Below are 114,596 nucleotides of genomic sequence, written 5' to 3' on the forward strand. Positions count from 1 at the left end.
CCGCGTCGCGCAGGTTCTGGAAGTTGACGCCCTTGACGACCCGGCCGTTGTCCACGTCCAGGCAGGGGATGACTCGGACCGCCAGGGTCATGAAATCCTGCTCCTCTGGTGTTCCTCTGAGGGTGTCCCTCTGAATGCTTCCACTTCCACCGACACCAGGACCCGGGAGTCCATGAAGCCCTGCACGATCAGCAGGGTCGTGACCGGGCGTACGGCGTCGAACATCTCCTTGTGCGCCCGGCCCACGGCGTCGACGTCCCGGGCGTGTGCCAGGCACACACGGGTGCGGATCACGGACTCGGGTGCGAGCCCGAACTCGGCGATCGCCTCCAGGGCGGTGGTGAAGGCCACCTTGGCCTGCTCGTACGGGTCGCCCTCGCCGTAGAGCACGTCGCCCTTGAAGGCGGTCGTGCCCGCGACCAGCACACGGTCGCCCGCCGCGACGGCGCGTGCAAAACCGAAGGACTCTTCCCAGGGACTTCCGCTCTGCACACGCCGCACGGTCATGACGACACAGCCTCCAAGGCTTCTTCCAGGGTGAACGCCTTCGCGTACAGCGCCTTCCCGACGATGGCCCCCTCGACACCGAGCGGGACGAGTTCGGCGATGGCCCGCAGGTCGTCGAGCGAGGAGACCCCACCGGAGGCCACGACCGGGCGGTCGGTGGCGGCGCACACGTTGCGCAGCAGTTCCAGGTTCGGGCCCTGGAGGGTGCCGTCCTTGGCGATGTCGGTGACGACGTACCGTGCGCAGCCCTCCTTGTCGAGGCGCTCCAGCGTCTCGTAGAGGTCGCCGCCGTCGCGGGTCCAGCCGCGGCCGCGCAGGGTCGTGCCGCGGACGTCGAGACCCACCGCGATCTTGTCGCCGTGCTCGGCGATGACCTTGGCGACCCACTCGGGGGTCTCCAGGGCGGCCGTGCCCAGGTTGACGCGCTTGCAGCCGGTGGCGAGGGCGGCGGCGAGGGTGTCGTCGTCGCGGATGCCGCCGGACAGCTCCACCTTGATGTCCATGGCCCGGGCGACCTCGGCGATCAGCTCGCGGTTGTTCCCGGTGCCGAACGCGGCGTCCAGGTCGACCAGGTGCAGCCACTCGGCGCCGGAGCGCTGCCAGGCGAGGGCGGCCTCCAGCGGGGAGCCGTAGGAGGTCTCCGAGCCGGACTCGCCGTGCACCAGGCGGACGGCCTGGCCGTCACGGACGTCGACGGCGGGGAGGAGTTCGAGCTTGCTCACAGGGTTCCGATCCAGTTGGTGAGGAGCTGGGCTCCGGCGTCGCCGGACTTCTCGGGGTGGAACTGCGTGGCCCACAGGGCGCCGTTCTCGACGGCCGCGACGAACGGCTTGCCGTGCGTGGCCCAGGTGACCTTGGGGGCCGTCATCGCCGGGTTGTGCGTCTCCAGCGACCAGTCGTGGACGGCGTAGGAGTGCACGAAGTAGAAGCGGGCGTCCGCGTCCAGGCCGGCGAACAGCTGCGAGCCGGGCGCCGCCTCGACGGTGTTCCAGCCCATGTGCGGCACGATCTCGGCCTGGAGCGGCTCGACGGAGCCGGGCCACTCGTCGAGGCCCTCGCTCTCCACACCGTGCTCGATGCCGCGCGCGAAGAGGATCTGCATGCCGACGCAGATGCCCATGACCGGGCGGCCGCCGGACAGCCGGCGGTCGACGATCCAGTCGCCGCGCGCCTGGCGCAGGCCCGTCATGCAGGAGGCGAAGGCGCCGACGCCCGGCACCAGCAGGCCGTCGGCGTTCAGGGCCTTGTCGTAGTCACGTGTGATCTCGACGTCGGCTCCGGCACGGGCCAGGGCACGCTCGGCGGAACGGACGTTGCCGAAGCCGTAGTCGAAGACGACGACCTTCTTCTGCGTCTTCAGGGGGTTGCTCAATTCCACACCTCCAGCCTCACGACACCGGCCGCCAGGCACATCGCGGCGCCGATGGACAGCAGCACGATCAAACCCTTGGGCATCTTCTGCTTGACGAAGGAGTAGATCCCGCCGGCGAGGAAGAGGCCGACGACGATCAGCAGGGTCGAGATGCCGTTCACAGGGCGCCCTTCGTGGAGGGGAGGATGCCGGCCGCGCGCGGGTCGCGCTCGGACGCGTAACGCAGGGCCCGGGCGAGCGCCTTGAACTGGCACTCCACGATGTGGTGCGCGTTGCGCCCGTAGGGCACGTGCACGTGCAGCGCGATCTGGGCCTGGGCCACGAAGGACTCCAGGATGTGCCGGGTCATGGTGGTGTCGTACTCGCCGATCATCGGCGCCATCTTCTCGGGCTCGGTGTGCACGAGGTAGGGGCGGCCGGACAGGTCGACGGTGACCTGGGCGAGGGACTCGTCCAGCGGGACCGTGCAGTTGCCGAAGCGGTAGATGCCCACCTTGTCGCCGAGGGCCTGCTTGAAGGCGGCGCCGAGGGCGAGGGCGGTGTCCTCGATGGTGTGGTGCGAGTCGATGTGCAGATCGCCCTCGGTCTTCACGGTCAGGTCGAACAGACCGTGCCGGCCGAGCTGGTCGAGCATGTGGTCGTAGAAGCCGACGCCGGTCTTGATGTCGGTCTTCCCGGTGCCGTCGAGGTCGATCTCGACGAGGACCGAGGTCTCCTTGGTCACCCGCTCTGTGCGGCCTACGCGGCTCATGCGCTCTGCTCCTTCTTCAGTTCACGGACCGCGTCGAGGAACGCGTCGTTCTCTTCGGGGGTCCCGGCGGTGACCCGGAGCCAGCCGGGCACACCGTTGTCCCGGACCAGGACGCCCCGGTCGAGGATCTTCCGCCAGGTCTCGTGGGAGTCCTCGAACCGGCCGAACTGCACGAAGTTCGCGTCCGAAGCGGTCACCTCGTAGCCGATCGCGAGCAGTTCGGTGACCAGGCGGTCCCGTTCTCTCTTGAGCTGCTCGACGTAGCCCAGCAGCGTGCCGGTGTGCTCCAGGGCGGCCAGGGCGGTCGCCTGGGTGACGGCCGACAGGTGGTAGGGCAGCCGGACCAGCTGGACGGCGTCGACGACGGCCGGGTGCGCGGCGAGGTAGCCCAGGCGCAGGCCCGCCGCGCCGAACGCCTTCGACATCGTGCGGGAGACGACGAGGTTCGGGCGGCCCTCCAGCAGCGGCAGCAGCGAGTCGCCGTGGCTGAACTCGATGTACGCCTCGTCGACCACCACCATGGACGGCTTCGCCGCCTGCGCGGCCTCGTACAGCGCGAGGACCGTCTCGGGCGGGACGGCGGTGCCCGTGGGGTTGTTGGGGGTGGTGACGAAGACGACGTCCGGCCGGTGCTCGGCGATGGCCTTCTCCGCCGCCGCGAGGTCGATCGTGAAGTCGTCGTTGCGGGGGCCGGAGATCCAGCCGGTGCCGGTGCCGCGCGAGATGAGGCCGTGCATCGAGTACGACGGCTCGAAGCCGATCGCGGTGCGGCCCGGCCCGCCGAAGGTCTGCAGCAACTGCTGGATGACCTCGTTGGAGCCGTTGGCCGCCCAGACGTTGGCGACGCCGACTTCGTGGCCGGACGTGTCCGTCAGGTACGTCGCCAGCCGCGTGCGCAGCTCGACCGCGTCCCGGTCGGGGTAGCGGTTGAGGTTCCGGGCCGCCTCACGGACCCGCTCGGCGATCCGCTCGACCAGCGGCTCGGGCAGCGGGTAGGGGTTCTCGTTGGTGTTCAGCCGTACGGGGACGTCCAGCTGGGGCGCGCCGTAGGGGGACTTGCCGCGCAGCTCGTCCCGTACGGGGAGATCGTCGATGCCTGTCACTTGCCCTGCGGAACCTTCCAGTCGAACCTCGCCTTGATCGCCGCGCCGTGCGCCGGCAGGTCCTCCGCCTCCGCCAGCGTCACCACGTGGTGCGCGACCTCGGCCAGCGCGTCACGCGTGTAGTCGACGATGTGGATGCCGCGCAGGAAGGACTGGACGGACAGACCGGAGGAGTGGCAGGCGCAGCCGCCGGTGGGCAGCACGTGGTTGGAGCCGGCCGCGTAGTCGCCGAGGGAGACCGGGGCCCAGGGGCCGACGAAGATCGCGCCGGCGTTCCTGACGCGATCGGCCACGGCGGCGGCGTCGGCCGTCTGGATCTCCAGGTGCTCGGCGCCGTACGCGTCGACCACCCTCAGGCCCTCGTCGATGCCGTCGACCAGCACGATCGCGGACTGCCTGCCGGACAGGGCCGGGACGATCCGGTCGTCGATGTGCCGGGTGGCCGCGACCTGCGGCTCGAGCTCCTTCTCGACGGCGTCGGCGAGTTCGACGGAGTCCGTGACCAGGACGGCGGCGGCCAGCGGGTCGTGCTCGGCCTGGCTGATCAGGTCGGAGGCGACGTGCACCGGGTCGGCCGTGTCGTCGGCGAGGACGGCGATCTCGGTCGGGCCGGCTTCGGCGTCGATGCCGATCTTGCCGGTGAAGTAGCGCTTGGCGGCGGCGACCCAGATGTTGCCGGGGCCGGTGACCATGTTCGCGGGCGCGCAGGACTCGGTGCCGTGGGCGAACATCGCCACGGCGGTGGCGCCGCCGGCCGCGTACACCTCGTCGACGCCGAGCAGCGCGCAGGCGGCGAGGATCGTCGGGTGCGGCAGGCCGCCGAAGTCGGCCTGGGCGGGCGAGGCGAGCGCGATGGACTCGACGCCGGCCTCCTGTGCGGGCACCACGTTCATGATCACGGAGGACGGGTACACGGACCGGCCGCCGGGCGCGTAGAGCCCCACGCGGTCGACCGGGACCCACTTCTCGGTCACGGTGCCACCGGGCACGACCTGGGTGGTGTGGGTCTCACGGCGCTGCTCGCGGTGGACGACGCGGGCGCGGCGGACGGACTCCTCCAAGGCCGCGCGCACGGCCGGGTCGAGCTCCTCCAGCGCGCGGGTGAGCGCGGCGGCCGGCACCCGCACCTGGTCGAGCCGGACCCCGTCGAACCGCTCGGCGGCGTCGATCAGCGCCGCGTCGCCCCGATGATGCACGTCCTCGCAGAGGGGGCGCACCTTCTCGAGGGCGGCCGCTACGTCGAAGTCGGCTCGGGGCAGCAGGTCACGCAGGGCGGGGCCCTCGGGGAGGGCGTCGCCACGCAGATCGATTCGGGAGATCACGTGCTCAATTCTCTCAGACCCCGGTGAGGCGCCGTGCGCGCGTATCAATGGCTGATACAGAGAGCCACGCGAACCCGGAAGCTCCCCTTCACCCACTGCTTTCAGGGCGTCACCCAGCGGGCATGAACTGTTGTACGAAGGAACCAACCCGCGAGTACCTGGGGAGGAAGGAAGCGCTGTGACCGAGGGGGCCGGCGTCCGTGCCGGGGATCTGCCCGACGACCTGACCGCGGCCGAGGCCGGCATGTGGCAGGCCTTCCGCAACGGCACCGTGTACGACCTGAGCAGCGGCGACGCCGTGGCGGACGATCCGTACGGCGGCCATCCGTGGGGCGAGGAGCGGACCGTACGGGCCCGGATCGTGTGCTGGCTGCTCCTGGACGGCCCGCCCGCCCTGGCCGGCCGCGTGTCCTCGCTGAAGCTCGTCGGCGTGCAGGTCAGCGGCTCGCTGGACCTCGCGGGCGGCACGGTGGTGCCGTACGTCGAGATGCGCCGGTGCCGGTTCGAGCAGGACGTGCTGCTGCCGGAGGCGCACTTCACGACCCTGCGGATGGTGGACTGCTCGGTGCCGCGGCTGGAGGCGGCCCGGGTGCACACCGAGGGGGATCTGCATCTGCCGCGCTGCCGCTTCCACCACGGCATCCGGCTCACGGACGCGCAGATCGGCACGGACCTGATGCTCAACCAGGCCATCGTGCACCGGGACCGCAGCGGCCGGTCGATCGCCGCGGACGGCCTGACCGTCGGCCAGGACTTACAGGCCGAGCTGCTGGAGTCGCACGGCGAGCTGAGCCTGCGCGCGGCCACCATCGGCGTCTCCCTGAGCCTGCGCGGGGCGCGCCTGTCCAACCCCTTCGAGCGGCTCGCGCTGAACGCCCCGCAGCTGACCGTCGAGCGCAGTCTGTACCTCACCCCGGCGGGGGTCGGCGCCCAGGCGATGAGCGGCATGACCCCGGCCCGCGGGACACGCATCCAGCGCTTCGCGTGCGAGGGCGGGATCCGGCTGGACGACGGCCGGTTCGGCGACGCCGTCGACTTCGAGCAGGCCCGGTTCACCCTCACCGACGACCAGGAGCTGTCGCTGCGCCGGCTGCAGACGCCGGAGCTGCGGTTCCTCGGGGAGCAGCCGGCGCGCGGGCGGGTGGTGCTCTCGGGGGCGAAAGTCATCAACCTGATGGACCGGGCGGACGCCTGGCCCGGCCCCGGGCGGCTGCACATGGGCGGATTCGCCTACGAGTTCCTCGTACCGCGCGGACCGTTCCCGCTGGCGGAGCGGCTGGACTGGGTGGCGGCGGCGACCGCCGAGTACAACCCGGAGCCGTACGAGCGGCTCGCGGCCGTGCTGCGGGCCGGCGGGGAGGACGAGGACGCCCGCGAGGTGCTGCTCGCCAAGCAGCGCCGGCATCGCGAGAGCCTGCCGATGGCGGCCAAGCTGTGGGGCTACGCGCAGGACTGGACGGTCGCCTACGGGTACCGGCCGGGCCGGGCCGCGGTGTGGATGGCGGTGCTGTGGGCGGCGGGCTCGTTCGCCTTCGCGCAGGCCGGCCATCCGCCGATGAAGCGGGGCGAGCATCCGGAGTGGAACCCCACGCTCTTCACCCTCGATCTGCTGCTGCCGGTGATCGACCTGGGTCAGGTGGGCTTCTGGCAGCTGCGCGGGGCCTGGCAGTGGCTGGCGACGGCGATGATCCTGCTGGGCTGGATCCTTGCGACGACGGTGGCGGCGGGTGCGACGCGGCTGCTGCGGCGCAACTGATGGTGCTGCTGTGACCAAAGTTGTCGAACTGTCACGACTTTACGTTCTCTTGACCATCGGACGTACAACTTTCCGCAGGTTCAATGAACACTCTGGCGCCGTGATGACCAGCCGACTTTCAATGGTCGGCACCATGGCAATGCAGCTCCCGTTCATCCGCCCGAGCCGGATGGCAAGGACCGCCCCCCACCTCGTCGGCGAGCCGTACGCCGACGACGAGGTGCTGCTCGACGCGCCCGACGCCCGGCTGAGTCCGGCGCTGGTCGCCGCCGCCCGGGGCGACCACGGGCCGGCCGCCACCCTCCTGCTGGCGACCCGCGCGGCCGCCGAGTGGGAGCGGCGCGACCGGTACGTGACCCGGCTGGCCGCCTTCGCGCGCTCGCGGCCCGAGTGGCTGGACGCCTGGCTCGCCACCGCCCCGCAGGACCCCGACGCCCTGCTGGTCGGTGCCCAGCTGGCGGTGGACCGCGCCTGGCAGTCGCCGGCCCGGGCCGAACTGCTGCGCGAGGTCAGCCCGCTGATCACGGCCGCGGCCCGGGGCGACCAGCGGGACCCGGTGCCGTGGCGTCTCGCACTCGACCACGCCCGGGGCGCCCAGGCCGGGCACACGTACTTCGAGGAGCTGTGGGCGGCGGCCGTACGCCGTGCCCCGCACCACTACGGCTGCCATGTGGCGGCCCTGCGCTACCTGGCCACCTACTGGCACGGTTCGCACCACGAGTGCTTCGACTTCGCCGACCGGGCCGCGCAGGACGCTCCCGCCGGCGCACTCGTCCAGGCCCTTCCGCTGCGGGCGGCCTTCGGCTACCTCACCGACGGCTGCGGGCCCGAGGTGCCGCGCGAGCGGCTGGACGCGGCCGCCGACCGGGCCATCGCGCTGTCCCCCCGGCTGCCGGCGGCCGACCCCTGGCCGGCCCGGATGCGGAACCTGCTGATCTTCGTCCTGGTGCGCCTGGAGCGCTGGCCGGACGCCACCGAACAGCTGCGCCTGAACGGCCCGTACGCCACCTCCTTCCCCTGGGACCAGGTGTCGGACGACCCGCTCGGCCACTTCCTGCGGGTCCGCGACGACATCCGGGTCGCGACGGCCTCGGACCCGTCCTGGCATCCACGGAGTGAACGGGGCGGACGAGTCGGTCCCGGCGACCATTAGGCTTTTGCGTCGTGACCACCGTCCGGCTCCCCCTCTTCCCCCTGAACTCGGTGCTGTTCCCGGGGCTCGTGCTCCCGCTCAACGTCTTCGAGGAGCGGTATCGCGCCATGATGCGCGAACTGCTGAAGACACCGGAGGACGAGCCGCGCCGGTTCGCCGTCGTGGCGATCCGCGACGGCCACGAGGTGGCCCCGACCGCGCCCGGCATGCCCGACCCGACGGCCCTGCCCGAGCGGGGGCCGGCTGCCGGTTTCGGCACGGACCCGGCCAAGGCGTTCCACAAGGTCGGCTGCATCGCCGACGCGGCGACGATCCGGGAGCGCACCGACGGTTCCTTCGAGGTGCTGGCGACCGGCACCACCCGGGTGAAGCTGCTGTCGGTCGAGGCGTCCGGGCCCTTCCTGACGGCCGAGCTGGAGCCGCTGGAGGAGGAACCGGGCGACGAGGCCGCGCCGTTGGCCGAGGGGGTGCTGCGGTCCTTCCGCCAGTACCAGAAGCGGCTGGCCGGGGCGCGGGAACGCTCCCTGGCGACGGGGGCCGACCTTCCGGACGAGCCGGGCGTGGTGTCGTACCTGGTGGCGGCGGCGATAATGCTGGACACCCCGACCAAGCAGCGCCTGCTCCAGGCCCCCGACACCGCTTCCCGCCTGCGCGACGAGCTGAAACTCCTTCGCTCCGAGACGGCGATCATCCGTAGTCTGCCGTCGTTGCCGGCGTCGGAGCTGACGCGCGGCCCGATGAGCCTCAACTGAGCGGACCGGCATGGCGAAGAAGTCGAAGAAGCAGCAACAGGCGGGCGGCACCCCCGCGACGGTGGCCCTCACGGCGGCGGGCGCGGCGTACACGGTCCACGCCTACGACCACGACCCGGCGCACCCCTCCTACGGCGAGGAGGCGGCCGAGGCGATGGGTGTCTGTCCGGAACGCGTCTTCAAGACCCTGGTCGCGGACGTCGACGGCGCCCTGACGGTCGCGGTGGTCCCGGTGGCGGGCCAGCTGGACCTGAAGGCCCTGGCAGCGGCAGTCGGCGGCAAGCGCGCGACGATGGCCGACCCGACCCTGGCGGAACGCACGACGGGCTATGTCCGGGGCGGCATCTCGCCCCTGGGCCAGCGCAAGAGGCTGCCGACGGTCCTGGACGCGTCGGCGTCGGCGCACGCGACGATCTGTGTGTCGGCGGGCAGGAGGGGCCTGGAGGTGGAGCTCGCCCCGGAGGACCTGCGGAAACTGACGGAGGCGGTCCTGGCGCCTATCGGCCGTTAGCGGCAGGCGGCGGTCCCTCGTACGGCCCGGCCGCGTACTCCGGCTCCGGATCCCGGGGCCCGAACAACGCCATGAGCCCGAGATGCAGCACCAACGCGGCCAGCGGCCAGGCCAGCAGCGCCCCCTTCGCGCCCAGCTTCAGCGGCGCGGAGAACGTCACCCCCCGCCCCACTTCCCGCGCGTGCGCGATCACGTCCTGCTCGGGGCCGAGCCACACCCCGACCCGCCAGGCGAGCAACGAGCCGAGCAGCCCGCCCAGGGCCAGCCCCACCACCAGCGGCACACCTCCGCGCCGCCGCAGCAGGAAGACGATCAGCGCGCTCACGACCCCGAACCCCAGGCCGAGCAGCGTGAACGTGCCGTCGACACCGATGGCCTGCTCCCCCTCGGTGTCCTTGAGGTAGACGACCCAGTTCTTCTCCACCACGTCACCGACCAGCGGCACGTGCGGTGCGAGCCACCACCACAGCACTCCGAGCAGCACCCCGCCGAGCGCCACGGCCACCGCGATCACGGCGGCCTCCCGCAGTTCCGTCCTCATCCCGGGGCCGTCCTGTCCGTACCAGCCGTGCCCGGCGTACTCGGCGTGCTGGGACCCGGGAGCCTGAGGCCCGGCGGCCGGCGGCTGCCACGAACCCTGTGCGGACTGTTCATGCGGCGGCGGTGGCGGAGTCAGTGGTGCGGTCACCCTGCCATCGTGCCAGGCCCGCTGGTGTGCCGCGTCACCGGACGATCGCTCCGCGCTCACCGGACGGCCGCCCGGCGGTACGCCCAGGTCGCCACGGCCAGCGAGACGACGCCCACGGCCGCGCACACGGCGAGGTCACCGAGGACGAAGGCCCAGTCGGGGTGCGGCCCGAACGTCCGCGCGAAGGCCTCCACGCCGTACGTCGACGGCAGCAGGTCCCGCGTGAAGCGCACGACCTCCGGCATCCGGTCCGCCGGCAGCACGCCCAGCAGCAGCGCCGCCGACATGCCCAGCTGCCCCAGCAGCGTGGCCAGTTCCGGCCGGGGCGCGAGCAGCCCCAGCGCCGCACCGAGCCCGGCGAGCGCGGCGCCCGCGAGCGGGATCACCGCCAGCAGGATCCACAGGTGGGCCATCGGCAGCCCGAACAGCACACAGCCGAAGACCGCCGTCACGACGGTCCCGGGCACGGTGAACGAGGCGTACGCGCCCGCCGCGCCCAGCACCACGGCCGCCGGCGGCACCGGCAGCGTCGCGTAGTGGTCGAGTCCGCCGCTGGCCCGCAGCTGCCCGAAGTACTGCGCGAGCAGGTTCAGCGCGACGAAGGCGACCACCAGGACCGACGACCCGGCGACGACGGCCTGCGCCTCCGCCCCGTCGTCCACGACCCCGCGCATCAGGATCATGATCCCGATCGACTGGAAGGTCGCCACGAACAGCAGCGGGATCCGCGCCACCCTCGCCCGGGACAGCTGAGCCCGGTACACGGCCGCCAGCGACGGCCACAGCCGCGCCCGAGGTCCGAGCTCGGCCGCGCCCACGGCGGGCTCGTCCACGGCCAGGGCACTGCCCGGCAGGACATCGGCGGGTACGACACTCACGTCGCGCTGCTCCCCTTCGCTCGGGTCCACTGCGGCAGTCGCCTGTTCGATACGGATGCGGCGGCCGGTGTGCTCACGGCCCGCGCGCCCCGCGCCCCGGTGCTCACACCTTCACCAGCCCCTGCTGAACGGCACCGCCGAGGGCCAGGTACACGTCCTCCAGGCTCGGCGTGGCCAGCGTGAAGTCGTCCAGGGCTGCGAAGGCGGCCCCGCCGGTGACGGTCGCGACCACCGCCCGGGCCTCCTCGGGCCCGAGCCGCAGCGTCCAGCGGCGGCCCGACTCCACGACGCGGTCCCGCAGCGCGGCCACCTCGGGCACGTGCAGCGGAGCCGCGTCCCGCCACACCAGGTCGACGCGCACCTCACCGGCGACCTGCTCCTTGAGCCCGGCGGGGGTGTCGCAGGCGATCACCCGCCCCCGGTCGAGGACGGCCACCCGGTCCAGCACGGTCTCGGCCTCGATGACGTTGTGGGTGACGAGCAGCACGGTCGTCCCGCGCTCGGCCCGCCGACGGTCGACGGCGGACCACACGGCCCGGCGCGCCACCGGGTCCATGCCGGTGGTCGGCTCGTCCAGGACGAGCAGCGGCCGCTCCCCCACCAGGGCCGCGGCGAAGCACGCCAGGCGCCGCTGGCCTCCGGAGAGCTTCTTCAGCGGCCGCCCGGCGAGCGGCGTGAGACCCAGCTCGTCGAGGACGGCGTCCCGCTCGGCCCGCGCCCGCCGTACGTCCAGGCCGCGCAGCCGCCCGGTGGTCTCAGCGGCGAGGGAGACGGTCAGCTCGTCGAGGGCGGTCGACTCCTGACCGAGGTAGGCGAGGAGCCGCGCGGCACGTTCAGGGTGGCGCACGATGTCGTGCCCGAGGATCTCCACACTGCCGCGGTCGGGCCGCATCAGCCCGGTGAGCTGGCGTACGAGGGTGGACTTGCCGGCGCCGTTCGGCCCGAGCAGGCCGAAGATCTCACCGCGGCGGATGTCCAGCGTCACGTCGTCCGTGGCCCGGACCTCGGGCGTTCCGGGGGTGCCGCGCCGGCCCCGTACCGCCGGATAGGTCTTGGTCAGCCCGCGCACCGCGCACACGACGTCACCATCGTGCCGAAATGCCTGTGCCGCGCGCTTACTCACAAGGGACGAGACTACGGGGTCGGCGACCCCGGTCCGCTCTCGGGTCGGTCCACAACGGGAAATCCGTCGGCAAAGAACTCAGGCGTCGACGGGTGGGTGCTCCACGCCCGTGCGCACGCTGATCTCCCGCCAGAAGCCGGCCCGGATGGCGTACCGGTCCCGCTCGTCGATCTGGTCGTCCTTGTGGGCGAGCAGGCCGAAGCGGGCGGCGTAACGCAGCAGCTCCCCGTCGACGCGGTGCGGGATGCGCGGGTACATCCCGGACAGCTTCTGCAGGTGGTTCTGGTCGCCGAGGCGCTCCACCCAGCGCCGGGCGAAGACCTGCCCCACCTCGTACGGGTCGCCGCCGACGGTGGTGATGTCCTCCTCGCGGTCGGCCCACCGCTGCTCGGCCGTGGTCAGCTGGGCGAGTGTCGGCATCGAGGCGGCCTCGGGGGGCTCGGCCGTGGGCCGGTCGACCCAGCCTTTGTCGGAGGACCACCGGAGGGTGGCGGAGGCGGGGGGCTGGGCGGGCTGGGTGCCGGGGGCACGCAGGGCGGCCAGGTCTTTGGGCGTGGGGACCCCTTTGGCGGCGGGCAGCCGCTCCTCCGTGCCGTTCTGCCCGGGGCCGGCCGCCGGGTTCCGGGGCTGCGGGGCGGGTCGTTCGGTCCCGGTGCCGAGCGCGGACTCGGGCAGCGGCGCGGAGAGGATCGCGGCGATCTCGGGCCGGGGCGCGGGCTGGGGGGCGCACACCCCGGTGTAGTCCTTGGCGCGGACGGCCTTGGTGATCCACGCCCGGTCCAGGACGCGCCGCTCGTCGGCCTCGGCGACCAGGTCCTCGGACTGGTTGTAGTCGCCGTCGGCGGCCTGGACGGCCCACAGGTGGACGGCGACGCCGTGCTCCTTGGCGGCCATCATGCCGGGCAGCAGATCGCCGTCGCCGGTGACGAGGACGACGTCGGAGCAGGCGCGGTTGCGGGCCAGTTCGGTGAGCTCGGCGTGCATCGCGGCGTCCACGCCCTTCTGGGCCCAGCGGCCGTCGCTGCGGGTCAGCGCGCCGAGCCGGACGGTGACCCGGGGCATCACGCGCAGCCTGCGGTGCTCGGGTTGCGGGACGCGGTCGGGGGCGCCGTCGAACCAGTAGATGCGCAGCAGTGGCTGCTGCGTGTCGGATTCGGCGCGTTCTCGCAGCCCCTGGATGAGGGCGGTGTGGTCGACGGTGATGCGGGACCGCGAGGGTTCCCCGGCGAGGAGACTCGCCGCGGCTCCCAGCAGATACCCAGCGTCCACCAGGACGATGCAGCGGTCCACGCGACTCACCCTCTTCCCAGGAGGTTTGCTTCGGGCTTGCTTCGAGTCTGCCCGACGGCGCGGAGGTTAACGGCCGGAACTCGATCTTCGGCGTGGCGTTTCGAGACGTTCCGCTCCGACCACCCCTGTCACGGACGGTAATTGTCCGACATGCGATCGTTGTCGGCCTGTGTGAATCTGGTCCCGGCCCTGGCCCCTAGTCCCCCACAGGAGGCATCACCATGGCCAAGAACAAGAACCGTGACCGTAAGCAGCAGCGCCCGACCGAGCGTGGCCAGCGGGCGGACCGCAGCCCCGCCTCGCAGACGGAGCCCCAGGCCGAGGTCGAGGCGACCCCCGGCGAGGTGGCGTCCGGCAAGCGAAAGCGCAGCTTCGGCCACAACTGACATCCGTGTGACGGGCTGTTGGGCCCACGCACATGCACGAGGGGCGTACCCGCTGCCGGGTACGCCCCTCAAGCGCATCGAGAGCCCTGCGTCACCCGGCCAGGCAGGACGGCCCGAGCAGCACCTTCAAGTCGCCGAAGAGCGCCGGGTCCGGCTTCACCCGGTGCCGGTCCAGCCGCAGCACGGTGGTCTTGGTCGGCCCCTGGAGCCTGATCCGGACCTCGCTGTCGCCCTTGTGGTGACTGAGGACCTCGCCGAGGCGGCTGACCAGCGGCGGGGTGACCCGGGTGGCCGGGATGGTGAGGACCACGGGCGCGTTGGTGCCCGCGTTGGACAGGTCCGGGACCATCAGCTCCATCGCGACGAGCCGCGGCACGTCCTCGCGCTTGTCGAGGCGGCCCTTGACGAACACCACGGCGTCCTCGACGAGTTGCGTCGAGACGAGCTGGTAGGTCGCGGGGAAGAACATGCACTCGATCGAGCCGGCGAGGTCCTCGACGGTGGCGATGGCCCAGGCGTTGCCCTGCTTGGTCATCTTGCGCTGGAGGCCCGAGATGATGCCGCCGATGGTGACGACCGCACCGTCGGAGTGCTCGCCTCCGGTCAGCTGGGAGATACCCGCGTCGGCCTTGTCGGACAGGATGTGCTCCAGGCCGAACAGCGGGTGGTCGGAGACGTACAGACCGAGCATCTCCCGCTCCTGGGCGAGCAGATAGGTCTTGTCCCACTCGTCGGGCGAGAACTCCACGTCGAGCCCGAAGCCCGGCTCGCTGGTCTCGGCCTCGCCCATGCCGCCGAAGAGGTCGAACTGCCCCTCGGCCTCCTTGCGCTTGACCGCGACCACGTTGTCGATCATCGGCTCGTAGTGCGCGGTGAGGCCCTTGCGGGTGTGGCCCATGGCGTCGAAGGCGCCGGCCTTGATCAGCGACTCGGTGGTGCGCTTGTTGCAGACCACCGCCTCCACCTTGTCCAGGTAGTCCGGGAAGGAGACGTACTTTCCCTTGGCCTTGCGGCACCGGATGATCGACTCGACCACGTTCGTACCGACGTTGCGGACGGCGGAGAGGCCGAAGAGGATCACGTCGTCGCCCTGGGCGGCGAAGTTGGACATCGACTCGTTGACGTCCGGCGGAAGCACCTTGATGCCCATGCGACGGCACTCGTTGAGGTAGACGGCCGACTTGTCCTTGTCGTCCTTCACGGACGTGAGCAGCGCGGCCATGTACTCGGCGGGATGGTTCGCCTTGAGGTACGCCGTCCAGTACGAGACGAGTCCGTAGGCGGCGGAGTGCGCCTTGTTGAACGCGTAGCCGGCGAAGGGGACCAGCACGTCCCACAGGGCCTGGATGGCCTCGTCGCTGAAGCCCTTCTTGCGGGCGCCCTCCTGGAAGAGGACGAAGTTCTTCGCCAGTTCCTCGGGCTTCTTCTTGCCCATCACGCGGCGGAGGATGTCGGCCTCGCCGAGCGAGTAGCCGGCGATGATCTGGGCGGCCTTCTGCACCTGCTCCTGGTAGACGATCAGGCCGTGGGTGACGTCCAGGACCTCCCTGAGCGGCTCCTCCAGCTCGGGGTGGATGGGCGTGATCTCCTGCTGGCCGTTCTTGCGCAGCGCGTAGTTCGTGTGGGAGTTCATGCCCATGGGGCCCGGGCGGTACAGGGCCGACACGGCGGAGATGTCTTCGAAGTTGTCCGGCTTCATCAGCCGGAGCAGGGAGCGCATGGGACCGCCGTCGAACTGGAAGACGCCGAGGGTGTCGCCGCGCTGGAGCAGTTCGAAGGTCGTGGGGTCGTCGAGCGGGAGGCTCAGGAGATCGATGTCGATCCCCTTGTTGGACTTCACCATCTTGACGGCGTCGTCCATGATCGTCAGGTTGCGCAGGCCGAGGAAGTCCATCTTCAGCAGGCCGAGCGACTCACAGCTCGGGTAGTCCCACTGCGTGATGGTCACGCCGTCGGTGTGCCTGACCCAGACCGGGACGTGGTCGGTGATGGTCTCGCTCGACATGATCACGCCGGCGGCGTGCACGCCCATCTGCCGGACCAGGCCCTCGACGCCCTTGGCGGTGTCGATGACCTTCTTCACGTCCGGTTCGTTCTCGTACATCGCCCGGATCTCGCCCGCCTCCGAGTACCGGGGGTGCTCGGGGTTGGTGATGCCGTCGAGGTTGATGCCCTTGCCCAGGACGTCGGCGGGCATCGCCTTGGTGAGGCGGTCGCCCATCGCGTACGGGTAGCCCAGCACGCGCGCGGAGTCCTTGATCGCGTTCTTGGCCTTGATGGTGCCGTACGTGCCGATCATGGCGACCTTGTCGGCGCCGTACTTCTCCGTCACGTAGCGGATCACCTCCACGCGCCGGCGCTCGTCGAAGTCGATGTCGACGTCGGGCATGGAGATGCGCTCGGGGTTGAGGAACCGCTCGAAGATCAGGCCGTGCGGGATGGGGTCGAGGTCGGTGATGCCGAGGGCGTAGGCGACGATCGAGCCGGCCGCGGAGCCTCGGCCGGGACCGACCGCGATGCCCTGCTTCTTGGCCCACATGATGAAGTCGGCGACCACGAGGAAGTAGCCCGGGAAGCCCATCGAGATGATGGTGTCCATCTCGTACTCGACCTGCTTCATGCGGTCGTCCGGGATGCCGTCCGGGAAGCGGCGGTGCATGCCGCGCAGGGTCTCCTCGCGGAACCAGCTGACCTCGGTGTAGCCCTCGGGGATGTCGAACTTGGGCATGAGGTCGCGCTTCTGGAACATGTCCGTGGTGTCGACCATCTCGGCGATCAGGCGGGTGTTGGCGCAGCCCTCCTGCCAGGCGTCCGAGGAGTCGATGGCGTACATCTCGTCCGTGGACTTCAGGTAGTAGCCGGTGCCGTCGAACTTGAAGCGGTCCGGGTCGGAGAGGTTCTTGCCGGTCTGGATGCACAGCAGCGCGTCGTGGGCGCCCGCCTCGTGCGCGTACGTGTAGTGCGAGTCGTTGGTGACCAGCGGGGGGATGCCGAGCTTCTTGCCGATCTCCAGCAGGCCGTCGCGGACCCGGTGCTCGATCTCGATGCCGTGGTCCATCAGCTCCAGGAAGTAGCGGTCCTTGCCGAAGATGTCCTGGTAGTCGGCGGCGGCCTTGAGGGCCTCGTCGAAGTGGCCGAGGCGCAGCCGGGTCTGGACCTCGCCGGAGGGGCAGCCGGTGGAGGCGACGATCCCCTCGGACCACTGGGCGATGGTCTCCTTGTCCATCCGGGGCCACTTCTGCAGCCAGCCCTCGGCGTAGGCGTCGGAGGACAGCCGGAAGAGGTTGTGCAGACCTGTCGAGTTCACCGCCCACATCGTCTTGTGGGTGTAACCGCCGGAACCGGAGACGTCGTCCCGCTTCTGGTGCGGCTGGCCCCACTGGATCTTGCGCTTGTTGCGCCGGGACTCGGGCGCGACATAGGCCTCGATCCCGATGATCGGGGTCACTCCGGACTTCTGGGCGGTGTGGAAGAAGTCGTAGGCGCCGTGGAGGTTGCCGTGGTCGGACATGGCGATGTGCGTCATGCCCATCTCGTTGCACGCGTTGAACATGTCCTTCAGCCGCGCGGCACCGTCCAGCAGCGAGTACTGGGTGTGGACGTGCAGGTGCGTGAACGGCGGCTTTGACACGGCTGCGGCCTCCAGGGAGAACAGGGGTCGAATGGGGTCCGACAGGCTGCGGACAGTCTGGGGGACAGCGTCGAAGTCTATGCCTCGGCACTGACACCCGGAGGGTTGACCCGCGTACCTTCGTGCGAGGCTTCGCGGGCACTCCCGCGGGCCGCCGCACGTTGGGCAGAGGGCGGACCTGCCGCCCCGAACGTACGCACCAGGAGGCACCCAGCGATGTCGTTCCCGCAGCTCGACGACGAGCACCGCGGTGAGGAGATCCTCGCCGTCTTCGACACCGCCTTCGGGCAGCTGCTGGCCGCCGACCCGGCCGCGTTCCGCGTGAAGTTCCGGAAGATGGCGGCCTCGGCCTTCGCCTTCTACCGGGGGACGGCGAGCCTCTTCTACCACGATCTGACCGTGTCCGATGAGTTCGGGTCGCAGCGGGGCGGCCCCTACCTGGACGACCGGACGTCCCGGGTGTGGATCCACGGCGACCTGCACGCGGAGAACTTCGGCACGTACATGGACGCCAACGGCCGCCTGATCTTCAACGTCAACGACTTCGACGAGGCCTACGTCGGCCCCTTCACCTGGGACCTGAAGCGCCTGGCCGCCTCCATCGCGCTGATCGGCTACGCGAAGGCGCTCGGCGACGAGCAGATCACCGAGCTGGTGCGGGTGTACGCGGGCGCGTACCGCGAGCGGATCCACGCCCTGGCCACGGGCGCCAAGAGCGACGAGGTGCCGCCGTTCACGCTGGACACGGCCGAGGGCCCGCTGCTGGACGCGCTGCGTGACGCCCGCTCGCTGACCCGCTTCGGCCTGCTGGAGTCGATGACGGAGATCCGCGACTTCGAGCGCCGCTTCGCGCCGGGCGGCGGCTCCGTCGAGCTGGACGCGGCCACGCGGTACAAGGTGCTCGCCGCCTTCGACGGCTACCTGGAGACGCTCCCGGACAGCTCGCTGGCCCGCCCGGACTCCTACCGTGTGAAGGACGTCGTCGGCCGGCGCGGCATCGGCATCGGCTCGGCGGGGCTGCCGTCGTACAACATCCTGCTGGAGGGGCACAGCGACGCCCTGGAGAACGATGTCGTGATCTACATCAAGCAGGCCCAGACCCCGGCGGTCTCCCGGCACATCACGGACCAGGCGATCCGCGACTACTTCCAGCACGAGGGGCACCGTACGGTCATCTCCCAGCGCGCCCTCCAGGCGCACGCCGACCCGTGGCTGGGCTGGACCGAGCTGGACGGCGCGGGCCAGCTGGTCGCCGAGGTCTCGCCGTACGCGGTGGACCTCGACTGGGGCGACATCGACGACCCGGAGGAGATCGCCCAGGTGGTGGCCGACCTCGGCCGGGCGACGGCCGCGATGCACGCGGCGGCGGACGACCAGTCCGGCGAGTCCCTGGTGCCGTTCTCCACGGAGCGGGCCATCGACGCGGTGATCTCGGCCGACGAGGAGGGCTTCGCACCCCTGCTGGTGGACTTCGCGCACCGCTACGGCGCACGCGCGCGTGCCGACCACCAGACCTTCGTCGACCTGTTCCGCAACGGCCGGATTCCGGGTCTGTAACCGGCTTGGGCCCTCCGCTCACTCACAGGCATCCTTTAGGGGTCCCTTACAGGCCCCCATGACAGACTCTTTTCGCTATGGACATATCCGGGACCCAGCTCAGAGCCGTACGCGCGGCGCTGTTCACGGCCGTGGTCGTGACGCTCAGCACCGCGTCGCACGTGCTGCTGTCCGGAGCCCCGCTGCCGGTGAGCACGGTGGCCGCGGTCGCCGCCGCCGTGTTCGTGATCGCGTTCGCCCTGGCAGGCCGTGAGCGCTCCTTCGGGAGGATCGCGGCCTTGCTGATCCCGCTGGAACTGGCCGCCGACACGGTGTTCACCACCGGTCAGCACGCCTGTTACGGCCGGGCGGGCGGCCCGGTCACCGGTCCCCTGCGCTCGGTCGGGCTGGACGTGCTCTGCGGCGGCGGTGAGGTCGGCACACCCCTGGCCCGGATGGCCGGGGCCACCGGCACCGACCGGCTGGCGGCCGCGGTCGCCCATGCCGACCCGGCCACCGCCTGGCTGCTGCTCGGCGCGCACATCGGCGTCGGGCTCCTCGCCGCCGTCTGGCTGCGCCGCGGCGAGCGGGCCCTGGCCCAGCTCCTGCGGGCGGTGACGGCTACCACGTTCCGGCCGCTGCTGCTGGCCGTCGCCGCGGTCGCGGTGGAGCGGGCCCCGGCCGGGCGGCGCCTGCCGGCGCGCGCCGCCGACCGCACGCTCACCGCCCGCGACCGGATCCTCGCGTACTCCCTGGGACGGCGTGGACCGCCGTGCTCACCCGCCTCGGCTTGAGGCACTTCCGAGCACCGGCAGTCCCCCTTACGTATTCCGCACACGCAGGTGTGCGCGTCCCCCACGGAGAACATCACCATGAGCAAGCGAAACAGCCAGGCGGCGAAGACGGCGGCCCGCGAGCGGCTGCGCGTCGAGCGTGAGCGCGAGGCCAAGCGCGCGAAGACCAAGCGGCAGGTCATCGTCGCCTGCTCCATCGTCGGCGTCCTGGCGATAGCCGGCGGCATCGGCTACGCCGTCGTCCAGGCCAACAAGCCCACCCACTGGGAGGCGGTGAAGGACGAGAAGGTCGTCACCCCCGCCAACACCACGGGCACCGACGGCACCACGGTCGTCATCGGCAAGGACTCGGCGAAGAAGACGCTGAAGATCTACGAGGACCCGCGCTGCCCCGTGTGCGCCCAGTTCGAGCAGACCGTCGGCCCGACCGTGAAGAAGGACATCGACGACGGCAAGTTCAAGATGCAGTTCATCGGCGCCACGTTCATCGACGACAAGGACAACGGCGAGGGCTCCAAGAACGCGCTGAGCGCCCTGGGCGCCGCGCTCAACGTGAGCGACGAGGCGTTCCTGGACTACAAGGCCGCGCTGTACTCGGCGAAGTACCACCCGGAGGAGACCACCGACAAGTTCAAGGACGACAGCTACCTCATCAAGGTCGCGAACACCGTCCCCGAGCTGAAGGACAACAAGAAGTTCCAGGACGCGGTCGAGAAGGGCACCTACGACGCCTGGGCGATGGCCATGTCGAAGGCCTTCGACGACAACAAGGAGGGTGTGAAGGGCACGCCGGGCTTCGTCATGGACGGCAAGCAGCTCACCGCCGACAGCCAGGGCACGCCGCTGATGACGGTGGCCGACTTCAACCGGGTCGTGGGCGAGGCCCTCAAGAAGTGACGGCAGGTCAGGGACCGGTCGGGATGTGAAGAGCGGGCGAACTTCCGGAGTTCGCCCGCTCGGGTGCATACCGACCAGTAACCTGATCGGTCGTGACCAGTCGATACAGATCATCGAATACGTCAGAGGGCATCAACTCCCTCACCCCGCGCCGCCGTACGGTCGTCAAGGCCGCGGCGGCGACCGCTGTCCTGGCCGGGCCGCTGGCAGCGACCCTGCCGGCGCGCGCCGTCGACCAGGCACCCGCCTTCCTGCACGGCGTCGCCTCCGGGGACCCGCTGCCTGACGGCGTCCTGCTGTGGACCCGCGTCACTCCGGTACCGGAGGCGATACCCGGCTCCGGAGCGGGCCCGGACACCGAGGTGAGCTGGACCGTAGCCGAGGACAAGGCGTTCACCACCGTCGTTGCCAAGGGCTCGACCACCGCCACGGCCGCCTCCGACCACACCGTGAAGGCCGACATCCGCGGCCTCAAGCCGGGCACCGACTACTGGTTCCGCTTCTCCGCCGGTGGCACCGACTCCCCCATCGCACGCACCCGCACCGCCCCCGCGCACGACGCGGCCGTCACGGGCCTGCGCTTCGGCGTCGTCTCCTGCGCCAACTGGGAGGCCGGCTACTTCTCCCCCTACCGGCACCTCGCGGCCCGCGGCGACCTGGACGCCTGGCTGCACCTGGGCGACTACATCTACGAGTACGGCACCGGCGAGTACGGCACCCGCGGCAAGGTCGTCCGCCCGCACGCCCCGGCCCACGAGATCGTCACGCTCGCCGACTACCGCACCCGGCACGCCCGCTACAAGACCGACCCGGACCTCCAGGCGCTGCACGCCACGGCCCCGGTCGTCGCGATCTGGGACGACCACGAGTTCGCCAACGACGCCTTCTCGGGCGGCGCGGAGAACCACACGGAGGGCGCCGAGGGCACCTGGTCCGCCCGTCAGGCCGCCGCCAAGCAGGCCTACTTCGAGTGGATGCCGGTGCGCCCGGCGATCGCGGGCACCACCTACCGCCGGCTGCGCTTCGGCAAGCTGGCCGACCTCTCGCTGCTGGACCTGCGCTCCTTCCGCTCGCAGCAGGTCAAGGTCGGCAACGGCGAGGTCGACGACCCGGACCGCACCCTCACCGGCCGGGCCCAGCTCGACTGGCTCAAGGCGGGGCTGCAGTCGTCCGACACCACCTGGCGCCTGGTCGGCAACTCGGTGATGATCTCGCCGTTCGCGATCGGCTCGCTCTCCGCCGACCTGCTCAAGCCGCTGGCCAAGCTGCTGGGCCTGCCGCAGGAGGGCCTCGCCCTCAACACCGACCAGTGGGACGGCTACACCGACGACCGCCGCGAGATTCTGGCGCACCTGCGCGCGAACGCGATCCGCAACACCGTCTTCCTCACCGGCGACATCCACATGGCCTGGGCCAACGACGTGCCGGTCGACGCCGGTACGTATCCGCTGTCCCCGTCGGCCGCCACGGAGTTCGTCGTCACGTCGGTCACCTCGGACAACCTCGACGACATCGTCAAGGTCCCGGAGGGCACGGTCTCGGCGGTCGCCGCGCCGGTCATCCGCGCCGCCAACCGCCATGTCCACTGGGTCGACACCGACCGCCACGGCTTCGGTGTGCTGGACATCACGGCCGAGCGCGCGCAGATGGACTTCTACGTCATCTCCGACCGCGCGAAGCGTGACGCGACCGCCAAGTGGTCCCGCTCGTACCGCACCCGCAGCGGAACGCAGAAGGTCGAGCGCTCCTACGACCCGGTGTAACCGCCGCTACAGGGTTTCGAGGAAGCCGAGCGCCACCCGCCAGGTGGCCTCGGCGGCCTCCTCGTCGTAGTCCGGCAGGTCGGGGTCGGTGTAGAGGTGGCCGGCCCCGGCGTACCGGTACACCTCGACGTCGGCACCGGTGCGGCCCATCTGGAGGTACCAGGCGCTGAGCCAGTCGTCCGTCTCGAAGGGGTCCGGCTCGGCCACGTGCAGCTGGACCGGCAGGTCCTCGGCCGTGACGTCCGGCGCGATGTCCGACGTGCCGTGCAGCAGCAGCAGGCCGCGCGCCTTGTCGTCGCCGAGGGCCAGGGTCTGCGCGATGGAGGCGCCGAGCGAGAACCCCGCGTACACCAGTCCGCGCTCGGAGTAGGGCGCGGCGGCCATCACCGCACGCTTCAGGAGCTCGTCCTTGCCGATCTTCTCCTGCTGCTCCATGCCCTCCTCGACCGTGTCGAAGGTATGCCCCTCGAAGAGGTCGGGCGTCCACACCTCGTGTCCGGCCGCGCGCAGTCTGTCAGCGGCCTGGAGCACCGCGGGCCGCAGACCCTGGGTCGAGTGGAACAGCATGATGTTCATGAGGCCATGGTGCCAGCCTGGTGTGACGTGCCGGGATCCCGGCACTACCCACGACGCAGCGGAAGTCACATGTTCATGCACCCCGATGGCCGGTTAGGTTCGGTGGCATGGAGAACCTGCTACGACCGCTGATCGTGGTCGGTGGCTCGGTCGTGCTCACGCTGGTGATCGGCTGGGCCACCGACTTCCTGCTGCGCAAGGCCGACGAACGGCACCACGAGACCCCGCTGTGGGGTCTGCTCCGCCGTGCCCGCATCCCCTACCAGCTCGTGCTGTGCGCCGCCCTGCTGAGAGGCTCGTACGACCAGGCGCAACTGCTGCAGAGCCGCGAGGAGGCCGTCGGCCGGGTACTGACCCTGGTGCTGATCGGCTCGACCGCCTGGCTGATCATCCGGATCGCGGCCGCGATCGTCGAGACGTCCTACAGCCGGTACGCCCATGCCCGGGCCCACCGGGACCCGGCACGGGTCCGCCGGGTGCGCACGCAGGTGACGCTGATCATGAGGGTCGTGTCCGCGATCGTCGGCGTGGTGGCCGCGGCGAGCATGCTGCTGACCTTCCCGGCGTTCAAGGCGGCCGGTGCCTCGCTGCTGGCCTCGGCCGGCATCCTCGGCATCGTCGCCGGTGTCGCCGCGCAGTCCACGCTGAGCAACATGTTCGCGGGCTTCCAGATCGCGTTCGGTGACATGGTGCGCATCGGCGACACCGTGGTCGTGGACGGCGAGTGGGGCACGGTCGAGGAGATCACGCTGACGTTCCTGACCGTCCGCACCTGGGACGAGCGCAGCATCACCATGCCGGTGTCGTACTTCACGTCCAAGCCGTTCGAGAACTGGTCGCGCGGCACCCCGCAGATGACCGGCATCGTCTTCTGGCACCTCGACCACTCGGCGCCCGTGGAGGCGATGCGCGACAAGCTCCGCGACATCCTGCGCGAGTGCCCGGCCTGGGACGGCCGCGCCTACAACCTGTGCGTCACGGACACCACCCCGACCACCATGCAGGTGCGGGCTCTGGTGACGGCCAAGGACGCGGACGACATATGGACGGTGCGGGTCACGGTCCGCGAGGAGATGGTCCGCTGGCTGACCCACGAGCACCCGTACGCGCTGCCCCGCGTCAACACGGCGGACGCGGTCCTTCCGCCGTCCGCCGGCAGCAACGGCCACCGCCCGGCCCCGCAGACCGTACCGGCCCAGCAGCGCCGCTACCACGGAAACGGCGCGGGACGGCCGGACCGCTGACGATCGAGGCGGGCTCGCGCCCCTAGGACAGAGGGAGGGCCGGGCCGCCTCGCGGCCGGCCCTCCCTTTGTCCGCCGAGTCAGTGGCCGCGCTCGGCGCCGCCGTTGACCTGGATGATCTGCGAGGTGATGTGCCCGGCGCCCGGTGAGGCCAGCCAGTGCAGGGTCTGGGCGACGTCCCCCGGGGTTCCGGCCCGCCCGTTCGACGTCTCGCCGATGAGCCGCGCCCGCCGCTCCTCGGCCATCGCGTCCCCGAAGAACTCGGTGTCCTCGATGTAGCCGGGCGCGACCACGTTCACGGTGATGCCGCGCGGCCCCAGCTCCCGGGCGAGATCGTGGGCGTAGGGATGCAGCCCCGCCTTGGCCGCCGCGTACGCCCCGCTCCCGGACCCCCGGTAGGCGGCGATGGAGCTGAGGAACAGCACCCGCCCGCCGGGCTCGGCGAGCCGCGGCTTCAGCGCCTCGGTGAGCAGCACCGCCGTCAGGGTGTTGAGCCGGAAGTTCACGCTCCAGGTGTGCGCGACGGCCGCGAGCGGATCGTCACCCGGCGCATCCGGTTCGAGCAGCCCATTGCCGCCGGCGCTGTGCACGAGCACGTCCACAGCCCCCAGCTCCCGTTCCACGAAGGCGGCGACACCGCGCACGTCCTCCGGCTCGGCGAGATCGGCCGTGTACGTCAGCGCGCCGGGCACCTCGGCCTTCTCCAGCACGTCGGCCCGCCGCCCGAGCAACAGCACCCGATCCCCGTCCGCGGCGAACACCCGGGCCGCCGCGAGCCCAATTCCCGTACCTCCGCCACTGATTACCACATTTCGCGCCATACGGCCGACTCTACGACTCCGCGACCGCCCGCCGTCAAACCCGCAGCCGCGGCCGCCGGTGGCTCACCGCAGGCTACGGACGTCGAGGTGCCGCAGAACCCGGTCCACCACCTCGGGGTCCGCCCCGGGCTCACTCCGCGCCGCGAGCACCTCGTGCCGCGCCGCACTCAGCATCTCCTGCTGAATGCGCCGCACCCGCTTCACCCGCCGGGCCCCCTCCCGGTACGCCTCGCGGCGCTCGTCCTCCGCCAGTTCGGGACTGATCCGCACCCCGATGTCGTAGGCCCGCCGCAGCATCTGCTCGGACAGCTCCTCCGGCAGTTCCTCGCTCCCCTCGATCTCACGCAGTCTCAGCTTCGCCGCCTTGGACGCCCGGATCGCCAGCTCCTTCGCGAACTCCCTCTCCTGGTCCGTGTCGGCCTTCACGCCGAGCCGCCGCACCAGCCAGGGCAACGTCAGTCCCTGAAGCACCAGCGTCGCCATGATCACCCCGAACGCGATGAAGATGATCTCGTCCCGGCTGGGGAACGGCGCGCCGGCATCGGTCTCCAGCGGAATGGCCAGCACCAGCGCGACCGAGGCCACCCCGCGCATCCCCGACCACCACATCACCACGGTCTCGCGCCAGCTCACCGGGATGTCCTCGTCGTAGTCCCGCCGCGCGTGCAGCCGCTTGGTCAGCCAGGTCGCCGGCAGCAGCCACAGCAGCCGGGCGAACACGACGACGACCACCACCACCGCCGCCCACTCGAGCAGTTCGCCCCACCGCCCGGAGGCCGTCCGGATGGCGTTGTGCAACTCCAGCCCGACCAGCCCGAACGCGACGCCGGTGACGAGCGTGTCGACGATGTTCCAGAACGTGTGTCCGGCCAGCCGCGTCATGACGTCGTCGGCGTCCGAGCCGTACTCCGCGAGGAACAGCGCGGTGGTGAGCACGGCGAGCACACCCGAGCCGTGCAGCTCCTCGGCCATGACGTACGAGGCGTACGGCACCAGCAGGGTCAGCCCGATCTGCAGGGTCGCGTCGCCGAGTACCTCCATCAGCTTGTTCGCGCCCCAGCCCAGCGCGAGGCCCACGGCCACCGCCACCACGGCCGACAGCACCAGATCGAGTCCGGCCTTCCAAGGCGAGAACGTCCCGCTGACGGCGGCGGCGATCGCCACGTGGTACAGGACGATGGCCGTCACGTCGTTGAACAGCCCCTCGCCCTCCAGGATCGACACCAGCCGGCGCGGCAGTCCCAGTTGTCCGGCCACGGCGGTCGCCGCGACCGGGTCCGGCGGCGCCACCAGCGCGCCCAGCGCGAACGCCGCGGCGAGCGGCAGCCCCGGCACGATCGCGTCGGCCACAGCGGCCACGCAGGCCATGGTGACGAACACCAGCGCCACGGCCAGCAGGAAGATCGGCCTCTTGTTCGCCGCGAACTGCCGCCAGGACGTGCGCCGCACGGCCGCGTACAGCAGGGGCGGCAGCAGCAGCGGCAGGATCAGGTCCGGCGGGATCTCGACGTTCGGCACGAACGGCAGCAGCGCGAGGACTATGCCCAGCAGCGTCATCAGCACCGGCGCGGGCACTGAGAACCGGTCGCCCACGGGGACACTGATCACGGCCCCGAGCAAGAGCACGAACAGCAGGGCCAACTGATCCACGGTCAGCGCTCCGGGAGGTCAAATGTTCACACGACTGACCTCAAGCCTGCCACGCAACGCCCGGCACAAACCGATTCGGCACCCGCCACGAGGGGCTAAAGGGAACGCCGCATCCCCTGATGCGGAATGCCCGCCTCCAGGTACTCGGGCCCGTACGGCTCGTAGCCGAGCCGCTCGTAGAAGCCCAGCGCGTGCGTCTGCGCGTGCAGATCCACGGCCGCGAGCCCACGCGCGCGTGCCGCGTCCTCGATGGCCCGCACCAGGGCGGCGCCGACACCGAGCCCGCGCGCGGGGCCCGCCACGGCGAGCCGGCCGAGGGAGCCCACGGACGGACCGGCGCCGGTCTGCGCCACGGCCGCCTCCCCGTACAGCAGCCGCCCGGTCCCGAGCGGCACACCGTCCTCCCGGACCGCCAGCACATGGACCGCGCCGACGTCGTACGCGTCGTACTCGAGGTCCTCCGGCACGCCCTGCTCGCCGACGAAGACCTCCTTGCGCACCGCGAAGCACGCCTCCCGGTCGGCCGGGTCATCGGCGACCCGCACCACGTACGGGGTGCTCACGCGTACGTCTCCTCGCGGACCTGCTCCAGGGCCTGGTGCAGGTCCTCCGGGTAGTCGCAGGAGAACTCCGCCCACTGACCGTCCCCGGGGTGCTCGAAGCCGAGCCGCACCGCGTGCAGCCACTGGCGGGTCAGGCCGAGGCGCTTGGCGAGCGTCGGGTCGGCGCCGTAGGTGAGGTCGCCGACGCAGGGGTGCCGGTGGGCGGCCATGTGGACGCGGATCTGGTGCGTGCGGCCGGTCTCCAGCTTCACGTCGAGCAGCGAGGCCGCGCGGAACGCCTCGATGAGGTCGTAGTGCGTGACGGACGGCTTGCCCTCGGCGGTGACGGCCCACTTGTAGTCGTGCTGCGGGTGCCGGCCGATGGGCGCGTCGATGGTGCCGCTGGTCGGGTCGGGGTGGCCCTGGACGAGCGTGTGGTAGCGCTTGTCGACCGTGCGCTCCTTGAACTGGCGCTTCAGCGACGTGTACGCGTACTCCGACTTGGCCACGACCATCAGCCCGGACGTGCCCACGTCGAGCCGGTGCACGATGCCCTGGCGCTCGGCGGCGCCGGAGGTGGAGATCCGGTACCCGGCGGCGGCGAGGCCTCCGATGACGGTCGGCCCGGTCCAGCCCGGCGACGGGTGCGCGGCCACGCCCACCGGCTTGACGATCACGACCACGTCATCGTCGTCGTGCACGATCTCCATGCCCTCGACCGGCTCGGCCACGACCTGCACCGGCGCGGGCGCCTGCGGCATCTCGACCTCCAGCCAGGCGCCGCCGTGCACGCGCTCCGACTTGCCGACCACCGACCCGTCGACCGTGACCTTCCCCGCGGCGGCGAGTTCGGCCGCCTTGGTCCGGGAGAAGCCGAACATGCGGGAGATGGCGGCGTCGACGCGCTCGCCCTCCAGGCCGTCGGGCACGGGCAGGGTTCGGATCTCGGGAATCGTGCTCACCCGTCGAGTATGCCGGACGGCTCCGACAGGGCTGTACGCGCGCTCAGTCCTTGTGGACGGTGCCGTCCGGGTCGAGGCCCTTGAACGACAGCAGCACGATCAGGATGCCGCCGCACACGATCGCCGAGTCGGCCAGATTGAAGACGGCGAAGTGCTTGGGCGCGATGAAGTCCACGACCGCGCCCTCGAAGACGCCCGGCGCCCGGAAGATCCGGTCGGTGAGGTTGCCCAGCGCACCGCCGAGCAACAGGCCCAGCGCGATCGCCCAGGGCAGGCTGTAGAGCTTGCGGGCGAGACGGGCGATCACCACGATCACCGCCGCCGCGATCATGGTGAAGATCACGGTGAAGGCCTCGCCGAAGCCGAAGGCCGCGCCCGCGTTGCGGATCGCCTCGAACTTCAGCCAGTCCCCGATGATCTCGATGGGCGGGTGGTGCTCCAGCTTGGCCACCACGATCAGCTTGCTGATCAGGTCGAGGGCGTACGCGAACGCGGCGACGGCGAACAGCACCGCGATCCGCCGCCTGCCCCGGGGCTGCCCGGTGGCCTCGCCGGCCGGGGTGCCCTCGGAGTCGGGCCGCTCCTCGCCGCCCCCGGTCGCGTCCGGTGTGTCCGGCGTACCGATGATGCGCTCCGCCTCTGCCACGTGAGTCCCTCAACCTAGGTGCCTGACTGAGGACGAGGGTACGGCACACCCCGGACGCCCCACGTGCTCAGGAGGCATTCGGCGGCAGGTCAGTACCGGCGCTCCTGCTTCTGCTTGCACTCCACGCACAGCGTGGCCCGCGGGAAGGCCTGCATGCGGGCCTTGCCGATGGGGTTGCCGCAGTTCTCGCACAGGCCGTAGGTGCCCGCATGCAGGCGTTCCAGGGCGCGCTCGGTCTGGATGAGCATCTCGCGGGCGTTGGCGGCCAGCGCCAGCTCGTGCTCGCGGGTGATGTTCTTGGTGCCGGTGTCCGCCTGGTCGTCGCCCGCCCCGTCACCGGAATCCCGCATCAGACCGGCGAGCGACCGCTCCGACGACGTGATCTCCTCGCGCAGCCGGGTCTCCTCGGACGTCAGTTCGGACCGCGCCTCCTCGACCTCCTCCGCCGTCCAGGGGTCCTCACCCGGGCGTACCGCGAGCTCACCGGGCTCCGCCGCGGCGACCCGCGCCTTCGGGACGGCGGTCTTCGCCGCCGTGGCCGTGCCAGGAGTCTTCTTCGCAACCACCGTCGTCGCTCCCGTCTGCTGCGCGGCCTCGGCCGCACCCGCCTTCGTGGCCGTGCTGCTCGCGGCCGTGTCCTGTGTGACCGCGCCGGTCCGGGCAGCGCCCTTCCCGGCCGCGCTCTTCGTGGTGGTGCTCCTGCCTCCGGCGGCCTTCTCGGCCGGGGCCTTCCTGCCGGCGGACTTCTTGTCAGCGGTCTTCTTGGCGGCGGTCTTCTTGCCGACGGACTTCTCGATGGCCGCCGTCCTGCCCGCCGTCTCCCTGACCGCGGTCTTCTCGGCCGGGGCGGTCTTCCCGGCCCCCGTCTTCCTCCCCGCGGTCTTCTCGGCCCCCGTCTTCCTCCCTGCCGCCTGCTCGGCCGAGGCGGTCTTCCCTGCCTTCCTCCCCGCCGGCTTCCCGGCCGATGCCTCGGCCACCGGCGCTTTCCCGGCCGGTGCCTCTGCCGTGGCCTTCCTGACCGCTGCCGTTCTGGCCGCTTTCGTCCTGGTCGCCGCCTTCTTCACCACGGCTTCCCCGGCGACGCCTTCCTCGACCACGGCCTTCTTCGTCACGGCCTTCTTCGTCACGGCCTTTTCGGTCACGGCCTTCCTGGCCGTGGCCTGCTTCTCGGCCGCCTTCGTCCCCCCGGCCGCCTTCCCCCCGCTCTCCTTCACCGCACGTCCCGCCGAGCCCCCCTGCGTGGACTTCTTCCCGCCCACGTCCTTGGCCGCACCGCCGGAGGCCTCCGCGGACCTGCCGGACGCCGGCTGCTGTACGGCGGTCTTTCTCGCCACCATGGCCGCGGCCCCTTCACATATTGTGATCTTGCTCGCGAATCGTGCTGGGACGATAAATCGACTCGAGTCCCGCGGCAACGGGGCACACCGCCCGATTCGCCCGCCTCGCGCACGCGCGCGGCGAACCTGCATCCGTTGTGCCCAGCTCCCCGCTCGGTAATCCGCCGAGCCGGACGTCCCAGGATCCGAACACCCATACCGCGCCATTCGGGTCATCAAACCTATTTCGCACCCCCCTCGGCACCCCACCCCCTGCAGCCCCGAAAACCGGTCGGCCGCTGTCCGCGCGGCGCCGTACACTGGGCGGAGCGAAAAGCGTGGATGGGGACGAGTAGCGGCGTACGCAGCCCAGAGCGACCCGGGGACGGTGGAAGCCCGGGGGCGAGCGCGACGTGAAGATCACCCCGGAGCCGCCGGAAGAACGCCTCAGGGCCAGTAGACCCGGCATCGCGACCCCAATGAGGGGGCTCACCGGCACACACCCCGTGCCGGAGGGCCAAGGAGGGTGGTACCGCGGGAGCGCGCCGAAGGCGGCGCAGGCAGACGTAGCTCTCGTCCCTCCGGACGGAAGGCAGCAAGTCCGCCGGAGGAAGCCCGCTGATGACATCGCCGACGTACCGCCAGGTGCCCGCCCAGGTCGACCTGCCCGCCCTCGAGCACGCCGTGCTCGACTTCTGGCGCGAGCAGAAGATCTTCGCCAAGAGCCTGGAGCAGTCCGAGGGCCGCCCCGAGTGGGTGTTCTACGAGGGCCCGCCCACCGCCAACGGCATGCCCGGTGCCCACCACATCGAGGCCCGCGTCTTCAAGGACGTCTTCCCCCGCTTCCGCACCATGCGCGGCTACCACGTGGCCCGCAAGGCCGGCTGGGACTGTCACGGCCTGCCGGTGGAGCTCGCCGTCGAGAAGGAGCTCGGCTTCTCCGGCAAGCAGGACATCGAGGCGTACGGCATCGCCGAGTTCAACGCGAAGTGCCGCGAGTCGGTCACCCGGCACACGGACGCCTTCGAAGAGCTCACGACCCGCATGGGCTACTGGACCGACCTCCAGGACCCGTACCGCACGATGGACCCCGAGTACATCGAGTCGGTCTGGTGGTCGCTGAAGGAGATCTTCACCAAGGGCCTGCTGGTCCAGGACCATCGCGTCGCCCCCTGGTGCCCCCGCTGCGGCACCGGCCTGTCGGACCACGAGCTGGCGCAGGGCTACGAGACGGTCGTCGACCCGTCGGTCTTCGTCCGCTTCCCGCTCACCTCCGGCCCGCTGGCCGGCGAGGCCGCGCTCCTGGTGTGGACGACCACGCCCTGGACCCTGGTCTCCAACACGGCGGTCGCCGCGCATCCCGAGGTCACGTACGTCGTCGCGACCAATGGCGAGGAGAAGCTCGTCGTCGCCGAGCCGCTTGTCGCCAAGGCCCTCGGCGAGGGCTGGGAGACCACCGGCCGGAGCTTCACGGGCGCGGAGATGGAGCGCTGGACGTACCAGCGGCCCTTCGAGCTCGTCGAGTTCCCGGAGCCGGCGCACTTCGTGGTCAACGCCGAGTACGTCACCACCGAGGACGGCACGGGTCTGGTCCACCAGTCCCCCGCCTTCGGTGAGGACGACCTCAAGGTCTGCCGCTCCTACGGCCTGCCGGTCGTGAACCCGGTCCGCCCGGACGGCACCTTCGAGGCGGACGTCCCGCTCGTGGGCGGCGTCTTCTTCAAGAAGGCCGACGAGAAGCTCACCGAGGACCTCGACAGCCGCGGCCTGCTCTTCAAGCACATCCCGTACGAGCACAGCTACCCGCACTGCTGGCGCTGCCACACCGCGCTCCTCTACTACGCGCAGCCCTCCTGGTACATCCGTACCACCGCGCTCAAGGACCGCCTCCTCGCGGAGAACGAGGGCACCAACTGGTTCCCGGACACGGTCAAGCACGGCCGCTACGGCGACTGGCTGCACAACAACATCGACTGGGCGCTGTCCCGCAACCGCTACTGGGGCACCCCGCTGCCGATCTGGCGCTGCGAGGACGACCACCTCACCTGCGTCGGCTCCCTCGCCGAGCTGACCGAGCTGACCGGCACCGACCGGTCGGGCCTGGACCCGCACCGCCCGTTCATCGACGAGGTCACCTTCGGCTGCCCGCAGGACGGATGCGGAAAGACGGCCACGCGCGTGCCCGAGGTGATCGACGCCTGGTACGACTCGGGCTCGATGCCGTTCGCGCAGTGGGGCTACCCGTACAAGAACAAGCAGCTGTTCGAGGCGCGCTACCCGGCGCAGTTCATCTGCGAGGCCATCGACCAGACGCGCGGCTGGTTCTACACGCTGATGGCGGTCGGCACGCTGGTCTTCGACAAGTCGTCGTACGAGAACGTCGTCTGCCTCGGCCACATCCTCGCCGAGGACGGCCGCAAGATGTCCAAGCACCTGGGCAACACCCTGGAGCCGATCCCGCTCATGGACCGGCACGGCGCCGACGCGGTCCGCTGGTTCATGGCGGCCGGCGGCTCCCCGTGGGCGGCCCGCCGCGTGGGCCACGGCACCATCCAGGAGGTCGTCCGCAAGACGCTCCTGACGTACTGGAACACGGTCGCCTTCCAGGCCCTGTACGCCCGTACGACGGGTTGGGCCCCGTCCGATGCCGACCCGGCCCCGGCCGACCGCCCGGTCCTGGACCGCTGGCTGCTGTCCGAACTGCACGCCCTCACCGACCAGGTCACCCAGGCGCTGGACGCCTACGACACCCAGCGCGCCGGCAAGCTGCTGTCCGCGTTCGTCGACGACCTGTCCAACTGGTACGTGCGCCGCTCCCGTCGCCGCTTCTGGCAGGGCGACAAGGCGGCCCTGCGCACGCTGCACGAGGTCGTCGAGACGGTCACCCAGCTGATGGCCCCGCTGACCCCGTTCATCACCGAGCGGGTGTGGCAGGACCTGATCGTCCCGGTCACCCCGGGCGCTCCGGAGTCGGTCCATCTGTCGTCCTGGCCGAAGGCGGACCTCGGCGTCATCGACCCGGAGCTGTCGAAGCAGATGGTGCTGGTGCGCCGGCTGGTGGAGCTCGGCCGTGCCACGCGCGCGGAGTCGGGCGTCAAGACGCGTCAGCCGCTGTCCCGCGCCCTGATCGCGGCGACGGGCTTCGACACGCTGGACTCCGAACTGCGCACGCAGATCACGGAGGAGCTGAACGTCGAGTCCCTGGCGACGCTGAGCGAGGTCGGCGGCTCCCTGGTCGACACCACGGCGAAGGCCAACTTCCGCGCGCTGGGCAAGCGGTTCGGCAAGCGCGTCCAGGACGTGGCCAAGGCCGTCGCGAACGCTGACGCGGCCGCCCTGTCCGTGGCCCTGCGCGAGGGCACGGCGTCGGTCGAGGTCGACGGCGAGACCATCACGCTGGCGCCCGACGAGGTCATCATCACGGAGACCCCGCGCGAGGGCTGGTCGGTGGCGTCCGACGCGGGCGCGACGGTCGCCCTGGACCTGGAGATCACGGAGGAGCTCCGCCGCGCCGGCCTGGCCCGTGACGCGATCCGCCTGATCCAGGAGGCCCGCAAGAACAGCGGCCTCGACGTGGCCGACCGCATCGCGCTGCGCTGGACGGCCACGGACCAGGCGACCGTCGAGGCTCTGACCGACCACGCCGGCCTGATCGCCGACGAGGTCCTCGCCACCGACTTCGCCCAGGGCGAGGCGGACGACACCTACGGCGAGCCGTTCACCGACGAGGGGCTGTCCCTGACGTTCCGCCTGCGCAAGGCGTAACGCTCAGGCCGAAGGCCCGGACCCGCAAAGATCTTGGCGGGTCCGGGCCTTCGGCGTTGCGTACGCACGAACGCGCATGGCAAAAGGGCGAGGCCCCGGGTGGGAACCCGGGGCCTCGCCCTGAACGCTGCCGACGTCTATGCCGTACTACCGGCCATCAGGCCGTCAGTTGTCATCCTCGTCGATCAGGAAGCCCCGCATCGGCGAGGGCGCCTGCCCCATCGGGGACGGGCCCTGCGGACGCACCGGCGCCATCGGCTGGGTCATCGCCGGGGACATCTGCTGACCGCCGTAGGACGGACCGGCCGGCGAGGGTGCGCCGCCCATCGTCTGGTTGCCGCCGCCGTAGGACGGGGCGCTCGCGCCGGCCGGAGCCATGGAAGGCGCCGGGGACGGCGGGAGGGAGGCGGTCGCCGGGGTGCGCGGCGGGGCCAGCGAGTCGTCGGCCTGGGTCTCCAGCTGGCGCAGCTGCGACTCCAGGTACGACTTCAGGCGCGTGCGGTACTCGCGCTCGAAGCCGCGCAGGTCCTCGACCTTGCGCTCCAGCGTGGCGCGGGCGGACTCCAGGGAGCCCATCGCGACGCGGTGCTTCTCCTGCGCGTCCCGCTCCAGGGCGTCGGCCTTGGCACGGGCGTCACGCTCCAGACCCTCGGCACGCGAACGCGCCTCGCCCACGATCTTGTTGGCCTCGGAACGGGCCTCCGCGATCGCCTGGTCGGCGGTCTGCTGGGCCAGCGAGAGGACGCGGGCGGCACTGTCGCCACCGGGGCCTTGCTGACCGGGGCCGCCCATCGGGCCGCCCATCGGGCCGGGGCCGCCCATCGGGCCGCCCATCTGCTGCTGCATCGGGGGCTGGCCCATCGGACCCGGACCCTGGCCCATCGGACCGGGACCCTGGGGTCCACCCTGACCGCCGGGACCGGCGGGCAGCTGCGGGGCACCGCTCGGCAGCTGGGGCGGACCACCCATGGGGCCACCCATCTGCTGCTGCGGCGGGCCCGATATGCCGGCGGGCACGGGACCACCGGGACCGCGCATGCCCTGCTGCTGCTGTTGCTGCTGATCCTGCTGCTCCGGAGGCTTGCGCATGTTCTGCTGGTTCTGCGCAGCAGCGCGCGTGGCCGCGGCCAGTTTGGCGCGCAGGTCCTCGTTCTCACGGAGCAGGCGGGTCAGTTCGGCTTCGACCTCATCGAGGAAGGCATCGACCTCGTCCTCGTCATAGCCTTCTCGGAGGCGGACGGTCGTGAACTGCTTGTTCCGCACGTCCTCGGGGGTCAACGGCATCTCTTCACCTCAACGTAGTCGTCGGCATTCGGCAAGACCGTAGTTCACATCGCTCACAGCCGGCTCACGATCGAGATCAGGATGTAGACGATGATCATCAGTACGAAGAAGGACAGGTCGAGCGCCACGCCCCCGAGACGCAGCGGCGGAATGAACCGCCGCAGAAGCTTGAGCGGTGGATCAGTGACAGTGTAGGTGGCCTCAAGAACGACCACCATCGCCTTGCCGGGTTGCCATGAGCGGGCGAACTGGAAGACGTAGTCCATGACCAACCGGAAGATGAGCACGATGAGGAAGCACATCAGCGCGATGTAGACGACATCCAAAACCACGCTCATGACCTGTTGCTTCCCTCTCCCCAGTGCCCTGCTGTGTACTGATGTTCCGGTGGTGCGTCTCAGCTCTGGTTGAAGAACCCGCCCTCTGCGATGCGGGCCTTGTCCTCCGCCGTGACATCGACGTTAGCAGGCGACAACAGGAACACCTTCTGCGTCACCCGCTCGATGCTGCCGTGAAGACCAAACACCAAACCGGCCGCAAAGTCGACAAGTCGCTTCGCGTCTGTGTCATCCATCTCAGTCAGATTCATGATCACCGGAGTGCCTTCACGGAAGTGTTCCCCGATGGTACGGGCCTCGTTGTAGGTCCGCGGGTGAAGCGTGGTGATCCGGTAAGGCTCTCGTTCCGATACGACCTTGGGCATGATCACCGGTGCGTTCTTCTCCAGATTTGCGCGTTCTTGTGTGATGGATGCCACGGGCGCGATGCGCGCCGGGCGGCTGGATTCCGCGGGTAGCGAAGCGGAACGGGGGGCCGGTTCGCGAGGCGCGGGCGGCTGTACGACTCGTACCTCTTCGTCCCTTTGGGGCTGATGTGAGACGTGCGGCTGGTGGGACGGCTCGTGCCGCCGGTGGTCCCGCTCGGGCTCCGGGTCCAGTTCGGGTTCGAAGTCGTCGTCGGGGTCGAATCCGCGGCCGTCGTACCCATCGTCCTCCACGAGGCCGAGGTAGACCGCCATCTTGCGCATCGCGCCGGCCATGCTCTGAGTCCTCCGCTCTGTGGTGGATCGGCTGACGACTGCCAAGTGCCCGCGATCCACGAGGTCCTTGAATCCGCCTTTCGGCGGCAATGACCATATTTTCTGCTGTGGTCCGACTTCTTGGCGACGTTACCCGAGCCTGGGGCGGACTCCGAGTACCGCGCTGCCGACGCGCACATGTGTCGCTCCGGCCGTCACGGCCTGTTCGAGGTCCGTACTCATCCCTGCCGAGACCATGGTGGCAGCCGGATGACTCCGGCGCAGGTCGGTAGACAAATCCAGCAACCGCTCGAAGGCGGCCCGTTCGCGTCCCGCGTACTCCCCGGTGAGCGGCGCGACGGTCATCAGTCCGTCGAGCCGGAGCCCCGGGGCGCCGGCCACGAGATCGGCCAACTCCCCTACTCCGCCGGGCCCGACGCCGCCGCGCTCGCCCCGGCCGCTCTCACCGGCGTCGAGTGCGACCTGGAGAAGACATCCCAGCTCGCGTTCGGCCCGGACGGCCTCCTTCGACAACGCGGTGACGAGCTTGGAACGATCGACGGACTGCACGAAATTCGCGTAACCGACCACGGATCGCACCTTGTTGGTCTGGAGTTGACCCACGAAGTGCCAGGTGAGGGGCAGATCCGAGCAGGCCTCCGCCTTGGGGGCCGCGTCCTGGTCACGGTTCTCGGCGACGTGCCGCACGCCCAGTTCCGCCAGGATCCGCACGTCGCTCGCGGGGTAGGTCTTGGTGACCACGATCAGGGTCACCTCGTCGCGCGCCCGCCCCGCGGCCGCGCACGCGTCGGCGATACGCCGTTCCACTTTCGCCAGGTTCGCGGCGAGTTCATCCTTACGGTCCGTCATGCCCTATCAGTCCAGCCACACATAGCCCGCGAGCCGACCGGTGGTGCGGTCGCGGCGGTACGAGAAGTGATCACGCGACTCCAGCGTGCACACCGGCGACTGCTCCCGGTCGCGCACCCCGAGCCGCTCCAGCTGGGCGTGCACTCCGGCGCTCACGTCGACCGCCGGTGTGCCCCAACTGGTTTCGGCGTACGCCGCCGGCTCGATGGCGGACACCTCGGCGCGCATCGCCTCGGGCACTTCGTAACACCGGCCGCAGACGGTGGGCCCGGTGCGGGCGACGATCCGGGAGGGCTCGGCGCCCAGCTCCGTCATCGCGCGCAGCGCGGCCGGGACGACTCCGGCGATCATGCCGGGCCGGCCCGCGTGGGCCGCGGCGGCGATCCCGGCGACGGGGTCGGCGAGCAGCACCGGCACGCAGTCGGCGGTGAGTACGGCGAGGGGGAGCCCCCGGCGCGTGGTGACGATCGCGTCGACCGACGGGATCCCGGTCGAAGATCCCCACGGGCCGTCCACCACCGACACGTCGGCCCCGTGCACCTGGTTCATCCAGACCACCCGGTCCGGCTCGACGCCCAGGGACTTGGCGGCCAGATCCCGGTTGGTGCGTACGGCGTCGGGATCGTCACCGACCGCTCCGCCGAGGTTGAGCTCCTCATACGGAGCGGCGCTCACCCCGCCCCACCGGTCGGTGAAGCCGAAGTGCGCGCCGCTCACGCTTTCGCGCTGTCCTATCACGACTGAAGGATCACTTGAGGAAGTCCGGTACGTCCAGTTCCTCGGCCGCGCTGTCCGAGTAGGTCCGCGGCGCCGGCGGGACCGGCGGGGCGACCGGGATGTCCTTGACCGGCTCCGGCGTGGGCTCCGGGTCCTCCTTCGGGGTCACGCTGCCGAGCGATCCGAAGGACGGACGGCTCTCGGTCTGCCGTACCGGGGCCGGCTCCTCGCGCTTGGCCGAGGACGAGCCGAGGACGTTGTCCCGCTTGGCGGGCGGCTGGCCGCCGTCGAAGCCGGCCGCGATCACGGTGACCCGGACCTCGTCGCCGAGGGCGTCGTCGATCACCGCGCCGAAGATGATGTTGGCCTCGGGGTGGGCGGCCTCGCTCACCAGCTGGGCGGCCTCGTTGATCTCGAACAGGCCGAGGTCGGAGCCACCGGAGATGGAGAGCAGCACACCGCGGGCGCCGTCGATGGACGCCTCCAGCAGCGGCGAGGAGATCGCCATCTCGGCGGCGGCCACCGCGCGGTCGTCGCCGCGGGCCGAGCCGATGCCCATCAGAGCCGAGCCGGCCTCGGACATGACCGACTTGACGTCGGCGAAGTCGAGGTTGATGAGGCCCGGGGTGGTGATGAGGTCGGTGATGCCCTGGACACCGGAGAGCAGGACCTGGTCGGCCGACTTGAAGGCGTCCAGCACCGAGACCTGGCGGTCCGAGATGGACAGCAGCCGGTCGTTCGGGATGACGATGAGGGTGTCGACCTCTTCGCGGAGTTCGGCGATGCCGTCCTCGGCCTGGTTCGCGCGGCGCCGCCCCTCGAAGGTGAACGGGCGCGTGACCACACCGATGGTGAGGGCACCGAGCGAGCGGGCGATGTTGGCCACGACGGGCGCGCCGCCGGTGCCGGTGCCGCCGCCTTCACCGGCTGTCACGAAGACCATGTCGGCCCCCTTGAGGACCTCCTCGATCTCCTCGCGGTGGTCCTCGGCGGCCTTGCGGCCCACGGCCGGGTTGGCTCCGGCGCCGAGTCCGCGGGTGAGTTCACGGCCGACGTCCAGCTTGACGTCGGCGTCGCTCATCAACAGAGCTTGCGCGTCGGTGTTGATGGCGATGAACTCGACGCCCTTGAGACCGACCTCGATCATCCGGTTGATGGCATTGACACCACCGCCGCCGACACCGATGACTTTGATGACTGCGAGGTAGTTCTGCGGTGCTGCCACGTCGAAGGCCTCTCGCCTCGAGTTACGTGTCGCCGAATCACCGTGACGCCCTGCGCCCCGCGACCCGACGACTGATGCCGAATGGGACGGTCCGTATCGCCGACCCGAACCCTAACCCTGAAGTTTAGGGTTACCAGTGTGTCCGTTCCTTGGAGTCTTCTGAACAGGACACTAAGTCGACAAGTGGCGCACGTTCAACGAACACGCCGAACCTCCCGTTTTTCTTTTCACCCTATGTGATCAGCCGTAGCACTGCCCAACCAGGGTGCTGGCCTGCGCAGATGTGCGTCAACTCCGCGATGACGCGGGGGCGGTGGGGACACTCACGTCGAAGTACCGCGCACCGGGCGATGCTTTCATCAGCGCGGTGAGCGTACGGGCCTTCGCGGCACCCTTCTCGCTGCTTCCCCAGACGACCGTGCGGCCGTCCCGCAACTCCAGCGAGATGTCGTCGTAGGAACGGACCTTGACGGTCCGTGTGTCGCGCGCGACGGCGGCCGGAACCGCGCGGGCGACGCCGACCGCCTCGCGCACCAGCCGGGACTCGCCGAAGCGGCGCAGGCTCGCGGCGGCGGAGCTGGACCGGACGAGCGTCAATTCCAGTGCGGGCACGCCTTTCGGCGCCTCGGAAACCGTGGCGAAACGGACACCTTCATCGTCCACTTCGACGAACTTTCCGCCCTTTTGGACAATCAGAACCGGAGTCCGCTCGACCACTTTCAGGTCGATTCCGCGGGGCCAGGAACGGACCACGTCAACCGCGTCAATTCGGGGCAATTTCCGGCGCAGTCGCGTCTCGATCGCATCGGTGTCGACGGAAATCAGCGGCTTCCCGAGCGGAACCTCGGCGGCCGCCTCCACCTGAGTGGGCGTCAGGACCCGGGTTCCGGACACGGAGACGTGCTCGGCGCGCAGCCAGTCGGAGCCGTAGAACAGCCAGACCGTCGGGATGCCGAGGAAGACCAGGGCGAGGCCCAGGAGGACGATCGCGCGGAGCCTGGCCCGCCTCGACCGCAGACGGGGCGGCGGGCCGGACGACTCCCGCTGGCGTTCACCGCGCTCGGCGGTGGTCGATCCGGCCACGCTCCCCTGCCTTCCGTCATACAGTCCTATCGGTGTGCACGACTGGCGGCGATCGCCTCGTACACCATGCCGACGAGCAGGTCGTCGGCGTCCCGGCGGCCGAACTCGGCGGCGGCGCGGGACATCTGGTACAGCCGGTGCGGGTCGGCGAGCACGGGCAGGACGTTCTGCTGGACCCACTCGGGGGTCAGCTCCGCGTCGTCGACCAGCAGTCCGCCGCCGGCCTTGACCACCGGCTGGGCGTTGAGCCGCTGTTCGCCGTTGCCGATGGGCAGCGGGACGTAGGCGGCGGGGAGCCCGACGGCGGAGAGTTCGGCGACGGTCATCGCGCCCGCGCGGCAGAGCATCATGTCGGCCGCGGCGTACGCGAGGTCCATCCTGTCCAGGTAACTTACCGGGATGTAGGGGGGCATCCCCGGCATCTGGTGGACCTGCGGCAGTTCGTTCTTCGGGCCGACCGCGTGCAGGATCTGGATTCCGGCCTGCTGGAGCCACGGGGCGACCTGCTGGACGACCTCGTTCAGGCGGCGGGCGCCCTGAGAGCCACCGGTGACCAGCAGCGTGGGCAGATTCGGGTCGAGGCCGAACGCGGCCCGGGCCTCGGGGCGTACGGCGGCCCGGTCGAGCGTGGCGATGGAGCGGCGCAGCGGGATGCCGATGTAACGGGCGCCCCGCAGCTTGCTGTCGGGCGTGGAGACGGCGACCTGGCTGGCGTACCGCGAGCCGATCTTGTTGGCCAGGCCCGGGCGGGCGTTGGCCTCGTGGATCACGATCGGCACACCGAGGCGCTTGGCCGCGAGGTAGCCGGGCAGGGCGACGTAGCCGCCGAAGCCGACCACGGCGTCCGCCTTGGTGCGCTCCAGGATCTGCTCGGTCGCCTTGATGGTGCCGCGCAGCCGGCCCGGGACGGTGATCAGCTCGGGGGTGGGCTTGCGCGGCAGCGGGACGGCGGGGATCAGCGCGAGTTCATACCCGCGCTCGGGTACGAGACGGGTCTCGAGGCCGCGCTCCGTGCCCAGGGCCGTGATGCCCACGCTCGGGTCCTGCCTGCGCAGGGCGTCCGCGAGGGCGAGCGCGGGCTCGATGTGGCCCGCGGTTCCTCCGCCGGCGAGTACGACATGCACCGAAATTCACCGCTCTCCGGACGAGCGCGCCGCCGAGGCACGCCGTCGCATCGTGTTCCATCTCCGGGGGCCCCGACCGGAACCGGTGCCCCCCGCCCCCCGCTTTCTACCAAAGCGGGGTTGTCGCATCGCAAGCGCCATCCGCGCAGCGGGGTCCTGACGCGCGAAGGCGATCAGCAGCCCGATGGCGAACATGGTCGGCAGCAGGGCGGATCCTCCGTAGGAGAACAGCGGGAGGGGGACGCCGGCGATCGGCAGCAGACCGAGCACCGCACCGATGTTGATCACGGCCTGGGCCGTGATCCAGGTGGTCACGCCTCCCGCGGCATACCTCACGAACGGGTCCTCCGTGCGTCCGGCCACGCGGATACCCGCATAGCCTAGAGCCGCGAAGAGGGCGAGTACCGACAGCGTCCCCGCCAACCCCAGTTCCTCACCGGTGACGGCGAAGATGAAGTCGGTGTGGGCTTCGGGGAGTTGACCCCATTTCTCCACACTCGCGCCCAGCCCGGATCCAAAGATTCCGCCCGAGGCGAGGGCGTAGATCCCGTGCACGGCCTGCCAGCAGTCGACGGGACCCGACTGGGGTTCGGTGGCGCCGAGGCACTGCAGCCGGGCCATGCGGTTGGCGCTGGTCTTGATGAGGATCAGGCCGAGGACGGCGGCGATCGAGAGCACCCCGGCGAACAGCCGTGTGGGGGCACCGGCCAGCCAGAGGAGGCCGAACAGGATGGCCGTCAGGATGATCGCGGTGCCCATGTCGCCGCCGATCATGATCAGACCCAGCAGCATGAAGGCGGCCGGCACCAGCGGTACGAGCATGTGCTTCCACTGGTTCAGCAGCCTCTTGTCCTGCTTGCGCGCGAGCAGGTCGGCGCCCCACAGCACGAGGGCGAGCTTGCCGAACTCGCTGGGCTGGATCTGGAAGGAGCCGCCGAGGGCGATCCAGTTCTGGTTGCCGTTGACCGACACTCCTATCCCGGGGACCTGCACCAGGGCCATGAGGAAGACGGCGCCCGCGAGGATGGGGTAGGCGAGGGCCCGGTGCAGTTTCACCGGCATCCGCGAGGCCGCGAGCAGCAGGCCGGTGCCGATCACCGCCGCGAGCAGCTGCTTGCGGAAGAAGTACGAACCGGGCAGCGACATCTGCAGCGCGGTGATCTGGGAGGCCGAGTAGACCATCACCAGCCCCAGCACGGTGATCAGCAGACTGCCGCCGAGGATCAGGTAGTAGGCGGTCAGCGGCCGGTCCCAGCCCCGGCGCGCGCGGGCGTAGAGGCTCAGGACGCCGATCTCACGCGTGAGCCGGGGCGGGGCGGGGCGCTTGGGGGCGCGCGGGATCGGGGGCCGTCCGGTGCGGCTGGTGGGCATCCCGCTCACCCTGCCGTGCCGGAGGGGGACGTTGCGCGGTGCGCGCCCCCAGGCCGCTCGGGCACCAGCCACATGCGTGTCACGCGTCCCTCCCAGGTACGCCCGGCGCCGCCGCCGGGCGAGGCGGACCCGGGTCAGCCGTCGACGGAGCCGAGCTCACGAACGGCGTCCGCGAAAGCGTCCCCGCGCTTGTTGTAGTTGGCGAACATGTCCATGGAGGCACAGGCCGGAGCCAGCAGCACCGTGTCGCCCGCGTGCGCGAGTTTCCGCGCCTCCTGAACCGCCGCGCGCATCGCCCCAGTGTCGGTCCGGTCGAGGTCGACGACGGGTACCTGCGGGGCGTGTCGCGCCAGGGCTTCCCGGATGAGAGCGCGGTCCGCGCCGATCAGCACGGCACCGCGCAGCCGCTTCGCCGACTTGGCCACCAGTTCGTCGAAGGTCGCGCCCTTGGCGAGCCCGCCCGCGATCCACACGATCGGCTCGTACGCCGCCAACGAGGCTTCCGCCGCATGCGTGTTGGTGGCCTTGGAGTCGTCGACGTAGGCGACGCCGTCCACGTCGGCCACGTGCGCGATGCGGTGGGCGTCCGGGGTGAAGGCCCGCAGGCCGTCCCGTACGGCCTTGGCGGGCACGCCGTAGGCGCGGGCGAGGGCCGCGGCGGCAAGGGCGTTGGCGATGTTGTGCGGGGCGGGCGGGTTGACGTCGGAGACCTCGGCGAGCTCCTGGGCGTTCTTCTGCCGGTTCTCGACGAAGGCGCGGTCGACCAGGAGGCCTTCCACGACGCCGAGTTGGGAGGGACCCGGGGTGCCGAGGGTGAAGCCGACGGCCCGGCAGCCCTCCTCGACGTCGGCCTCACGGACCAGGTCCTCGGTGGACGGCTTGTCGGTGGCGTCCACGTTGTAGACGCAGGCGACGCGATTGCCCTCGTAGATACGGCCCTTGTCGGCGGCGTACGCCTCCATGGAGCCGTGCCAGTCGAGGTGGTCGGGGGCGAGGTTCAGCACGGCGGCCGAGTGGGCGCGCAGGGAGGGCGCCCAGTGCAGCTGATAGCTGGAGAGTTCCACGGCCAGGACGTCGTACTGCTCCTCGCCGAGCACCGCGTCCAGCAGGGAGACGCCGATGTTGCCGACGGCGGCCGTGCGCAGGCCGGCCGCCTTCAGGATCGACGCCAGCATCTGGACGGTGGTGGTCTTGCCGTTGGTGCCCGTGACGGCGAGCCACGGGGCGGCGTCGGGGCCGCGCAGACGCCAGGCCAGTTCGACGTCGCCCCAGACGGGGACGCCCGCCTGCCCGGCCGCCGTGAACAGCGGCTTGTCGGGCTTCCAGCCGGGCGCCGTGACGATCAGCTCGGTGCCCTCCGGCAGGGTGTCGCCGTCACCGAGGCGCACGGTGATGCCGAGCGCCTCCAGCTCGGCGGCCTGCGCCCGGGCGCGCTCGTCGGCGCCGTCGTTGACGACCGTGACGATCGCGCCGAGGCCGTGCAGCACCTTGGCCGCCGGGACGCCGGAGACGCCGAGCCCGGCGACGGTGACGTGCTTGCCCTGGAAGTCGAAGGGCTCCGAGGAGGTCACTTGTCCGCTGCCCATCCTGCGTAGAAGAGGCCAAGTCCGACGATCACACAAATGCCCTGGATGATCCAGAAGCGGACCACGACGAGCACTTCGGACCAGCCCTTGAGTTCGAAGTGGTGCTGGAGTGGCGCCATCCGGAAGACGCGCTTGCCGGTGAGGCGGAACGAACCGACCTGGATCACCACGGACATGGTGATCAGGACGAACAGACCGCCGAGGATGGCGAGCAGCAGCTCGGTGCGGGAGCAGATCGCGAGGCCGGCGAGCACACCGCCGAGCGCGAGCGAACCGGTGTCACCCATGAAGATCTTGGCCGGCGAGGTGTTCCACCACAGGAAGCCGAGGCAGGCGCCCATCAGCGCGGAGGCGACCACCGCGAGGTCGAGGGGGTCGCGCACCTCGTAACACGCGCCCGGGTTGGTCAGGGTCTGCGCGTTGGCGCAGGACTCCTGGAACTGCCAGACGCCGATGAAGGTGTAGGCGCCGAAGACGAGCACCGAGGCGCCGGTGGCGAGACCGTCCAGACCGTCGGTGAGGTTCACGCCGTTGGACATCGCCAGAATCATGAACAGCGCCCAGACCACGAACAGCACGGGGCCGATCGTCCAGCCGAAGTCCGTGATGAACGACAGCTTCGTGGAGGCCGGGGTGTTGCCGCGGTTGTCCGCGAACTGCAGCGACAGCACCGCGAAGCCGATGCCGACGATCAGCTGGCCTGCCATCTTCGCCTTGGCCCGCAGGCCCAGCGAACGCCGCTTGACGATCTTGATGTAGTCGTCGAGGAAGCCGACCAGGCCCATGCCGACCATCAGGCCGAGCACCAGCAGGCCCGAGAAGGTGGGAGCCGCGTCGACGTCCGGGTCCAGATAGCCCGTGATCACCTTGGCCAGGAAGTACGCGGCGACCGTCGCCAGGATGAAGGCGATACCGCCCATCGTCGGCGTACCGCGCTTGCTGGCGTGCTCGCGCGGGCCGTCGTCGCGGATGTACTGGCCGTAGCCCTTGCGCGCGAGCAGCTTGATCAGCAGCGGAGTGCCGACCAGCGTGAGAAAGAGACCAATGACTCCTGCGAACAGGATCTGCTTCATCATCGGGCGGAAACCTCACCCTCGGCACCGGTCTCGATGAGCGCCTGCGCCACGCTCTCGAGGCCGACCGAACGGGACGCCTTCACGAGCACGACGTCCCCCGGGCGCAACTCGCTGCGCAACAGGTCGACCGCCGCCTGTGCGTCGGACACGTGCACCGACTCCTCACCCCACGAACCCTCGTTATATGCGCCCAGTTGCAGCCAGGCGGCTTCCCTGCCACCGACCGCGACGAGCTTGCTGACGTTGAGCCGGACGGCGAGCCGTCCGACCGCGTCGTGCTCGGCGAGAGCCTCGTCCCCGAGCTCGGCCATCTTGCCGAGCACCGCCCACGTGCGACGCCCCTTGCCCATGGCCGCCAGCGCGCGCAGTGCGGCTTTCATGGACTCGGGGTTCGCGTTGTAGGCGTCGTTGACGACCGTCACGCCGTCCGGGCGCTCGGTGACCTCCATCCGCCAGCGGGAGAGGGAGCCCGCCTCGGAGAGCGCGACGGCGATCTCGTCAGCGGACATGCCCAACTCGTGGGCGACGGCGGCCGCGGCGAGCGCGTTCGACACGTGGTGCTCACCGTACAGGCGCATGGTCACATCGCTTGCACCGGAGGGTGTGTGAAGCCTGAACGCGGGCTGTCCGGTGTCCGTGAGTCGCACGTTCTCGGCGCGAACGTCCGCTTCGCCGGACTCTCCGAAAAAGATCACCTTCGCCTTCGTACGGGTGGCCATGGCCCGTACGTAAGGGTCGTCCGCGTTGAGGATCGCGGTGCCGCCCTCGGCCTCGGGCGGCAGGGCCTCGACGAGTTCGCCCTTGGCCTGCGCGATCTGCTCGCGGCCGCCGAACTCGCCGATGTGGGCGCTGCCGACGTTGAGGACGAGACCGACCTTGGGGGGTGTCAGGCCGGTGAGGTAGCGGATGTGCCCGATGCCGCGGGCGCCCATCTCCAGGACGAGGAATCTCGTCTCCTCGGTGGCGCTGAGCGCGGTCAGCGGCAGTCCGATCTCGTTGTTGAGCGAGCCGGGTGTGAACACCGTGGGGGCCTTGCGCTGCAGCACCTGCGCGATGAGGTCCTTGGTGCTGGTCTTGCCGGCCGAGCCGGTGAGGGCGACGAGGGTGGCGCCGAGGCGCTGTACGACGTGCCGCGCGAGGGCGCCGAGGGCGCTCTGGACGTCGTCCACGACGATCGCGGGCAGGCCGACCGGCCGGGTGCCGAGCACGGCCACCGCTCCCGCCTCGACCACCGCCGCCGCGAAGTCGTGGCCGTCCACGCGCTCCCCGGCGAAGGCGACGAAGAGGCTGCCGGGCACCGCCTCCCGGGAGTCCCGGACGACCGGGCCGGTGACCTGGACGGACGGATCCGGTATGTCGTGCGTCTGCCCGCCGACGACTTCTGCGATCTCGGCGAGGGAGAGGGCGATCACAAGTTCATCCCCTGGGTCTTCTGGATTTTCATCCCTGGGTCTTCTGGATGGCTTCGCGGAGCACCTGGCGGTCGTCGAAGGGACGGACCACCCCGGCGATGTCCTGGCCCTGCTCGTGGCCCTTGCCCGCGACCAGCACGGTGTCGCCGGGTTCGGCGCGGGCGACGGCGGCGGCGATCGCGGCGGCCCGGTCCTCGAAGACCTGCACCTCGCCGCGCTGGTGCGCGGGCACGGACGCCGCGCCCTGGAGCATCGTGGCGAGGATCGCGAGGGGGTCCTCGGAGCGGGGGTTGTCGGAGGTCAGTACGGCGGTGTCGGCGAGCCGCGCCGCGGCGGCGCCCATGGGCTCGCGCTTGGTCCTGTCCCGGTCGCCGCCGCAGCCGAGGACGATGTGCAGCCTGCCCTCGGTGACCTTGCGCAGGGCGCGCAGCACGGACTCGACGGCGTCGGTCTTGTGCGCGTAGTCGACGACCGCGAGGTAGGGCTGCCCGGCGTCCACGCGCTCCAGGCGGCCCGGGACGCCCGGGACGGCGGCGACGCCGTCGGCGGCAGCCTGCGGGTCGAGGCCGGCGACGGCGAGGGCGGCGATCGCGGCGAGGGTGTTGGCCACGTTGAAGGGACCGGGCAGCGGCGACTTGGCGCTGATCCGCTCGCCCTTGGGGCCGATGACGGTGAACGTCGAGTCCAGCCGGCCGACCTGGACGTCCTCGGCGCGCCAGTCGGCGTCGGGGTGGCCCTCGGCGGAGTAGGTGACGACCGGGACGGTGGCTTCCTTCGCCAGCCTGCGGCCGTACTCGTCGTCGACGTTGACCACACCGAGTCTGCCCCGTTTCGGGGTGAACAGCTGCGCCTTCGCCTGGAAGTAGTCCTCCATGTCGGAGTGGAACTCCATGTGCTCCGGGCTGAGGTTGGTGAAGACGCCGATGTCGAAGACGCAGCCGTCGACCCGGCCGAGGACCAGGGCGTGGCTGGAGACCTCCATGGCGACCGCGTCGACACCGCGTTCGCGCATGACGGCGAACAGGGCCTGGAGGTCGGTGGCTTCGGGGGTGGTGCGCTCGGACTTGATGCGCTCGTCGCCGATGCGCATCTCGACCGTGCCGATCAGGCCGGTGGACCTGACCGTCTTCAGGCCGCCCTCGACGAGGTAGGCGGTGGTGGTCTTGCCGGAGGTGCCGGTGATGCCGATCTGGAGCAGGTCCCGGCCGGGGTGGCCGTAGATCGTGGCGGCCAGCTCGCCCATCCGCCCCCGCGGGTCGTCGACGACCAGGACCGGCAGCCCGGACGCGGCGGCACGCTCGGCGCCGGTGGGGTCGGTCAGCACGGCGGCCGCGCCGAGGCCCGCGGCCTGATTGGCGAAGTCGGCGCCGTGCAGCCGGGCTCCCGGGAGGGCGGCGTAGAGGTCGCCGGGGCGCACGGCGCGCGAGTCATGGGTGATGCCCGTGATCTCGGCGGTGGTCTCCGGCGTGGCGGCACCCAGCTGATCGGCGAGCTCCGCGAGGGGTGTGGCGGAGACCTGCACCGGCCTGGGCGGCCCGGGATATGTCACGGGATGGCCCTTCTGGGTGGTTTGGGACTGATCAGCGTGTGGCACGGCGGTGAGCGTACCGGGCGTACCCGCCTCCGGGCGAAGTGAGGGGCTGGGGCTGCTCTGGTTCCCGGGGTCCGGGGTGATCGTTGTCACGGAGGCGGTCCTGGTGGCTCGGTGGGGCTGGGTGCTGATCAGGGCGGGGTCGGCGCTGATCACGGCTTGAAGGAGACGGGCAGCTTCGCGGGCTTGGCGCCGGTCGGCGGGACCTGGAGGGACTTCAGTGCGAACTCCATGACCTTCTTGTAGACGGGTCCGCAGATCTGGCCACCGAAGTAGCTGCCCCGGGTGGCGTTCTGAATGGCGCAGTAGACGGTGATGCGCGGCTTGTCCGCGGGGGCGAACCCGGCGAACGACGAGGTGTAGCCGTGGTACTTGCCGGTGGCCGGATCCACGCGGTTGGCAGTGCCCGTCTTGCCCGCGACGCGGTATCCGGGGATGCGCGCCTTGGTGCCGGTGCCCTCCTCGTCGTCCACGACGGACTCCAGCATCCGGGCGAGCGTTTTCGCCGTCTCGGCGCTGACGACCCGGTTCTTCGCGGGCTTCGGAGCGGGGGTGAAGCGCCCGTCGGGGCCCTTGGTGCCGCGCACGAGGGTGGGTTCGAGGCGGACGCCGCCGTTGGCGATGGTCGAGTACACCGAGGCCGCCTGCATGGCGTTGATGGAGACGCCCTGGCCGAAAGGGATCGTGTACTGCTGCGAGGTCGACCACTTGTCGGGCGGGGCGAGGATGCCCTTGGTCTCGCCGGGGAAGCCGAGCCCGGTGTAGCTGCCGAGGCCGAACTTGCGCAGGTAGTCGTAGAGGACCTTGTTGGCCTGGGCCTGGGTCTTGCCGAGCTGGCCGGTGGCGAGGATGGTGCCGATGTTGCTGGACTTGGCCAGGACGCCGTTGAGCGTCAGGTACCAGGTCGGGTGGTCGATGTCGTCCTTGAAGAGCCGGTCGCCGCGGTGCAGCCGGTTGGGCACGACGACATGGGTCATGGGGGTGGCGGCCTGCTCCTGGAGGACGGCGGCCATCGACATGACCTTGGCGGTGGATCCGGGTTCGAAGGCGTCCTGGAGGGCGGCGTTGCCGAGGGCGGCCGGGTCGGCGTCGGACAGGTCGTTCGGGTCGAAGCCGGGCGAGTTGGCCATGGCCAGGATCTGCCCGGTGCGGGTGTCCTGGACGATGACGTAGCCGCGGTCGGCCGCGGACTCCTTCACCTGCTCGGTGATGGCGTTCTGCGCGGCCCACTGGATGTCGCGGTCGATGGTGAGCTCGACGTCGCTGCCCGGCACCGCGGGCGTCTCGGTGGCGCCCCCAGCGGTGGGGACCAGGCGGCCGCCGGACTGGGCGTAGCGGATCTTGCCGTCCTTGCCGGCGAGCTGCTTGTCGAGTTGCAGTTCGATGCCGCCGCCGGGCTTGCCCTCGCCGTTGACCCAGCCCAGTATCCCGGCGGCGAGGTCGCCGCCCGGGTACACGCGCTTGCTGGTGGCGACGGAGAAGACGCCCGAGAGGACGTTGTGCGTGGACTTGTCCGTCTCCGCCTTCTTGGCGAGCGCCGACTTGAGGTCCTTGATCTGCTTCCAGACCTGCGGGGTCTGACGGGAGGCCAGTTTGACGTAGCGGATGGCCTTGTTCTTCGGCCGCAGCTTCTTGACCAGGGCGTCCTGCTCCTGGCCGAGGATGGGCGCGAGGAGTGCGGCCGCCTGCTCGGGCCCGTCACCGATCTTCAGCTGGCCGGGCGCGAACATCGTGGGGTCGGCGGTGATGTCGTAGGCGTCCTCGCTGGTCGCGAGGGCCACACCGGACCGGTCGGTGATCTCGCCCCGGTCCGCGGCGAGGATCTGGCCCACGTAGCGGTTCTGCTCGGCCTTGGCGGCGTACGTGCTCGCGTCGACGGCCTGCACCTGGAACAGCCGTACGACGAAGGCGATCAGGACCAGGGTCAGCGCGAGCCCGACCAGGCGCAGGCGGGGGCGGGGGCTGCCGAGCTTCAGTTGCTTGGGCGCCGCCGGGCGGCCCTGTCCCGGCCGCCGGGCCGGACGGGCACCGGGGCCGGGGCGGCGCCGGGCATCGGGGCGAGCGGGCCTGGCGGGGCCGGGCACGCGGCGACGTGGCGGTTCCCTGTCGGACACTTCCGTCACCTGCCGGGGGTGGGAGTAGGGCCGTCGGTCATGGCCTCGGGGGCGAGGACCAGGGGGATGTGCGCGGAGGACTGCCCGACGCCGGAGGCGGGACCGGGGACGCCCTTGACGGTGCCGTCGGGATCGAGGAAGGCGGGGTCGCCGCCGGGCACCATGCCGAGCTCCCGGGCGCGGCGCTGGAGGGCCCCGGGGGCGGAGTAGGCGTCGATGTCCCGCTGGAGGGCCTGCTCCTCGTCGGTGAGGTTCTTGGTCCCGCGCTGGAGGTCGTCGAGTTTGAACGCGCCCTCGCTGAGGGCCGAGTTCAGCACCAGGAGGCAGATGAGACCGCCGCCGAGGAGGAGGACGACCAGGAGGACGAAGGGCGTGCGGGCCGCCTGCCCGGGGCCGGTCGGGAGGAGCCGCGCGAGTCGGGCCGCCCTCCCCTTCAGTTCGGGTTTGCCGCTCACGCACGCTCCCTCGGTCCGGCCTGCTCACGCCTCACTCGACGTCCTCCCTGATGCGCTGGGCCCCGCGCAGCCGCGCCGGTGCCGCCCGCCGGTTCTCGGCGATCTCCTCTTCGGTGGGGAGTTCGGCACCGCGCGTGAGCAGCTTGAGCCGCGGCTGGTAGCGCTCGGGGACGACGGGCAGCCCGGGCGGCGCGGTGGTGGCGGCGCCCGCCGCGAAGACCTGCTTGACCAGCCGGTCCTCCAGCGAGTGGTACGACAGGACCGCGATCCGCCCGCCCACGTCGAGTGCCTTCACGGCGGCGGGGATCGCGCGCTCCAGGACGGAGAGCTCGCCGTTGACCTCGATGCGCAGGGCCTGGAAGGTGCGCTTGGCCGGGTTGCCGCCGGTGCGCTTGGCGGCCTGCGGCAGGGCGTCGCGGATCAGCTCGACCAGCCGCGCGCTGGTGCTGAACGGCTCCTTCTCCCGCTCGCGCACGATCGCGCTCACGATCCGCTTGGCCTGCTTCTCCTCGCCGTAGGCCCGCAGGATGCGGACCAGTTCGCCCGGCGGGTAGGTGTTGAGGACCTCGGCGGCACTGACGCCGGTCGTCTGGTCCATGCGCATGTCGAGCGGGGCGTCCTGGGCGTAGGCGAAGCCGCGGTCGGCCTCGTCGAGCTGCATGGAGGAGACGCCCAGGTCGAACAGGACACCCTGCACGCGCGCGATGCCGAGCCTGCGCAGCACCTCGGGGAGCTCGTCGTAGACGGCGTGGACGAGGGTCGCGCGCTCACCGTGGGGGGCGAGGCGCTCGCCGGACAGGCGCAGGGCCTCCTTGTCGCGGTCGAGGGCGACGAGCCGGGCGTCGGGGAACCTCTCGAGGAGCGCCTCGCTGTGGCCGCCGAGGCCGAGGGTGCAGTCGACGACCACGGCGTCCGGGCCCCCGAGGGCGGGTGCCAGCAGGTCCAGGCACCGCTGGAGCATCACCGGGACGTGTCGACTCTCGCTCAAGGGGCCCTCTCAGATCCGGCGGGCCCTACGCACCGCCGGGTCCCCGCCCGCTCGTGAAGGGGAGACCTGCCGGCGCCGGAAGCGTCGGCCGGCCGGGAGCGGGAGGAGGCCGAGCCGTGCGTACGCGCCGCGCACGCGGGGAGATCTCCGGTCGTCGCCGGGGTCTCCGAAGAAATCAGTCCAGCGGGGAGAGTCTCGCCTCCCGCTTCGCGTCACTTTAGTCCACCCTGTCGCCCGGTCAATCAACCGGCCTGCGCGTCGCCGCCGTTCGCGCGCAGACCGGGGCGGCACCCATGTGGGTTACCTCACACACCTCACTCGACGGCATTCTTTGTTCACTTCCACAGGAGGCCTGCACGGGGTGTGACCAGTAACGTCATGACTATGACGACTTCTGCATCGTTTCCCACAGGTTCGGAGAGCGCCATCAAGGTCGGCAGCACGGTCACCGACCGTCTCGTGGAGGCCAACGCCCGGTACGCCGACGCCTTCTCCGACCCGGGGATGGACGCCCGGCCCGTGCTGCACGTCGCCGTCGTGGCCTGCATGGACGCCCGTCTCGACCTGCACGCGGCGCTCGGCCTGGAGCTGGGCGACTGCCACACGATCCGCAACGCGGGCGGCGTCGTCACCGACGACGTGATCCGCTCCCTCACCATCAGCCAGCGCAAGCTGGGCACCCGCAGCGTGGTGCTCATCCACCACACCGGCTGCGGCCTGGAGAGCCTCACCGAGGACTTCCGCAACGAGCTGGAGGCCGAGGTCGGCCAGCGCCCGGCGTGGGCCGTGGAGTCCTTCCGGGACGTCGACCAGGACGTGCGGCAGTCGATGCAGCGCGTGCGCACCTCGCCGTTCGTGCCGCACACCGACGACGTGCGCGGATTCGTGTTCGACGTGAAGACCGGCCTGCTGCGGGAGGTCGACCCGGTCGCCTGATTTCCGGCCCGCTGACCTGGGTGCCGTGGGCCGCCCGCCCCGGAAGGCCACCTGCTGTAGCTGTCGAAAGCCTGTCAGTCACGCGTTCGAATGGTCGCAAGACCGGCATATCGCGGCCAGTTGTCCACAGTCGAGTGACACGAATCGGTAACGGCAGCAAGAATGCGGGAGTGGCGTCGCGCGGAACTTTTCACGCGTGGTGTCCGTGGTTCGGGGAGGGCCGGCCCGCGTCATGCGCGGTCGACCCTGGAAAATGGGGTATCCCGTGCTCCCTGAGAGCGCGGGAAAGGCCGAGGAGGGCCGGGTGACGACCTATGACGATCGAGCGAGCCTCACTGATCTGACCGCCGTGGTGGAGCGCGTGCGGGAGTCGGTGGAAGGCGTGATCGAGGGCAAGCCCGAGGTCGTACGGCTCTCGCTGACCGTGCTGCTCGCCGAGGGACATCTGCTGATCGAGGACGTCCCGGGAGTCGGCAAGACGATGCTGGCCAAGGCGCTGGCGCGGTCCATCGACTGCTCGGTGCGGCGCATCCAGTTCACGCCCGACCTGCTGCCGTCGGACATCACCGGTGTGTCCATCTGGGACCAGCAGCGCCGCGACTTCGAGTTCAAGCCGGGCGCGATCTTCGCGCAGGTGGTGATCGGCGACGAGATCAACCGCGCGTCGCCCAAGACGCAGTCCGCGCTCCTGGAGTCGATGGAGGAGCGCCAGGTCACCATCGACGGCAAGACCTACGAGCTGCCCAGCCCCTTCATGGTGGTGGCGACGCAGAACCCGGTCGAGATGGAGGGCACCTACCCGCTGCCGGAGGCCCAGCGCGACCGCTTCATGGCCCGGGTGTCGGTGGGCTACCCGAGCGCGGAGGCCGAACTGCAGATGCTGGACGTGCACGGCGGCGTCTCGCCGCTGGAGGACCTCCAGCCCGTGGCCCACGCGCACGAGATCCTCAAGCTGATCGACGCCGTGCGCGGAGTGCACGTCGCCGAGCCGGTCCGGCGCTACGCGGTCGACCTGGTCGCCGCCACGCGCACGCACCCCGATCTGAGACTGGGCGCCTCCCCGCGCGCGACGCTGCACCTGCTGCGCGCGGCGAAGGCGTCCGCGGCCCTCAGCGGCCGGGAGTACGCGCTGCCGGACGACCTGCAGGCCCTCGCCGTCGCCGTCCTGGCCCACCGGTTGCTCCCCACCGCCCAGGCCCAGCTCAACCGGCGCACCGCCGAGCAGGTCGTCGAGGAGATCCTGCAGCGCACGCCCGTACCGGCGGCGCCGCAGCAGCAGAGCGGCTTCGGCGGCCTGGGCCGCCAGGCGCCGGCGTATCCCCAGCAGCCGCCACGGAGGCTGTGATGACCACCGCGGGGACGGGGCACGCGGAAGCCGACCGGGGCGAGAAGGGCGGCATCCGCACCGCCCTGGCCGGTCTGACCACCCGCGGACGCTCCTTCCTGGCCGCCGGAGTCGCGGCCGCGATCTGTTCGTACGTACTCGGGCAGAGCGACCTGCTGCGCGTGGGTCTGCTGCTGGCGGTGCTGCCTCTGGTGTGCGCGGCGGTGCTGTACCGCACGCGCTACCGGGTCGCGGGCAGCCGCCGGCTCTCCCCCGCGCGCGTGCCCGCCGGCAGCGAGGCCAGGGTCCACCTGCGGATGGACAACGTGTCGCGGCTGCCAACGGGCCTGCTGATGCTCCAGGACCGGGTGCCGTACGTGCTCGGCCCGCGGCCCCGTTTCGTGCTCGACCGGGTGGAGGCGGGCGGCCGGCGCGAGGTGTCCTACCGGGTGCGCTCCGACCTGCGCGGCCGCTACCCGCTGGGTCCGCTCCAGCTGCGCCTGACCGACCCGTTCGGCATGTGCGAGCTGACCCGGTCCTTCTCGACGTACGACACCCTCACGGTCATCCCGCGCGTGGAGCCGCTGGCGCCGGTGCGCCTCAGCGGCGAGGCGAAGGGGTACGGCGACGGGCGGCAGCGTTCGCTCGCGCTGGCCGGCGAGGACGACGTGATCCCGCGCGGCTACCGCTACGGCGACGATCTGCGCCGGGTGCACTGGCGCTCCACCGCCCGCTACGGCGAGCTGATGGTGCGCCGCGAGGAGCAGCCCCAGCGCGCCCGCTGCACGGTGCTGCTGGACACCCGGGGCGTCGCCTACGAGGGCGCCGGACCGGACTCGGCCTTCGAATGGGCCGTGTCGGGCGCAGCGTCCGTGCTGGTGCACATGCTTGAACGGGGCTACTCGGTACGGCTGCTGACGGACACCGGCGACGCGGTGCCAGGAGAGGGCGGGGACGGCTTCGCGGGCGCGAGCCAGGAGTCGGCCGACGCGGCCGGGCTGATGATGGACACCCTCGCCGTGATCGACCACTCCGACGGCGCGGGCCTGTCCCGGGCCTACGACGTGCTGCGCGGCGGGAACGAGGGGCTGCTGGTGGCCTTCCTCGGCGACCTGGACGAGGACCAGGCGGCCGTGCTGGGCCGGATGCGGCAGCGCAGCCCGGGGGCGGTCGCCTTCGTGCTGGACAGCGACACCTGGGTGCGGGAACCGAGCGACGTGCCCGGCCCGTTGGACAGGAGCGGCGACCGGCTGCGCATGCTGCGCGAGGCGGGCTGGACGGCCCTGCGCGTGCCGCGCGGCGCCTCGGTGGACGAGCTGTGGCGGCAGGCCGACCGGGAACGCCGGGGTGTGGCCGCCGCAGGTGGCGGGGAGGGACCGTGATGAGCGGGCGGGTACGACTGACGCTGGGCGCGTGGGCGGCCACGCTGATGGCCGCGTGCGCCCTGCTGCCGCTGGTCGAGCCGGCCACATGGATCGTGCAGGCGGCCTTCCTGCTGGCCCTGCAGTCGGGCGTGGGCGCCGCCGCCCGCAGGGTGCCGCTGGCCCGGCCGCTGACGGTGGCGGCGCAGGCCGTGGTCACCGTGATGCTGCTGACCTTCGTCTTCGCCCGTGGGCAGGCCCTGGCCGGGCTGATCCCGGGGCCGCAGGCCTTCGACCGCTTCGCGCTCCTGCTCCAGCAGGGCGGGGACGACATCGCGCGGTACGCGATCCCGGCGCCCCTGGAGTCCGACGGCATCCGGCTGATGCTCATAGGCGGGGTCCTGATCATCGGCCTGCTGGTGGACGCCCTGGCGGTGACCTTCCGCAGCGCCGCCCCCGCCGGGCTGCCCCTGCTGGCCCTGTACTCCGTGGCCGCGGGGCTGTCCGACGGCGGCACGGACTGGCTGTGGTTCCTGGTGGCGGCGGCCGGTTATCTGATGCTGCTCCTGGCCGAGGGCCGGGACCGGCTCTCGCAGTGGGGGCGGGTCTTCGGCGGTGCTCCGCGCACGGCCGGCGGGGAGCCGAGCGGCGCGGTCGCCCCGGTGCGCACCGGCCGGCGCATCGGCGTGGTCGCGCTGGGCATCGCCCTGGTGGTGCCGCTCGGCCTGCCCGCGATGAACGGCGGCCTGCTCGACTCCGTGGGAGCGGGTGCGGGCGGCGGACCCGGCGGCGGGGGCACGATATCCGCCGTGAACCCGCTGGTGTCGCTGCGGGACAGCCTGAACGCGGACGAGGACCAGCAGGTCCTGTCCGTGCGGACCAAGATGGAAGACGTCTCGGACCTGTATCTGCGGATCGTGTCCCTGGACGACTTCGACGGCACCACGTGGAAGCCGTCCCGGAGGTCCATCACCGCCGTCCCCGACGGCAGTTTCCCGGACCCGGTCGGCCTCAGCCCGGACGTCAAGCGCATCGAGGTCGACACCACGATCACGGCGGCCGACTGGTACGCCCAGGACTGGCTGCCCATGCCCTACCCTCCGAGTGGCGTGCGCATCAGCGGCAACTGGCGGTACGAGCCGCTGGGCATGACGCTGGTCGGTGACCACGGGCAGAACACGCGAGGCCTGACGTACCAGGTCAAGAGCCTGGACGTGCGGCCGACGGCGGAGCAGCTGGCCTCGGCGGGGCCGCCGCCCGCGGACGTCGAGCGTGCCTTCACCGAGCTGCCCGACTCGCTGCCGTCGGTGGTGGCCCGCACCGCCCGCAAGGTCACCGCGGGCGCCGCCGACCCGTACGACCAGGCGGTCAAGCTCCAGGACTGGTTCGCCGTGACGGGCGGCTTCGAGTACGACACTCAGGTGCAGGTCGGCAGCGGCTCGCAGGCGATCGCCCGCTTCCTGAAGGACAAGCAGGGCTTCTGCGTGCACTTCTCCTTCGCGATGGCGGCGATGGCCCGCTCCCTGGGCATACCGGCCCGGGTGGCGGTGGGTTTCGCGCCCGGTTCCCCGCAGGCGGACGGCTCGGTGTCGGTCGGGCTGCGGGACGCGCACGCCTGGCCCGAGCTGTACTTCGAGGGCGTGGGCTGGACCCGCTTCGAGCCCACGCCGAACCGGGGCTCGATACCCGCGTACACCCTGCCGGACAGCCCGGACAGCTCGGTGCCGGACGCGGTGCGTCCGTCCCGGTCGGCGTCCACCGCGCCCTCCGCGGCGCCCTCGGCGAGCGAGTCCTGCACGCCCGAGCAGAAGAAGCTGGACGGCGGCTGCGCGAGCGAGTCACCGCAGGCGGCACTCCCCACCGACGACGACGGCCCGAGGTGGTACGCGTTCCTGGTGTGGGCTCTCGCCGGTCTCGCGGTTCTGGCGCTCCCGCTGGCACCGATGCTGTGGCGGCTGCGGACGCGCACGGCTCGGCTCGGGGCGCACGGCCGCAGCGAGGCGGACGCGGCGCTGCACACGCTGGCCGTCTGGCAGGAGCTGACCGACACGGCGTGGGACTACGGCATCACGCCGGACGAGTCCCAGACGCCGCGCAGGGCCGCCGCCCGTATCGTCCGGCTGGGCGACCTCGACGCCACGGCCGCGGCCTCGGTGCACCGGGTGGCGAACGCGGTGGAGCAGGTCTTGTACGCACCGCACCCCCGCCCGACGGCGGGCCTCACGGACGACGTCCACCGTGCGGTGGCGGGCCTGGGCGCGGCGGTCGGCCGCCCGGCCAGGCTGCGCGCGCTCCTGGCCCCCCGCTCCACCGTGCGTGTGGTGTGGGCGGCGTCGGCCTGGTGGTCGAGGGTCCGGGAGCGCGCCGTGGCGCTGCGGCCGACGTGGCGCAAGGCGTCGGGTCAGCAGGGCTGAGGGGGACGGGCGGATCGGCCCGCACCCACATGCGTCAGGGGGTGACCACCGACTCGGTGGTCACCCCCTGACGTACGGGTGGTCAGGCCTGGAGAGGCTGCGCGGAGGGGGCTAATGGCCGCCCTGCTCGTCGCGGCGCTTCTGCCAGCGCTGCTCGATGCGGTCCATCATGGAGCGGCGCTGCCGACTCTGCCGGCGGGCCTGGGGTCCGGCGGCACCGGCCGCCTGTTCGCCCGGCTTGGGAGCCTTGCGCCAGCCGGTCACGGCCAGCACCGCACAGCCCAGCATGACGAGGAAGCCCACGACACTGAGCCAGACCTGCTTGGCGACCATTCCGGCCATGAGGAGCGCGATACCTACGAGGAAGCCCGCGACCGCCTGGTAGACCCGTCGCCGGGTGTACGTGCGCAGCCCGCTTCCCTCAAGCGCTGTCGCGAACTTGGGATCTTCGGCGTACAGCGCTCGCTCCATCTGCTCGAGCATGCGCTGCTCGTGCTCCGAGAGCGGCACGGAGTCCTCCTCATCGTGCAGTCGCCGGGGCGACCCGGGGGGTCCCTTCAGGATAGGCAGGGAATCGCCCCCGTGAAACCCGCCCCTCTGCGCCAATTGGCCAACCGGAACCCGCCATGGGCGTCCCGGCTCGCTGAGGCTTCCATTCCCCGGCGGCCGACCCGTCATGCCGGAACGGTCTCCCTCGATCATACGGCGCGCCGCCCCCATTCGGGGGGCCTGTGGCGTACTCCATGCGCAGCCGAGGCGCTGATCAGCGGCGGTGCCTCACGAAGCGCTCAGGCCTAGACCGCCCCGTCGGTCTCGCCGGCCCCACCGGTCTCAGTGGCCCCGCCGGTCTCGCCCAGCACATGCAGCTGCGTGGCCACCGAGTGGAAGGCCGGAATCTCGGCCGCGGCCTCCTCCAGCTTCAGCAGCGCTTCCAGGGCCCCGGGCTCGGTGTCCACGAGGACGCCGGGCACGAGGTCGGCGAAGACCCGCACGCCGTGCACGGCCCCGACGCGCAGGCCCGCGCCCTCGACCAGGCCGGTGAGCTGCTCGGCGGTGAAGCGGCGCGGCACGGGGTCACCCGTGCCCCATCGTCCGTTCGGGTCGTCGAGCGCCTGCCGGGCCTCCTTGAAGTGCCCGGCGAGGGCACGGGCCAGCACGGCACCACCGAGGCCGGCGGCGAGCAGGCTGAGGACGCCCTCCGGGCGCAGCGCCGCCACCGCGTTGCGGACGCCCTCGGCCGGATCGTCCACGTACTCCAGGACACCGTGGCACAGCACCACGTCGTAGCCACCGCGCTCGGCCACGTCGAAGAGGCCGTGGGCGTCGCCCTGGACGCCCTTGACCCGGTCGGCGACACCGGCCTCGGCGGCGCGGCGCTCCAGGGCGAACAGGGCGTTGGGGCTGGGGTCGACGACGGTGACCCGGTGGCCCAGGCGGGCGACGGGCACCGCGAAGTTGCCGCTGCCGCCTCCGGTGTCGAGGACGTCCAGCGACTCCCGGCCCGTGGCCTTGACCCGGCGGTCCAGGGCGTCCTGGAGGACCTCCCAGACCACGGCGGTACGGAGTGAGGCGCGGGGGCGCATCGGGTCCGACACGGCAGTTGACTCCTCGGCGCGGCACCGCCTCTTGCACGGCGGCGCGATCGGGGCGTCTCCCCCGGCCCCGGCCACGAGGAGGGAAGACTTCAGGCGTCCCCCACCCTATTGCCTCAGCCGCGGCGTCCGGATGACCCGGTCCCGGAGGGCCCACGGATCAGGCCCCCCGGGCCCGGGGCCGACGAGACGAGCCGGGACCCGCCGCTGCCCGGTCAGCCCGCGTCCGGCATGTCCCTCCCCGTGCCGGGGTCCGGCCGCTCCTGGTCCGGGCGGGGCTGCGGGAGGACCGGCTGGAGAACCAGCATCCGCTCGACGAGACGCAGGAACATTGAGACGTCCCGTATCAGGTCGTCGGCGTCCCGGCCGGTGGCCGCGCCCTGGATGCCCGCCTCCGCCCGGGCGCGGCGCCGGGCGCCGGAGGCGAACAGGGCGCTCCACTCGGTCAGTTCGGGTGCGATCTCGGGGAGCACTTCCCAGGCGCTCCGGATCTTGGCCCGGGCCCGGGGCGAGGTCTCCGGGCGCCCCCGGGCGGCGAGCACCGCGGCGGCGGTGCGCAGGGCGGCGAGGTGGGCCGTCGCGTAGCGCTCGTTCGGCGTTTCCAGGGCGGTGGCCTCGTCGAGGCTCGCGCGGGCCTGGGCGAGAAGGTCGAGGGCGGCGGGCGGGGCCGTGGCCCGGCGCAGCACGGGGTGCACGTCGCTCGCCGGGCCGGTCAGTGAGGGGGCAGGGCCGGTGGCGCGGCGCCGACGGGCGGCTGCCGCGTGGTGGCTGGCCATGACGAACCTCCTGTCGTCTGGGTGACGGCACGTCCCGTCACGGAGTGCCGTATGTGACCCATCGTGAGGTATGGCACTGACAATCCGTTCTGACCTGCTGTTTTGCGTCGATCGTAGGTTCGGAGTAGTTTTTGCACTGACCAGTCAGTTCAATTCAGGGGTGACTCGTGGGGGAAAGGGCGGGAGGAGTGCGGATCGCCGCCGACGGCCTCGGGATCAAGGGGCCACGGGGGTGGGCGGTCCGCGGGATCTCCGTCGACGCCGAGCCCGGTTCGCTCGTCGCGGTCGAGGGCCCGTCCGGGTCCGGCCGCACGTGCCTGCTGCTCGCGCTGACGGGGCGGATGAAGGTCTCGGAGGGCACGGCCGTCGTGGGCGACGCGAGGCTGCCCAAGCAGATGGCGGCGGTACGGGCCGTCAGCGCACTCGCGCACGTCCCGGGCGTCACCGACCTCGACCCGGCGCTGACCGTCGCCGAGCACCTGCGGGAGCGGGCACTGCTCCAGCGCCGCTTCGGCCCCTCGCTGCGCGGCCTCCTGCGGTCCCGCGCCGAGCGGGCGGCCGAGGCCGGGCAGCGCGTGGACGCCGCGCTCGAAGCCGCCGGGCTCGACCTGGAGGCCCTGCCCAAGGGGCCGCGCACAGCCGTACGGGATCTGGAGCGCCTGGAGGCGCTGCGGCTGTCGGTCGCGCTCGCCCTGGTCGGCGGGCCGCGGCTGCTCGGCATCGACGACACCGACCTCAAGCTCTCGGACGGAGAGCGGGAGGAGGTCTGGGCGTTGCTCAGGTCCCTGGCCGACGCCGGTACGACGGTCGTGGCGGTGTGCAGCGAGGCCCCCGAGGGTGCCGTCGGGGTCTCCACCGCGCCAGGCGACGAGGAGCCGGCCACCGAGGACGACGAGGCCGACCAGGCCGACCAGGGGGAGGAGAAGGCCGATGCGTTCGCCGAGACTGGCCGCGCTTGAGCTGCGCCGCTTCGGGCGGGGGAAGCTGCCGCGCGCCGCGCTGGTCGCGCTGCTGGTGCTGCCGCTGCTGTACGGCGCGCTGTACCTGTGGTCGTTCTGGGACCCGTACGGCCGTCTGGACCGGATCCCCGTGGCACTCGTGAACGACGACAAGGGGGCGACCGCCGACGGCAAGAAGATCACGGCGGGCGACGACATCACGAAGGGCCTGCACGACAGCAAGACCTTCGACTGGCAGGAAGTGAGCGCCGCCGAGGCCCGCCGGGGCGTCGAGGACGGCAGCTACTACCTGTCGCTCACCATGCCCGCCGACTTCAGCGAGCGGATCGCCTCCAGCTCCGGGAACACCCCCGAGACCGGCGCCCTCCAGGTGCACACGAACGACGCGAACAACTACATCGTCGGGCAGATCTCCCGGACGGTCTTCAGCGAGGTGCGGCAGGCGGCGTCCACGAAGACGTCGCGGTCGTTCCTGGACAAGATCTTCGTGTCGTTCTCCGACATCCACGGCAAGACCGTGAAGGCGGCGAAGGGGGCCGACCAGCTCAAGGGCGGCATCGGCAAGGCCGAGAAGGGCTCCAAGGACCTCGCCGACGGCCTGAAGGACGCCAAGGACGGCAGCGGCAAGCTCTCCACGGGCCTGAAGAAGCTCCACACCGGCGCGGGCGACCTGGAGGACGGCTCGAAGCGGGTCGCCGAGGGCACGCAGAAGCTCGCCGACCGGGTCAACGGCACCGCCGACAAGGTCGGCCCGTTCCTCAGGGGCAACGAGAAGACCATCGGCGACACCGCCCAGCTGGTCGCCGACTCGTCCGGGGCGATCCGCAAGCACCTGGACACCCTGGTGAAGACGGCCCCGACCGCCGCCAAGGGCGCCCGCGCGGCGTCCGGCACGCTGAACGACGTCTACGCCCGGCGCTGCGACGACCCCGCCCTGCCCGACGCGGCCTGCTCCGACCTGAAGAAGGCCAAGGACGCGGTTGCCGACGTGACCACCATCGCGGACGACCTCAACACGCTGATCGCGGACCAGGACGGCGACCTGGACAAGCTCGACAAGAACCTCGCCACCCTCCAGAAGCAGTCCCAGGCCCTCGCGAACCGTGCGCCGCACCTCTCGGAGGACCTCGCCGACGCCGTCAAGAAGATCAACGCGTTGAACGACGGGGCGGCCGAGGTCGCCGCGGGCGCGAAGAAGCTGCACAAGGGGATCGGCACGGCCAAGACCGGCGCCGTCGACCTGGACAAGGGCGTCGGCGCACTGAAGACGGGCGCGGACGACCTCAACGGCGGCATCTTCAAGCTCGTCGGAGGCTCCGGGAAGCTCGCCGGCGGCCTGCACGACGGGGCGGAGCAGATCCCCGACTACGACGAGCAGGACCGCGACCGGCGCACCGAGGTCATGGCCGACCCCGTGCGGCTCGCCTCCCACGACCTGCACAAGGCGCCCAACTACGGCACCGGGTTCGCCCCGTACTTCATCCCGCTGTCCCTGTGGGTGGGCGCGATGGTGGCGTACATGCTGATCGCGCCCATGAACCGGCGGGCGCTCGCCGCGGGCGCCTCGGCGTGGCGGATCGCGCTGGCGGGCTGGCTGCCGGTGGTGGCGATCGGGGTGCTCCAGACGGTGGCGCTGATGTCGGTGCTGCACTGGGCGGTCGGTCTGGAGATGGCGCGGGCGGCCGGGACGGTGGGATTCCTGTTCCTGGTGACGGCGTGCTTCGCGGCGATCGTGCAGTGGCTGAACGCGCGCTTCGGTGCGGCGGGCCGGATCCTCGTACTCGCGCTGCTGATGCTCCAGCTGACCTCGGCGGGCGGCACGTACCCCGTGCAGACCAGCCCCGGATTCTTCAACGCGCTCCACCCGTTCCTCCCGATGAGCTACGTCGTCGAGGCGCTCAGGCGGCTCATCACCGGCGGTGGACTCGAACCGGTGTGGCACGCGTGCGTGGTGCTGACGGCGTTCACCGCGGGCGCCCTCGCGCTGACCGCCGTGGCGGCCCGTCGGCGCCAGGTGTGGACGCTGGACCGGCTGCACCCGGAGCTCAGCCTGTGAGCCCCACCGTCACGTCCCCCGGAGAGGTTCCTGTGACAATCAGGACCATGGAAAGCAGCAGTGCCGCGTCGGGCGGCAGCACGCGCCGCGAGGCCACCCGGCAGAAGCTCTACGAGGCGGCCGTCACGCTCATCGCCGAGCAGGGGTTCTCCGCCACGACCGTGGACGAGATCGCCGAGCGTGCCGGGGTCGCGAAGGGCACGGTCTACTACAACTTCGCGAGCAAGTCCGTCCTCTTCGAGGAACTGCTGCGGCACGGAGTGGGGCTGCTGACCGCCTCCCTGCGGGAAGCGGCCGAGCGGACCGCACAGGAGGGCGGCACCAAGGTCGACGCCCTGGACGCGATGATCCGCGCGGGCCTGGTCTTCATCGACCGCTACCCGGCCTTCACCCAGCTGTACGTGGCCGAGCTGTGGCGCACCAACCGGGCCTGGCAGTCCACACTGATGGTGGTCCGGCAGCAGGCCGTCGCGGTCGTGGAGGAGGTCCTGCGCGACGGCGTCGCGGGCGGTGAGTTCAGCGAGGAGATCGACATCTCGCTGACGGCGTCCGCCCTGGTCGGCATGGTCCTGGTGGCCGCGCTCGACTGGAAGTCCTTCCAGGCCGAACGCTCCCTGGACGACGTCCACGCGGCCTTGTCCCGGCTGCTCCAGGGACGAGTGAGCGGCTGCCGGTGACCGAACGCCCGGCGCGCATGTGAAAGCGCCGGTCCGGTGTGGCCGCGTCCCCCGCGGGCCACATCGAACCGGCGCCTTCCGTACTCCCCCGTGCGTCCCCCCGCAGGACCCCCGTTCGGTCGTCCCTCGGTCCTCCCCCGGTCTCCCCCGTGCCTCGCTCCCGCCGACACCGTCGGCGGAAGGAGCGGATCGTGGGCCGGCTCCCGCTCCGGCGCCCCGTGTCGCCGGTGCCGGAGCCGAGCCCCTCTCCGTGTCTCCACTCTCTCGTCCGCGCAGGTCGTTCCCCATCCGCGCGGGTACTCAACTCCGCGGCTAGGTACGGATACCTACTCCTGCGCACGCGACCCCAGAACGCTCTGTGGTCGCCTGGTCACGATCACCTCCGCGCACGTACTCGGCGGGGATGCCGGCGGGGGCCGTCGGCCGGGCCTGTCGGCGGGGGCCGATAAAGTCCCTGGCATGGCACGGATTGCGGTGATCGGCGCCGGGATGGGCGCGCTGACGGCTGCCGCCCGGCTGGCCGTCGCGGGCCACCGGGTGGCGGTGTACGAGCGGACGGACACCTACGGCGGAGCGCTGCGCCGCTTCGAGCGCGACGGGTTCTCCTTCGACACGGGCCCCGCCCTGCTGCCGCTGCCGGCCGTGTACCGCGACCTGTTCGTCAAGACCGGCAAGGAGCCGCTGGAGTCCCGCGTCGAGCTGGTCCAGGTCGACCCGTCGTCCCGGCACGTGTTCGCGGACGGCACGCAGGTGTCGCTGCCGAACGCCTCGCGCGCGGGCGTCGTCGCCGCCTTGGACGAGGGGCTCGGCGCGGGCGCCGGGAAGCGCTGGGGCGACTTCCTGGTCCGGGCCCGCGAGGCATGGGACCGGACCCGTCGGCCGCTGCTGGAGGAGCCGCTGTGGCCGAACTGGCAGGTGCTGGCCGAGCGCGAGCCCTACCCGTCGGTGCCCCACAAGCGGCTGCTGCGCACCCGCCGGGCCGGCACGCTCGCCGAGATCGGCGCCTGGGAGCTGCGGGACCCCCGGCTGACGGCACTCCTGGAGAGCCATGCCCTCGGGTACGGCCTGGATCCCCGGGTCGCCCCGGCGAGCGCGGCCGTACTGCCGTACATGGAGCACGCCTTCGGCACCTGGTACGTGGGCGGCGGCCTGCGCGAGCTGGCGCGGGCGGTGTACGAGCGGTGTCTGGCCCGCCGGGTCGAGTTTCACTTCGGTGCCGACGTCACCGGTGTGCTGGAGAAGGACGGCCGGGCGTCGGGGGTGGAACTCGCCGACGGGTCGGTCGCGGAGGCGGACTTCGTGGTCGCGGGTGTCGCGCCCGGCATCCTGGACCGGCTGACGGCGGGCACCGTCGTACGGGGCGAGGGCGAGGTGCCCCCGCAGCCGGCGGCGGCCGCCCGGCTGACTCTCCTGCTGGCTCTGCGCGGCGCCCGCCCCGAGGGCACGGCGCACCGCACGGTGGTGCATACCGAGGACCGCGAGGCCGAGTTGGACGCCCTGTTCGGCACGGCGGCCGGCCATCCACATCCCACGGTCACGGTGTTGCGGCCCGGCGACCCGCGCCTGGCCCCGGCGGACCACGAGGCGGTCACCCTCACGACGGTGGTGCCCGCGCGGTCCGAACAGCCCTGGGACGGCCTCGCCGACCACATGCTCACCGTCGCCGAACGCGCCGTACCCGGCCTGCGCGACCGCCTCCTCTGGCACGAGGTGCGCACCCCGGCCGACATCGCGGACGCGACGGGCGCGGAGGGCGGGGCGGTCCCCGTGCCGGCCCTGGCGGCGGCCGGCGGACGGCTGCTGCATCCGTCCAACAGCACGCGGGTGCCCGGCCTGTTCACCGTGGGCGGCTGGACCCACCCCGGCGGCGGCCTGCCGCACGCGGGCATGTCGGGCGCGCTGGTCGCGGGACTGATCGTGGAGGGCCCGGAGTTCCGCGGCTCGCAGTGAGCGCCCCGCCGCGGCGGGGCTCAGGCTTCAGAAACGGTACTGCTCGTCGAAGCCGTTCCCCTGCGGCTGCTGCCCGCCCCCCTGGTACGGGTACGGCTGCTCCGGCGGCAGTTCCTGCCCGTACTCGTCGGTGTTGCGCTGCTGCGGGACCCACACGCCGCCGGGCGGGGTCTCGCCGCCGTAGGTGCCGGCGTACTGGTCCTGGCCGTAGCCCTGCTGACCGTAGTACTGCTGGTCGGCGTACGTGGTGTCGTACGAGGCCTGGTCGTAGTTCGACGAGCCGATGTACGGGTCGGAGTAGGCGGCGTACTGCTGCTGACCGGTGGCGTCGTAACCCTGTTGCGGGCCGTAGCCGGAGTAGTCGTGGGCGTAGGACTGGTCGGTGGCCTGGGCGGCGTACTGGTCGTGGGTCTGCTGTCCCCCGGCCTGGTACCCGGTGTCGTAGACGCCGTAGGAGCCGGTGTCCTCGTTCATGGGCTGCGGCTCGTAGACCGCGGTGGTCTCGGCGGCCGCCGGCTGGTGGGCGGGGCGGGCCGGGGTGAAGACGTCGTCGCGGTCGTAGTCGTCGTCCTGACCGTACGCGACGGGGTCGCGGCGGGAGGCGCCGGCCTCGTCGTCGTAGCCGCCCTCGGCCTCCAGGCCGGAGACCTCCAGGGTCGGCTCCTGGCGGCCGCGCTCACCGCGGCGGCGCTTGCTGCCGCCCAGCACGGGCGCGTTCATCGCCCATCCGGCCGCGAAGCCGCTGCGGAACGACAGGGTGACGTAGGTCTGCCCGACCGCGAAGGCGGCGGCGCCCAGTCCGATCACGACGACCGACGGGATCAGGACACCGACGACGACACCGAGGAACCCGGCGAAGGCCAGCAGCCGCCAGCGCAGCCGCGCCTTGTACTGCAGCAGCACCTCGCCCAGCAGCCACAGCGCGACGATGCCGAACGCGATGTAGAGGACCGCCCAGCCCATGTACGCCCCTCTCCCGGTGACCGCTACGCAGTGTGTCGTATACCGGTGCGAACGGTCTAGGCCTGCGATGACGGGTGCAGGCCCAGGTTCTCGTAGATTTCCAGTGTCGCGGTGGAGTTGTTGAGCGTGATGAAGTGCAAGCCGGGCACGCCCTCGGCGAGCAGCCGCGCACAGAACTCCGTGGCGAATTCGATCCCAATGGAGCGTACAGCGGCCGGATCGTCTTTCGCTGTGAGGATCCGCTCTTTCAGGGCGGCCGGGAACGCGGCGTTGGTGAGGGACCCGATCCGTTCCAGCGTCTTCACGCTCGCGATCGGCATGACCTCGGGAATGATCGGGGTGTCGCAGCCGGCGGCCGAGACCCGGTCGCGCAGCCGGAGGTAGTCCTCCGGCTGGAAGAACATCTGCGTGATGGCGTAGTCCGCGCCCGCTCGGCACTTGTCGACGAAGTGGCGGACGTCGGTGTCCCAGTCGGCGGAGCGCGGGTGCATCGCCGGGAAGGCGGCGACGCCCACGCAGAAGTCGCCGGACGCCTTGATCAGCTCGACGAGCTCGGCGGCATAGGCGAGGCCCCGGGGGTGCGGCACCCAGTCGCCCATCGGGTCGCCGGGCGGGTCGCCGCGCAGGGCGAGCATGTTGCGGATCCCGGCGTCGGCGTACTGGCCGATGATGTTGCGCAGGTCGGCCACCGAGTGGTCGACCGCGGTGAGGTGGGCGATCGGGGTGAGGGTGGTGTCGGAGGCGATCGCCTCGGTCGCCTTGACGGTGCCCGCGCGGGTGGAACCGCCCGCACCGTAGGTCACGGAGACGAAGTCGGGCGCCACCGCCTCGACCCGGCGCAGCGCGTTCCACAGGTTCCGCTCGCCCTTCGGGGTCTTGGGCGCGTAGAACTCGAACGAGTACGTCGTCTTGCCGGCCGCGAGCATGTCGCGGACGGTGCGAGCGTGGTCCGACCTGATGGATGCGGTGCCGAGGGCCATACCGGCAGGTTAGCCAGGGGCCGTCGGTCCCCCAACCGTGGGCCGACATTTGCCCGTATTGTCCACTTGTTGTCCATCCCTTGGACAACCCGTCTCGGTTACGCCTCCCGCAGCCGCTTCGCGAACTCGGCCGCCGCGGCCCCCGGGTCGTCGGCCTCGGTGATCGCCCGGACGACGACGACGCGCCGGGCTCCGGCTTCCAGGACCTCGTCGAGATTGCCGAGGTCGATGCCGCCGATGGCGAACCAGGGGCGGTCGGTGCCGAGGGCGGCGGTGTACCGGACGAGGTCCAGGCCGGGGGCGTGGCGTCCGGGCTTGGTGGGCGTCGGCCAGCACGGGCCGGTGCAGAAGTAGTCCACGCCCTGCTGGACGGCGGCCGCGGCGGCCTCGGGCTCGGCGTGGGTGGAGCGGCCGATCAGGACGTCGTCGCCGAGGAGCGCGCGGGCCGCGGGGACCGGCAGGTCGCCCTGGCCGAGGTGCAGGACGTCGGAGCCGGCGGCGTGGGCGACGTCCGCACGGTCGTTGACCGCGAGCAGCTTGCCGTGCCGGGCACAGGCGTCGGCGAAGACGGCCAGGTGCTCCAGCTCCTCGCCCGCCTCCATGCCCTTGTCGCGCAACTGCACGATGTCGACCCCGCCCGTCAGCACGGCGTCGAGGAACTCCCCCAGGTCGCCCTGCCGCTTGCGCGCGTCGGTGCAGAGGTAGACCCGGGCGTCGGCGAGCCGGGCCCGTGCGGTGGCGGCGGTCATGCGTGTCCCCCAGGTGTCGGTGGCGTGCGGGTGGGCCCGCGTGTCGGTCGTTCACGGGTTCCGAAGCACCCGATGGCCGTGGCGTGCGGCGCGACAGCGCCCCTGCCCCGCTGCGAACGCCTCGGGCACCTTACGCCTGCCCCGGCCCGCCACCGCCACAGCCCCGGAGAGCGCGAGCCACCCCGGGCCGTGACCCCTCGGCCACGGCCCCCACGTCGGGCGGTTGTTCAGGTCCGGCCCCGCTCACACGGCTCCGGACGGTTGTTCGGCCGCGGCCGGGTCAGACCGCGAGCGCCTGGGCGCGGCGCTTCACCTCCGTGCCGCGATTCTCGCTGAGTGCCTGCGCGGGGGTGCCGGGCAGGCTGGGGTCCGGGGTGAAGAGCCACTCCAGCATCTCTTCGTCCGTGAAGCCGTCGTCCCGCAGGAGCGTCAGGGTCCCGGACAGGCCCTTGACGACCTTGTCCCCGTCGATGAAGGCGGCAGGGACGTGCAGCGCGCGGTTCTCACCACGGCGTACGGCGATGAGCTGGCCGTCCTTGACCAGCTGCCGCACACGCGTCACCTCGACGCCGAGCTGTTCGGCGATGTCGGGGAGGGTGAGCCAGGCGGGGACGAGAGCATCGATCTTTGCGTCAATCTCGGTCACGGAAACAAGCCTGCCATCTGCCACTGACAGTCGGAAGTCAGCCCGGTCCGCCCGGGCGGACGCGCCGGGCCCGGCACCCGCCCCGGCAGCGCCGCCCCGTGCCCCTCACAAGCCCCGGTGCCTACGCCGTCGCCGCCTTCATGGGCCTGGCCGGATCCCTCAGCAGCACCGGATTCATCGCTGCTCCCGACTCGATCAGACGGCGTCCCTGCGCCAGGTCCCGGGGCCGGCCGACCGCCAGCAGCGCGACCAGCCGCCCACCGCGCAGCCAGCACACCGTCCAGGCCGGCCCGGAGGGGTCGCCCCGCCACAGGGTCGTGTCCGCGGCCGCGTGGTGCCCGGCGTACTGGACGAACCGCCCGAACTGCTCGGACCAGAAGTACGGCACCGGGTCGTACACCGCCGGTGTCTCCCCCGTGGCCCGGCCGACGATGTTCACGGCGACCGTGCGCGGCCCCTGGAGGGCGTTGTCCCAGTGGTGGACCAGCAGACGCTCGCCGTAGCGCCCGGAGGGGAAGGAGGCGCAGTCGCCGACCGCGTAGACATCCGGCACGGAGGTGCGCAGATGCTCGTCGGCCACGATCTCGGCGTGGGCGCCGAGCTCGATGCCGGAGCCTGCCAGCCAGGCCGTCGCCGGCCGGGCGCCGATGCCGACGACGACCGCGCCCGCGGGCAGCCGCGAGCCGTCGTCCAGGAGGACCGCGCCGGGCTCGACGCGCTCCACGCGCGCGTGCGTGCGCAGTACCGCGCCCGCGTCGGCGTACCAGCCGGCCATCGGGGCGGCGACCTCGGCGGGCAGCGCCCCGGCGAGCGGCCGTTCGGCGGCCTCGACGACGGTCACCGCGCAGCCCGCCTCGCGCGCGGCCGTGGCGAACTCCGCGCCGATCCAGCCCGCGCCCACGACCACGATGTCGTGCCGGCGGGCCAGCACCGGCCGCAGCCGCTCGGCGTCGTCCAGGGTGCGCAGCAGATGCACGCCCGGCACGCCCTCCGCGCCGGGCAGCCCGACCGGTTCGGCGCCGGTCGCGACGACCAGGACGTCGTACGGCACGGGCCCGTCCTCGGTGTCCATCTCGTGATCGGCGGGGCGCAGGCCCAGCACCTCGCAGCCGAGCCGCAGTTCGATGCCGAGGGCTTCGAAGTCGACGTCGAAGGCGGAGCCCTCGGACTTGCCGAGCAGGACGGCCTTGGACAACGGCGGGCGGTCGTAGGGCTGGTGCGGCTCGGCGCCGATCAGGATCACGTCACCGGTGAAGCCCTGCTCGCGCAGCGCGACGGCGGTCTGCACCCCGGCCATGCCCGCGCCCGCCACGACCACGCGCCGCGGCGCGGACGAACCTGGTTCCTGCGTCTGCTCGCTCACCTGATCACCATAGACACCTGACGATTTGTCAGTCAGTGCTCATGCGCCGTGACCTGCTGCACAACGCTCGTCCCACTGCCCCGCCGGGACTCCCACTCCCAGGTCTCCTCCAGCCGCACCCGCCCGTCGGGCAGCTCCACGACCCTCGACACGCAGTGCCCCGAGGAGGTGGTGCCGTCCCGCCCCAGCTGGACGTACCGGAAGTCCAGCCGGTCACCTTCCCGGGTACCCACGAGATGCCCCCGTACGACGTCGCCGCCCGTGTACTCGGCCCAGATCTCGCCCTCCCGTTCGTGGTACGTGAACCGGGTGCGGGTGCCCACCTGGCCGGGTGCCTGGTCGGCGACGGGGGCGAGAACGAGACCGTCGAGGGATCGGGCCATGGACGGAGGCTCCCTTACTGCGGCACACGGCATCGGGCTAGGGTGGCCAACGTAAAGCACTCGCGGGAGCCCGGACGCACCGGGCTGAGAGGGAGGCTGGCGGCCTCCGACCGTACGAACCTGATCCGGGTCATGCCGGCGAAGGGAGGGGCTGGACGCCCATGTCGCCTACGTCCACCACGTCAGACGTCCTGGTCATCGGGGGCGGGATCATCGGCCTGGTCACGGCCTGGCGGGCCGCGCAACGCGGGTTCGCCACGGCCGTCGTGGACCCCGAGCCGGGCGGCGGAGCCGCACAGGTGGCGGCCGGCATGCTGGCCGCCGTCACGGAACTGCACTACGGCGAGCAGACCCTGCTCGGTCTGAACCTCGCCTCCGCCCGGCGCTACCCGGACTTCGCCGCCGAGCTCACCGAGCTGACCGGCCAGGACCTCGGTTACCGCCGCTGCGGCACGCTCGCCGTGGCCCTGGACGCCGACGACCGGGCCCATCTGCGCGAACTGCACGCCCTTCAGCAGCAGTCGGGCCTGGATTCGCAGTGGCTGTCGGGGCGCGAGTGCCGACGCCTGGAACCGATGCTCGCGCCGGGCGTGCGCGGCGGGCTGCGGGTCGACGGCGATCACCAGATCGACCCGCGGCGGCTGGCCCGTGCCCTGGTGGCCGCGTGCGAGCGGGCGGGCGTGGTCTTCCACCGGGCGTGGGCGGAGCGGCTGACCGTCGCAGGGGACCGGGCCGCGGGTGTCGTCCTGGCCGACGGGACCGCGCCGGCCGCCGGGCAGGTGGTGCTCGCCGGGGGCAGCCTCAGCGGGCGGCTCGCGGGCGTCCCGGAACACGTGCTGCCTCCCGTGAGACCGGTGAAGGGACAGGTCGTACGGCTGACCATGCCGCAGCGGCACGGGCCGTTCCTGAGCCGGACCGTGCGCGCGGTCGTGCGCGGCAGCCACGTCTACCTGGTGCCGCGCGCGAGCGGCGAACTGGTCGTCGGAGCCACCAGCGAGGAGCAGGGCTGGGACACCACCGTGACCGCGGGCGGCGTGTACGAGCTGCTGCGGGACGCGCACGAGCTGGTCCCGGGCATCACCGAGCTGCCGCTCACCGAGACCCGGGCCGGACTGCGGCCCGGCTCCCCCGACAACGCGCCGCTGCTCGGCCCGACCGGCCTGGAGGGGCTGCTGCTGGCCACCGGGCACTACCGCAACGGCGTGCTCCTCACACCGGTGACCGGAGACGCTCTGGCGCACGCCCTGGCGACGGGCGAACTCCCCGAGGAGGCCCGGCCCTTCACGCCGAAGCGCTTCACCCCCGCCACCGCACTCACGGAGCAGCCCGCATGAACATCTCCGTCAACGGGGAGCCCCGGGACGTCCGGCCCGGCACGGCTCTCGACACCGTGGTGAGGTCGCTCACCGCCTCGTCCTCGGGCGTCGCCGCCGCCCTCAACGAAACCGTCGTCCCACGCACCCAGTGGCCCGCCACGCCCCTGGCCGAGGGAGACCGCGTGGAAGTCCTCACCGCCGTCCAAGGAGGCTGACCATGGCCGACGATCCGTTTCTCCTCGGTGGTACGTCCTTCACGTCCCGCCTGATCATGGGCACGGGCGGGGCGCCCAGCCTCGACGTGCTGGAGCGCTCGCTGGTGGCGTCCGGGACGGAGCTGACGACGGTCGCGATGCGCCGGGTGAACGCCTCGGTGCACGGCTCGGTGCTGTCCGTGCTCGACAAGCTCGGCATCGGGGTGCTGCCCAACACGGCGGGCTGCTTCACCGCCGGGGAGGCCGTCCTCACGGCCCGCCTCGCGCGCGAGGCCCTCGGCACCGACCTGATCAAGCTGGAGGTCATCGCCGACGAGCGCACCTTGCTGCCGGACCCGATCGAGACACTGGAGGCGGCCGAGACACTGGTGGACGACGGCTTCACGGTGCTGCCGTACACCAACGACGACCCCGTCCTGGCGCGGAAGCTGGAGGACGTGGGCTGTGCGGCGATCATGCCGCTCGGCTCGCCGATCGGCTCCGGGCTCGGGATCCGCAACCCGCACAACTTCCAGCTGATCGTCGAGCACGCGCGCGTGCCGGTGATCCTGGACGCGGGCGCCGGTACGGCCTCGGACGCGGCGCTGGCGATGGAGCTGGGGTGCGCGGGTGTGATGCTGGCCTCGGCGGTGACGCGAGCGCAGGAGCCCGTGCTGATGGCCGACGCGATGCGGCACGCCGTGGAGGCGGGGCGGCTGGCGTACCGGGCCGGGCGTATCCCACGGCGGCATTTCGCGGAGGCGTCGTCACCGACGGAGGGCATGGCCGCGCTGGACCCGGAGCGGCCCGCTTTCCGGTAGGGGGCGCGGTACACGTCACAGGTCGGCTGCAGTCCCGCCCCGAAAACAGGCGACGCGGGAGAGCTGTCGGTCGTGACTCGTACACTCGCCTGCGTGGACACGACCCTTCAGGACCCTTTGGTCGGGCAGGTGCTCGACGGCCGGTACCGCATCGACGCGCGGATCGCGGTCGGCGGGATGGCCACGGTCTACCGGGCCGTGGACACCCGGCTCGACCGGGTCCTCGCGCTCAAGGTGATGCACCCCTCCCTCGCGGTCGACGCCTCGTTCGTCGAGCGGTTCATCCGCGAGGCGAAGTCCGTGGCCCGGCTGGCCCATCCGAACGTGGTGCAGGTCTTCGACCAGGGCACCGACGGCTCGTACGTGTACCTGGCGATGGAGTACGTGGCGGGCTGCACCCTGCGGGACGTGCTGCGCGAGCGCGGGGCACTGCAACCGCGTGCCGCCCTGGACATCCTGGAGCCGGTGCTGGCCGCGCTGGGCGCCGCGCACCGCGCCGGTTTCGTGCACCGCGACATGAAGCCGGAGAACGTCCTGATAGGGGACGACGGCAGGGTCAAGGTCGCCGACTTCGGTCTCGTGCGGGCCGTGGACACGGTGACGAACACCACCGGCACCGTGCTCGGCACGGTGTCGTACCTCGCGCCCGAGCAGATAGAGAGCGGCACCGCGGACCCCCGCGTCGACGTGTACGCGTGCGGCGTGATGCTGTACGAGATGCTGACCGGCGACAAGCCGCACGACGGGGACTCCCCCGCCGTGATCCTCTACAAGCACCTGCACGAGGACGTCCCGCCGCCCTCGGCCGCCGTGCCCGGTCTGGCGTACGAGCTGGACGAGATGGTGGCCTCGGCGACGGCCCGCACCCCGGCCGTCCGCCCGCACGACGCGGTGGCGCTGCTCGCGCAGGTCCGCGACGGGCGCGGCCGGCTCAGCGCGGACCAGCTGGACGCGGTGCCGCCGCAGGCGCTCACGGTGGACCACGACAACGGCGACGACCGGACGACCGTGATCCCGCGCGCTCTCACCACACCGCGCCCGCTGCCGGTCGACGAGGACGGCGAGACCTCCGGGGCCGTGCTCAACCGCACCAGCCGCTTCGAGTCCCCGCCGCCACCCCCGCCGTCCCGGCGCCGCCCGGGATCGCGGCGCGGCCCGGCGGCGATCGTCGTCGCCGTCCTGCTCGTGCTCGGCCTCGGCGCCGGGATCTGGTACATCAACTCCGGCCAGTTCACCAAGGTCCCGCCGCTGCTGGCGAAGACCCAGGACGAGGCGGAAGACCGGCTGCAGGACGCGGGCCTGGAGGTCGGCAAGGTCAGCCACGCCCACAGCGACACCGTCAAGCGCGGCACGATCATCGGCACCAACCCTGAGCCGGGCGCCCGTATCCGCGTCAACGACTCCGTTTCGTTCACCGTCTCCGACGGCCCCGAGACCGTGCGCGTGCCGGCCCTGGAGGGCCGGAAGCTGGACAAGGCGCAGGACCAGCTGAGGGAGGACGGGCTGGAGCCGGGCATGGTCACCCGTGAGTTCAGCGAGGACGTGCCGCGCGGCTCGGTGATCTCCGCGCGCCCGGCGGACGGCACCAAGGTGCGTGCGGGCACGGCCGTCGCGCTGGTCGTCAGCAAGGGTGCTCCCATCGACATTCCCGACGTCACCGGCTCGGACGAGGCGGACGCGAGGTCCGAGCTGACGGAGGCCGGTCTCAAGGTGAAGATCGCCACCGAGCGGGTCAACTCCTCCGAGTACGACAAGGGCCAGGTCGTCCGGCAGACGCCGAAGTCCGGCAGCCGGGTGGCCGAGGGCGACACCGTGACGCTGACTCTGTCGAAGGGCCCGGAGATGATCGAGGTCCCGGACGTGGTCGGTGACAGTGTCGACGACGCCAGGCAGGCGCTGGAGGGCGCCGGGTTCCAGGTCGACGAGGACCGAGGGCTGCTCGGCCTGTTCGGCGACGAGGTCAAGAGCCAGTCCGTCGAGGGCGGCGAGACCGCGCCCAAGGGCTCGACCATCACCATCAAGATCAGGTGACGGCCGCGGGCAGGGAGCCCGTGGACGGGGCAGGGCCGGACGCATGACACCCTGAACGGGTGAACAATCAGCTGTCCGGCCCCTCCCGCAACCCCGTGGGCGGCCACGTTCCCGTGGCCGGTGGGCTCCACTCCGTAGGCCTGTCGTACGCCCGTGAGCTGAAGGCGGAGACCGTCCAGGTCTTCGTCGCCAATCCGCGCGGCTGGGCCACGCCGACCGGAAACCCGAAGCAGGACGAGGCGTTCCGCGCGGCGTGCGCGGCCGAGTCGATCCCGGCCTATGTCCACGCCCCCTACCTGATCAACTTCGGCTCGCACACCGAGGCGACCGTGGAGCGGTCGGTGGAGTCGCTACGGCACTCGCTGCGGCGCGCGCGGGAGATCGGGGCGCTGGGCGTGGTCGTGCACACCGGCAGCGCGACCGGCGGCCGGGAGCGGTCGGTGGCGCTGAAGCAGGTGCGGGAGCATCTCCTGCCGCTGCTGGACGAGCTGACCCACGACGACGACCCGTTCCTGCTGCTGGAGTCGACGGCCGGACAGGGCGCCTCCCTGTGCTCACGGACGTGGGACTTCGGCCCGTACTTCGAGGCGCTGGACGCCCACCCGATGCTCGGCGTGTGCCTGGACACCTGCCACATCTTCGCCGCGGGGCACGACCTGACCGGCCCGAGCGGTATGCACCAGACGCTGGACCTGCTGGTGGACACGGTCGGCGAGGGCCGGCTGAAGCTGATCCACGCCAACGACTCCAAGGACGTGGTGGGTGCGCACAAGGACCGGCACGAGAACATCGGCGTCGGCCACATCGGCGAGGACCCGTTCCGGGCCCTGATGACGCACCCCGCGACCGTGGGCGTGCCGCTGATCATCGAGACGCCGGGCGGCAAGCAGGGACATGCCGCGGACGTGGAGCGGCTGAAGAAGCTGCGCGACGGCTGAGACGTCAGAGGTCGGGGCCGTCCCCGGGCTCCTCCTGGTACGAGTAGCGCTGCTCCTGCCAGGGGTCGCCGATGTTGTGGTAGCCGCGCTCCTCCCAGAAGCCCCGCCGGTCGGCGGTCATGTACTCCACACCGCGCACCCACTTCGGGCCCTTCCACGCGTACAGGTGGGGCACGATCAGGCGGAGCGGGAAGCCGTGCTCGGCGGTGAGCAGTTCGCCGCCCTTGTGGGTGGCGAAGAGGACCTGCTCGTCGGCGAAGTCGGACAGCCGGAGGTTGGAGCTGAATCCGTACTCGGCCCACACCATCACATGGGTGACATCGTCCGCGGGCGGGGCGAGGTCGAGGATCGTGCGCGCCGGGATGCCGCCCCACTCGGCGCCCAGCATGCTGAACTTCGTGACGCAGTGCAGATCGGCCACGACGGTGGTGTAGGGCAGGGCGGTGAACTCCTCGTGGGTCCAGCAGTGCTTGCCGCCGCCGGCGGTGGCGCCGAAGACCCGGAACTCCCAGCGCTCGGGCCGGAACTTGGGGACGGGCCCGTAGTGCGTGACCGGCCAGCCGCGCTGCAACCGCTGTCCCGGGGGCAGCTCGGGCTGCGTCGCTCCTGCTGAATCGCGCCCTTCTCCCGACTCGTGTTCCAGCGGCTGACCCATGCCTCCATCCTGACAGACCCCGGGTGGTGCCCCTGACCGGGGCCACACCGAAACCGGACAAACTCGACTAAGCATGCCCTTACTTACTAAGTGAAGACTTACTGGACGATCTTCTTCACCAGTGGAATCATGCGGCGCAACCTGTCAGTTTCCCCGCGTGGAAGGAGCCTCTGCGATGCAGGGCGACCCCGAGGTTCTCGAATTCCTCAACGAGCAGTTGACCGGCGAGCTGACGGCGATCAACCAGTACTGGTTGCACTACCGGATCCAGGACAACAAGGGCTGGACCAAGCTCGCCAAGTACACGCGTGAAGAGTCCATCGACGAGATGAAGCACGCGGACAAGATCACCGAGCGCATCCTCATGCTGGACGGCCTGCCCAACTACCAGCGGCTCTTCCACGTACGGGTCGGCCAGACGGTCACCGAGATGTTCCAGGCGGACCGGCAGGTCGAGGTCGAGGCGATCGACCGCCTCAAGCGCGGTATCGAGGTGATGCGCAGCAAGGGCGACATCACGTCCGCGAACCTCTTCGAGTCGATCCTCGAGGACGAGGAGCACCACATCGACTATCTGGACACGCAGCTGGAACTGATCGACAAGCTCGGCGAGGCGCTGTACATCGCGCAGCAGATCGAGCAGCCGAGCTAGACGCGGCCAGGCGGATCAGGCGGCGTCTTCGAGGTCCGCGAGGACCGGCTGACCCTGGTCGGCCAGTTCACGGCGCGGGCAGGCTCCCCTGCCCAGGATCGCCTGGATGCGGCGCACACAGGACCCGCAGTCCGTGCCCGCCTTGCAGGCGGAGGCAATCTGGCGGGGGGTGCAGGCGCCGCCGTCCGCGTGCTGTTTGACCTGCTGCTCGGTGACGCCGAAGCAACTGCAGACGTACACGCGGTTCACCTCCCGACGGGGTCGTTCTCTGGCGCCGTCCCCGTTGATCGGTGAGGCTAACCTAACCTTACCCGTCGGGTCAGGAGCGCAAAAGTGGAGAGGGGCGCGGATCGTGTGATCCGCGCCCCAGCCCATGCCCCGGTAACAGGCGGACCCGTTACTGGTCCCTGTACATCTCGGCCACGAGGAACGCCAGGTCGAGCGACTGGCTGCGGTTGAGCCGCGGGTCGCAGGCCGTCTCGTAGCGCTGGTGCAGATCGTCGACGAAGATCTCGTCGCCGCCGCCCACGCACTCGGTGACGTCGTCGCCGGTGAGTTCCACGTGGATGCCACCCGGGTGGGTGCCGAGGGCCTTGTGGACCTCGAAGAAGCCCTTGACCTCGTCGAGCACGTCGTCGAAGCGGCGAGTCTTGTGGCCCGATGCCGCCTCGTAGGTGTTGCCGTGCATCGGGTCGGTGATCCAGGCCACGGTCGCGCCGGAGGCGGTGACCTTCTCGACCAGCTCGGGGAGCTTGTCGCGGACCTTGTCGGCGCCCATGCGGACGATGAAGGTCAGCCGGCCCGGCTCCCGCTCGGGGTCGAGGCGCTCGATGTACTGCAGCGCGTCCTCGGCGGTGGTCGTCGGACCCAGCTTGATGCCGACCGGGTTGCGGATCTTCGAGGCGAACTCGATGTGCGCGTGGTCCAGCTGCCGGGTGCGCTCGCCGATCCACACCATGTGCCCGGAGACGTCGTACAGCTGCCCCGTGCGCGAGTCGACCCGGGTCAGCGCGGACTCGTAGTCGAGGAGCAGCGCCTCGTGCGAGGCGTAGAACTCGACCGTCTTGAACTCCTCCGGGTCGGCCCCGCAGGCGTGCATGAAGTTCAGCGCGTTGTCGATCTCGCGGGCCAGCTGCTCGTAGCGCTGCCCCGACGGGGACGACTTCACGAAGTCCTGGTTCCAGGCGTGAACCTGGCGCAGGTCGGCGTAGCCGCCGGTGGTGAAGGCGCGCACCAGGTTCAGCGTGGAGGCGGACGCGTGGTACATCCGCTTCAGCCGCTCGGGGTCCGGGATGCGGGCCTCTTCGGTGAAGTCGAAGCCGTTGACGGAGTCGCCGCGGTACGTCGGCAGCGTCACGCCGTCGCGGGTCTCGGTCGGCTTGGAGCGCGGCTTGGAGTACTGGCCGGCGATCCGGCCGACCTTCACGACCGGCACGGACGCGGCGTACGTGAGCACGGCGCCCATCTGGAGCAGCGTCTTCAGCTTGTTGCGGATGTGGTCGGCGGACACCGCGTCGAAAGCCTCGGCGCAGTCGCCGCCCTGGAGGAGGAACGCCTCTCCCTTGGCGACGGCCGCCATCCGGGCGCGCAGCTGGTCGCACTCGCCCGCGAAGACGAGCGGCGGATACGACTCGAGGTCCGCGATCACTGCGCGCAGAGCCTCGGTGTCGGGGTACTCGGGCTGCTGCGCCGCGGGCAGGTTTCGCCAGGTGTTGCCAGCACTCGCGCTGGTCTTAGCGTTCACGGTCACGACCTCAACACTACGGGGTCGCCTCGGGCGTCCTGACCCGTGCCCAGCAAGTGAGACACCCCGTACACCCCTCGGACGTGGGGTAGGGTGCCTGCATGTTCGCGCACTCGACCCAGACCTGGTGGTGGACCGCTCATCCGGCGGCCCGCTGACTGCGCGTACACACGACTTCGCGAAGGCCGCCCGAGGGGCGGCCTTCGGTGTTTCCCGGGTCGTTCCTCACCGACATCGACGTGATTCGACGGAAGAGGAACCATGGACCTGGCACAGCTGCTGGACGACCCCCGTCCCTTCGCCCTGCTCCGCCGCCGCACGCCCGGCCACGACCACGAGCTGGTCGAGGTCCTGATCGGCCCGGTCGCCGCCTGTGACCGTCTCGCCGACCTCCCCGACCGGAGTCTCGCGCTGGTGCCCTTCCGGCAGATCCGCGAGCGCGGCTTCGACGTCCGCGACGACGGCACACCCCTGCTGGCCCTGACGCCCGAGGAGTCCTGTGCCCTCCCGCTGGCCGCCGCCCTCGACCAGCTCCCGGCGCACGACGTACGGGTCGAGGGCGGCGGCTTCGACGTCGCCGACGAGGAGTACGCGGAGATCGTCGGGCGTGTGCTGCGGGAGGAGATCGGGCGGGGCGAGGGCGCGAACTTCGTGATCCGGCGGACCTACGAGGGTGGGATCCCCGGATTCGGGCGGGCCGACGCGCTGGCGCTGTTCCGGCGGCTGCTGGAGGGCGAGCGGGGGGCGTACTGGACGTTCGTGGTGCACACCGGGGACCGCACGCTGGTCGGGGCGAGCCCGGAGGTGCATGTGCGGATGTCCGGGGGCACGGTCGTCATGAACCCGATCAGCGGGACGTACCGCTACCCCGCCGAGGGGCCGACGCCCGAGCACCTGCTGGATTTCCTCGCCGACGGCAAGGAGATCGAGGAGCTGTCGATGGTCGTCGACGAGGAGCTCAAGATGATGTGCACCGTCGGTGACATGGGCGGGGTGGTCGTCGGGCCCAGGCTCAAGGAGATGGCGCACCTCGCGCACACCGAGTACGAGCTGCGCGGCAGGTCCTCGCTGGACGTGCGGGACGTGCTGAGGGAGACCATGTTCGCGGCGACCGTCACCGGCTCGCCGGTGCAGAACGCCTGCCGGGTGATCGAGCGGCACGAGAGCGGCGGGCGCGGGTACTACGCGGGGGCGCTGGCCCTGATCGGCCGGGATTCGGGTGGGGCCCAGACCCTCGACTCCCCCATCCTCATCCGCACCGCCGACATCGACGCGGCCGGGCGGCTGCGGGTGCCGGTGGGTGCGACCCTCGTGCGCGGCTCGGACCCGGCGAGCGAGGTGGCCGAGACGCACGCCAAGGCGGCGGGTGTGCTGGCGGCGCTGGGAGTACGGCCGTCACGGCCGCGTACGGAGCGCACCCGCGCACGCCTCGCCGACGACCCACGCGTGCGTGCCGCGCTGGACGGACGCCGCGCTTCGCTGGCGCCCTTCTGGCTGCGCATGCAGGAGCGCGCGGCGGAACCGGCCGGACACGCCCTGGTCGTCGACGGGGAGGACACCTTCACGGCGATGCTCGCGCACGTGCTGCGCTCCAGCGGCCTGGAGGTGACGGTCCGGCGGTACGACGAGGACGGGCTGCGGGAGACGGTGCTCGCGCACGAGGGGCCGGTGGTGCTGGGCCCGGGTCCCGGGGACCCTGCCGATCTCACCGACCCCAGGATGCGGATCCTGCGGAACCTCACCGCCGAGGTGATGCGCGGCCATGCGCACGGCGTGCTCGGCGTCTGCCTCGGGCACGAGCTGATCGCGGCCGAGCTGGGGCTGGACATCGTTCGCAAGGATGTGCCGTACCAGGGGGCGCAGACGACGGTCGACCTCTTCGGGCGGCCGGAGACGGTCGGCTTCTACAACAGCTTCGTGGCGCGCTGCGACGACGAGGGGGCGGAGGAGCTGGCCGCGCACGGGATCGAGGTGAGCAGGGCCGCCAACGGGGAGGTGCACGCCGTGCGGGGGGCGGGGTTCGCGGGCGTGCAGTTCCACCCGGAGTCGATCCTGACGCTCAACGGCACGCGGATCGTGCGGGAGTTGGTGGGACAAGCGCGTAACACGACCGTGTAGCCGTCCGGGGGCCGCGGCCCCCGGACGTCCGTCCCCCGGTCAGCCGAAGAACACCCCGACCTCCTCGTACAGCGCGGGGTCCACCGTCTTCAGCCGGGCCGTGGCGTCCGCGATGGGAACGCGGACGATGTCCGTGCCGCGCAGGGCGACCATCCGGCCGAAGTCGCGGTCCCGGACACAGTCGATGGCGTGCAGTCCGAAGCGGGTGGCGAGCCAGCGGTCGAAGGCGCTGGGGGTGCCGCCGCGCTGCACATGGCCCAGGACCGTCGTGCGGGCCTCCTTGCCCGTGCGCTTCTCGATCTCCTTGGCGAGCCACTCGCCGACCCCGGACAGCCGGACGTGCCCGAAGGAGTCCAGGGTCTGGTCCTTGAGGACCATGTCACCGTCTTTCGGCATCGCCCCCTCGGCGACGACCACGATCGGTGCGTACGACGCCCGGAAGCGGGAGGTCACCCAGGTGCACACCTGCTCGACGTCGAAGCGCTGCTCGGGGATGAGGATGACGTTGGCGCCGCCGGCCAGGCCCGAGTGGAGGGCGATCCAGCCGGCGTGCCGGCCCATCACCTCGACGACCAGGACGCGCATATGGGACTCGGCGGTGGTGTGCAGCCGGTCGATGGCCTCGGTCGCGATGCCGACGGCGGTGTCGAAGCCGAAGGTGTAGTCGGTGGCGGACAGGTCGTTGTCTATCGTCTTCGGGACGCCCACGCAGGGCACGCCGTGCTCGTCGGACAACCGGGCGGCCACGCCCAGGGTGTCCTCGCCGCCGATGGCGATGAGCGCCTCGACCTCGAGGCCGGCGAGGGTCTCCTTGATCCGGTGGATGCCGTTCTGCACCTTCAGCGGGTTGGTCCGCGAGGAGCCGAGGACGGTACCGCCGCGGGGCAGGATGCCGCGCACGGCGGGGATGTCGAGCCGGACGGTGTCGTTCTCCAGGGGGCCTCGCCAGCCGTCCCGGAAGCCGGTGAAGTCATAGCCGTACTCCTGCACGCCCTTGCGGACGATGGCCCGGATGACGGCGTTGAGGCCGGGGCAGTCGCCGCCTCCGGTCAGTACTCCGACGCGCATGGAACAGTCCCTTCGCCGCAGGTGCCTGACGAAGGGTCAGTGTGACGTGCGCCTCACTCGTCGTCGAGGCCGCGCTCTATCGCGTACCGGACGAGCTCCACCCGGTTGTGCAACTGGAGCTTGCCCAGGGTGTTCTGGACATGGTTCTGCACCGTGCGGTGGGAGATGACCAGACGTTCGGCGATCTGCTTGTAGCTCAGGCCCTTGGCGACCAGGCGCAGCACCTCGGTCTCGCGGTCGGTGAGCCGGGGCGCCTTGGGTTCGTCGGTGTCGGGGGCGGGGCCCGGTTCGGAGGCCAGACGGCGGTACTCGCCGAGGACCAGCCCGGCGAGGCCGGGGGTGAAGACCGGGTCGCCCACGGCCGTGCGGCTCACCGCGTCCCGCAGTTCCTCGGTGGAGGCGGACTTCAGCAGATAGCCGGTCGCGCCGGACTTCACCGCCTCCAGGACGTCGGCGTGCTCGCCGCTCGCGGACAGCACCAGGACCCGCAACGCGGGGTTCGCGGCGACGACCTCCTTGCAGACCTGCACGCCGGGCTTGGCGGGCAGGTTCAGGTCGAGCACGAGGACGTCGGGCGCGGCGGCCTTGGCGCGGCGCACGGCCTGGTCGCCGTCGCCCGCGGTGGCGACCACCTCGAAACCCGACTCGGCCAGGTCGCGGGCGACGGCGTCGCGCCACATGGGGTGGTCGTCGACGACCATGACTCTGATCGGGTCCTGCCGGTCCTGGGTCGGATCCGTCATCGCTGTTCCGCCTTCCCCCGTGTGTGCGTCACGTCCTTCGGTACCTTCAGCTCGACCTCCGTGCCCTGCCCCGGCACCGAGATCAGCTCCGCGCTGCCGCCGAGGTCGCGCAGCCGGCCGCGGATCGACAGGGCGACGCCGAGCCGTCCCTCGCCCTCGGCCTGGACGAGCCGTCCCTCCGGGATGCCGGGCCCGTCGTCCCGTACGGTGACGATCACCTCGTCCGGCTCGTCCTCGACGAGGATCCAGGCGCGCGCGTCCTGACCGGCGTGCCGGCGGACGTTGTCCAGGGCGGCCCCGACCGCGGCGGCCACCTCCCGGGCGGCGACCGGCGCCAGCGGCACGGGCGCACCGGGCTCGGCGAGGCTGACCCTGGCCCCGGCGTACGGCGCGAGCAGGGCGCGCAGGTCGACGGGGCCGCTCTCGCCCGGCTCCTCCTCGACGGCACGGACGACCGCGCCCTCGGCGGCATCCTCCGAGACCCGGGAGACGGGCACCAGTCCGCCGGAGACCAGCGTGCGCAGCGCGACCTCCTGCTCACCGGCCATCCGGCCCAGCTCGGCCGCCTCGCCGCCGATCACCGCCCCGCGCCGCTGCACCATGGCCAGCACCTGGAGCACGCTGTCGTGGATGTCCCGGGCGAGACGCTCCCGCTCCCGGGTGGCGGCCTCGATCTCCAGGGCCCGGGCAAGGGTGCGCTCGGAGGCGCGGGCGACCTCGACGACGTAACCGATGGCGATGGAGGCGATGCAGACCAGGATGACGTTGTGCACGGTGTCGCGGGCCGGGCTGCCCCGCTCGACCAGGTTGGCGACGGCCACGAGGCCGGAAGCGAGGGCCGCCCAGCGCCAGCCGCCCTTGATGGCGAAGGCCAGGACGGAACCGGCGGTCCATATCGACGGCAGGGTGGGACCGCCCGCCTGGATCCGCTCGTGCGTGTCGGCGAGGGGCGTGAGCAGGATGCCGACGACGGCGATGGTGAGGTCGGCGGCGAGGAACCGCTTGGTGCAGCGGGCGGCGTTCGCTACCCGGGGCAGCGTGGCCAGGGTCCACGTGCCGAGCACGGCGTAGTAGGCGACCGCGATCCACGGGCGGGTGAACTCGTCGTGGGCGGTGGCGAACAGGCCGACCGCGTACAGCAAGGTGAGCACCCGGTAGGCGGTGAGCGCACGCCACAGCGGCTGCTCGACCGACATCCTCATGACTCGCTCGCGCTTGGCCATCTCCCCCGCCCCCCGACCGAAGCCCCGGCTAGGGCTCGCTCCGCCGCTGCTCCGTCTGCTTTTCCTTCTCGGCCTGTTCCTTCTCCGCCCGCGCGAGAGCCGCCCTGGCCGCCTTCTCGGCTTCCTTCTCCGCCTTCGCCGCTTCCGTGAGCTGCCGCTTCATGGCCGTCGCGTACATGTCGACGTACTCCTGGCCGGAGAGCCTCATGATCTCGTACATGACCTCGTCGGTCACCGCGCGCAGCACGAACCGGTCGTGCTCCATGCCCTGGTAGCGGCTGAAGTCCAGGGGCTTGCCGATCCGGATGCCCGGCCGCATCAGCTTGGGCATGACCTTCCCGGGCGGCTGGATCTTCTCGGTGTCGATCATGGCGACGGGGAGGACGGGTGCGCCGGTCGCGAGCGCCACACGCGCGAGACCGCCCGGCTTGCCCCGGTAGAGCCGCCCGTCGGGCGAGCGCGTGCCCTCGGGGTAGATCCCGAACAGCTCACCGCGCTCCAGCACCTCGATGCCGCTCTTGATGGCGGCCTCGCCAGCGCCGCGCGCACCGGAGCGGTCCACGGGAAGCTGCCCGACGCCCTTGAAGAAGGCGGCCGTCAGCCGGCCCTTCATGCCGGGCGTGGTGAAGTACTCGGCCTTCGCGATGAAGGTGACCTTGCGGTCGAGGACGGCGGGCAGGAAGAACGAGTCGGAGAAGGACAGGTGATTGCTCGCCAGGATCGCAGCGCCCTCGGCGGGTACGTTCTCCAGGCCCTCCACCCAGGGTCTGAAGGCGAGCTTCAGCGGACCCCCGATGGTGACCTTCATCGCGCCGTACAACAACCGAGTGCCTCCTGTATGTGTCGATCAGACCTTAACCCGGAGCGCCGTCGAAGGCGCCGACGGCCCTGGTCGGTGTCAGTGCGGTCGCGTACGGTGAAGGTCCCGCGCACGACGCGCGAACCCCTTCCATGACGTTCCGTGACATTCCGTGATCGTGTCAGTCCCTTCTCACGACCAGGAGGCCGAAGGTGCCGGTCCTTGCCGGAGCCGAGCCGTTTCACCACGAGGGCGGGGAGGTCGCCGTCCTCCTCTGCCACGGCTTCACCGGATCACCGCAGTCGCTGCGCCCCTGGGCGGAGCACCTCGCCGAGCACGGCCTGACCGTCTCCCTGCCACTGCTGCCCGGGCACGGCACGCGCTGGGAGGACCTGCGGATCACCGGCTGGCAGGACTGGTACGCGGAGGTGGACCGTGAGCTGCGCCTGCTGTGCGAGCGCCGCGAGACGGTCTTCGTGGCCGGTCTGTCGATGGGCGGCGCGCTGGCCCTGCGGCTGGCCGCGAAGCACGGCGACGCCGTCCGGGGCGTCATGGTCGTCAACCCCGCGAACAAGGTGCACGGCCTGGCCGCGCACGCCCTCCCGGTGGTCCGCCACCTCGTCCCCGCGACGAAGGGCATCGCCAGCGACATCGCCAAGCCGGACAGCAGGGAGCTCGGCTACGACCGGGTGCCGCTGCACGCGGCGCATTCGCTGCGGCAGTTCTTCCAGGCCACCGACCGCGAGCTGCCGCAGGTCACCCAGCCGGTGCTGCTGCTGCGCAGCCCGCAGGACCATGTGGTGCCGCCCGCCGACTCGGCCCGGATCCTCAGCCGCATCTCGTCGACGGACGTGAAAGAGGTCATCCTGGAACAGAGCTACCACGTCGCCACGTTGGACCATGACGCGGACCGGATCCACGAGGAGAGCCTCGCGTTCATCGGCCGCATCGCGTCCGGCCTCGACAAGGAGCCCGGGCTCGGCAAGGAAGGGACGACCGCAGGTGGCTGAGCACGACTCCGACCGCGAGGGCCGGGAGCCGGACGAGAAGGGCGTCCCGTTCGACGAGGAGGCCGCCTGGGCGGCGATCGTCGCCGGGTACGGCGAGGAGCCGCCGGACCCGCCGGGCGCCAAGCCGTTCAAGGCGATCGAGGACCTGGCCCTGCCGGCGACCGGGACCAACGACACCGTGATCGACGGCGACCGGGGCGATACGGCCGTGAAGTCCGGGGACGCCGTGAAGCCGGCCGACCCGGAGGAGGCCGAGGGCTCCGCGGAGAAGGCCGAGGGCTCCGCGGAGAAGCCCGCGAAGCCCCTGGGCGGCTCCGTCTCCTTCGCGCCCGGTGTCGGCCCGCGCGACTACTCCGTGCCCGAGCCCGCCGAGGACGACTTCGACGAGGACGACGAGGGCCACTTCGTGCCCCCGGAGCCGCCCCCGCTGCCGACCGCCGACCCGACCGCCAAGTTCGCCTGGCTCGGCGTGCTCGGCGGGCCGGTGCTGCTTCTCCTGGCCGTGCTGCTCGGCTGGGAGATGACCTGGTGGCTGGCCACGCTGGGGATCGGCGGGTTCCTCGGCGGCTTCGCGACGCTGGTGATGCGCATGCGCACGGACGACGAGGACGACGACGACCCCGGGCGGGGTGCGGTCGTCTAAGCAGCCGGGACTCTGAGGGCGGCCAGGACCGGGAGGTGGTCCGTGGCCGCCCTCAGGTCTGTGCCGGACACTCCCGGGAGCCCATGGGGGTTCCCCCGCTCGAGCTCGGCCGAGAGTGGGGGAGGCACGCCGCAGCCCAGCACCTCGATGTCCTTCGTCGCGAAGATCGCGTCGATGCGCTGGTAGGGGTCGGTGGGCGTCCAGGTGTGCTCGCCGCCCCAGGGGGCCGCGGCCCGGCAGTCGGTCAGGCCGTCGGCCAGCCGGCGGAAGGCCGGGCCGTCGGGACCCTCGTTGAGGTCGCCGCCGGCGATCGCGTGCTCCACCCCCATGGCCGCGAGCCGGTCCAGGAGCATGCCGGACTGCTCGTAGCGCTCGTCCTTCTGGAGGGACAGATGGCAGCTGAGCACGCCGAGGCGGGTGCCGGCGACGCGGACGACCGCGGTGGCGAAGCCGCGGCGGTGCAGGCCGGGGGTGGGGGGCAGGAGGACGTCCTCCGTGCGTTCGACGCTCACCCGGAGCGAGCTGAGGACGGCCGGTCCGGTGGCGGTGGCGCCGCCGGTGACGATCACCAGGTCGGACGCGAGGGCCAGGCGGGCGAGTTTCTTGCGCCAGCGGAAGAAGCGGGGGGCTTCTTGGACGAGGACGAGGTCGGGCTCGCACGCCCTGATGACCCGGGCCAGGGCGTCGGTGTCATCGCGCATGGAGCGGATGTTGTAGCTGAGGACCCTGATGACCGCGGAACCGTCGGGTTCTGTACGCGAGTTGGGGAGCAGGGGCATGTGATCAATCTACGCCCGACAGCTCGGGGCGCGAGGCTTGTGCGCGGGTGCCGTTGTCCGTGGCTTGTCGCGCAGTTCCCCGCGCCCCTGAGCATGCAGGGTGTTTAGATGATCGGGTCGGGTTCCCTCGCCAGGTCCGCCGCGCCCACCAGGCCGGCCTTGTTGCCCAGCTCCGCCGCGCGGACCTCGGCCACCGGGCGCCAGTTGCCGCCGACCAGCCAGCGCTTGTAGGACTTGCGGATCGGGCCCAGGACCAGCTCGCCCTCGTCGGAGAGACCGCCGCCGACGATGAACGCGGAGGGGTCGAAGAGGGAGGCGAGATCGGCGAGGCCCGCGCCGACCCAGCGGGCCAGCTCGCGGTAGGAGTCGACGGCCACCCGGTCGCCCTGGCGGGCGGCCATGGAGATGTGCTTGCCCTCGATGCCGTCGGGCGTGCCGTTGCCGAGGCCGAGCAGGGTCTCGGCGTTCTCCGGGGTGGCGTTGGCGCGCTGCTTGGCGTACCTCACCAGCGCCCGGCCCGACGCGTACTGCTCCCAGCAGCCCTGCGAGCCGCAGCCGCACAGCAGGCCGTCCGGCACCATGCGGATGTGGCCGAACTCGGCGGCCACGCCGAAGTGTCCGCGGCGCAGCTTGTTGCCGATGATGATGCCGCCGCCGAGACCGGTGCCCAGCGTGATGCAGATGACGTTGCGGTGGCCCTTGCCGGCACCGAACTTGTACTCGCCCCACGCCGCGGCGTTCGCGTCGTTCTCCACGACCACCGGGAGGCTCACGCGGGCCTCGACCTTCTCCTTGAGCGGCTCGTTGCGCCAGTGGATGTTGGGCGCGAAGTAGACCTCGGAGCGCTGCCGGTTCACGTAGCCGGCGGCGCCGATGCCCACGCCGACGATGTCGTGACCGACGCGTGCGCCGTCCACCGCCGAGGCGATGGCGTCCACGATGCCCTCAGGCGTGCCCGGGGTCGGCACCTTGTGGGTCGAGAGGATGTTGCCTTCCTCATCGACCACGCCGGCCGCGATCTTCGTGCCGCCGATGTCGACGCCGATGGTGAGTCCCATGAATCCCTCAGTTTCGGTCGAGCCCCGCTACGGCCAACGGTACCCGAGGCCCTGCCGTCGGGTTCGCCGTCGTCCGCACGGTGGGCACCGCCGGGCGGCCGCCCGGATCCGCCGATCCGCCGGGTTCGGAGGGCTCAGTCCAGGTCGATGCGCTCCCCGGGACCGGCGTCGTCGCCACCGTCCCGGCGTTCGCCCTGGTCACGGGGGTCGTTCCGGTCGTCGCGCCCGGTCCAGCGCCGCTCCTGGGCCTGGACGGCGGAGCGGTAGGCGGCGAGCAGCTCGTTCCCGGCCGCCGCCAGGTGGTCGAAGACGTCCGGATTGCGCTCGATGACGGGTTCCACGGCGTCCTTGGCCTGCTGGACGACCTGCCGGACGACCTGCTGGGCGGCGGGCCCCGCGACCGCGCCGAGCGGGGACTGTGCCCCGGACAGCTTCTCCGCGACGGCGTCGACGAGCTTCTTCAGTTCCTCGGCCGCGGAACCAGGGGGCGTGCCGTACTGGGTGCGGCGGCGGGCCTTCTCCGCCTGGAGGTCCTCGGCGCACGCGGTCGCCCAGGCGTCGGCGTCGCTCGCCCGCATCTCGTCCGCGGCCTCTTTTTCGCGGGCGGCGTCGGACGGCGGGAGCTCTTCGCTCATGACGGACTCCTGACTACGGTTCGTCCCTCCGACGTTACCCGAACGGGCATACCGGTTTCACGGGCCGGGACCGGCCTTGTTCTCCCCGGTCCCGCCCTGCTGTCTCACCGGTTCTGCGGCCACTGCTTCGCGTCGGGTGCGAAGCGGATGTGCAGCTCACCGTCGCGCAGGGCGGCCCCGTCGACGGTGCAGCGGCGCAGCACGGAGGGCAGCGGAACGATCCGGCGGAACCGCCCCGCCGTGACGACGAGTTCGTCGCCGCGCCGGACCAGGTCCAGTTCCTCACGTATGGCGCCGGGCAGCGGGATCCGCCAGACGAGTACGCCGTCCTCGCCGAGCCGGTCGGTCACCGGCCAGTCGGCCCGGGTGGCCGGCTGCCCGACGGCGGGCACGGCGAGGGCGGTGAGGTCGTCGGTGCCGCGCGGGTCGCGTCCGAGATGGGCCACGGTGCGGACGTCGTACGACTCCCGCCACTCCTCCAGCGTCTTGCGCTGCTGGGCGACCGGGCCGGCGAGCCAGGTGTCCGGGGACGCCTCGGGCAGGACGCGGTTGGCGACCACGATGTCGGTGCGCAGGCCGCGCAGGGCGAGGCCCAGGCCCGCGGTGCGCAGCGCGTCGGCACCGGCCGGGCCGGGCTCGGCGACCAGGCGTACGGCGGTGTCGCGGTCGGCGACGACCGCCTCGACCGCGGCCAGTTCCAGGTCCCAGCGGGCTGCCGCGTCGTAGAGCCACTCGGCGGGCATGGGGACACCGGCGAGGCGGCCGAGGACGGGGCGCAGGGCGCGGGCGGCCTGGCGTTCGGGCGGGAGCAGGCGGCGCAGGTAGCGGCGGAGTTCCTCGGGCAGGGCGAGCAGGGCGAGGGCCTGCGGGGCCGGGGGGAGGTCGACGACGAGGGTGTCGTACTTCTCCGACAGCGCGGCGTCGCGCAGGGCGCGCAGCAGGGCGAGTTCCTCGGCGCCGGGCAGGGGCGTGAGTTCCTCGGGGTCGAGGCGGGAGGCGCCGAGGAGGTCCAGGGCGGACGAGGCGCGGTCCTGGAGGGCGGTGAGGTCCCTGCGGAAGTCCTGGGCGGCGTCGGGGCGCCAGGCGGTCAGGTGGGGGGCTGCCTCGACCGGGACCGGGCCGGTCTTCACCCCCAGGGCGGCACCGAGGGTGTCCGTGCGGTCGGTGCCGAGGACGAGGGTGTCGGTGCCCTCGGCCGCCGCGGCCAGGGCGGTCGCGGCCGCGAGGGTGGTACGACCGCTGCCGCCGGGGCCCGTGATCAGGATGGTGCGCATGGGTGTGACGGTACCGGGCGTCGACGAGGCGCCCGGTGTCGCCGTGAGGCCGGGTGGGTGCGCGGCCGGGGCTACTTGCCCGCTTCGACCCTCTTCTTCAGACCGGCAAGCGCCCGGTCGATGATGACCTTCTCCGCCTTGCGCTTGATCATGCCGAGCATGGGGATCTTGACGTCCACGGTCAGCATGTAGGTGACCTCGGTGCCGCCCGTACCGGACGGCTTGAGGAGGTACGACCCGTCGAGGGACCGGAGCATCTGGGACTTCACCAGTGTCCAGGACACCTCGTTCTCGCCGGTCCAGGTGTAGCCGAGGACCTGGTCGTCCTTGATCGCGCCCGCGTCCATGACGAGGCGGACCTGCTCGGCGCGGCCCTGGCCGTCGGTCTTCAGGACCTCGGCCTCCTTCACCTCGCCGGTCCAGTCCGGGTAGCGGGCGAAATCGCTGATGACCGCCATGACGTCGGCCGGGGCCGCCTCGATGGTGATACTCGAGCTGGTGTGTTCCGCCATCGCCGTGGCTCCTCCAGATGCGGGCCGGTATGAGGTCGTGCGCACGTGCGCGCAGCGTGAAGGCTACCGCGCACGGGGCCCGCGGATCTCATCCGACCTGGGGCGTCCTCACCACTCCAGTGCCCAGGGCGTTCCGGTCGACGCGAAGTGCCCCACGTTCACACACTCGGTTGCCCCGATCCGCATCCTCTTGACCAGCGGCTGGTGCACGTGTCCGAAGAGGGAGTACCGGGGCCGTGTGCGGCGGATGGCGTCCAGCAGGGCGCGGCTGCCGCGCTCGAAGCGGCGGGCGACGGTGTCGTAGACCAGCTCGGGGACCTCGGGCGGGATGTGCGTGCAGAGCACGTCCACCTCGCCCACGGCCTCGATCTTCGCCGCGTACTCCTCGTCGCTGATCTCGTACGGCGTCCGCATCGGTGTGCGCAGGCCGCCGCCGACGAAGCCGAAGACCCGGCCGCCGATCTCGACGCGTTCGCCGTCGAGGACGGTGGTGCCGGGGCCCGCGTACTCCCGCCACAGCGTCGGCATGTCGACGTTGCCGTAGGTGGCGTACGTAGGAGAGGGGAACGCGGCGAACAGCTCGGCGTACTGCTTGCGCACCGCCTCCTCGATCACCGTGGCGCGGTTCCCCTGGACACCGGCCCACAGCTCGGCCCCGAGCACCCGGGCCTCCTCGAAGCGGCGGGCGGTGCGCAGCGCGACGATGCGGTCGGCGTTCTCGACGCCGAACAGGTCGGGGAAGATGCCGCGCGAGTGGTCGGCGTAGTCGAGGAAGAGGACGAGGTCGCCCAGGCATACCAGGGCGTCGGCGCCCTCCCCGGCCCTGGCCAGGTCGCGGGCGTTGCCGTGCACGTCGCTGACCACGTGCACGCGCGTCCGGTGGTTTCCGGCTGGTGTGGGTGCCATGGCGATCAAGGGTAGGTGGAGCGCCGCACTCGTGAACAGTGGCGGCCCTACCTGCGGTTACTGGCCAGTCATTTAGTGCTTGGACTACTGTGCGCGAAGAAATACCCAACCGTGTGACGCAGCGAACATCTCGACGGGACCCCCTGTCGGAGAAGCCATACCGGCGGGTAACGTCCGGGCAGTCCAGTCGTGCTCTGCATTTCAACAAGTGAATGCCTGAGTACCCGCCCGAGCCTTGGACCGCACCGTCGCAGCACACACCGTCGTGGCGCCGGCGCCCTATGAGGAGCAGCAGTCTTGCGCGAGTTCAGCCTTCCGGCTTTGTACGAGGTCCCTGCGGACGGGAATCTGACCGACATCGTCCGCAGAAACGCCGCGCAGCACCCGGACGTCGCCGTCATCGCCCGCAAGATCGGCGGCACCTGGCAGGACGTCACCGCCACCACCTTCCTCACCGAGGTGCACACGGCGGCCAAGGGGCTGATCGCCGCCGGGGTCCAGCCGGGCGACCGGGTGGGCCTGATGTCCCGCACCCGCTACGAGTGGACGCTGCTGGACTTCGCCATCTGGAGCGCGGGCGCGGTGACCGTGCCGGTGTACGAGACCAGTTCACCGGAGCAGGTGCAGTGGATCCTCGGGGACTCGGGCGCGACCGCCTGCGTCGTGGAGTCGGACGCCCACTCGGCCGCGATCGAGTCGGTGCGCGACCGGCTGCCGGCGCTGAAGCACGTGTGGCAGATCGAGGGCGGCGGCCTCGACGAACTGGGGCGGCTCGGCCAGGACGTCTCGGACGAGACGGTCGAGGAGCGCGGCTCGATCGCCAAGGCCGACGACCCGGCGACCATCGTCTACACCTCCGGTACCACCGGCCGCCCCAAGGGCTGTGTGCTCACCCACCGCGCCTTCTTCGCGGAGTGCGGCAACATCGTGGAGCGCCTGCGCCCGCTGTTCCGCACCGGCGAGTGCTCGGTGCTGCTCTTCCTGCCGCTGGCGCACGTCTTCGGCCGGCTGGTGCAGATCGCGCCCATGATGGCGCCGATCAAGCTCGGCTGTGTCCCGGACATCAAGAACCTCACCGACGAGCTGGCCGCGTTCCGCCCGACGCTGATCCTGGGCGTGCCGCGCGTCTTCGAGAAGGTCTACAACTCGGCGCGCGCCAAGGCCCAGGCCGACGGCAAGGGCAAGATCTTCGACAAGGCCGCCGACACCGCGATCGCCTACAGCAAGGCGCTGGACACCCCCTCGGGCCCGTCCCTCGGCCTGCGGATCAAGTACAAGACGTTCGACAAGCTCGTCTACGGCAAACTCCGCGCGGTCCTCGGCGGCCGGGGCGAGTACGCCATCTCCGGCGGCGCCCCGCTCGGCGAGCGGCTCGGGCACTTCTTCCGCGGCATCGGCTTCACGGTCCTGGAGGGCTACGGCCTGACCGAGTCCTGCGCGGCCACCGCGTTCAACCCCTGGGACCGGCAGAAGATCGGCACGGTCGGCCAGCCGCTGCCCGGCTCGGTGGTGCGGATCGCCGACGACGGCGAGGTGCTGCTGCACGGTGAGCACCTGTTCAAGGAGTACTGGAACAACCCGGGCGCGACCGCGGAGGCACTGGCCGACGGCTGGTTCCACACCGGTGACATCGGCACGCTCGACGAGGACGGCTACCTCAGGATCACCGGCCGCAAGAAGGAGATCATCGTCACCGCGGGCGGCAAGAACGTCGCCCCGGCCGTGATCGAGGACCGCATCCGCGCGCACGCGCTGGTCGCGGAGTGCATGGTGGTGGGCGACGGGCGGCCGTTCGTGGGCGCGCTGGTCACCATCGACGAGGAGTTCCTGGGCCGGTGGTGCTCCGACCACGGCAAGCCGGTGGGTGCCACCGCGGCGTCGCTGAGCGAGGACCCGGAGCTGCTGGCCGCGATCCAGGCGGCGATCGACGACGGCAACGCCGCGGTGTCGAAGGCGGAATCGGTGCGGAAGTTCCGCATTCTGTCCTCCCAGTTCACGGAGGAGTCGGGCCACCTGACGCCCTCACTGAAGCTGAAGCGGAACGTGGTGGCGAAGGACTACGCGCACGAGATCGAGGCGATCTACGCGAAGTGACCCACGGGTCCGCTATGGCGCGGTGTCCTCGGCGAGGACCCGCGCCATCGTGCGTTCGGCGAGCGCGGTGATGGTGACGAAGGGGTTCACCCCGAGCGACCCGGGCACGAGCGAGCCGTCGGTGACGTACAGCCGGGGATATCCCTTGACCCTCCCGTAGTCGTCCGTCGCCCTGCCCAGCACGCAGCCGCCCAGCGGGTGGTAGGTGAAGTCGTCGGCGAAGACCTTGCTCTTCGCACCGAACAGGTCGTACCGGTAGATCGTCGCGTTGGCCGCGTTGATGCGGTCGAACAGCTTCTTGGCCATGGCGACGGAGACCGCGCTGTGGGCGGCCGTCCAGCCGAGCCGCAGCCGGCCCGAGCCGGTGTCGTAGGAGAAGGACGCCCGCTCCGGGTTCCTGGTGATCGCCAGGTAGAGGCTCACCCAGTGCTCCAGGCCCGTCGGCAGCGGGGCGATCTCGGCGAACACCGGGTTGGCGCTGTTGGCCCAGTCGTCGATGCCCATGACCGGCATGGTCGACTGGTTCGCGCCGACCGTGTCCCACAGGTGGTTGGCCCGGCCGAGCATCACGTTGCCGTTGGTGCCCCAGCCGGCGCCGACACTGGCGTCGAGGGCGGGCAGGGTGCCCGTCTCCCGGGCACGCAGCAGCAGTTCGGTGGTGCCGAGGCTGCCGCCGCCGAGGAAGAGGTACGTGCAGCCGTACTGCTTGGTCTCGACGACCCGGCCGGTCTCGTCGATGCGGTCGGCGGTCAGGACGTAGGTCCCGTCCGGCGCGCGGCTGATCGCGCGCACCTTCTCCAGGGTGTGGACGGTGACGTTGCCGGTGCCGAGCGCGGCGGCGAGGTAGGTCTTGTCGAGGCTGCGCTTGCCGTGGTTGTTGCCGTAGATGACCTCACCGCCGAGCGCCGACCTCGGGGCGGTGCCGGCCGCCTCGCGCTGCATGTGGCCGAAGTCGTAGACGCTCGGCACGAAGGTGGTCCGCAGGCCGGCCGTCTCGGCGTGCCTGCGGGAGACGCGGGTGAAGCGGTACCACTCCGTCGACTCGAACCAGGCGGGGTCGACGGTGTTCACGCCGAGGGCGGCGCGGGCGCGCGGGAAGTACGTGCCGTACATCTCGTCGGCGTCGACGGTGGGGAACTGCTCGGCGAAGTACGCCCGGGGCGGGGTGACCGCCATGCTCCCGTTGACCAGGGAGCCGCCGCCGACACCGCGGCCGACGTAGACGGACATGTGGTCGAAGTGCACGCGGTCCAGGACGCCCGGGTAGCGGCCGATGTCCCGGTTGACGACGTCCAGCCAGAGGAAGGAGCCGAGGGGGGCCTCGGTGCGGGTGCGGAACCACATGGAGCGGCTGTCGGGTGCGCTGGTGGTGCAGAAGACCTTTCCGTCGGGGCCGGGGGTGTTCCAGAGGCGGCCCATCTCCAGGACGAGGGTGCGGTGGCCGGCCTGGGCGAGGCGGAGGGCGGCGACCGCGCCGCCGTAGCCCGAGCCGACGACGATGGCGGGCGCGGTGTCGACCGCGTCGGGCTCGACCTCTCGGGCGGAGGCGAGGGAGACACGGGAGAAACCGAGGGCGGCCGCCGTCTGGAGGGCCGCCATACCGAGGACCTGACGTCTTGTCAGCTGACGCTGCATCAGTTTTACTGTCATGCGCGCAGCATGTGCGGATTTTTCCGTTCCGCCTAGGGTCCGGGAGCCCTGCTCACAGCAAAGCTTCGAGCTTCTCCGCGAGCAGGTCCCAGCGCCACTTCTCCTCGACCCACTCCCGCCCCCGCTCCCCCATCCTGCGGCGCAGCTCGGCGTCGCCGAGGAGGGTGGTGATGCGGTCGGCGGCATCCTCCGGGGAGCCGCCTCCCACCACCCAGCCGGTCTCGCCGTCGAGGACCGCGTCGGGGGCGCCGCCCGAGTCGCCGGCGACGACCGGGAGGCCCGTCGCGGAGGCCTCCAGGTAGACGATGCCGAGGCCCTCGACGTCGAGGCCGCCGCGGCGGGTGCGGCAGGGCATCGCGAAGACGTCGCCGGCGCCGTAGTGGGCGGGCAGCTCGGACCAGGGCACGGCGCCGGTGAAGCGGACGGCGGAGGAGACCCCGGTCTCGCGTGCGAGCCGCCGCAGGTCGTTCTCGTAGGGGCCGCCGCCGACGATCAGCAGCACGGTGTCCGGCTCGGCGGCGAGGATGCGGGGCATGGCCCGTATCAGGGTGTCCTGCCCCTTACGCCGTACGAGGCGGGAGACGCAGACCACGACCGGGCGGTCCGTGAGGCCGAGGCGGGCCCGGATCTCGTCGCCGCCCGAGCCGGGGTGGAAGGTCTTCTCGTCGACACCCGGCGGCAGCTGGGCCATGCGTGCTGCCGCCTCGGGCGTGAGGGCGGAGGAGATCCGCGAGCGGGTGTACTCGCCGAGGTAGGTGATCGTGTCCGTGGTGTCGCCGATCCGCCGCAGCAGCTGCCGGGCGGCGGGCAGCTGGGCCCAGCCGGCCTCGTGGCCGTGCGTGGTGGCCACCAGCCGCTCGGCGCCCGCGGCACGCAGGGCCGGCGCCATCAGGCCGAGCGGGGCCGCCGCCCCGAACCACACCGAGGTGCACCCGTGCTCCCGCAGCAGCCCGACGGCCCGCCGGGTGGCGCCGGGCGTCGGCAGCAGCATGGTCGTGCGATCCCGTACGACGGTGAAGGGCTGCTCGGCGTCGAAGGCGCGGGTCGCCTCGACGCCCTCCCGGCTCCGCTTCCACGTGGAGGCGTAGACGACCAGCTGCTGCGGGTCCAGCCGCAGCGCCATGTTGTGCAGGAACGCCTGGATGCCACCTGGCCGGGGCGGAAAGTCGTTGGTCACGATCAGGGTCTTGCGCACGCCGCCGACCCTACCGAACCGCCCCTCACGGCCCTGCGCGGCGGCACATATGGCACGCTCACAGGCGGCGGGGCCATCATGGCCCCCTCGACACGGCACGCGAACGGGCAGGGATCACGTGAAGACGACAGGCGCGGGGCGGTCCCTGGCATGGCTGCCGGTGGTCTGGTGTCTCACGAGGCTGTTGCTGCTGTTGTTCGTCCTGAAGGTGTACGTCTTCCCCGGCCCGGACGTCACGAGCGACGTGCACGTGATCTACCAGGGCTGGTACGGCGTCCTGAGCAGCGGAACGTTCCCTCTGCACGACGTCACCTGGCAGTACCCGCCCGCCGCCGCGCTGGCGATCCTCTCCCCCGGCCTGCTGCCCTTCCTGGACTACGCGACCGCGTTCTTCGTGCTGGTCTGCGTCACCGACCTGGCCGTGCTGGCCCTGATGACGTGGGCGGGACGCCGCCCGGGCCGGTCGCTGCGGGGTGCCTGGGTGTGGGTGATCGGCGTGCCGCTGCTCGGGCCGACGGTGTACGCCCGCTACGACGTGATGGTCACGGCGGTGGCGATGGCCGCGCTGCTCGCGGGCGCCCGGCACCCGAGGGCGATGGGGGCCCTGGCCGCATTCGGCGCCCTGCTGAAGGTCTGGCCGGCGATGCTGCTCCTGGCCGCCCGCCGCCGCAGCGCCTGGGTGTCGGCCCTGGTGACGGGCATCGCGGTGACGGGTGCGTTCGCCCTGGCCATGCCAGGCGCGTTCGCGTTCCTGACGTTCCAGCGGGACCGGGGCACCGAGGTGGAGTCGCTGGGCGCGCTGGTCTTCCATGTCGCCCGGCACTTCGGCTGGCAGGGCGAGGTGAAGCTGAACTACGGCTCCATCGAGTTCCTCGGGCCGTATGTGAGCGAGGTGAGCACGGGCGCGCTGTTCCTGACCGGGGCGGCCTTCGGCTGGCTGGTGCTGTGGCGGCTGCTGGCCCGGCGCTTCGAGGAGCACACGCTCGCCGACGCGGCCTTCGTGGCGGTGCTGATGTTCACCACCACCAGCCGGGTGATCAGCCCGCAGTACATGGTGTGGCTGGTCGGACTGGCGGCGGTGTGCCTGTACTTCCCGGGGAGCCGGATGCGGCTGCCGGTCGCCTTGGTGCTGGTGGCGAGCTTCGTGACGGTGCTGGAGTTCCCTTTCTGCTTCGCCAACGTGGTGGCCAGCGACGGCCTCGGCCTCACCCTGCTGTTCCTGCGCAACGGTCTCCTGGTCGCCGCGGCGCTGATCGCGGCCCGCGCCCTGTGGCGGGCGACGGTGCCGAGCACGATCCCCGCTCCCGTACCCCCTCAGCCGGCCCATGCCGACGGGACACCCGTCTCCTCCTGAGCCGGGGCCCGCCGGAACAGCAGCCCGGCCAGGGCGCACTGCACGGCCGTCGCGAGCGCCAGCGCCAGGCACACCCCGGGCAGCCCCAGCCCGGTCAGGCCGTACGCGAGTGCCAGTTGGACGGCCGCCCCGAGCACGGTCACCCGCAGCAGTTCCGAAGCTCCTCCGCTGCCCTCGAAGACCCCGCCCAGCGCGACGAGGCAGCCCATCAGCAGCAGGTAGGGCCCGACGCAGCGCAGGAACAGCACACCCTCGCGCGCCACGGTGGGCCCGGCGCCGAAGGCGGCCATGATCCAGGGGGCGGTGACGGACAGCAGAACGGCCGCGGTGAGCCCGAGGCCGCCGGCGAGGAGCACGGCCTGCCGGCCGATCGCCCGCCGCTCGTCCAGCCCTGCCCCGCGCGTGTGCGCGGTGTGGATGGAGGCGGCCTGGCGGACGGCGTAGAAGGCCATGGTCGCCACGTACATGGCCTTGTAGGCGATCGCGTACGCGGCCACCGCCGTCACCCCGAGCCGCGCCACGATCGCGACCAGGACCAGGGCGCCGGTCTGCCGCACGGTGAAGTCGGCGGACATGGGCAGGCCGGTCCGCAGCGTCCGCCGCACGGAGACGCCCAGGGACTCGCCCGGCTCCACCCCGCGGGCCGTGACCAGCAGGGCGTTGCGCCGGACCGCGACGAGTCCGGCCCCGAGCGCCACGCAGCGGGACAGCACCGTCGCGGCGGCGGCGCCCCGGACGCCGTGGAAGTGGATGAAGAGCGGGTCGAGGACCAGGATCAGGCCGTTGGCCAGCAGGGCGAGGCGCATCGGGGTGCGGGTGTCGCCGGTGCCCTTGAGGAGGCCGTCGACGAGTTGCTGCGCGAAGAAGACGGCCATGCCGGGCAGCGAGATCGCGAAGTAGGCGACGGCGAGCGGGAGGGCGGCGCCGTCCGGTCCGCCCAGCACCAGCCGGGCCAGCGGTTCGCGTCCCAGCAGGCCACCCGCCACGACAAGGGGTGTCACCAGCGCCCACAGCGCCCATCCGCCACGCACCGCGGCCCGTACGGCTGCGGGGTCGCGGGCGCCCCGGGCGTGGGCGACCAGCACGGTCGTGCCGGAGCCGAAGACCAGGGCGATACCGAGCAGCACGTTCTCCGTGTTGGTCGCCACGGCGACGGCGGCCACGGCCGGTCCGCCCAGCCGGGCGACCCAGACGGTGTTGATGATCCCGGCCACCACGGAGGCGAGCAGCGAGAAGTAGACGGGGCGGGCGAGCAGCACGAGCCGGCTGCGGTGGGCGTTCACGGTGGCGGTCCCCCTGAGGTCTGGTCGACCTCGATCCGAGCTGTATCGATGCGAGTTATCTCGTTTCGAGGTATGTCGTTAAGAGGTAGCATGCGCTCCGATCCACCCGCAAGGAGGACTCATGCTGGAGCTGTCGATCCTGGGCTTCCTGGCCGAGGAACCGCTGCACGGCTACGAGTTGAAGGAGCGCATCAAGGCGCTGACCGGGCACGTCCGGCCGGTCAGCGACGGCGCGCTCTACCCCGCGATCACCCGGCTGACCACGGCGGGCCTGCTCGACCAGCGCACCGAGCCGGGTGCCGGCGCGGCCCCGCGGCGGATCCTCGCCCTCACCGGCGAGGGCCGCGAGGAGCTGCTGCAGCGGCTGCGCCACCCGAAGCAGACCGAGATCACCGACCACGTCCGCTTCAACACGGTCCTGGCCTTCCTGCGCCACCTGCCCGACCGGCACGAGCAGGCCGCGGTGCTGCGCCGCCGGCTGGAGTTCCTGGAGACCCCGACGAGCTTCTTCTACGCGTCCGGCAAGCCGGTCCGTGCCGAGGAGGCGGAGGACCTGTTCCGCCAGGGCATGCTCCGGGTGGCCCGCGCTACGGGCGAGGCGGAACGGGCCTGGCTGCGGGAGGCCATCGAGGCGCTCGACCGGCCGGAGTGAGGGTGCGGGCGTTCCGGCCCGGTCAGCCCAGCTGCCCCCGCAGGTACTCCCGCCACGCCGCGGTGAAGGCCTCCGGTGTGGTTCCCAGCACCTTCCGCATGGCGTCCTCCACCGCCCCGGCCCGCTTCCCGTGCTCCCCGACGGCCCGGTAGAACGCGCCAAGGCGGGACTCGCCCCAGCGGTCGGCGATCAGCCGGCACGCCGTCCAGCCGCTCTCGTAGGCGCGGGCCAGGCGGCTCGCGTCGCCGGTGAAACCGAAGTCCTCGTCGTCCGGGAGCGCGGAGGGGGTTCGGCCCTCGGCGACCGCCCGGGACAGCTCGGGCGCGGCATCGGCGGGGGTACGGGCGGCGGCGCGGTAGCCGACCCAGTCGGCGTATCCCTCGGACAGCCACAGGGGTGTGGCGGCGGTGGTGCGGGCGCGGGTGGCGACGTGGGTGGTCTCGTGGGTGACGACGACCTGCTCGCCGAGGCCGCCGAGGAGCGCGAACGCGTCCGGGTTGACGATGATGCGGTCCGCCGGGGCCCGTCCCGGCGCGCCCGTCTCGCCGGTGGTGACCGCCGCGATCCCGCGGTAGGAGGAGGCGGGCGAGCCGAGCAGCCCCGCCATCCCCTCCAGTGACTCCGGCACGAGCACGACGACCCGTCGGCTCCAGTCCGCCCCCCACGCGTCCGATACGGCGGGCACCGCACGGTCGGCCAGGTCCGCGAAGTCGCGCAGCGACTGCCCGGACTGCCCGACGCCGAGGACGAGGCTGTGCCGCCCGCGGACGAGTTGCACCGTCCCCTGGTCCCAGAGCTGCTGTGCGGACTTCTTCGCGGGCCGGTCGGTGTCGACGGACCACTGCCCGTCCGCGTCCCGGCTCAGCCGCAGGGTGCGCCCGGCGGTCACCGGCGCCGGGTCGTACCCGGCGACGCGGTAGCGCAGCTCGGCTTCGGCGGTGGCCGTGTCGCCGGTGCGGTGCAGCCCGGTCACGCGGTACGACCAGGCGGCCACCGGCACCGCGCGCAGCCGGCCGAAATCGGTGCCCCTGCCGGTCCGTTCGTAGGCCCGCTCGTCACGGTCGAGGACCGCGGCGGCCCGCCGGTCCAGGAGTCGCTGGACGTCGGCCGTGGCGCTGTCGGCCGCGGGCCGCCCGCCGCACCCGACCAGGGCCACGAGCAGCAGGACGAGCGCCACCACCCCGGATCCCGACCTTCGACCAGCCACGCTCCCGATCGTACGGGCGCCGGGCCGCGCAGGTCAGACCCTGGTGACCGACGAGACGGGCATCATCCCGACCGGGTCGTAGCGCACGGGCGCGCCGGGGTAGGGCGCGTGGATGACCTGACCGTTGCCCATGTACATCCCGACATGGCTGGCGTCGCCCCGGTAGAGGACCAGGTCACCGGGGCGCGCCTCGGACAGTGGGACCTGCCGGCCGGCGTACCGCTGGCCCTGCGAGGTGCGCGGCAGGGAGACCCCGGCCTGCGCGTACGACCACTGCATCAGCCCCGAACAGTCGAAGCCGGACGGCCCGTTGGCGCCCCAGACGTAGGGCTTGCCGAGCGCGCTGCGGGCGGCGGCGACGGCGGCGGACCCGCGTTCCGAGGCGGCGGTGGCGCCGCCGAGGTCGGGCGTCCCGGCGCGGCCGGAGCGGGAGGCGCGGCCGTAGGCGTCGCGCTCGGCGCCCGGCAGGGAGTCGAGCAGCCGCCGGGCCGTGGCCAGCTTCTGCTGGACGGTCTTCTTGTGGGCGGCGACGGCCCTGCGGCTCTCCTCGAGTTCACGGAGCTTGCCGGCGGCCTCCTCGCGGTCCTGGGCGAGTTCGCGCATGGCTTCCTGGAGTTCCTTCAGCTCACCGGCCTGGTGGGCGGTGAAGCGGTCGAGCCGGGACGCCTTGTCGAGGTAGTCGTCCGGGTCGTCGGAGAACAGCAGGGCGAGGGACGGGTCGATGCCGCCCGACCGGTACTGGGCGCCGGCGAGCGAACCGAGGGACTCCCGCATGGAGTTGATGCGCTGCTGCTGGCGGGCGATCCGGTCCCGGGCGGTGCCGACCTCCTCGCGCAGCCCGTCGGCGCGCTCGTCGGCCTCGTTGTAGGCCTCGGTCGCCTTCTCGGCCTGCTCGTAGAGCCGGTCCACCTTGGCCCGGGTGTCGTCGTACGGTGCTGCGCCGACCGGCACCGCGCCCAGGGCGGCGGCCGCGACGGACAGGATACTGACCGCGGCACCGGCGCCCCGGTCGGACCCGGACGGTGCAAGGCGGCGATGGGACCCCACGGGAAGCCGCTCTCCTTCCGCTGGCGGACGTGAACGCGGCAGACAGTAGCCCCGTGGCAGGTGGCCGCCAACGACCATCCGTGGGTATCCAGCACTGCGCCCCGCCGCTGACGCAGGTCAAGGGCGGGGCGTGGGCTCACTCGGGGCTGTCGCGTTTCGCCCGAACGGCGGACACGGTGTCCTGGTCCCGAGAACGCCGAGGAGGCTGCGGGCGGACGTACGGGGCTGGGGTCAGACCCGGACGCCGAACATGAACGGGCCGCCGATGGTGTCCATCGACTCGTAGCGCACGACCGTGCCGGTGCGCGGGGCGTGGATGATCTGCCCGTTGCCGGCGTAGAGGCCGACGTGGTGCAGGTCGTTGAAGAAGAAGACCAGGTCGCCGACCTTGAGCTGGCTGACCGAGTAGATCTTGGTGCCGATCTGGGACTGGGCCTCGGAGGTGCGCGGGATCTGGATGCCGGCGGCGGCGTAGGCCCGGGAGGTGAGGCCGGAGCAGTCGAAGGAGCTCATGCCGGTGGCGCCGTAGACGTAGGGCTTGCCGAGCTGGCTCTGGGCGAAGGCGAAAGCGGCGGCGGCGCGGCCCGAGCCGGGCGGGACGTCGGCCGTGAGGGCGTCGCGCTCGCTGGTCCGGCTGGCGCGGTTCTGCTCGGCGGCGAGTTCGGCCTTCTCGGCGGCGGTGAGGCTGTTGAGCAGCTTCTGCGCGGAGGAGAGCTTGCCCTGGACTTCCTTCTTCTTCTTGCCGAGTTCGGTCCGGGTGGAGGCGAGGTCCTTGAGCTTCTCGGAGGCCTCGGCGCGCTCCTGGGCGAGTTCGCGCTGCTTCTCCTGGACCTTCTTCAGCGCCTCGACCTGCTGGCTGCTCAACTGGTCGAGCGTGGAGGCCTTGTCGAGGTAGTCCTCCGGGTTCGCGGAGAGGAACAGCTGCACGGAGGGGTCGATGGAGCCGGTGCGGTACTGCGACGCGGCGGCGAGGCCCAGGCTGTCGCGGAGCTCGTTGAGCTCCTCCTGGCCGCGGGCCACGTTGTCCTGGATGGTGGAGATCTCCTTCTGGAGCTTCTCCTGCTTCTCCTTGGCCCCGTTGTACTTCTCGGTGGCCTGCTCCGCCTCTTCGTAGAGCTTGTCGACCTTGGCCTTGACCTCGTCCTTGCTCGGCTTCTCGCTGGGGGCCGCGTTGGCGGCCTGCGAGCTGAAGGCGACGGCAGCGGCGGCGGCTGTGGTCAGCACGGTCACACGTGCGCGGCTCGGCTGCTTCGGACGACGGTGGGACGCCACGGGTGAAAAGCTCCTTCTGGCCCCTCCGCCGTCTCTCCCGATGAGTGATCACCCGAGCGGAGGTTCGGCCCGACCCTAGTGACCTTCCTGTGATCAGTTCAAATCCTCAGATGAAAAATTGCGTCACGGTAGGCCATCTTTTCATCTGGACTCACAGGCGGTGAGACCCACTTGACGCAACGTGGCTCACAGGCCCCGGCAATCCGGGCATCACGCCCGGAGGTTACGCATGGGGCGTACGCCCCCTAGGCCCTCGAAAGGCGCTTGAGGAGCATCGCCGAGGCCACCGGGCGGGCGCCGGCGCGGGCCACGCCGTCGGCGACCTCGCGGTCGGTGGAGGCCACGATGACCGGGCGGCCCGGCGGTTCGGCCCGCACCAGCTGGCGGATGAGCTCGTCGGCGGTGACGCCCGGCTTCGAGAACAGCACGCGCACCCCGCGCGGCGGGGCCAGCAGCACCGGTGCGGCGAGCTCGGCGCCGTCGAAGACGCAGGTCACCTCGGCGCCGCTCTGCGCGGCCAGTTGGGAGAGCTGCCCGAGCAGCCTGAGGCGCTGCTTCTCCAGCGGCATCTGCGGATAACCGGTCTTGGTGACGTTATAGCCGTCGACGACCAGATGGGCCTGCGGCAGCGCGAGCAGCTGGTCGAGGACCTGCGGGTCGTTCTCGGACAGGGCGCGGGCGGCGATGTCCTTCGGGGTCATCCGGCCCGGCTCGACGGCGTCGACGGTCTCGGCGGGCCGCACCGACACCGGCGGCAGGGCCAGTTCGCGGCGGAGCCCCTGGGTCGCGTCCAGCAGGGTGTCCAGCAGCAGCCGTACCCGCATGTCCTCGACGCTGCGACCCTCCCGGGCGGCCCGGCGCGCGGCCTCCAGGGCGGCCTCGGTCTCACCCAGCCGGGACTTGAGCCGCCGGGTCTCGCTCTCGGCGGCGGACACCTGGGCGTGCCCCTCCGCGCGGACGGCCTCGATCTCGCCGTGCGCCTTGCGCAGGGCGGCCTCGCCGCGCTTGACGTCGCTCAGGGCGGCCCGCAGCTTGCGGTGCAGCGACTCGGTTTCCTTCTTGGCCGATTCCAGCTCCGTGCGCAGCCGCTCGGTCTCGGTCCGGGTGTGGTCGCGGGCCCGGTCGAGCTCGGCGCGCAACCGCTCCAGCTCGGCCCGGCTCTCCTCGTCGGCGCGCTCGGCGTCGGCCCGCTGGGCCTCCTCGCCGGCGGCGGTCACCAGCTTCACCCAGCCGGGCGGCCGCAGTACGTAGGCCGCGGCCGCCACGTCGAGCGGGTCCGCGGCCGGAGGCGGGGAGCCTGAGTCGAGAGCGCCGGTCAGTTCCGGCTGGGCTTCTCTGAGCTTCTCCCCGACGCGCTGCCGGAACAGCGGATCGGTCTCCAGCGCCGCGGCCATCGCGTTGCCGGCGAACTTTGCCCTGCGGTTCGGGGCGAACCGGGCGTACTGCCTGAGCTGCGCGGGCAGCTCTCCCACCGTCAGCGCGCCGAAGCCGTCGGAGACGATCTGCACGACCCTGCGGCGCACGCCGTCGGGCAGGGGACGGTCGAGCACCTCGGCGGCGCCGTCGCCCGGCCCCCCGCCTGTGGTCTCCACCATCCGTCACACCCCAATGCCTGAGCGGGGCCGGCTCCCGTCAGGAGCCGGCGCCCGGCCTGTCCACGAGTTCCACCTGGTCCACCGCGTTGCACCAGCGGCAGCGCACCGACTCGATGGTCTCACTGAGCACCTCGCGCTCCTCGACCTTCGGCTCTCCGGCCAGGTCGAGGTGGACGTACTCGACGACCTTCGACGAGCGGGTCACGTCGAACCTCGTGAGGTTGCCGCAGAGGGTGCAGCGCCACCGCGTCTCGGCGGTCGGCAGGGGAACCGTCATCGTGACCTGTTCTCTTTCCTTCTAGTGTCCGTGACGCGACCGGCATCCCCGGTGCGTGTGGCTCGTAACCCTACGGCCTGGCGGGTACTCGCCGCCTGCGCGTCCGAGGCGGCGAGGCGGTCTGGGCGGTTGCGTCCGGTTACGTCATGCTCTGTGTTCATGATCCGCAAGTGGAGTGCGCCGATCGTCCGGGCCGGCAGATCGGTCAGGGGGTCGTCGGCGCCGGTGACGTACGCACTGATCACCCTGTGCTGCCTGTCCTTCCTGGCCGGACCCGCCTCGGGCCTGAACCCGGCGTACGGCACCGGTGACGAGCTGCTCGCCGTGCAGCGGTCCTACTTCCGGCGCTGGGGCGTGATTCCCGCAGAACTGTTCGAAGGGTCCGCGGGGTCGGCCCTCACCCCCGCCACGGCGCTCTTCGTCCACGGCAGCTGGGTGCACCTGCTCGGCAACATGCTCTTCCTCTACGTCTTCGGGGCGATGACCGAGGAACGGATGGGCCGCGTGCAGTTCACCCTGTTCTACGTCGGCTGCGGCTACCTGGCCCTGCTGGGCTACGCCGTCGCCAACGCCGACTCCGAGCAGTCCCTGGTCGGTGCCTCGGGGGCGATCTCGGCGGTCCTCGGTGCGTTCCTGTACCTGTTCCCCCGTGCCCGGGTGACCAGTCTCCTGCCGTTCCTCTTCTTCCTGCCGGTGCGCTTCCCGGCATGGATCGTGCTGCCGTTCTGGGCGGCGCTGCAGTGGCTGGCGGCCGGGCGGGCCTCGGACGGGCCGGGGGTGGCCTACCTCGCGCACCTGATCGGCTTCGGTCTGGGCTTCGGCTATGCGTCGGTCCGCTACGGCCGCCCCACCAGCCCTACTAGAGTGAAGGCCGCCCCTGCTCCGGCCCCCGAGGGAGAGAACCAGCCGTGATCACCGCGATCGTCCTGATCAAGACCAGCGTGGACCGGATCCCCGAGATCGCCGAGTCGATCGCGGCGCTGGACAGTGTCAGCGAGGTCTTCTCCGTCACCGGCACCTACGACCTGATCGCCATGGTCCGGGTCAAGGAGCACGAGGACCTGGCGGAGGTCATCCCCGGCCGGATCAGCAAGATCCCCGGGGTGGAGGGGACGGACACGCACGTGGCGTTCCGTACGTACTCACAGCACGACCTGGAGGCGGCGTTCTCGATCGGGCTGGACAACTGAGCCCGTCCGGCCCGCCCGGCCCCTCGGGTCTCTCCGGCCCGGCCGGCCCCTCCGGCCGCGGATGAAGAGTTCTTCATCCGGGCTTCATGCTGCTCACCGGGTCCCGTCCGCAGGATCGGGCGCATGGTTTTCTCTCGCCGGATGGCGGCCCTTTCCGCCGTCGTGCTGATCCCGCTGGGCATCGCCGCGACCAGCTACGCCCTCGCGGACAGCCCCAAGGCGCCCGAGGTGCCCTCCCAGCAGGTGGAGCTCGACCACGGCACGCCCACGCCCACCTCCACGCTGGATCCCACCCCGAAGGCCACGCCGCCCGGCGCCACGCCGGATGACGAGGTCGTCTCGCGGCCCCCGGTGACCGACAGCACAGCGAGTGACGATGACGACGACGACCGCGGCCGGGGCACCGGAGACGACGGGCCGGACGACGACGGCCCCGGGTCCGACAACTGACACCGGCCGCCGGCGCGTCTCCGCCCGGGTCCGGATCCTGCTGTGGCTGCTGCTCGTGATGGCGCTCGCGCTCGCCTCGGTGGCGATGACCACCCGCTCGTTCCTGCTGCGGGACGTCGACAACCGGATCAACCGCCTGCTCACCCAGGAGGCCGGCGAGTTCGCCAACTTCGAGGAGCGCGGCGGGGACCCGCGGACGGGCCGCCCGTTCACCGACGCGGACCGGCTGCTGACGGTCTTCCTGGAACGGCAGTACCCCGACGCGGACGAGGAGCTGATCGGCCTGGTCGGCCGGTCGGGTGCCGGCCCGCGGCAGATCCGCCAGCCGCACGACCTGCCCGTGGCCCTGCCCCTGCACGAGGATCCCGAGGCCCGGCGCCGCATCTTCGACTCGTCCGAGTCCTCGGGTGTGCTGCAGCGGCCGCGGGGCGAGATCCGCTGGGCGAAGGTCACCGTGGCCCAGCCGGGCCGGGCGCCGGACGCCGCGTTCGTCGTCGCGTTCCACCCGGAGCGCGAGCGGGCACGCGTGAACAGCGTCTTCCGCACCCTGCTGGTCATCTCCGGGGTGGCCCTGCTGCTGACCGTCGGCATCGCCTGGGCGGTCGCCGGGCGGATCCTCAGGCCGGTGCGGGTGGTGCGCACGGCGGCCGCGCAGCTCACCGAGCAGGACCTCACCCGGCGGATCCCGGTGCACGGCCACGACGACATAGCGGCCCTGGCGGAGACGTTCAACGGCATGCTCGACCGGCTGGAGCGGGCCTTCGCCGCGCAGCGCGAGTTCGTCGACGACGCCGGCCACGAGCTGCGCACCCCCATCACCATCGTGCGCGGGCATCTGGAGGTCATGGGCGACGACCCGGGCGAACGCGAGGAGACGGTCCGGCTGGTCACCGACGAGCTGGACCGGATGAGCCGCATCGTCGAGGACCTGCTGCTCCTCGCCAAGGCCGAGCGCCCCGACTTCGTCTCCCCCGAGCCGTTCCAGGTGGCCGAACTCACCGCCGACGTCTACGTCAAGGCCCGCACCCTGGGCGAACGCGACTGGCAGCTCGACGGGGTCGCCGATCTGGAGGCCGAGCTGGATCCGCAGCGGATCACCCAGGCCATGGTGCAGCTCGCGCAGAACGCCGTGCAGCACACCACGCCCGGCCAGACCATCCGCATCGGCTCCCGCGTCGACGGCCCGCACCTGGAGCTGTACGTCGCCGACTCGGGGCCGGGTGTGCAGCCGCAGGACGCCGAGGTGATCTTCGAACGCTTCCGGCGCGGCACGGCCCGCCGCGGCGCCCGGGGCTCGGGCGCCGGACTCGGGCTGTCCATCGTCAAGGCGATCGCCGAGGGGCACCGGGGTCGGGTACGGCTGCACGGCACCCCCGGCGGCGGCGCCACCTTCGCCCTCGTCCTGCACACACCCCGGGCACCGGAAGGGGACCCCACGTGAACCGCATCCTCATCGTCGAGGACGAGGAGCGCATCGCCTCCTTCGTGGAGAAGGGCCTGCGGTCCAACGGCTTCACCACGACCGTCGTCACCGACGGCGACGCCGGCTACGAGTACGCCCTGACCGGCGGCTTCGACCTCGTCGTGCTGGACATCGGGCTGCCCGGCCGGGACGGCTTCACGGTCCTGCGGGAGCTGCGCGAGGCGCGGGTGACGGTGCCGGTGATCGTGCTGACCGCGCGGGACTCCGTACGGGACACGGTGGCCGGTCTGGAGGGCGGTGCCGACGACTGGATGACCAAGCCGTTCCGCTTCGAGGAGCTGCTCGCCCGGGTGCGGCTCAGGCTCCGTACGGCGGCGCGGGCGCCGGAGGTGACGGTGCTCAGGTCCGGCTCCCTCAGCCTGGACCTGCGCACGCGCCGGGCCCGCTCCGGAGAGCGGACCGTCGATCTGACGGCCCGTGAGTTCGTCCTGCTGGAACTGTTCCTGCGGCACCCGGGGCAGGTGCTGTCCCGGGAGCAGATCCTCTCCCATGTGTGGGGGTACGACTTCGACCCCGGGTCCAACATCGTGGACGTGTACGTCCGCACCTTGCGCAGGAAACTGGGCGCCGAGCGGGTGGAGACGGTACGCGGGATGGGGTACCGGCTCCCGACCGGGTGAAGTTCCCTTCATCTGCGGCTCATCGACGGCTCACCCCCCGGATGAACCCTCGATGACGTGACATGGAACCCACGAGCTCTCACCGCCCTGTGCGCGGCGCTGTCGCTGTGCGCGCTGCTCGCGATCCCCGGGAACTTCCCCGGACTCGGCGGCGACGCCCGTCTCACGCTGGCCGTGTTCACGCTGGCGACGTGCGCCTGGATCGGGACGTCGATCGACGACACGTACATCGCGCTGGGCGCCGGATTGGCGCTCACGGTGACCGGGGTGATCAGCAGCGACACCCTGTTCGGCACCCTCGGCGACGCCACGGTGTGGCTGCTGATCTGCGCGTTCGTGCTGGCGGCCGCGGTGAGCCGGACGGGGCTCGCGGGGCGGGCGGCGGTGTTCCTGGTCAGCGGGGCGCGAACCGTCCGGCAGCTGGTGCATCTGACGACGGCCGCCTTGGTGGTCACGGCCTTCGCGGTGCCCGCCACGTCGGGCCGTGCCGCGCTCGCGCTGCCGGTGTTCCTCGCGCTCGCCAAGGTCCTGGCCGACCGCAAACGACTGGTCGTGATGCTGGCTTTGCTGTTCCCGACCGTCATCCTTCTGTCAGCGGTGGCGACCCTGATAGGCGCCGGAGCACATCTGATCACCGTGTCGGTGCTGTGGGAGACGACCGGAGAGCACATCGGCTTCACGCAGTGGCTGCTGCTGGGCCTGCCGTTGGCCGTCGTCTCCTCCCACCTGGCCGCCGAACTGGTCGTGCTGACAACGACCCGGCGCGCGGACCGCAGCGGCCCGGTCCACATCACCCCCGAGCAGATCCAGCGGCACAGCGAGCAGCCGGTCACCGGCCCCTGGAGCCAGGCCGAGAAGCGCTGCGTCCTGCTGCTCGCCACCGTGATCGTCCTGTGGTGCAGTGAGCCGCTGCACCGGGTGCCGCCGGCGCTCGTCGCGCTGATCGGCGCCGTCATCGCCTCCTCGCCCGCCCTGGGCACCGTGCGTCTGAAGGACGCGCTGAAGACCGTCCCCTGGTCGCTGCTGCTGTTCATGGCCGCGACGATGGCGATGGGTGTCGCGCTCGCCGACTCGGGAGCGGCCACGTGGCTGGTCTCCGGACTGCCGACCGGTGAGTCCCCGGTGCTCTTCCTGGCGATCGTGGTCGCCGTCAGCACGGCGGCCCACCTGGTCCTCCAGTCCCGCTCGGCCCGCTCGTCGGTCCTGGTCCCGCTGGTCGTGGCCGCCTCCGTCGGCGTCGGCGTCAACCCGGTCGCCGCCGCCCTGGCCTCCACCGCCGCCGCGGGCTTCTGCCACACCCTGCCCGCCTCGGCCAAGCCGGTCACGCTCTTCTCGCACATTCCCGGCACCCCCACCTTCACCCCGCGCGACCTGCTGCGGCTGTCCGCCGTCCTGGCCCCGCTGAGCGCCGCGCTCGTCCTGCTCTTCGCCGTCGCGGTATGGCCGCTGCTCGGCGTGTCCGTCACCCGTTGAGGAGTCCTCGTGCTGACCCATGTCGTCGTAGCCCCCAGTGGCTTCAAGGAGTCCCTGTCCGCGCAGGCCACCGCCGACGCCATCGCGGCCGGCGTGCGCCGGGTCCTGCCCGACGCCGATATCGACCTGGTCCCGCTGGTGGACGGCGGCGAGGGCACGGCTCACGCCTTGGCCACCGCCAGCGGGGGCAGGATCGTCAGCGTGCCCGCGACCGGCCCGGTCGGGGAGACTGTCGCCGCGCACTTCGCCCTCCTGGGCGGCGGGGACACCGCCGTGGTGGAGATGGCGGCGGTCGCGGGCCTCTCCCTCGTCCCGCGCGATCTGCGCGACCCGGGCGCCACCACCACGTACGGCGTCGGCGAGCTGATCCGCGCCGCGCTCGGGACGGGCGTCCGGAGGATCCTCGTCGGCTGCGGCGACTCGGGCACCTCGGACGGGGGCGCCGGCGCGCTCCAGGCCCTGGGCGCCCGGCTGCTGGACGTCAACGGTGAGGAACTCGCGCGGGGCGGGCGGGAGCTGACCCGCCTGCACCGTGTCGACCCGAGGGGCCTGGACCCGCGCCTCACGGAGGTGGAGCTGCTGGTCGCCTGCAATCCGTACAACGTCCTGTGCGGCGAGCGGGGCGTGGCCCGGGTCTTCGGTCCGCAGAAAGGCGCGACGCCCGCGCAGGTGGAGGAGCTGTCGGCGGCGCTGGAGAACTGGGCGTTCGTCCTCACCCGTGACGCCGCCGTGCCGGACAGCGACCTGCGCTCGGGGCCCGGCACGGGAGCCTCCGGCGGCCTGGGAGCGGGCCTGGCCGCTCTGGGCGCCAGGCTCCTGCCCCGCTTCGACGTGCTGCTGGACCACCTCGACCTGGACGCCCGGCTGGCCCGTGCCGACCTGGTCGTCACCGCCGAGGGCGCCTTGGACCACCAGACGCCGCGCGGCAAAATCCCCGCCGAGGTGGCCCGCCGGGCCAAGCTCTACGGCCGTCCCGTCCTGGCCCTCGCGGGCACGCTCGGCGAGGGCGCTGCCGAAGTGCCGGGCGTGGACGCCTGCCACGGCATCCTGCCCGCCCCCATGGAGCTGGCCGAGGCCATGATCCGGGCGAGCGAGCTGCTCACGGACGCCACGGAACGCGCCCTGCGGATGATCGTCCTGGGCACTCGGATCCCACTCGTGCTGCCGCAGGAGGTGACGCCGTCAGGGACTCAGGCCGACGTGTCCGGCACGCAGCGTCCGTCCTCCGTGCGGTAGTTCCACTTCGCCCCGTCCGTCACGAGTTCCTTCACCGCCCGCACGAACCGCTCCACGTGCTCGTCCGGCGTGCCCGCGCCGAAGCTGACCCGGATGGCGTTGAGCGACTTCTCCCCGGGCGCTGCCTCCGGCGACCCGCACTCCCCCTGGGACTGCGGGTCGCTGCCGAGCAGCGTGCGCACCAGCGGGTGGGCGCAGAACAGCCCGTCCCGCACGCCGATGCCGTACTCGGCGGACAGGGCGGCGGCGAAGTGGGAGCTGTTCCAGCCCTCGACGACGAAGGAGAGCACCCCGACCCGCGGCGCGTCGTCCCCGAAGAGGGACAGGAACCGCACCTGGGGAACGTCGGCGAGGCCCTCCCGCACCGCGCGGACCAGGTACTGCTCACGGGCGACGAGGGTGTCGAAGCCGGCCTCGGTCAGCGCCTTGCAGGCCGAGGCGACGGCGTAGGCGCCGATGACGTTGGGCGACCCGGCCTCGTGGCGGGCGGCGCTGTCGTGCCACTCCACGTCCACTCCCCCGTCCTCCCGCCGGCTGACCTTGCGGCTGGCGCCGCCGCCCGCGAGGTAGGGCTCGGCCGCGCGCAGCCAGTCGGCCCGCCCGGCCAGGACGCCCGAGCCGAAGGGCGCGTACAGCTTGTGCCCGGAGAAGGCGACCCAGTCGACGTCGAGGTCGGCGACGGACACCGGGTGGTGCGGTGCCAGCTGGGCGGCGTCCAGCACGATCCGCGCGCCGTGGGCGTGCGCGGCCGCCGCGAGTTCCCGTACGGGCCACAGCTCACCGGTGACGTTCGAGGCGCCGGTGACGCAGACCAGGGCCGGTCCGTCGGGGTCCCGGCCGGCCAGGGCGCGCTCCAGGGTCTCGACGGCCTCGCGGGGGCTGCGCGGGGCGTCGAGGCAGGTGACGCGGGCGTTGCGCCACGGCAGCAGGGAGGCGTGGTGCTCGGTCTCGAAGACGAAGACCTGGCAGTCGTCCGGGAGGGCGGCGGCGAGGAGGTTGAGGGAGTCGGTGGTGGAGCGGGTGAAGACCACCTGGTCGCCGTCGCGGCAGTCGAGGAACTCGGCGACGGTCCGGCGGGCGTTCTCGAACAGGTCGGTGGAGAGCTGGGACAGGTACCCGGCGCCGCGGTGGACACTGCCGTAGTACGGCGCGTAGGCGGCGACGTCGTCCCAGACCCGCTGGAGCGCCGGGGCGCTGGCGGCGTAGTCGAGCGCGGCGTAGGTGACCTCGCCACCGGTCACGAGCGGAACGGTGACATCACGTCCCAGAACGGGCAGCGGGGCGCAAACGGACGGGTCGACGGCAACGGTGGAGACGGACATGGGTGAACTCCCGTGAAGGCAGGTGGAATCCGCCCGCGAGCCCGTGGGGCTACAACCCGTGGGGCTACAAGCGGGGGTGAAGGAAAGAGGGGGATGCGGAGGCGGGGCTCTGCGGCCCTATCGCATTCGCTGGTTCACGAGAGACTCCTCGTCACGCGCTTGCCGCAGACCTCGCTGCCTGCGGCCTGGTCTTCACCCGGGGCACCCCGCCACGGACGGAGGGTTGCCGGACAGTCGGCCGGGGCCTCATGACTGTCACTCATGACCTGATCAGGAACGTACGCGAAAAGACCGGCGCCCCGCAACCCGAGTCCGGATCGCGGGACGCCGTACGGGAATCCGCTACGTGTTGCTCGCGGCCACCCAACGCTCCAGCGTCCGCTTCGCCGCCCCCGAGTCGATCGACTCGGCCGCCTTCACCATCCCGGCGCGGATCTGCTCGGCCAGCGGGGCGGCGGTCGGCTGAAGGGCCACCAGCGCCGCGGCCGAGTTCAGCAGGACCGCCTCGCGAACCGGACCGGTCTCACCCTCCAGCAGACGGCGGGCGACCTCGGCGTTGTAGGAGGCGTCCGCGCCGCGCAACGCTTCCACCGGGACCAGTTCGAGGCCCACGTCACGCGGGTCGAAGGCCTCTTCGGTCACCTGGCCGCCCCGGACGATCCACACCCGGGAGGTGGCCGTGGTCGTGAGCTCGTCGAGGCCGTCGTCGCCCCGGAAGACCAGGGACGAGTTGCCGCGCTCGGCGAAGACGCCCGCGACGATCGGTGCCATGCGGGGGTCCGCCACACCGACGGCCTGGGCGCGGACCCGGGCCGGATTGGTGAGCGGGCCGAGGGCGTTGAACACCGTGCGGATGCCCAACTGGCCCCGGGCCGCGCCCGCGTGCCGCAGCGCCGGGTGGAACTTCACCGCGAAGCAGAAGGTGATCCCGGCCTCCTCGGCGACCTCGGCGACCCGGTGCAGCGGCAGTTCCAGGTTGACGCCGAGCTTTTCCAGCACGTCGGAGGCCCCGGACGCCGAGGACGCGGCCCGGTTGCCGTGCTTGACGACCTTCGCACCGGTGCCCGCCACGACGATCGAGGACATCGTGGAGATGTTGACCGTCTTCGCGCCGTCACCGCCCGTGCCGACGATGTCGACCGTCGCCCCGGGCACCTCGATCACGTTGGCGTGCTGGTACATCGTGCGGACCAGGCCGTTGATCTCCTCGACCGTCTCGCCCTTGGCGCGCAGGGCCACGACGAACCCGGCGATCTGCGCCTCGGTCGCCTCGCCGCGCATGATCCGGTCCATCGCCCAG

At 71.7% G+C, this 114,596-nt stretch carries 107 protein-coding genes and 2 riboswitches (2 of these 109 only partly in view); of the genes, 39 read left to right on the plus strand and 68 right to left on the minus strand.

Translation table 11 applies throughout. The annotated features are described in order from the left end of the window. The 8 genes in view from hisF to hisD are tightly spaced (at most 8 nt apart) and all read right to left on the minus strand, a layout consistent with a single transcriptional unit that may run on beyond the window. Positions 1–91 carry the start of an imidazole glycerol phosphate synthase subunit HisF gene (gene hisF, locus ACIRDU_RS01565; RefSeq protein WP_403572867.1) on the minus strand. Its footprint begins 665 nt before the window's first position, so the window shows 91 of its 756 coding nt (coding positions 1–91); its start codon is at positions 89–91; its stop codon lies beyond the left edge, outside the window. Beyond that, positions 88–507 (minus strand): RidA family protein, encoded by a 420-nt coding sequence (locus ACIRDU_RS01570; protein WP_403572870.1) that lies wholly within the window; start codon positions 505–507, stop codon positions 88–90. The genes hisF and ACIRDU_RS01570 overlap by 4 nt, the downstream gene beginning before the upstream one ends. After that, positions 504–1,229, minus strand: a complete 726-nt coding sequence (gene priA, locus ACIRDU_RS01575; RefSeq protein WP_403572872.1) for a bifunctional 1-(5-phosphoribosyl)-5-((5-phosphoribosylamino)methylideneamino)imidazole-4-carboxamide isomerase/phosphoribosylanthranilate isomerase PriA — start codon at positions 1,227–1,229, stop codon at positions 504–506. The genes ACIRDU_RS01570 and priA overlap by 4 nt, the downstream gene beginning before the upstream one ends. Further along, entirely contained in the window at positions 1,226–1,867 is a 642-nt protein-coding gene (gene hisH / locus ACIRDU_RS01580) for an imidazole glycerol phosphate synthase subunit HisH (RefSeq protein WP_403575088.1), read from the minus strand. The genes priA and hisH overlap by 4 nt, the downstream gene beginning before the upstream one ends. Positions 1,868–1,875: 8 nt before the next feature. After that, positions 1,876–2,040, minus strand: coding sequence for a hypothetical protein (locus ACIRDU_RS01585; RefSeq protein WP_184982776.1), 165 nt, complete (start codon positions 2,038–2,040; stop codon positions 1,876–1,878). Then, positions 2,037–2,630, minus strand: a complete 594-nt coding sequence (gene hisB / locus ACIRDU_RS01590) for an imidazoleglycerol-phosphate dehydratase HisB (protein ID WP_031107372.1) — start codon at positions 2,628–2,630, stop codon at positions 2,037–2,039. Before hisB ends, ACIRDU_RS01585 begins: the two co-directional genes overlap by 4 nt. Then, positions 2,627–3,733, minus strand: coding sequence for a histidinol-phosphate transaminase (locus tag ACIRDU_RS01595; protein ID WP_403572876.1), 1,107 nt, complete (start codon positions 3,731–3,733; stop codon positions 2,627–2,629). The genes hisB and ACIRDU_RS01595 overlap by 4 nt, the downstream gene beginning before the upstream one ends. Further along, complete coding sequence (gene hisD, locus ACIRDU_RS01600) at positions 3,730–5,055, minus strand: histidinol dehydrogenase (protein ID WP_403572879.1); 1,326 nt, start codon at positions 5,053–5,055, stop codon at positions 3,730–3,732. Before hisD ends, ACIRDU_RS01595 begins: the two co-directional genes overlap by 4 nt. 178 nt (positions 5,056–5,233) lie before the next feature. On the opposite strand from hisD, the gene ACIRDU_RS01605 reads away from it, so the two are divergent. The 4 genes from ACIRDU_RS01605 to ybaK all read left to right on the plus strand — a co-directional run bounded on the left by ACIRDU_RS01605 (position 5,234) and on the right by ybaK (position 9,227). Next, positions 5,234–6,811, plus strand: a complete 1,578-nt coding sequence (locus ACIRDU_RS01605; RefSeq protein ID WP_403572882.1) for an oxidoreductase — start codon at positions 5,234–5,236, stop codon at positions 6,809–6,811. Positions 6,812–6,932: 121 nt separating this feature from the next. Further along, positions 6,933–7,964 carry a hypothetical protein gene (locus ACIRDU_RS01610; protein ID WP_403575091.1) on the plus strand — a complete coding sequence of 344 codons (1,032 nt, stop codon included), beginning with the start codon at positions 6,933–6,935 and terminating at the stop codon, positions 7,962–7,964. 11 nt (positions 7,965–7,975) lie between these two features. After that, a complete protein-coding gene (locus ACIRDU_RS01615) occupies positions 7,976–8,716 on the plus strand; it encodes an LON peptidase substrate-binding domain-containing protein (RefSeq protein WP_403572885.1) in 741 nt (246 codons plus the stop codon). A gap of 10 nt (positions 8,717–8,726) precedes the next feature. Next, a complete protein-coding gene (gene ybaK / locus ACIRDU_RS01620) occupies positions 8,727–9,227 on the plus strand; it encodes a Cys-tRNA(Pro) deacylase (protein WP_403572888.1) in 501 nt (166 codons plus the stop codon). Here the strand turns inward: ybaK and ACIRDU_RS01625 are convergent. From ACIRDU_RS01625 to ACIRDU_RS01640, 4 genes are all read right to left on the minus strand, one after another. Continuing rightward, on the minus strand, positions 9,214–9,915 hold the full coding sequence (locus ACIRDU_RS01625; RefSeq protein ID WP_403572890.1) for an AAA family ATPase: 702 nt from the start codon (positions 9,913–9,915) through the stop codon (positions 9,214–9,216). The two genes, ybaK and ACIRDU_RS01625, sit on opposite strands and share 14 nt — an antisense overlap. A 56-nt stretch (positions 9,916–9,971) precedes the next feature. Then, positions 9,972–10,793 (minus strand): ABC transporter permease, encoded by an 822-nt coding sequence (locus ACIRDU_RS01630; protein ID WP_403572893.1) that lies wholly within the window; start codon positions 10,791–10,793, stop codon positions 9,972–9,974. Positions 10,794–10,896: 103 nt separating this feature from the next. Beyond that, positions 10,897–11,871 (minus strand): ABC transporter ATP-binding protein, encoded by a 975-nt coding sequence (locus ACIRDU_RS01635; protein ID WP_403572895.1) that lies wholly within the window; start codon positions 11,869–11,871, stop codon positions 10,897–10,899. A gap of 123 nt (positions 11,872–11,994) precedes the next feature. Further along, on the minus strand, positions 11,995–13,206 hold the full coding sequence (locus tag ACIRDU_RS01640) for an NYN domain-containing protein (protein ID WP_403572898.1): 1,212 nt from the start codon (positions 13,204–13,206) through the stop codon (positions 11,995–11,997). A gap of 221 nt (positions 13,207–13,427) precedes the next feature. Here ACIRDU_RS01640 and ACIRDU_RS01645 point away from each other — a divergent pair, with 221 nt between their 5' ends. Continuing rightward, entirely contained in the window at positions 13,428–13,592 is a 165-nt protein-coding gene (locus ACIRDU_RS01645; RefSeq protein ID WP_403572901.1) for a hypothetical protein, read from the plus strand. Positions 13,593–13,683: 91 nt separating this feature from the next. Here the strand turns inward: ACIRDU_RS01645 and dnaE are convergent, their stop codons facing one another. Next, positions 13,684–17,223 (minus strand): DNA polymerase III subunit alpha, encoded by a 3,540-nt coding sequence (gene dnaE / locus ACIRDU_RS01650; RefSeq protein WP_403572903.1) that lies wholly within the window; start codon positions 17,221–17,223, stop codon positions 13,684–13,686. 216 nt (positions 17,224–17,439) lie between these two features. Here dnaE and ACIRDU_RS01655 point away from each other — a divergent pair, with 216 nt between their 5' ends. From ACIRDU_RS01655 to ACIRDU_RS01670, 4 genes are all read left to right on the plus strand, one after another. Further along, entirely contained in the window at positions 17,440–18,780 is a 1,341-nt protein-coding gene (locus tag ACIRDU_RS01655) for a DUF2252 domain-containing protein (RefSeq protein WP_403572906.1), read from the plus strand. 77 nt (positions 18,781–18,857) lie between these two features. Continuing rightward, the gene (locus tag ACIRDU_RS01660) at positions 18,858–19,553 is read left to right on the plus strand and encodes a hypothetical protein (RefSeq protein WP_403572908.1); all 696 of its coding nucleotides are present in this window, start codon (positions 18,858–18,860) and stop codon (positions 19,551–19,553) included. 78 nt (positions 19,554–19,631) lie between these two features. Next, the gene (locus tag ACIRDU_RS01665; RefSeq protein ID WP_403572910.1) at positions 19,632–20,450 is read left to right on the plus strand and encodes a thioredoxin domain-containing protein; all 819 of its coding nucleotides are present in this window, start codon (positions 19,632–19,634) and stop codon (positions 20,448–20,450) included. A gap of 92 nt (positions 20,451–20,542) precedes the next feature. Then, complete coding sequence (locus ACIRDU_RS01670; RefSeq protein WP_403572912.1) at positions 20,543–22,213, plus strand: alkaline phosphatase D family protein; 1,671 nt, start codon at positions 20,543–20,545, stop codon at positions 22,211–22,213. 6 nt (positions 22,214–22,219) lie between these two features. Here the strand turns inward: ACIRDU_RS01670 and ACIRDU_RS01675 are convergent, their stop codons facing one another. Beyond that, positions 22,220–22,834, minus strand: a complete 615-nt coding sequence (locus tag ACIRDU_RS01675; protein ID WP_403572915.1) for a dienelactone hydrolase family protein — start codon at positions 22,832–22,834, stop codon at positions 22,220–22,222. A 62-nt stretch (positions 22,835–22,896) separates the two neighbouring features. Between ACIRDU_RS01675 and ACIRDU_RS01680 the strand changes: the two genes are divergently transcribed. Then, positions 22,897–24,033, plus strand: a complete 1,137-nt coding sequence (locus ACIRDU_RS01680) for a mechanosensitive ion channel family protein (protein WP_403572917.1) — start codon at positions 22,897–22,899, stop codon at positions 24,031–24,033. 79 nt (positions 24,034–24,112) lie between these two features. Here the strand turns inward: ACIRDU_RS01680 and ACIRDU_RS01685 are convergent, their stop codons facing one another. The 6 genes from ACIRDU_RS01685 to ACIRDU_RS01710 form a co-directional block, all read right to left on the minus strand. Continuing rightward, entirely contained in the window at positions 24,113–24,853 is a 741-nt protein-coding gene (locus ACIRDU_RS01685; protein WP_403572920.1) for an SDR family NAD(P)-dependent oxidoreductase, read from the minus strand. Between the two features lie 63 nt (positions 24,854–24,916). Continuing rightward, positions 24,917–26,503, minus strand: a complete 1,587-nt coding sequence (locus ACIRDU_RS01690; RefSeq protein WP_403572923.1) for a Na+/H+ antiporter — start codon at positions 26,501–26,503, stop codon at positions 24,917–24,919. A 95-nt stretch (positions 26,504–26,598) separates the two neighbouring features. Then, positions 26,599–27,066 carry a GNAT family N-acetyltransferase gene (locus ACIRDU_RS01695; protein WP_403572926.1) on the minus strand — a complete coding sequence of 156 codons (468 nt, stop codon included), beginning with the start codon at positions 27,064–27,066 and terminating at the stop codon, positions 26,599–26,601. Continuing rightward, the gene (locus tag ACIRDU_RS01700) at positions 27,063–28,007 is read right to left on the minus strand and encodes an RluA family pseudouridine synthase (protein WP_403572928.1); all 945 of its coding nucleotides are present in this window, start codon (positions 28,005–28,007) and stop codon (positions 27,063–27,065) included. The genes ACIRDU_RS01695 and ACIRDU_RS01700 overlap by 4 nt, the downstream gene beginning before the upstream one ends. Positions 28,008–28,050: 43 nt before the next feature. Further along, entirely contained in the window at positions 28,051–28,653 is a 603-nt protein-coding gene (gene lspA, locus ACIRDU_RS01705) for a signal peptidase II (protein WP_403572931.1), read from the minus strand. Positions 28,654–28,742: 89 nt separating this feature from the next. Further along, entirely contained in the window at positions 28,743–29,990 is a 1,248-nt protein-coding gene (locus ACIRDU_RS01710; RefSeq protein WP_403572934.1) for a TraR/DksA C4-type zinc finger protein, read from the minus strand. 600 nt (positions 29,991–30,590) lie between these two features. Between ACIRDU_RS01710 and ileS the strand changes: the two genes are divergently transcribed. Continuing rightward, positions 30,591–33,734: an isoleucine--tRNA ligase gene (gene ileS / locus ACIRDU_RS01715; protein ID WP_403572937.1), complete on the plus strand. Its 3,144-nt coding sequence runs from the start codon at positions 30,591–30,593 to the stop codon at positions 33,732–33,734. A 165-nt stretch (positions 33,735–33,899) separates the two neighbouring features. Here ileS and ACIRDU_RS01720 read toward each other — a convergent pair whose 3' ends face one another. The 16 genes from ACIRDU_RS01720 to rsmH all read right to left on the minus strand — a co-directional run bounded on the left by ACIRDU_RS01720 (position 33,900) and on the right by rsmH (position 51,648). Further along, positions 33,900–35,018, minus strand: coding sequence for a DivIVA domain-containing protein (locus ACIRDU_RS01720; RefSeq protein WP_403572939.1), 1,119 nt, complete (start codon positions 35,016–35,018; stop codon positions 33,900–33,902). A 53-nt stretch (positions 35,019–35,071) separates the two neighbouring features. Then, the gene (locus ACIRDU_RS01725) at positions 35,072–35,356 is read right to left on the minus strand and encodes a YggT family protein (RefSeq protein WP_007448661.1); all 285 of its coding nucleotides are present in this window, start codon (positions 35,354–35,356) and stop codon (positions 35,072–35,074) included. Positions 35,357–35,415: 59 nt separating this feature from the next. Beyond that, positions 35,416–36,057 carry a cell division protein SepF gene (locus ACIRDU_RS01730; RefSeq protein ID WP_053671894.1) on the minus strand — a complete coding sequence of 214 codons (642 nt, stop codon included), beginning with the start codon at positions 36,055–36,057 and terminating at the stop codon, positions 35,416–35,418. A gap of 129 nt (positions 36,058–36,186) precedes the next feature. Next, positions 36,187–36,906 (minus strand): YggS family pyridoxal phosphate-dependent enzyme, encoded by a 720-nt coding sequence (locus ACIRDU_RS01735; RefSeq protein WP_403572943.1) that lies wholly within the window; start codon positions 36,904–36,906, stop codon positions 36,187–36,189. A 6-nt stretch (positions 36,907–36,912) separates the two neighbouring features. Continuing rightward, positions 36,913–37,644 (minus strand): peptidoglycan editing factor PgeF, encoded by a 732-nt coding sequence (gene pgeF / locus ACIRDU_RS01740; RefSeq protein WP_403572946.1) that lies wholly within the window; start codon positions 37,642–37,644, stop codon positions 36,913–36,915. 10 nt (positions 37,645–37,654) lie between these two features. After that, positions 37,655–38,848: a cell division protein FtsZ gene (gene ftsZ, locus ACIRDU_RS01745; protein ID WP_403572949.1), complete on the minus strand. Its 1,194-nt coding sequence runs from the start codon at positions 38,846–38,848 to the stop codon at positions 37,655–37,657. Positions 38,849–39,136: 288 nt separating this feature from the next. Continuing rightward, positions 39,137–39,931 carry a cell division protein FtsQ/DivIB gene (locus ACIRDU_RS01750; protein ID WP_403572952.1) on the minus strand — a complete coding sequence of 265 codons (795 nt, stop codon included), beginning with the start codon at positions 39,929–39,931 and terminating at the stop codon, positions 39,137–39,139. Between the two features lie 26 nt (positions 39,932–39,957). Beyond that, positions 39,958–41,055 (minus strand): undecaprenyldiphospho-muramoylpentapeptide beta-N-acetylglucosaminyltransferase, encoded by a 1,098-nt coding sequence (gene murG, locus ACIRDU_RS01755; RefSeq protein WP_030848223.1) that lies wholly within the window; start codon positions 41,053–41,055, stop codon positions 39,958–39,960. A 6-nt stretch (positions 41,056–41,061) separates the two neighbouring features. Next, positions 41,062–42,426 (minus strand): putative lipid II flippase FtsW, encoded by a 1,365-nt coding sequence (ftsW, locus tag ACIRDU_RS01760; RefSeq protein WP_403572955.1) that lies wholly within the window; start codon positions 42,424–42,426, stop codon positions 41,062–41,064. Between the two features lie 134 nt (positions 42,427–42,560). Then, positions 42,561–44,012, minus strand: coding sequence for a UDP-N-acetylmuramoyl-L-alanine--D-glutamate ligase (gene murD / locus ACIRDU_RS01765; RefSeq protein WP_403572958.1), 1,452 nt, complete (start codon positions 44,010–44,012; stop codon positions 42,561–42,563). After that, positions 43,994–45,085, minus strand: coding sequence for a phospho-N-acetylmuramoyl-pentapeptide-transferase (gene mraY, locus ACIRDU_RS01770; RefSeq protein WP_010039348.1), 1,092 nt, complete (start codon positions 45,083–45,085; stop codon positions 43,994–43,996). Before mraY ends, murD begins: the two co-directional genes overlap by 19 nt. After that, positions 45,085–46,500, minus strand: coding sequence for a UDP-N-acetylmuramoyl-tripeptide--D-alanyl-D-alanine ligase (murF, locus tag ACIRDU_RS01775; RefSeq protein WP_403572961.1), 1,416 nt, complete (start codon positions 46,498–46,500; stop codon positions 45,085–45,087). The genes mraY and murF overlap by 1 nt, the downstream gene beginning before the upstream one ends. Before the next feature lie 28 nt (positions 46,501–46,528). After that, on the minus strand, positions 46,529–48,049 hold the full coding sequence (locus ACIRDU_RS01780; RefSeq protein WP_403572964.1) for a UDP-N-acetylmuramoyl-L-alanyl-D-glutamate--2,6-diaminopimelate ligase: 1,521 nt from the start codon (positions 48,047–48,049) through the stop codon (positions 46,529–46,531). A gap of 194 nt (positions 48,050–48,243) precedes the next feature. After that, positions 48,244–50,205, minus strand: coding sequence for a peptidoglycan D,D-transpeptidase FtsI family protein (locus ACIRDU_RS01785; RefSeq protein WP_403572967.1), 1,962 nt, complete (start codon positions 50,203–50,205; stop codon positions 48,244–48,246). Between the two features lie 5 nt (positions 50,206–50,210). Then, positions 50,211–50,660 carry a hypothetical protein gene (locus tag ACIRDU_RS01790; protein WP_403572968.1) on the minus strand — a complete coding sequence of 150 codons (450 nt, stop codon included), beginning with the start codon at positions 50,658–50,660 and terminating at the stop codon, positions 50,211–50,213. A 31-nt stretch (positions 50,661–50,691) separates the two neighbouring features. Beyond that, on the minus strand, positions 50,692–51,648 hold the full coding sequence (rsmH, locus tag ACIRDU_RS01795; RefSeq protein WP_403572971.1) for a 16S rRNA (cytosine(1402)-N(4))-methyltransferase RsmH: 957 nt from the start codon (positions 51,646–51,648) through the stop codon (positions 50,692–50,694). Between the two features lie 384 nt (positions 51,649–52,032). Between rsmH and ACIRDU_RS01800 the strand changes: the two genes are divergently transcribed. From ACIRDU_RS01800 to ACIRDU_RS01815, 4 genes are all read left to right on the plus strand, one after another. Continuing rightward, positions 52,033–52,584, plus strand: coding sequence for a beta-class carbonic anhydrase (locus tag ACIRDU_RS01800; protein ID WP_403572974.1), 552 nt, complete (start codon positions 52,033–52,035; stop codon positions 52,582–52,584). Positions 52,585–52,888: 304 nt separating this feature from the next. Beyond that, entirely contained in the window at positions 52,889–53,929 is a 1,041-nt protein-coding gene (locus ACIRDU_RS01805; protein WP_403572977.1) for an AAA family ATPase, read from the plus strand. Next, positions 53,929–55,290 carry a DUF58 domain-containing protein gene (locus tag ACIRDU_RS01810; RefSeq protein ID WP_403572980.1) on the plus strand — a complete coding sequence of 454 codons (1,362 nt, stop codon included), beginning with the start codon at positions 53,929–53,931 and terminating at the stop codon, positions 55,288–55,290. The genes ACIRDU_RS01805 and ACIRDU_RS01810 overlap by 1 nt, the downstream gene beginning before the upstream one ends. Beyond that, a complete protein-coding gene (locus ACIRDU_RS01815; RefSeq protein WP_403572983.1) occupies positions 55,290–57,683 on the plus strand; it encodes a DUF3488 and DUF4129 domain-containing transglutaminase family protein in 2,394 nt (797 codons plus the stop codon). Before ACIRDU_RS01810 ends, ACIRDU_RS01815 begins: the two co-directional genes overlap by 1 nt. A gap of 111 nt (positions 57,684–57,794) precedes the next feature. Here ACIRDU_RS01815 and ACIRDU_RS01820 read toward each other — a convergent pair whose 3' ends face one another. The 3 genes from ACIRDU_RS01820 to ACIRDU_RS01830 all read right to left on the minus strand — a co-directional run bounded on the left by ACIRDU_RS01820 (position 57,795) and on the right by ACIRDU_RS01830 (position 60,051). Beyond that, on the minus strand, positions 57,795–58,193 hold the full coding sequence (locus ACIRDU_RS01820; RefSeq protein ID WP_403572986.1) for a DUF3040 domain-containing protein: 399 nt from the start codon (positions 58,191–58,193) through the stop codon (positions 57,795–57,797). A 284-nt stretch (positions 58,194–58,477) separates the two neighbouring features. Beyond that, on the minus strand, positions 58,478–59,278 hold the full coding sequence (locus tag ACIRDU_RS01825) for a methyltransferase (protein ID WP_403572989.1): 801 nt from the start codon (positions 59,276–59,278) through the stop codon (positions 58,478–58,480). A gap of 212 nt (positions 59,279–59,490) precedes the next feature. Next, the gene (locus ACIRDU_RS01830) at positions 59,491–60,051 is read right to left on the minus strand and encodes an SAV_6107 family HEPN domain-containing protein (protein ID WP_403572992.1); all 561 of its coding nucleotides are present in this window, start codon (positions 60,049–60,051) and stop codon (positions 59,491–59,493) included. Positions 60,052–60,218: 167 nt separating this feature from the next. On the opposite strand from ACIRDU_RS01830, the gene ACIRDU_RS01835 reads away from it, so the two are divergent. The 4 genes from ACIRDU_RS01835 (at position 60,219) to ACIRDU_RS01850 (ending at position 65,693) form a co-directional block, all read left to right on the plus strand. Further along, entirely contained in the window at positions 60,219–61,010 is a 792-nt protein-coding gene (locus tag ACIRDU_RS01835; protein WP_403572994.1) for an ATP-binding cassette domain-containing protein, read from the plus strand. Next, positions 60,982–63,066: a YhgE/Pip family protein gene (locus ACIRDU_RS01840; protein WP_403572996.1), complete on the plus strand. Its 2,085-nt coding sequence runs from the start codon at positions 60,982–60,984 to the stop codon at positions 63,064–63,066. Before ACIRDU_RS01835 ends, ACIRDU_RS01840 begins: the two co-directional genes overlap by 29 nt. Positions 63,067–63,113: 47 nt before the next feature. After that, positions 63,114–63,743 (plus strand): TetR/AcrR family transcriptional regulator, encoded by a 630-nt coding sequence (locus ACIRDU_RS01845; RefSeq protein WP_403572998.1) that lies wholly within the window; start codon positions 63,114–63,116, stop codon positions 63,741–63,743. 459 nt (positions 63,744–64,202) lie between these two features. Next, positions 64,203–65,693, plus strand: a complete 1,491-nt coding sequence (locus ACIRDU_RS01850) for a phytoene desaturase family protein (protein ID WP_403573001.1) — start codon at positions 64,203–64,205, stop codon at positions 65,691–65,693. Between the two features lie 27 nt (positions 65,694–65,720). Here ACIRDU_RS01850 and ACIRDU_RS01855 read toward each other — a convergent pair whose 3' ends face one another. From ACIRDU_RS01855 to ACIRDU_RS01880, 6 genes are all read right to left on the minus strand, one after another. Continuing rightward, positions 65,721–66,656, minus strand: coding sequence for a hypothetical protein (locus tag ACIRDU_RS01855; protein ID WP_403573004.1), 936 nt, complete (start codon positions 66,654–66,656; stop codon positions 65,721–65,723). A 56-nt stretch (positions 66,657–66,712) separates the two neighbouring features. Continuing rightward, positions 66,713–67,636 (minus strand): methylenetetrahydrofolate reductase [NAD(P)H], encoded by a 924-nt coding sequence (gene metF, locus ACIRDU_RS01860; RefSeq protein WP_403573006.1) that lies wholly within the window; start codon positions 67,634–67,636, stop codon positions 66,713–66,715. A gap of 98 nt (positions 67,637–67,734) precedes the next feature. After that, a complete protein-coding gene (gene thiE / locus ACIRDU_RS01865) occupies positions 67,735–68,385 on the minus strand; it encodes a thiamine phosphate synthase (protein ID WP_403573009.1) in 651 nt (216 codons plus the stop codon). Positions 68,386–68,665: 280 nt separating this feature from the next. After that, positions 68,666–69,031, minus strand: coding sequence for an Rv2175c family DNA-binding protein (locus ACIRDU_RS01870; protein ID WP_086855209.1), 366 nt, complete (start codon positions 69,029–69,031; stop codon positions 68,666–68,668). Between the two features lie 121 nt (positions 69,032–69,152). Further along, positions 69,153–70,394 carry an NAD(P)/FAD-dependent oxidoreductase gene (locus ACIRDU_RS01875; protein WP_403573012.1) on the minus strand — a complete coding sequence of 414 codons (1,242 nt, stop codon included), beginning with the start codon at positions 70,392–70,394 and terminating at the stop codon, positions 69,153–69,155. A 32-nt stretch (positions 70,395–70,426) separates the two neighbouring features. Beyond that, positions 70,427–70,777, minus strand: coding sequence for a hypothetical protein (locus ACIRDU_RS01880; RefSeq protein WP_403573015.1), 351 nt, complete (start codon positions 70,775–70,777; stop codon positions 70,427–70,429). 52 nt (positions 70,778–70,829) lie between these two features. Beyond that, a riboswitch (TPP riboswitch) is annotated at positions 70,830–70,941 on the plus strand. On the opposite strand from ACIRDU_RS01880, the gene thiO reads away from it, so the two are divergent. From thiO to ACIRDU_RS01905, 5 genes are all read left to right on the plus strand, one after another. Continuing rightward, positions 70,939–72,111 (plus strand): glycine oxidase ThiO, encoded by a 1,173-nt coding sequence (gene thiO, locus ACIRDU_RS01885; RefSeq protein WP_403573017.1) that lies wholly within the window; start codon positions 70,939–70,941, stop codon positions 72,109–72,111. (Overlaps the previous riboswitch by 3 nt.) Further along, a complete protein-coding gene (gene thiS, locus ACIRDU_RS01890; RefSeq protein ID WP_403573019.1) occupies positions 72,108–72,308 on the plus strand; it encodes a sulfur carrier protein ThiS in 201 nt (66 codons plus the stop codon). Before thiO ends, thiS begins: the two co-directional genes overlap by 4 nt. A 2-nt stretch (positions 72,309–72,310) precedes the next feature. Then, positions 72,311–73,108, plus strand: a complete 798-nt coding sequence (locus ACIRDU_RS01895) for a thiazole synthase (protein ID WP_403573022.1) — start codon at positions 72,311–72,313, stop codon at positions 73,106–73,108. Between the two features lie 93 nt (positions 73,109–73,201). Continuing rightward, a complete protein-coding gene (pknB, locus tag ACIRDU_RS01900; RefSeq protein ID WP_403573024.1) occupies positions 73,202–75,139 on the plus strand; it encodes a Stk1 family PASTA domain-containing Ser/Thr kinase in 1,938 nt (645 codons plus the stop codon). Positions 75,140–75,198: 59 nt separating this feature from the next. After that, on the plus strand, positions 75,199–76,077 hold the full coding sequence (locus ACIRDU_RS01905; protein WP_403573027.1) for a deoxyribonuclease IV: 879 nt from the start codon (positions 75,199–75,201) through the stop codon (positions 76,075–76,077). Between the two features lie 4 nt (positions 76,078–76,081). Here the strand turns inward: ACIRDU_RS01905 and ACIRDU_RS01910 are convergent, their stop codons facing one another. Beyond that, positions 76,082–76,732: a sulfite oxidase-like oxidoreductase gene (locus tag ACIRDU_RS01910; RefSeq protein ID WP_403573029.1), complete on the minus strand. Its 651-nt coding sequence runs from the start codon at positions 76,730–76,732 to the stop codon at positions 76,082–76,084. A 175-nt stretch (positions 76,733–76,907) separates the two neighbouring features. Here ACIRDU_RS01910 and bfr point away from each other — a divergent pair, with 175 nt between their 5' ends. After that, positions 76,908–77,384, plus strand: coding sequence for a bacterioferritin (gene bfr / locus ACIRDU_RS01915; protein WP_266465730.1), 477 nt, complete (start codon positions 76,908–76,910; stop codon positions 77,382–77,384). Between the two features lie 15 nt (positions 77,385–77,399). On the opposite strand, the gene ACIRDU_RS01920 is transcribed toward bfr, so the two are convergent. Both ACIRDU_RS01920 and ACIRDU_RS01925 read right to left on the minus strand, forming a co-directional pair. After that, positions 77,400–77,633, minus strand: a complete 234-nt coding sequence (locus ACIRDU_RS01920; RefSeq protein WP_403573032.1) for a bacterioferritin-associated ferredoxin — start codon at positions 77,631–77,633, stop codon at positions 77,400–77,402. A gap of 148 nt (positions 77,634–77,781) precedes the next feature. After that, complete coding sequence (locus tag ACIRDU_RS01925) at positions 77,782–79,134, minus strand: class II 3-deoxy-7-phosphoheptulonate synthase (RefSeq protein ID WP_403573034.1); 1,353 nt, start codon at positions 79,132–79,134, stop codon at positions 77,782–77,784. Between the two features lie 95 nt (positions 79,135–79,229). Here ACIRDU_RS01925 and ACIRDU_RS01930 point away from each other — a divergent pair, with 95 nt between their 5' ends. Continuing rightward, positions 79,230–79,286, plus strand: coding sequence for a trp operon leader peptide (locus ACIRDU_RS01930; RefSeq protein ID WP_078625594.1), 57 nt, complete (start codon positions 79,230–79,232; stop codon positions 79,284–79,286). Positions 79,287–79,389: 103 nt separating this feature from the next. After that, positions 79,390–81,246: an anthranilate synthase family protein gene (locus ACIRDU_RS01935; RefSeq protein WP_403573037.1), complete on the plus strand. Its 1,857-nt coding sequence runs from the start codon at positions 79,390–79,392 to the stop codon at positions 81,244–81,246. A 39-nt stretch (positions 81,247–81,285) separates the two neighbouring features. On the opposite strand, the gene ACIRDU_RS01940 is transcribed toward ACIRDU_RS01935, so the two are convergent. The 4 genes from ACIRDU_RS01940 to ACIRDU_RS01955 are packed head-to-tail and all read right to left on the minus strand — an operon-like array spanning position 81,286 to position 85,088. Next, positions 81,286–82,314: a 6-phosphofructokinase gene (locus tag ACIRDU_RS01940; protein WP_403573040.1), complete on the minus strand. Its 1,029-nt coding sequence runs from the start codon at positions 82,312–82,314 to the stop codon at positions 81,286–81,288. 53 nt (positions 82,315–82,367) lie between these two features. Next, the gene (locus ACIRDU_RS01945) at positions 82,368–83,057 is read right to left on the minus strand and encodes a response regulator (RefSeq protein WP_403573043.1); all 690 of its coding nucleotides are present in this window, start codon (positions 83,055–83,057) and stop codon (positions 82,368–82,370) included. Further along, complete coding sequence (gene macS / locus ACIRDU_RS01950) at positions 83,054–84,280, minus strand: MacS family sensor histidine kinase (protein ID WP_403573046.1); 1,227 nt, start codon at positions 84,278–84,280, stop codon at positions 83,054–83,056. The genes ACIRDU_RS01945 and macS overlap by 4 nt, the downstream gene beginning before the upstream one ends. 28 nt (positions 84,281–84,308) lie before the next feature. After that, complete coding sequence (locus tag ACIRDU_RS01955; RefSeq protein WP_403575095.1) at positions 84,309–85,088, minus strand: lysophospholipid acyltransferase family protein; 780 nt, start codon at positions 85,086–85,088, stop codon at positions 84,309–84,311. Between the two features lie 203 nt (positions 85,089–85,291). Here ACIRDU_RS01955 and ACIRDU_RS01960 point away from each other — a divergent pair, with 203 nt between their 5' ends. Both ACIRDU_RS01960 and ACIRDU_RS01965 read left to right on the plus strand, forming a co-directional pair. Then, entirely contained in the window at positions 85,292–86,089 is a 798-nt protein-coding gene (locus ACIRDU_RS01960; RefSeq protein ID WP_403573049.1) for an alpha/beta hydrolase, read from the plus strand. Beyond that, complete coding sequence (locus tag ACIRDU_RS01965; RefSeq protein WP_403573051.1) at positions 86,082–86,732, plus strand: hypothetical protein; 651 nt, start codon at positions 86,082–86,084, stop codon at positions 86,730–86,732. Before ACIRDU_RS01960 ends, ACIRDU_RS01965 begins: the two co-directional genes overlap by 8 nt. Here ACIRDU_RS01965 and ACIRDU_RS01970 read toward each other — a convergent pair. From ACIRDU_RS01970 to ACIRDU_RS01995, 6 genes are all read right to left on the minus strand, one after another. Then, positions 86,729–87,511 (minus strand): endonuclease/exonuclease/phosphatase family protein, encoded by a 783-nt coding sequence (locus ACIRDU_RS01970; protein WP_403573053.1) that lies wholly within the window; start codon positions 87,509–87,511, stop codon positions 86,729–86,731. The genes ACIRDU_RS01965 and ACIRDU_RS01970 overlap by 4 nt on opposite strands. Positions 87,512–87,615: 104 nt before the next feature. Continuing rightward, a complete protein-coding gene (locus ACIRDU_RS01975; RefSeq protein ID WP_403573056.1) occupies positions 87,616–88,569 on the minus strand; it encodes an ROK family glucokinase in 954 nt (317 codons plus the stop codon). A 134-nt stretch (positions 88,570–88,703) separates the two neighbouring features. Next, positions 88,704–89,204 carry a DUF5304 domain-containing protein gene (locus ACIRDU_RS01980; protein WP_403573059.1) on the minus strand — a complete coding sequence of 167 codons (501 nt, stop codon included), beginning with the start codon at positions 89,202–89,204 and terminating at the stop codon, positions 88,704–88,706. Positions 89,205–89,308: 104 nt separating this feature from the next. Continuing rightward, complete coding sequence (locus tag ACIRDU_RS01985; protein WP_403573062.1) at positions 89,309–90,478, minus strand: ArsA family ATPase; 1,170 nt, start codon at positions 90,476–90,478, stop codon at positions 89,309–89,311. A gap of 71 nt (positions 90,479–90,549) precedes the next feature. Then, a complete protein-coding gene (locus tag ACIRDU_RS01990) occupies positions 90,550–90,990 on the minus strand; it encodes an SRPBCC family protein (protein WP_403573065.1) in 441 nt (146 codons plus the stop codon). A 108-nt stretch (positions 90,991–91,098) separates the two neighbouring features. Then, positions 91,099–91,854, minus strand: coding sequence for a metallophosphoesterase (locus tag ACIRDU_RS01995; protein WP_403575098.1), 756 nt, complete (start codon positions 91,852–91,854; stop codon positions 91,099–91,101). 339 nt (positions 91,855–92,193) lie between these two features. Here ACIRDU_RS01995 and ACIRDU_RS02000 point away from each other — a divergent pair, with 339 nt between their 5' ends. Next, on the plus strand, positions 92,194–93,990 hold the full coding sequence (locus ACIRDU_RS02000) for an AMP-dependent synthetase/ligase (RefSeq protein WP_403573068.1): 1,797 nt from the start codon (positions 92,194–92,196) through the stop codon (positions 93,988–93,990). A gap of 12 nt (positions 93,991–94,002) precedes the next feature. Here the strand turns inward: ACIRDU_RS02000 and ACIRDU_RS02005 are convergent, their stop codons facing one another. Both ACIRDU_RS02005 and ACIRDU_RS02010 read right to left on the minus strand, forming a co-directional pair. Then, complete coding sequence (locus ACIRDU_RS02005) at positions 94,003–95,589, minus strand: GMC oxidoreductase (RefSeq protein ID WP_403575100.1); 1,587 nt, start codon at positions 95,587–95,589, stop codon at positions 94,003–94,005. 103 nt (positions 95,590–95,692) lie between these two features. Next, positions 95,693–96,835, minus strand: coding sequence for a glycosyltransferase family 4 protein (locus ACIRDU_RS02010; protein WP_403573071.1), 1,143 nt, complete (start codon positions 96,833–96,835; stop codon positions 95,693–95,695). Positions 96,836–96,953: 118 nt separating this feature from the next. Between ACIRDU_RS02010 and ACIRDU_RS02015 the strand changes: the two genes are divergently transcribed. Next, positions 96,954–98,189 carry a glycosyltransferase 87 family protein gene (locus ACIRDU_RS02015; protein ID WP_403573073.1) on the plus strand — a complete coding sequence of 412 codons (1,236 nt, stop codon included), beginning with the start codon at positions 96,954–96,956 and terminating at the stop codon, positions 98,187–98,189. Here the strand turns inward: ACIRDU_RS02015 and ACIRDU_RS02020 are convergent. Next, positions 98,150–99,472 (minus strand): MATE family efflux transporter, encoded by a 1,323-nt coding sequence (locus ACIRDU_RS02020; RefSeq protein WP_403573076.1) that lies wholly within the window; start codon positions 99,470–99,472, stop codon positions 98,150–98,152. The two genes, ACIRDU_RS02015 and ACIRDU_RS02020, sit on opposite strands and share 40 nt — an antisense overlap. 121 nt (positions 99,473–99,593) lie before the next feature. Between ACIRDU_RS02020 and ACIRDU_RS02025 the strand changes: the two genes are divergently transcribed. Then, positions 99,594–100,124: a PadR family transcriptional regulator gene (locus ACIRDU_RS02025; RefSeq protein WP_403573078.1), complete on the plus strand. Its 531-nt coding sequence runs from the start codon at positions 99,594–99,596 to the stop codon at positions 100,122–100,124. 22 nt (positions 100,125–100,146) lie between these two features. Here the strand turns inward: ACIRDU_RS02025 and ACIRDU_RS02030 are convergent, their stop codons facing one another. The 5 genes from ACIRDU_RS02030 to ACIRDU_RS02050 all read right to left on the minus strand — a co-directional run bounded on the left by ACIRDU_RS02030 (position 100,147) and on the right by ACIRDU_RS02050 (position 105,522). Beyond that, a complete protein-coding gene (locus ACIRDU_RS02030; RefSeq protein ID WP_403573081.1) occupies positions 100,147–101,331 on the minus strand; it encodes a hypothetical protein in 1,185 nt (394 codons plus the stop codon). A 33-nt stretch (positions 101,332–101,364) separates the two neighbouring features. Next, positions 101,365–102,378, minus strand: a complete 1,014-nt coding sequence (locus ACIRDU_RS02035; RefSeq protein WP_403573083.1) for an NlpC/P60 family protein — start codon at positions 102,376–102,378, stop codon at positions 101,365–101,367. A 231-nt stretch (positions 102,379–102,609) separates the two neighbouring features. Next, complete coding sequence (locus tag ACIRDU_RS02040; RefSeq protein WP_403573086.1) at positions 102,610–103,650, minus strand: NlpC/P60 family protein; 1,041 nt, start codon at positions 103,648–103,650, stop codon at positions 102,610–102,612. A gap of 245 nt (positions 103,651–103,895) precedes the next feature. Then, on the minus strand, positions 103,896–105,245 hold the full coding sequence (locus tag ACIRDU_RS02045; protein WP_403573088.1) for an NYN domain-containing protein: 1,350 nt from the start codon (positions 105,243–105,245) through the stop codon (positions 103,896–103,898). Positions 105,246–105,282: 37 nt separating this feature from the next. Beyond that, the gene (locus ACIRDU_RS02050; protein WP_003989675.1) at positions 105,283–105,522 is read right to left on the minus strand and encodes a hypothetical protein; all 240 of its coding nucleotides are present in this window, start codon (positions 105,520–105,522) and stop codon (positions 105,283–105,285) included. Between the two features lie 159 nt (positions 105,523–105,681). Here ACIRDU_RS02050 and ACIRDU_RS02055 point away from each other — a divergent pair, with 159 nt between their 5' ends. The 7 genes from ACIRDU_RS02055 to ACIRDU_RS02085 all read left to right on the plus strand — a co-directional run bounded on the left by ACIRDU_RS02055 (position 105,682) and on the right by ACIRDU_RS02085 (position 111,974). After that, on the plus strand, positions 105,682–106,434 hold the full coding sequence (locus tag ACIRDU_RS02055; RefSeq protein WP_403573090.1) for a rhomboid family intramembrane serine protease: 753 nt from the start codon (positions 105,682–105,684) through the stop codon (positions 106,432–106,434). Continuing rightward, the gene (locus ACIRDU_RS02060) at positions 106,431–106,712 is read left to right on the plus strand and encodes an Lrp/AsnC family transcriptional regulator (protein WP_030848030.1); all 282 of its coding nucleotides are present in this window, start codon (positions 106,431–106,433) and stop codon (positions 106,710–106,712) included. The genes ACIRDU_RS02055 and ACIRDU_RS02060 overlap by 4 nt, the downstream gene beginning before the upstream one ends. A 123-nt stretch (positions 106,713–106,835) precedes the next feature. After that, a complete protein-coding gene (locus ACIRDU_RS02065) occupies positions 106,836–107,162 on the plus strand; it encodes a small secreted hydrophilic protein (RefSeq protein WP_403573094.1) in 327 nt (108 codons plus the stop codon). Beyond that, entirely contained in the window at positions 107,089–108,603 is a 1,515-nt protein-coding gene (locus ACIRDU_RS02070) for an ATP-binding protein (RefSeq protein ID WP_403573096.1), read from the plus strand. Before ACIRDU_RS02065 ends, ACIRDU_RS02070 begins: the two co-directional genes overlap by 74 nt. Then, entirely contained in the window at positions 108,600–109,265 is a 666-nt protein-coding gene (locus tag ACIRDU_RS02075; protein WP_403573098.1) for a response regulator transcription factor, read from the plus strand. Before ACIRDU_RS02070 ends, ACIRDU_RS02075 begins: the two co-directional genes overlap by 4 nt. Positions 109,266–109,322: 57 nt before the next feature. Next, positions 109,323–110,738 carry an SLC13 family permease gene (locus tag ACIRDU_RS02080; RefSeq protein ID WP_403573101.1) on the plus strand — a complete coding sequence of 472 codons (1,416 nt, stop codon included), beginning with the start codon at positions 109,323–109,325 and terminating at the stop codon, positions 110,736–110,738. 9 nt (positions 110,739–110,747) lie between these two features. Further along, on the plus strand, positions 110,748–111,974 hold the full coding sequence (locus ACIRDU_RS02085; RefSeq protein WP_403573104.1) for a glycerate kinase: 1,227 nt from the start codon (positions 110,748–110,750) through the stop codon (positions 111,972–111,974). Here the strand turns inward: ACIRDU_RS02085 and ACIRDU_RS02090 are convergent. Together ACIRDU_RS02090 and trpD are read right to left on the minus strand one after the other, a co-directional pair. Beyond that, positions 111,929–113,296, minus strand: a complete 1,368-nt coding sequence (locus tag ACIRDU_RS02090) for an aminotransferase class V-fold PLP-dependent enzyme (protein ID WP_403573107.1) — start codon at positions 113,294–113,296, stop codon at positions 111,929–111,931. The genes ACIRDU_RS02085 and ACIRDU_RS02090 overlap by 46 nt on opposite strands. Before the next feature lie 150 nt (positions 113,297–113,446). Next, positions 113,447–113,563, minus strand: a riboswitch (SAM riboswitch). A 75-nt stretch (positions 113,564–113,638) separates the two neighbouring features. After that, positions 113,639–114,596, minus strand: partial view of an anthranilate phosphoribosyltransferase gene (trpD, locus tag ACIRDU_RS02095; RefSeq protein WP_403573110.1) — the 3' portion only. Its footprint extends 107 nt past the window's final position; the window shows 958 of its 1,065 coding nt (coding positions 108–1,065); its start codon lies off the right edge, out of view — the gene reads right to left on this strand; it ends in the stop codon at positions 113,639–113,641.

Origin of the sequence: Streptomyces sp. NPDC093598 (assembly GCF_044764825.1) — a bacterium.
Lineage (GTDB): Bacteria > Actinomycetota > Actinomycetes > Streptomycetales > Streptomycetaceae > Streptomyces.

Coding starts and splice junctions, on each gene's coding strand:
- ACIRDU_RS01970 (WP_403573053.1), bottom strand. CDS start 87,511: ATGCCCCTGCTCCCCAACTCGCGTACAGAACCCGACGGTTCCGCGGTC.
- ACIRDU_RS01935 (WP_403573037.1), top strand. CDS start 79,390: ATGGACCTGGCACAGCTGCTGGACGACCCCCGTCCCTTCGCCCTGCTC.
- ACIRDU_RS01655 (WP_403572906.1), top strand. CDS start 17,440: ATGTCGTTCCCGCAGCTCGACGACGAGCACCGCGGTGAGGAGATCCTC.
- ACIRDU_RS01985 (WP_403573062.1), bottom strand. CDS start 90,478: ATGCGCACCATCCTGATCACGGGCCCCGGCGGCAGCGGTCGTACCACC.
- ACIRDU_RS01850 (WP_403573001.1), top strand. CDS start 64,203: ATGGCACGGATTGCGGTGATCGGCGCCGGGATGGGCGCGCTGACGGCT.
- ACIRDU_RS02065 (WP_403573094.1), top strand. CDS start 106,836: ATGGTTTTCTCTCGCCGGATGGCGGCCCTTTCCGCCGTCGTGCTGATC.
- ACIRDU_RS01665 (WP_403572910.1), top strand. CDS start 19,632: ATGAGCAAGCGAAACAGCCAGGCGGCGAAGACGGCGGCCCGCGAGCGG.
- thiS (WP_403573019.1), top strand. CDS start 72,108: ATGAACATCTCCGTCAACGGGGAGCCCCGGGACGTCCGGCCCGGCACG.
- macS (WP_403573046.1), bottom strand. CDS start 84,280: ATGGCCAAGCGCGAGCGAGTCATGAGGATGTCGGTCGAGCAGCCGCTG.
- ACIRDU_RS01845 (WP_403572998.1), top strand. CDS start 63,114: ATGGAAAGCAGCAGTGCCGCGTCGGGCGGCAGCACGCGCCGCGAGGCC.
- ACIRDU_RS01840 (WP_403572996.1), top strand. CDS start 60,982: ATGCGTTCGCCGAGACTGGCCGCGCTTGAGCTGCGCCGCTTCGGGCGG.
- ACIRDU_RS01990 (WP_403573065.1), bottom strand. CDS start 90,990: ATGGCGGAACACACCAGCTCGAGTATCACCATCGAGGCGGCCCCGGCC.
- ACIRDU_RS01815 (WP_403572983.1), top strand. CDS start 55,290: ATGAGCGGGCGGGTACGACTGACGCTGGGCGCGTGGGCGGCCACGCTG.
- ACIRDU_RS01955 (WP_403575095.1), bottom strand. CDS start 85,088: ATGAAGGTCACCATCGGGGGTCCGCTGAAGCTCGCCTTCAGACCCTGG.
- murD (WP_403572958.1), bottom strand. CDS start 44,012: ATGGGCAGCGGACAAGTGACCTCCTCGGAGCCCTTCGACTTCCAGGGC.
- thiE (WP_403573009.1), bottom strand. CDS start 68,385: ATGACCGCCGCCACCGCACGGGCCCGGCTCGCCGACGCCCGGGTCTAC.
- ACIRDU_RS01975 (WP_403573056.1), bottom strand. CDS start 88,569: ATGGGACTCACCATCGGCGTCGACATCGGCGGCACGAAGATCGCGGCC.
- ACIRDU_RS01685 (WP_403572920.1), bottom strand. CDS start 24,853: ATGGCGCGAAATGTGGTAATCAGTGGCGGAGGTACGGGAATTGGGCTC.
- hisB (WP_031107372.1), bottom strand. CDS start 2,630: ATGAGCCGCGTAGGCCGCACAGAGCGGGTGACCAAGGAGACCTCGGTC.
- ACIRDU_RS01725 (WP_007448661.1), bottom strand. CDS start 35,356: ATGAGCGTGGTTTTGGATGTCGTCTACATCGCGCTGATGTGCTTCCTC.
- ACIRDU_RS02055 (WP_403573090.1), top strand. CDS start 105,682: ATGATCCGCAAGTGGAGTGCGCCGATCGTCCGGGCCGGCAGATCGGTC.
- ACIRDU_RS01710 (WP_403572934.1), bottom strand. CDS start 29,990: ATGGTGGCGAGAAAGACCGCCGTACAGCAGCCGGCGTCCGGCAGGTCC.
- thiO (WP_403573017.1), top strand. CDS start 70,939: ATGTCGCCTACGTCCACCACGTCAGACGTCCTGGTCATCGGGGGCGGG.
- ACIRDU_RS01855 (WP_403573004.1), bottom strand. CDS start 66,656: ATGGGCTGGGCGGTCCTCTACATCGCGTTCGGCATCGTCGCGCTGTGG.
- ACIRDU_RS01645 (WP_403572901.1), top strand. CDS start 13,428: ATGGCCAAGAACAAGAACCGTGACCGTAAGCAGCAGCGCCCGACCGAG.
- ACIRDU_RS01940 (WP_403573040.1), bottom strand. CDS start 82,314: ATGCGCGTCGGAGTACTGACCGGAGGCGGCGACTGCCCCGGCCTCAAC.
- ACIRDU_RS01735 (WP_403572943.1), bottom strand. CDS start 36,906: ATGACGGACCGTAAGGATGAACTCGCCGCGAACCTGGCGAAAGTGGAA.
- ileS (WP_403572937.1), top strand. CDS start 30,591: ATGACATCGCCGACGTACCGCCAGGTGCCCGCCCAGGTCGACCTGCCC.
- bfr (WP_266465730.1), top strand. CDS start 76,908: ATGCAGGGCGACCCCGAGGTTCTCGAATTCCTCAACGAGCAGTTGACC.
- ACIRDU_RS02045 (WP_403573088.1), bottom strand. CDS start 105,245: ATGGTGGAGACCACAGGCGGGGGGCCGGGCGACGGCGCCGCCGAGGTG.
- ACIRDU_RS02070 (WP_403573096.1), top strand. CDS start 107,089: ATGACGACGACGACCGCGGCCGGGGCACCGGAGACGACGGGCCGGACG.
- ybaK (WP_403572888.1), top strand. CDS start 8,727: ATGGCGAAGAAGTCGAAGAAGCAGCAACAGGCGGGCGGCACCCCCGCG.
- ACIRDU_RS01720 (WP_403572939.1), bottom strand. CDS start 35,018: ATGCCGTTGACCCCCGAGGACGTGCGGAACAAGCAGTTCACGACCGTC.
- ACIRDU_RS01570 (WP_403572870.1), bottom strand. CDS start 507: ATGACCGTGCGGCGTGTGCAGAGCGGAAGTCCCTGGGAAGAGTCCTTC.
- ACIRDU_RS02025 (WP_403573078.1), top strand. CDS start 99,594: ATGCTGGAGCTGTCGATCCTGGGCTTCCTGGCCGAGGAACCGCTGCAC.
- metF (WP_403573006.1), bottom strand. CDS start 67,636: ATGGCCCTCGGCACCGCATCCATCAGGTCGGACCACGCTCGCACCGTC.
- ACIRDU_RS01730 (WP_053671894.1), bottom strand. CDS start 36,057: ATGGCCGGCGCGATGCGCAAGATGGCGGTCTACCTCGGCCTCGTGGAG.
- ACIRDU_RS01810 (WP_403572980.1), top strand. CDS start 53,929: ATGACCACCGCGGGGACGGGGCACGCGGAAGCCGACCGGGGCGAGAAG.
- mraY (WP_010039348.1), bottom strand. CDS start 45,085: ATGAAGCAGATCCTGTTCGCAGGAGTCATTGGTCTCTTTCTCACGCTG.
- ACIRDU_RS01830 (WP_403572992.1), bottom strand. CDS start 60,051: ATGGCCAGCCACCACGCGGCAGCCGCCCGTCGGCGCCGCGCCACCGGC.
- ACIRDU_RS01945 (WP_403573043.1), bottom strand. CDS start 83,057: ATGACGGATCCGACCCAGGACCGGCAGGACCCGATCAGAGTCATGGTC.
- ACIRDU_RS01610 (WP_403575091.1), top strand. CDS start 6,933: ATGGTCGGCACCATGGCAATGCAGCTCCCGTTCATCCGCCCGAGCCGG.
- ACIRDU_RS02005 (WP_403575100.1), bottom strand. CDS start 95,589: ATGGCGGCCCTCCAGACGGCGGCCGCCCTCGGTTTCTCCCGTGTCTCC.
- ACIRDU_RS01910 (WP_403573029.1), bottom strand. CDS start 76,732: ATGGGTCAGCCGCTGGAACACGAGTCGGGAGAAGGGCGCGATTCAGCA.
- ACIRDU_RS01800 (WP_403572974.1), top strand. CDS start 52,033: ATGACGACTTCTGCATCGTTTCCCACAGGTTCGGAGAGCGCCATCAAG.
- ACIRDU_RS01880 (WP_403573015.1), bottom strand. CDS start 70,777: ATGGCCCGATCCCTCGACGGTCTCGTTCTCGCCCCCGTCGCCGACCAG.
- ACIRDU_RS01895 (WP_403573022.1), top strand. CDS start 72,311: ATGGCCGACGATCCGTTTCTCCTCGGTGGTACGTCCTTCACGTCCCGC.
- ACIRDU_RS02050 (WP_003989675.1), bottom strand. CDS start 105,522: ATGACGGTTCCCCTGCCGACCGCCGAGACGCGGTGGCGCTGCACCCTC.
- ftsW (WP_403572955.1), bottom strand. CDS start 42,426: ATGCCCACCAGCCGCACCGGACGGCCCCCGATCCCGCGCGCCCCCAAG.
- ACIRDU_RS01660 (WP_403572908.1), top strand. CDS start 18,858: ATGGACATATCCGGGACCCAGCTCAGAGCCGTACGCGCGGCGCTGTTC.
- ACIRDU_RS01980 (WP_403573059.1), bottom strand. CDS start 89,204: ATGAGCGAAGAGCTCCCGCCGTCCGACGCCGCCCGCGAAAAAGAGGCC.
- ACIRDU_RS01680 (WP_403572917.1), top strand. CDS start 22,897: ATGGAGAACCTGCTACGACCGCTGATCGTGGTCGGTGGCTCGGTCGTG.
- ACIRDU_RS02090 (WP_403573107.1), bottom strand. CDS start 113,296: ATGTCCGTCTCCACCGTTGCCGTCGACCCGTCCGTTTGCGCCCCGCTG.